This window comes from Paracoccus sp. NBH48, assembly GCF_015390265.1.
GTDB lineage: Bacteria > Pseudomonadota > Alphaproteobacteria > Rhodobacterales > Rhodobacteraceae > Paracoccus > Paracoccus marcusii.
The window spans coordinates 1-110005 of record NZ_VUOJ01000011.1; the positions used below are offsets into that span (position 1 = coordinate 1).

131 protein-coding genes and 6 pseudogenes are annotated in these 110005 nt (G+C 58.9%); 52 read left to right on the forward strand and 85 right to left on the reverse strand.

Going from position 1 to position 110005, the window contains the following annotated elements; all coding sequences use genetic code 11:
- On the forward strand, positions 1 to 246 hold a 246-nt coding region (locus F1642_RS15060), incomplete at its 5' end, for a hypothetical protein (RefSeq protein WP_206692778.1).
- Positions 247 to 265: 19 nt separating this feature from the next.
- On the opposite strand, the gene F1642_RS13775 is transcribed toward F1642_RS15060, so the two are convergent.
- From F1642_RS13775 to F1642_RS13860, 18 genes and pseudogenes are all read right to left on the reverse strand, one after another.
- Complete coding sequence (locus tag F1642_RS13775) at positions 266 to 646, reverse strand: ATPase, T2SS/T4P/T4SS family (RefSeq protein WP_194886481.1); 381 nt, start codon at positions 644 to 646, stop codon at positions 266 to 268.
- A 173-nt stretch (positions 647 to 819) separates the two neighbouring features.
- Positions 820 to 1137: a hypothetical protein gene (locus tag F1642_RS13785; protein WP_194886608.1), complete on the reverse strand. Its 318-nt coding sequence runs from the start codon at positions 1135 to 1137 to the stop codon at positions 820 to 822.
- Positions 1138 to 1261: 124 nt separating this feature from the next.
- Positions 1262 to 1612, reverse strand: coding sequence for a TrbI/VirB10 family protein (locus F1642_RS13790; RefSeq protein ID WP_370582888.1), 351 nt, complete (start codon positions 1610 to 1612; stop codon positions 1262 to 1264).
- Between the two features lie 1140 nt (positions 1613 to 2752).
- The gene (locus tag F1642_RS13795; protein ID WP_255522463.1) at positions 2753 to 3325 is read right to left on the reverse strand and encodes a TrbG/VirB9 family P-type conjugative transfer protein; all 573 of its coding nucleotides are present in this window, start codon (positions 3323 to 3325) and stop codon (positions 2753 to 2755) included.
- A gap of 199 nt (positions 3326 to 3524) precedes the next feature.
- Positions 3525 to 3791 (reverse strand): type IV secretion system protein, encoded by a 267-nt coding sequence (locus tag F1642_RS13800; RefSeq protein ID WP_194886484.1) that lies wholly within the window; start codon positions 3789 to 3791, stop codon positions 3525 to 3527.
- A gap of 116 nt (positions 3792 to 3907) precedes the next feature.
- Positions 3908 to 4180 carry a VirB8/TrbF family protein gene (locus F1642_RS13805; RefSeq protein ID WP_194886485.1) on the reverse strand — a complete coding sequence of 91 codons (273 nt, stop codon included), beginning with the start codon at positions 4178 to 4180 and terminating at the stop codon, positions 3908 to 3910.
- Positions 4180 to 4515 carry a type IV secretion system protein gene (locus F1642_RS16055; RefSeq protein WP_255522464.1) on the reverse strand — a complete coding sequence of 112 codons (336 nt, stop codon included), beginning with the start codon at positions 4513 to 4515 and terminating at the stop codon, positions 4180 to 4182. The genes F1642_RS13805 and F1642_RS16055 overlap by 1 nt, the downstream gene beginning before the upstream one ends.
- A 46-nt stretch (positions 4516 to 4561) precedes the next feature.
- Positions 4562 to 4984, reverse strand: a complete 423-nt coding sequence (locus F1642_RS16060) for a type IV secretion system protein (protein ID WP_255522465.1) — start codon at positions 4982 to 4984, stop codon at positions 4562 to 4564.
- A gap of 43 nt (positions 4985 to 5027) precedes the next feature.
- A complete protein-coding gene (locus F1642_RS13815; protein ID WP_194886486.1) occupies positions 5028 to 5834 on the reverse strand; it encodes a lytic transglycosylase domain-containing protein in 807 nt (268 codons plus the stop codon).
- A complete protein-coding gene (locus tag F1642_RS13820; protein WP_194886487.1) occupies positions 5791 to 6153 on the reverse strand; it encodes a hypothetical protein in 363 nt (120 codons plus the stop codon). Before F1642_RS13820 ends, F1642_RS13815 begins: the two co-directional genes overlap by 44 nt.
- Complete coding sequence (locus F1642_RS13825) at positions 6137 to 7006, reverse strand: hypothetical protein (protein WP_194886488.1); 870 nt, start codon at positions 7004 to 7006, stop codon at positions 6137 to 6139. Before F1642_RS13825 ends, F1642_RS13820 begins: the two co-directional genes overlap by 17 nt.
- A complete protein-coding gene (locus F1642_RS13830; protein ID WP_194886489.1) occupies positions 6979 to 7338 on the reverse strand; it encodes a hypothetical protein in 360 nt (119 codons plus the stop codon). The genes F1642_RS13825 and F1642_RS13830 overlap by 28 nt, the downstream gene beginning before the upstream one ends.
- On the reverse strand, positions 7310 to 8752 hold the full coding sequence (locus F1642_RS13835) for a hypothetical protein (protein ID WP_194886490.1): 1443 nt from the start codon (positions 8750 to 8752) through the stop codon (positions 7310 to 7312). Before F1642_RS13835 ends, F1642_RS13830 begins: the two co-directional genes overlap by 29 nt.
- Positions 8742 to 9020 carry a VirB3 family type IV secretion system protein gene (locus F1642_RS16615; RefSeq protein WP_370582880.1) on the reverse strand — a complete coding sequence of 93 codons (279 nt, stop codon included), beginning with the start codon at positions 9018 to 9020 and terminating at the stop codon, positions 8742 to 8744. The genes F1642_RS13835 and F1642_RS16615 overlap by 11 nt, the downstream gene beginning before the upstream one ends.
- Complete coding sequence (locus F1642_RS13845; RefSeq protein ID WP_370582889.1) at positions 9020 to 9295, reverse strand: TrbC/VirB2 family protein; 276 nt, start codon at positions 9293 to 9295, stop codon at positions 9020 to 9022. Before F1642_RS13845 ends, F1642_RS16615 begins: the two co-directional genes overlap by 1 nt.
- 18 nt (positions 9296 to 9313) lie before the next feature.
- Positions 9314 to 9815, reverse strand: a pseudogene (locus F1642_RS13850) (lytic transglycosylase domain-containing protein).
- A gap of 769 nt (positions 9816 to 10584) precedes the next feature.
- Positions 10585 to 11214, reverse strand: coding sequence for an acyl-homoserine-lactone synthase (locus F1642_RS13855; RefSeq protein WP_194886493.1), 630 nt, complete (start codon positions 11212 to 11214; stop codon positions 10585 to 10587).
- Complete coding sequence (locus F1642_RS13860; protein WP_148923758.1) at positions 11180 to 11434, reverse strand: hypothetical protein; 255 nt, start codon at positions 11432 to 11434, stop codon at positions 11180 to 11182. The genes F1642_RS13855 and F1642_RS13860 overlap by 35 nt, the downstream gene beginning before the upstream one ends.
- A gap of 130 nt (positions 11435 to 11564) precedes the next feature.
- Here F1642_RS13860 and F1642_RS13865 point away from each other — a divergent pair, with 130 nt between their 5' ends.
- Both F1642_RS13865 and F1642_RS16135 read left to right on the forward strand, forming a co-directional pair.
- A complete protein-coding gene (locus F1642_RS13865) occupies positions 11565 to 12191 on the forward strand; it encodes an autoinducer binding domain-containing protein (RefSeq protein ID WP_194886494.1) in 627 nt (208 codons plus the stop codon).
- Positions 12192 to 12688: 497 nt separating this feature from the next.
- Positions 12689 to 12817 (forward strand): annotated as a pseudogene (locus tag F1642_RS16135) (MFS transporter); the annotation flags it as partial.
- 129 nt (positions 12818 to 12946) lie between these two features.
- Here the strand turns inward: F1642_RS16135 and F1642_RS13870 are convergent.
- The 21 genes and pseudogenes from F1642_RS13870 to F1642_RS13965 all read right to left on the reverse strand — a co-directional run bounded on the left by F1642_RS13870 (position 12947) and on the right by F1642_RS13965 (position 27321).
- Positions 12947 to 13144 (reverse strand): heavy-metal-associated domain-containing protein, encoded by a 198-nt coding sequence (locus F1642_RS13870; protein ID WP_194886495.1) that lies wholly within the window; start codon positions 13142 to 13144, stop codon positions 12947 to 12949.
- A gap of 21 nt (positions 13145 to 13165) precedes the next feature.
- Complete coding sequence (locus F1642_RS13875; RefSeq protein WP_194886496.1) at positions 13166 to 15499, reverse strand: heavy metal translocating P-type ATPase; 2334 nt, start codon at positions 15497 to 15499, stop codon at positions 13166 to 13168.
- A 70-nt stretch (positions 15500 to 15569) separates the two neighbouring features.
- Complete coding sequence (locus F1642_RS13880) at positions 15570 to 16049, reverse strand: DUF305 domain-containing protein (protein ID WP_194886497.1); 480 nt, start codon at positions 16047 to 16049, stop codon at positions 15570 to 15572.
- A gap of 170 nt (positions 16050 to 16219) precedes the next feature.
- A pseudogene (locus F1642_RS13885) lies at positions 16220 to 16982 on the reverse strand (MauE/DoxX family redox-associated membrane protein).
- A gap of 9 nt (positions 16983 to 16991) precedes the next feature.
- Complete coding sequence (locus F1642_RS13890) at positions 16992 to 17447, reverse strand: DUF411 domain-containing protein (RefSeq protein ID WP_231558913.1); 456 nt, start codon at positions 17445 to 17447, stop codon at positions 16992 to 16994.
- Positions 17444 to 17905, reverse strand: a complete 462-nt coding sequence (gene cueR / locus F1642_RS13895) for a Cu(I)-responsive transcriptional regulator (protein ID WP_042246686.1) — start codon at positions 17903 to 17905, stop codon at positions 17444 to 17446. Before cueR ends, F1642_RS13890 begins: the two co-directional genes overlap by 4 nt.
- Before the next feature lie 135 nt (positions 17906 to 18040).
- Positions 18041 to 18526: a DUF305 domain-containing protein gene (locus F1642_RS13900; protein WP_042246683.1), complete on the reverse strand. Its 486-nt coding sequence runs from the start codon at positions 18524 to 18526 to the stop codon at positions 18041 to 18043.
- Between the two features lie 355 nt (positions 18527 to 18881).
- Positions 18882 to 19163 (reverse strand): copper-binding protein, encoded by a 282-nt coding sequence (locus F1642_RS13905; protein WP_206692779.1) that lies wholly within the window; start codon positions 19161 to 19163, stop codon positions 18882 to 18884.
- A gap of 17 nt (positions 19164 to 19180) precedes the next feature.
- On the reverse strand, positions 19181 to 19660 hold the full coding sequence (locus F1642_RS13910; protein ID WP_042246678.1) for a plastocyanin/azurin family copper-binding protein: 480 nt from the start codon (positions 19658 to 19660) through the stop codon (positions 19181 to 19183).
- Positions 19661 to 19694: 34 nt separating this feature from the next.
- Positions 19695 to 21062 carry a multicopper oxidase family protein gene (locus F1642_RS13915; RefSeq protein WP_042246675.1) on the reverse strand — a complete coding sequence of 456 codons (1368 nt, stop codon included), beginning with the start codon at positions 21060 to 21062 and terminating at the stop codon, positions 19695 to 19697.
- Positions 21059 to 22462, reverse strand: a complete 1404-nt coding sequence (locus tag F1642_RS13920) for a TolC family protein (RefSeq protein WP_042246671.1) — start codon at positions 22460 to 22462, stop codon at positions 21059 to 21061. The genes F1642_RS13915 and F1642_RS13920 overlap by 4 nt, the downstream gene beginning before the upstream one ends.
- Positions 22459 to 22677, reverse strand: a complete 219-nt coding sequence (locus tag F1642_RS13925) for a hypothetical protein (RefSeq protein ID WP_042246668.1) — start codon at positions 22675 to 22677, stop codon at positions 22459 to 22461. The genes F1642_RS13920 and F1642_RS13925 overlap by 4 nt, the downstream gene beginning before the upstream one ends.
- Before the next feature lie 72 nt (positions 22678 to 22749).
- Positions 22750 to 23157 carry a hypothetical protein gene (locus F1642_RS13930; protein WP_194886498.1) on the reverse strand — a complete coding sequence of 136 codons (408 nt, stop codon included), beginning with the start codon at positions 23155 to 23157 and terminating at the stop codon, positions 22750 to 22752.
- A 114-nt stretch (positions 23158 to 23271) separates the two neighbouring features.
- Complete coding sequence (locus tag F1642_RS13935; protein WP_370582881.1) at positions 23272 to 23805, reverse strand: murein L,D-transpeptidase family protein; 534 nt, start codon at positions 23803 to 23805, stop codon at positions 23272 to 23274.
- A gap of 44 nt (positions 23806 to 23849) precedes the next feature.
- Entirely contained in the window at positions 23850 to 24308 is a 459-nt protein-coding gene (locus tag F1642_RS16065; RefSeq protein WP_370582882.1) for a DUF411 domain-containing protein, read from the reverse strand.
- A gap of 61 nt (positions 24309 to 24369) precedes the next feature.
- Positions 24370 to 24849, reverse strand: a complete 480-nt coding sequence (locus F1642_RS13945) for a cytochrome c (RefSeq protein ID WP_042246660.1) — start codon at positions 24847 to 24849, stop codon at positions 24370 to 24372.
- Positions 24846 to 24974 carry a hypothetical protein gene (locus tag F1642_RS16070; protein ID WP_255351382.1) on the reverse strand — a complete coding sequence of 43 codons (129 nt, stop codon included), beginning with the start codon at positions 24972 to 24974 and terminating at the stop codon, positions 24846 to 24848. Before F1642_RS16070 ends, F1642_RS13945 begins: the two co-directional genes overlap by 4 nt.
- 279 nt (positions 24975 to 25253) lie before the next feature.
- Positions 25254 to 25553, reverse strand: coding sequence for a hypothetical protein (locus F1642_RS13950; protein WP_194886500.1), 300 nt, complete (start codon positions 25551 to 25553; stop codon positions 25254 to 25256).
- A 135-nt stretch (positions 25554 to 25688) separates the two neighbouring features.
- Entirely contained in the window at positions 25689 to 25964 is a 276-nt protein-coding gene (locus tag F1642_RS13955) for a type II toxin-antitoxin system RelE/ParE family toxin (protein ID WP_282029874.1), read from the reverse strand.
- Positions 25957 to 26250, reverse strand: a complete 294-nt coding sequence (locus F1642_RS13960; RefSeq protein WP_072298561.1) for a type II toxin-antitoxin system RelB/DinJ family antitoxin — start codon at positions 26248 to 26250, stop codon at positions 25957 to 25959. The genes F1642_RS13955 and F1642_RS13960 overlap by 8 nt, the downstream gene beginning before the upstream one ends.
- 780 nt (positions 26251 to 27030) lie before the next feature.
- Complete coding sequence (locus F1642_RS13965) at positions 27031 to 27321, reverse strand: hypothetical protein (RefSeq protein WP_194886501.1); 291 nt, start codon at positions 27319 to 27321, stop codon at positions 27031 to 27033.
- 442 nt (positions 27322 to 27763) lie between these two features.
- Here F1642_RS13965 and F1642_RS13970 point away from each other — a divergent pair, with 442 nt between their 5' ends.
- Positions 27764 to 28483, forward strand: a complete 720-nt coding sequence (locus F1642_RS13970; RefSeq protein WP_255522466.1) for a recombinase family protein — start codon at positions 27764 to 27766, stop codon at positions 28481 to 28483.
- A 255-nt stretch (positions 28484 to 28738) separates the two neighbouring features.
- Positions 28739 to 29697, forward strand: a protein-coding gene (locus F1642_RS13975; RefSeq protein WP_127898215.1) for an IS630 family transposase whose coding sequence is annotated in 2 segments (ribosomal slippage) — positions 28739 to 29080 and positions 29083 to 29697 — 957 coding nt in all. Because the reading frame shifts where the segments join, the coding sequence is not laid out codon by codon here.
- Positions 29698 to 29732: 35 nt separating this feature from the next.
- On the opposite strand, the gene F1642_RS13980 is transcribed toward F1642_RS13975, so the two are convergent.
- Complete coding sequence (locus F1642_RS13980) at positions 29733 to 30296, reverse strand: TetR/AcrR family transcriptional regulator (RefSeq protein ID WP_167550419.1); 564 nt, start codon at positions 30294 to 30296, stop codon at positions 29733 to 29735.
- A gap of 664 nt (positions 30297 to 30960) precedes the next feature.
- On the opposite strand from F1642_RS13980, the gene F1642_RS13985 reads away from it, so the two are divergent.
- The 6 genes from F1642_RS13985 (at position 30961) to F1642_RS14000 (ending at position 37475) form a co-directional block, all read left to right on the forward strand.
- On the forward strand, positions 30961 to 32061 hold the full coding sequence (locus tag F1642_RS13985) for an efflux RND transporter periplasmic adaptor subunit (RefSeq protein WP_164871408.1): 1101 nt from the start codon (positions 30961 to 30963) through the stop codon (positions 32059 to 32061).
- Positions 32058 to 32885, forward strand: coding sequence for an efflux RND transporter permease subunit (locus F1642_RS16620; RefSeq protein WP_370582883.1), 828 nt, complete (start codon positions 32058 to 32060; stop codon positions 32883 to 32885). Before F1642_RS13985 ends, F1642_RS16620 begins: the two co-directional genes overlap by 4 nt.
- A 34-nt stretch (positions 32886 to 32919) precedes the next feature.
- Positions 32920 to 34887: an efflux RND transporter permease subunit gene (locus F1642_RS16625; protein WP_370582884.1), complete on the forward strand. Its 1968-nt coding sequence runs from the start codon at positions 32920 to 32922 to the stop codon at positions 34885 to 34887.
- On the forward strand, positions 34826 to 35125 hold the full coding sequence (locus F1642_RS16630; RefSeq protein WP_370582885.1) for an efflux RND transporter permease subunit: 300 nt from the start codon (positions 34826 to 34828) through the stop codon (positions 35123 to 35125). Before F1642_RS16625 ends, F1642_RS16630 begins: the two co-directional genes overlap by 62 nt.
- A gap of 195 nt (positions 35126 to 35320) precedes the next feature.
- Positions 35321 to 36466 carry an alpha/beta hydrolase gene (locus F1642_RS13995; RefSeq protein ID WP_194886502.1) on the forward strand — a complete coding sequence of 382 codons (1146 nt, stop codon included), beginning with the start codon at positions 35321 to 35323 and terminating at the stop codon, positions 36464 to 36466.
- A complete protein-coding gene (locus F1642_RS14000) occupies positions 36459 to 37475 on the forward strand; it encodes a DUF4105 domain-containing protein (protein WP_205963140.1) in 1017 nt (338 codons plus the stop codon). The genes F1642_RS13995 and F1642_RS14000 overlap by 8 nt, the downstream gene beginning before the upstream one ends.
- Here the strand turns inward: F1642_RS14000 and F1642_RS16635 are convergent.
- Positions 37368 to 37721: a phage integrase N-terminal SAM-like domain-containing protein gene (locus F1642_RS16635; protein WP_205963139.1), complete on the reverse strand. Its 354-nt coding sequence runs from the start codon at positions 37719 to 37721 to the stop codon at positions 37368 to 37370. The two genes, F1642_RS14000 and F1642_RS16635, sit on opposite strands and share 108 nt — an antisense overlap.
- Before the next feature lie 309 nt (positions 37722 to 38030).
- Here F1642_RS16635 and F1642_RS14010 point away from each other — a divergent pair, with 309 nt between their 5' ends.
- From F1642_RS14010 to F1642_RS14025, 4 genes are all read left to right on the forward strand, one after another.
- Positions 38031 to 38585, forward strand: coding sequence for a hypothetical protein (locus F1642_RS14010; protein ID WP_131573814.1), 555 nt, complete (start codon positions 38031 to 38033; stop codon positions 38583 to 38585).
- Between the two features lie 300 nt (positions 38586 to 38885).
- Positions 38886 to 39656 (forward strand): helix-turn-helix domain-containing protein, encoded by a 771-nt coding sequence (locus tag F1642_RS14015; protein WP_206692780.1) that lies wholly within the window; start codon positions 38886 to 38888, stop codon positions 39654 to 39656.
- A gap of 122 nt (positions 39657 to 39778) precedes the next feature.
- Entirely contained in the window at positions 39779 to 40318 is a 540-nt protein-coding gene (locus F1642_RS14020; RefSeq protein WP_194886503.1) for a thermonuclease family protein, read from the forward strand.
- A 58-nt stretch (positions 40319 to 40376) separates the two neighbouring features.
- On the forward strand, positions 40377 to 40706 hold the full coding sequence (locus F1642_RS14025; RefSeq protein WP_131573811.1) for a hypothetical protein: 330 nt from the start codon (positions 40377 to 40379) through the stop codon (positions 40704 to 40706).
- A gap of 186 nt (positions 40707 to 40892) precedes the next feature.
- Here F1642_RS14025 and F1642_RS14030 read toward each other — a convergent pair whose 3' ends face one another.
- The gene (locus F1642_RS14030) at positions 40893 to 41825 is read right to left on the reverse strand and encodes an IS5 family transposase (RefSeq protein WP_045984280.1); all 933 of its coding nucleotides are present in this window, start codon (positions 41823 to 41825) and stop codon (positions 40893 to 40895) included.
- Between the two features lie 49 nt (positions 41826 to 41874).
- On the opposite strand from F1642_RS14030, the gene F1642_RS14035 reads away from it, so the two are divergent.
- The 5 genes from F1642_RS14035 to F1642_RS14055 all read left to right on the forward strand — a co-directional run bounded on the left by F1642_RS14035 (position 41875) and on the right by F1642_RS14055 (position 46500).
- Positions 41875 to 42243: a DUF3768 domain-containing protein gene (locus F1642_RS14035; RefSeq protein WP_194886504.1), complete on the forward strand. Its 369-nt coding sequence runs from the start codon at positions 41875 to 41877 to the stop codon at positions 42241 to 42243.
- 259 nt (positions 42244 to 42502) lie between these two features.
- On the forward strand, positions 42503 to 44377 hold the full coding sequence (locus F1642_RS14040; protein WP_194886505.1) for a ParB/RepB/Spo0J family partition protein: 1875 nt from the start codon (positions 42503 to 42505) through the stop codon (positions 44375 to 44377).
- A 301-nt stretch (positions 44378 to 44678) separates the two neighbouring features.
- Positions 44679 to 45011, forward strand: a complete 333-nt coding sequence (locus tag F1642_RS14045; protein WP_194886506.1) for a hypothetical protein — start codon at positions 44679 to 44681, stop codon at positions 45009 to 45011.
- Positions 45012 to 45155: 144 nt separating this feature from the next.
- Positions 45156 to 46114, forward strand: a protein-coding gene (locus F1642_RS14050) for an IS630 family transposase (RefSeq protein ID WP_127898215.1) whose coding sequence is annotated in 2 segments (ribosomal slippage) — positions 45156 to 45497 and positions 45500 to 46114 — 957 coding nt in all. Because the reading frame shifts where the segments join, the coding sequence is not laid out codon by codon here.
- A gap of 86 nt (positions 46115 to 46200) precedes the next feature.
- Entirely contained in the window at positions 46201 to 46500 is a 300-nt protein-coding gene (locus tag F1642_RS14055) for an H-NS family nucleoid-associated regulatory protein (protein ID WP_206692781.1), read from the forward strand.
- A gap of 145 nt (positions 46501 to 46645) precedes the next feature.
- Here the strand turns inward: F1642_RS14055 and F1642_RS14060 are convergent, their stop codons facing one another.
- The 7 genes from F1642_RS14060 to F1642_RS14090 all read right to left on the reverse strand — a co-directional run bounded on the left by F1642_RS14060 (position 46646) and on the right by F1642_RS14090 (position 51326).
- A complete protein-coding gene (locus F1642_RS14060) occupies positions 46646 to 46927 on the reverse strand; it encodes a helix-turn-helix domain-containing protein (protein WP_194886507.1) in 282 nt (93 codons plus the stop codon).
- Between the two features lie 452 nt (positions 46928 to 47379).
- Entirely contained in the window at positions 47380 to 47610 is a 231-nt protein-coding gene (locus tag F1642_RS14065; RefSeq protein WP_194886508.1) for a hypothetical protein, read from the reverse strand.
- 68 nt (positions 47611 to 47678) lie between these two features.
- Positions 47679 to 47885, reverse strand: a complete 207-nt coding sequence (locus F1642_RS14070; protein ID WP_194886509.1) for a hypothetical protein — start codon at positions 47883 to 47885, stop codon at positions 47679 to 47681.
- A 29-nt stretch (positions 47886 to 47914) separates the two neighbouring features.
- Positions 47915 to 49351 carry a GntP family permease gene (locus F1642_RS14075; RefSeq protein WP_084684278.1) on the reverse strand — a complete coding sequence of 479 codons (1437 nt, stop codon included), beginning with the start codon at positions 49349 to 49351 and terminating at the stop codon, positions 47915 to 47917.
- Between the two features lies 1 nt (position 49352).
- A complete protein-coding gene (locus tag F1642_RS14080; protein WP_206692782.1) occupies positions 49353 to 50339 on the reverse strand; it encodes a patatin-like phospholipase family protein in 987 nt (328 codons plus the stop codon).
- A gap of 118 nt (positions 50340 to 50457) precedes the next feature.
- Entirely contained in the window at positions 50458 to 51066 is a 609-nt protein-coding gene (locus tag F1642_RS14085; RefSeq protein WP_206692783.1) for an HdeD family acid-resistance protein, read from the reverse strand.
- Positions 51063 to 51326 (reverse strand): hypothetical protein, encoded by a 264-nt coding sequence (locus F1642_RS14090; RefSeq protein ID WP_194886510.1) that lies wholly within the window; start codon positions 51324 to 51326, stop codon positions 51063 to 51065. The genes F1642_RS14085 and F1642_RS14090 overlap by 4 nt, the downstream gene beginning before the upstream one ends.
- 622 nt (positions 51327 to 51948) lie before the next feature.
- On the opposite strand from F1642_RS14090, the gene F1642_RS14095 reads away from it, so the two are divergent.
- From F1642_RS14095 to F1642_RS14110, 4 genes are all read left to right on the forward strand, one after another.
- Positions 51949 to 52206: a hypothetical protein gene (locus F1642_RS14095; protein ID WP_131573800.1), complete on the forward strand. Its 258-nt coding sequence runs from the start codon at positions 51949 to 51951 to the stop codon at positions 52204 to 52206.
- A gap of 135 nt (positions 52207 to 52341) precedes the next feature.
- Positions 52342 to 52692 (forward strand): hypothetical protein, encoded by a 351-nt coding sequence (locus F1642_RS14100; RefSeq protein WP_194886511.1) that lies wholly within the window; start codon positions 52342 to 52344, stop codon positions 52690 to 52692.
- Positions 52689 to 53141 (forward strand): hypothetical protein, encoded by a 453-nt coding sequence (locus F1642_RS14105; protein ID WP_194886512.1) that lies wholly within the window; start codon positions 52689 to 52691, stop codon positions 53139 to 53141. The genes F1642_RS14100 and F1642_RS14105 overlap by 4 nt, the downstream gene beginning before the upstream one ends.
- Positions 53138 to 54577 carry a DUF4942 domain-containing protein gene (locus F1642_RS14110; RefSeq protein ID WP_194886513.1) on the forward strand — a complete coding sequence of 480 codons (1440 nt, stop codon included), beginning with the start codon at positions 53138 to 53140 and terminating at the stop codon, positions 54575 to 54577. The genes F1642_RS14105 and F1642_RS14110 overlap by 4 nt, the downstream gene beginning before the upstream one ends.
- Positions 54578 to 55064: 487 nt before the next feature.
- On the opposite strand, the gene F1642_RS14115 is transcribed toward F1642_RS14110, so the two are convergent.
- Positions 55065 to 56024 carry a pyridoxal-phosphate dependent enzyme gene (locus tag F1642_RS14115; RefSeq protein ID WP_139085647.1) on the reverse strand — a complete coding sequence of 320 codons (960 nt, stop codon included), beginning with the start codon at positions 56022 to 56024 and terminating at the stop codon, positions 55065 to 55067.
- Positions 56025 to 56124: 100 nt separating this feature from the next.
- Between F1642_RS14115 and F1642_RS14120 the strand changes: the two genes are divergently transcribed.
- From F1642_RS14120 to F1642_RS14145, 6 genes are all read left to right on the forward strand, one after another.
- The gene (locus F1642_RS14120) at positions 56125 to 56613 is read left to right on the forward strand and encodes an Lrp/AsnC family transcriptional regulator (protein ID WP_370582886.1); all 489 of its coding nucleotides are present in this window, start codon (positions 56125 to 56127) and stop codon (positions 56611 to 56613) included.
- A 171-nt stretch (positions 56614 to 56784) separates the two neighbouring features.
- Entirely contained in the window at positions 56785 to 57444 is a 660-nt protein-coding gene (locus F1642_RS14125; RefSeq protein WP_194886514.1) for an HAD family phosphatase, read from the forward strand.
- Positions 57445 to 58374: 930 nt separating this feature from the next.
- Positions 58375 to 58620, forward strand: coding sequence for a hypothetical protein (locus F1642_RS14130; protein WP_194886515.1), 246 nt, complete (start codon positions 58375 to 58377; stop codon positions 58618 to 58620).
- Positions 58621 to 58822: 202 nt separating this feature from the next.
- Positions 58823 to 59068, forward strand: coding sequence for a type II toxin-antitoxin system VapB family antitoxin (locus tag F1642_RS14135; protein ID WP_131573794.1), 246 nt, complete (start codon positions 58823 to 58825; stop codon positions 59066 to 59068).
- Complete coding sequence (locus F1642_RS14140; protein ID WP_131573793.1) at positions 59068 to 59484, forward strand: type II toxin-antitoxin system VapC family toxin; 417 nt, start codon at positions 59068 to 59070, stop codon at positions 59482 to 59484. Before F1642_RS14135 ends, F1642_RS14140 begins: the two co-directional genes overlap by 1 nt.
- 87 nt (positions 59485 to 59571) lie before the next feature.
- Positions 59572 to 59808, forward strand: a complete 237-nt coding sequence (locus F1642_RS14145; protein WP_194886516.1) for a hypothetical protein — start codon at positions 59572 to 59574, stop codon at positions 59806 to 59808.
- Positions 59809 to 59871: 63 nt separating this feature from the next.
- On the opposite strand, the gene F1642_RS14150 is transcribed toward F1642_RS14145, so the two are convergent.
- Positions 59872 to 60399, reverse strand: coding sequence for a hypothetical protein (locus F1642_RS14150; RefSeq protein WP_194886517.1), 528 nt, complete (start codon positions 60397 to 60399; stop codon positions 59872 to 59874).
- 231 nt (positions 60400 to 60630) lie between these two features.
- On the opposite strand from F1642_RS14150, the gene F1642_RS14155 reads away from it, so the two are divergent.
- Complete coding sequence (locus F1642_RS14155; RefSeq protein ID WP_194886518.1) at positions 60631 to 61590, forward strand: IS481 family transposase; 960 nt, start codon at positions 60631 to 60633, stop codon at positions 61588 to 61590.
- A gap of 639 nt (positions 61591 to 62229) precedes the next feature.
- Here the strand turns inward: F1642_RS14155 and F1642_RS14160 are convergent.
- The 6 genes and pseudogenes from F1642_RS14160 to F1642_RS14185 all read right to left on the reverse strand — a co-directional run.
- Positions 62230 to 63024, reverse strand: a complete 795-nt coding sequence (locus F1642_RS14160; RefSeq protein ID WP_194886519.1) for an SDR family oxidoreductase — start codon at positions 63022 to 63024, stop codon at positions 62230 to 62232.
- Position 63025: 1 nt separating this feature from the next.
- Positions 63026 to 64219, reverse strand: coding sequence for a zinc-dependent alcohol dehydrogenase (locus F1642_RS14165; protein ID WP_194886520.1), 1194 nt, complete (start codon positions 64217 to 64219; stop codon positions 63026 to 63028).
- On the reverse strand, positions 64219 to 64974 hold the full coding sequence (locus F1642_RS14170) for an SRPBCC family protein (protein ID WP_194886521.1): 756 nt from the start codon (positions 64972 to 64974) through the stop codon (positions 64219 to 64221). Before F1642_RS14170 ends, F1642_RS14165 begins: the two co-directional genes overlap by 1 nt.
- A 250-nt stretch (positions 64975 to 65224) precedes the next feature.
- The gene (locus tag F1642_RS14175) at positions 65225 to 65650 is read right to left on the reverse strand and encodes an HD domain-containing protein (protein WP_194886522.1); all 426 of its coding nucleotides are present in this window, start codon (positions 65648 to 65650) and stop codon (positions 65225 to 65227) included.
- A 356-nt stretch (positions 65651 to 66006) separates the two neighbouring features.
- Positions 66007 to 66211, reverse strand: a pseudogene (locus tag F1642_RS14180) (DDE-type integrase/transposase/recombinase); the annotation flags it as partial.
- A gap of 13 nt (positions 66212 to 66224) precedes the next feature.
- Positions 66225 to 66455: pseudogene (locus F1642_RS14185) on the reverse strand (DDE-type integrase/transposase/recombinase); the annotation flags it as partial.
- Between the two features lie 176 nt (positions 66456 to 66631).
- Here F1642_RS14185 and F1642_RS14190 point away from each other — a divergent pair.
- The 5 genes from F1642_RS14190 to F1642_RS14210 all read left to right on the forward strand — a co-directional run bounded on the left by F1642_RS14190 (position 66632) and on the right by F1642_RS14210 (position 71859).
- Positions 66632 to 67690: an alpha/beta hydrolase gene (locus tag F1642_RS14190; RefSeq protein WP_245008544.1), complete on the forward strand. Its 1059-nt coding sequence runs from the start codon at positions 66632 to 66634 to the stop codon at positions 67688 to 67690.
- Between the two features lie 131 nt (positions 67691 to 67821).
- Positions 67822 to 68907 (forward strand): catalase family protein, encoded by a 1086-nt coding sequence (locus F1642_RS14195; protein WP_194886524.1) that lies wholly within the window; start codon positions 67822 to 67824, stop codon positions 68905 to 68907.
- A gap of 456 nt (positions 68908 to 69363) precedes the next feature.
- Positions 69364 to 70095 carry an alpha/beta fold hydrolase gene (locus F1642_RS14200; protein ID WP_255522476.1) on the forward strand — a complete coding sequence of 244 codons (732 nt, stop codon included), beginning with the start codon at positions 69364 to 69366 and terminating at the stop codon, positions 70093 to 70095.
- The gene (locus tag F1642_RS14205; protein ID WP_194886526.1) at positions 70096 to 71211 is read left to right on the forward strand and encodes a PAS domain-containing sensor histidine kinase; all 1116 of its coding nucleotides are present in this window, start codon (positions 70096 to 70098) and stop codon (positions 71209 to 71211) included.
- 123 nt (positions 71212 to 71334) lie between these two features.
- Complete coding sequence (locus F1642_RS14210) at positions 71335 to 71859, forward strand: chemotaxis protein CheB (RefSeq protein ID WP_206692785.1); 525 nt, start codon at positions 71335 to 71337, stop codon at positions 71857 to 71859.
- Positions 71860 to 71981: 122 nt separating this feature from the next.
- Here F1642_RS14210 and F1642_RS14215 read toward each other — a convergent pair whose 3' ends face one another.
- The 3 genes from F1642_RS14215 to F1642_RS15070 form a co-directional block, all read right to left on the reverse strand.
- Positions 71982 to 72977, reverse strand: a complete 996-nt coding sequence (locus F1642_RS14215) for a chemotaxis protein CheB (protein ID WP_194886527.1) — start codon at positions 72975 to 72977, stop codon at positions 71982 to 71984.
- Positions 72978 to 73418: 441 nt separating this feature from the next.
- The gene (locus F1642_RS14220) at positions 73419 to 73844 is read right to left on the reverse strand and encodes a response regulator (protein ID WP_194886528.1); all 426 of its coding nucleotides are present in this window, start codon (positions 73842 to 73844) and stop codon (positions 73419 to 73421) included.
- Positions 73845 to 73953: 109 nt separating this feature from the next.
- On the reverse strand, positions 73954 to 75042 hold the full coding sequence (locus F1642_RS15070; protein ID WP_206692786.1) for an HWE histidine kinase domain-containing protein: 1089 nt from the start codon (positions 75040 to 75042) through the stop codon (positions 73954 to 73956).
- Positions 75043 to 75845: 803 nt separating this feature from the next.
- On the opposite strand from F1642_RS15070, the gene F1642_RS15075 reads away from it, so the two are divergent.
- Entirely contained in the window at positions 75846 to 76307 is a 462-nt protein-coding gene (locus F1642_RS15075; RefSeq protein ID WP_206692787.1) for a YsnF/AvaK domain-containing protein, read from the forward strand.
- A gap of 104 nt (positions 76308 to 76411) precedes the next feature.
- Here the strand turns inward: F1642_RS15075 and F1642_RS14240 are convergent, their stop codons facing one another.
- Complete coding sequence (locus tag F1642_RS14240; RefSeq protein WP_194886529.1) at positions 76412 to 76777, reverse strand: response regulator; 366 nt, start codon at positions 76775 to 76777, stop codon at positions 76412 to 76414.
- A 217-nt stretch (positions 76778 to 76994) separates the two neighbouring features.
- Positions 76995 to 77201, reverse strand: coding sequence for a cold-shock protein (locus F1642_RS14245; protein WP_194886603.1), 207 nt, complete (start codon positions 77199 to 77201; stop codon positions 76995 to 76997).
- Positions 77202 to 77638: 437 nt separating this feature from the next.
- Here F1642_RS14245 and F1642_RS14250 point away from each other — a divergent pair, with 437 nt between their 5' ends.
- The gene (locus F1642_RS14250) at positions 77639 to 77986 is read left to right on the forward strand and encodes a DUF883 family protein (protein WP_194886530.1); all 348 of its coding nucleotides are present in this window, start codon (positions 77639 to 77641) and stop codon (positions 77984 to 77986) included.
- 67 nt (positions 77987 to 78053) lie between these two features.
- Positions 78054 to 78503, forward strand: coding sequence for a thioesterase family protein (locus F1642_RS14255; protein ID WP_206692788.1), 450 nt, complete (start codon positions 78054 to 78056; stop codon positions 78501 to 78503).
- A gap of 226 nt (positions 78504 to 78729) precedes the next feature.
- On the opposite strand, the gene F1642_RS14260 is transcribed toward F1642_RS14255, so the two are convergent.
- The 7 genes from F1642_RS14260 to F1642_RS14290 form a co-directional block, all read right to left on the reverse strand.
- Positions 78730 to 79035, reverse strand: coding sequence for a patatin-like phospholipase family protein (locus F1642_RS14260; protein WP_194886531.1), 306 nt, complete (start codon positions 79033 to 79035; stop codon positions 78730 to 78732).
- A 4-nt stretch (positions 79036 to 79039) separates the two neighbouring features.
- Positions 79040 to 79522, reverse strand: a complete 483-nt coding sequence (locus tag F1642_RS14265) for a DUF4142 domain-containing protein (RefSeq protein ID WP_194886532.1) — start codon at positions 79520 to 79522, stop codon at positions 79040 to 79042.
- A gap of 280 nt (positions 79523 to 79802) precedes the next feature.
- Positions 79803 to 80627, reverse strand: a complete 825-nt coding sequence (locus F1642_RS14270; RefSeq protein ID WP_194886533.1) for a manganese catalase family protein — start codon at positions 80625 to 80627, stop codon at positions 79803 to 79805.
- 88 nt (positions 80628 to 80715) lie between these two features.
- Positions 80716 to 81213 carry a ferritin-like domain-containing protein gene (locus F1642_RS14275; protein ID WP_194886534.1) on the reverse strand — a complete coding sequence of 166 codons (498 nt, stop codon included), beginning with the start codon at positions 81211 to 81213 and terminating at the stop codon, positions 80716 to 80718.
- A 60-nt stretch (positions 81214 to 81273) separates the two neighbouring features.
- Positions 81274 to 81789, reverse strand: a complete 516-nt coding sequence (locus F1642_RS14280) for a ferritin-like domain-containing protein (protein WP_194886535.1) — start codon at positions 81787 to 81789, stop codon at positions 81274 to 81276.
- Positions 81790 to 82105: 316 nt separating this feature from the next.
- On the reverse strand, positions 82106 to 82552 hold the full coding sequence (locus F1642_RS14285) for a DUF421 domain-containing protein (protein WP_194886536.1): 447 nt from the start codon (positions 82550 to 82552) through the stop codon (positions 82106 to 82108).
- 109 nt (positions 82553 to 82661) lie between these two features.
- Entirely contained in the window at positions 82662 to 82997 is a 336-nt protein-coding gene (locus F1642_RS14290) for a hypothetical protein (protein ID WP_194886537.1), read from the reverse strand.
- A 401-nt stretch (positions 82998 to 83398) separates the two neighbouring features.
- Here F1642_RS14290 and F1642_RS14295 point away from each other — a divergent pair, with 401 nt between their 5' ends.
- The 5 genes from F1642_RS14295 (at position 83399) to F1642_RS14315 (ending at position 85851) form a co-directional block, all read left to right on the forward strand.
- Positions 83399 to 84022: a hypothetical protein gene (locus tag F1642_RS14295; RefSeq protein WP_045999883.1), complete on the forward strand. Its 624-nt coding sequence runs from the start codon at positions 83399 to 83401 to the stop codon at positions 84020 to 84022.
- Between the two features lie 123 nt (positions 84023 to 84145).
- Positions 84146 to 84343, forward strand: coding sequence for a hypothetical protein (locus tag F1642_RS14300; RefSeq protein ID WP_157020436.1), 198 nt, complete (start codon positions 84146 to 84148; stop codon positions 84341 to 84343).
- 346 nt (positions 84344 to 84689) lie between these two features.
- A complete protein-coding gene (locus F1642_RS14305) occupies positions 84690 to 84983 on the forward strand; it encodes an HU family DNA-binding protein (protein WP_045999880.1) in 294 nt (97 codons plus the stop codon).
- Between the two features lie 302 nt (positions 84984 to 85285).
- A complete protein-coding gene (locus F1642_RS14310) occupies positions 85286 to 85570 on the forward strand; it encodes a CopG family ribbon-helix-helix protein (RefSeq protein ID WP_084693731.1) in 285 nt (94 codons plus the stop codon).
- The gene (locus F1642_RS14315) at positions 85558 to 85851 is read left to right on the forward strand and encodes a type II toxin-antitoxin system RelE/ParE family toxin (protein ID WP_194886538.1); all 294 of its coding nucleotides are present in this window, start codon (positions 85558 to 85560) and stop codon (positions 85849 to 85851) included. The genes F1642_RS14310 and F1642_RS14315 overlap by 13 nt, the downstream gene beginning before the upstream one ends.
- Before the next feature lie 799 nt (positions 85852 to 86650).
- On the opposite strand, the gene F1642_RS14320 is transcribed toward F1642_RS14315, so the two are convergent.
- The 5 genes and pseudogenes from F1642_RS14320 to F1642_RS14340 all read right to left on the reverse strand — a co-directional run bounded on the left by F1642_RS14320 (position 86651) and on the right by F1642_RS14340 (position 92175).
- Positions 86651 to 87457 carry an inositol monophosphatase family protein gene (locus F1642_RS14320; protein ID WP_194886539.1) on the reverse strand — a complete coding sequence of 269 codons (807 nt, stop codon included), beginning with the start codon at positions 87455 to 87457 and terminating at the stop codon, positions 86651 to 86653.
- Positions 87454 to 88470: a 1-phosphofructokinase family hexose kinase gene (locus F1642_RS14325; RefSeq protein WP_194886540.1), complete on the reverse strand. Its 1017-nt coding sequence runs from the start codon at positions 88468 to 88470 to the stop codon at positions 87454 to 87456. The genes F1642_RS14320 and F1642_RS14325 overlap by 4 nt, the downstream gene beginning before the upstream one ends.
- 575 nt (positions 88471 to 89045) lie before the next feature.
- A pseudogene (locus F1642_RS14330) lies at positions 89046 to 90163 on the reverse strand (IS5 family transposase).
- A 137-nt stretch (positions 90164 to 90300) separates the two neighbouring features.
- Complete coding sequence (locus tag F1642_RS14335) at positions 90301 to 91080, reverse strand: cell wall hydrolase (protein ID WP_194886541.1); 780 nt, start codon at positions 91078 to 91080, stop codon at positions 90301 to 90303.
- A gap of 666 nt (positions 91081 to 91746) precedes the next feature.
- Entirely contained in the window at positions 91747 to 92175 is a 429-nt protein-coding gene (locus F1642_RS14340) for a GFA family protein (protein ID WP_084693729.1), read from the reverse strand.
- Between the two features lie 1335 nt (positions 92176 to 93510).
- Between F1642_RS14340 and F1642_RS14345 the strand changes: the two genes are divergently transcribed.
- Positions 93511 to 93717 (forward strand): cold-shock protein, encoded by a 207-nt coding sequence (locus tag F1642_RS14345; RefSeq protein WP_045999875.1) that lies wholly within the window; start codon positions 93511 to 93513, stop codon positions 93715 to 93717.
- Between the two features lie 202 nt (positions 93718 to 93919).
- Positions 93920 to 94357, forward strand: a complete 438-nt coding sequence (locus F1642_RS14350; RefSeq protein ID WP_045999874.1) for a hypothetical protein — start codon at positions 93920 to 93922, stop codon at positions 94355 to 94357.
- A gap of 122 nt (positions 94358 to 94479) precedes the next feature.
- Here F1642_RS14350 and F1642_RS14355 read toward each other — a convergent pair whose 3' ends face one another.
- Together F1642_RS14355 and F1642_RS14360 are read right to left on the reverse strand one after the other, a co-directional pair.
- A complete protein-coding gene (locus F1642_RS14355; protein WP_194886542.1) occupies positions 94480 to 95379 on the reverse strand; it encodes a hypothetical protein in 900 nt (299 codons plus the stop codon).
- Positions 95380 to 95454: 75 nt separating this feature from the next.
- The gene (locus tag F1642_RS14360; RefSeq protein WP_206692789.1) at positions 95455 to 96219 is read right to left on the reverse strand and encodes a glycosyltransferase; all 765 of its coding nucleotides are present in this window, start codon (positions 96217 to 96219) and stop codon (positions 95455 to 95457) included.
- A 304-nt stretch (positions 96220 to 96523) separates the two neighbouring features.
- Between F1642_RS14360 and F1642_RS14365 the strand changes: the two genes are divergently transcribed.
- Genes F1642_RS14365 through F1642_RS14385 form a run of 5 tightly spaced genes read left to right on the forward strand, consistent with a single transcriptional unit; the run spans position 96524 to position 101938 of the window.
- Positions 96524 to 97621 carry an ABC transporter ATP-binding protein gene (locus F1642_RS14365; protein ID WP_194886543.1) on the forward strand — a complete coding sequence of 366 codons (1098 nt, stop codon included), beginning with the start codon at positions 96524 to 96526 and terminating at the stop codon, positions 97619 to 97621.
- Positions 97614 to 98684 (forward strand): MBL fold metallo-hydrolase, encoded by a 1071-nt coding sequence (locus tag F1642_RS14370; protein WP_194886544.1) that lies wholly within the window; start codon positions 97614 to 97616, stop codon positions 98682 to 98684. The genes F1642_RS14365 and F1642_RS14370 overlap by 8 nt, the downstream gene beginning before the upstream one ends.
- Positions 98681 to 99271 carry a histidine phosphatase family protein gene (locus tag F1642_RS14375; RefSeq protein WP_194886545.1) on the forward strand — a complete coding sequence of 197 codons (591 nt, stop codon included), beginning with the start codon at positions 98681 to 98683 and terminating at the stop codon, positions 99269 to 99271. Before F1642_RS14370 ends, F1642_RS14375 begins: the two co-directional genes overlap by 4 nt.
- On the forward strand, positions 99268 to 100239 hold the full coding sequence (locus tag F1642_RS14380) for an ABC transporter substrate-binding protein (RefSeq protein ID WP_194886546.1): 972 nt from the start codon (positions 99268 to 99270) through the stop codon (positions 100237 to 100239). The genes F1642_RS14375 and F1642_RS14380 overlap by 4 nt, the downstream gene beginning before the upstream one ends.
- Positions 100229 to 101938, forward strand: a complete 1710-nt coding sequence (locus tag F1642_RS14385) for an iron ABC transporter permease (RefSeq protein WP_194886547.1) — start codon at positions 100229 to 100231, stop codon at positions 101936 to 101938. Before F1642_RS14380 ends, F1642_RS14385 begins: the two co-directional genes overlap by 11 nt.
- Positions 101939 to 102050: 112 nt before the next feature.
- Here F1642_RS14385 and F1642_RS14390 read toward each other — a convergent pair whose 3' ends face one another.
- The 9 genes from F1642_RS14390 to F1642_RS14425 form a co-directional block, all read right to left on the reverse strand.
- On the reverse strand, positions 102051 to 102716 hold the full coding sequence (locus tag F1642_RS14390) for a hemolysin III family protein (RefSeq protein WP_194886548.1): 666 nt from the start codon (positions 102714 to 102716) through the stop codon (positions 102051 to 102053).
- A gap of 108 nt (positions 102717 to 102824) precedes the next feature.
- The gene (locus F1642_RS14395; protein ID WP_194886549.1) at positions 102825 to 104144 is read right to left on the reverse strand and encodes a DNA/RNA non-specific endonuclease; all 1320 of its coding nucleotides are present in this window, start codon (positions 104142 to 104144) and stop codon (positions 102825 to 102827) included.
- Between the two features lie 977 nt (positions 104145 to 105121).
- Entirely contained in the window at positions 105122 to 105619 is a 498-nt protein-coding gene (locus tag F1642_RS14400) for a CYTH domain-containing protein (protein ID WP_194886550.1), read from the reverse strand.
- A 98-nt stretch (positions 105620 to 105717) separates the two neighbouring features.
- Positions 105718 to 106116 (reverse strand): NUDIX hydrolase, encoded by a 399-nt coding sequence (locus tag F1642_RS14405; protein ID WP_194886551.1) that lies wholly within the window; start codon positions 106114 to 106116, stop codon positions 105718 to 105720.
- Positions 106109 to 106603 (reverse strand): CYTH domain-containing protein, encoded by a 495-nt coding sequence (locus F1642_RS14410; protein ID WP_194886552.1) that lies wholly within the window; start codon positions 106601 to 106603, stop codon positions 106109 to 106111. The genes F1642_RS14405 and F1642_RS14410 overlap by 8 nt, the downstream gene beginning before the upstream one ends.
- A 5-nt stretch (positions 106604 to 106608) precedes the next feature.
- Positions 106609 to 107205 (reverse strand): ParA family protein, encoded by a 597-nt coding sequence (locus F1642_RS14415; protein ID WP_370582890.1) that lies wholly within the window; start codon positions 107203 to 107205, stop codon positions 106609 to 106611.
- The gene (locus F1642_RS16075; protein WP_255522468.1) at positions 107183 to 107371 is read right to left on the reverse strand and encodes a ParA family protein; all 189 of its coding nucleotides are present in this window, start codon (positions 107369 to 107371) and stop codon (positions 107183 to 107185) included. The genes F1642_RS14415 and F1642_RS16075 overlap by 23 nt, the downstream gene beginning before the upstream one ends.
- A 1-nt stretch (position 107372) precedes the next feature.
- The gene (locus F1642_RS14420; RefSeq protein ID WP_194886553.1) at positions 107373 to 108899 is read right to left on the reverse strand and encodes a CHAD domain-containing protein; all 1527 of its coding nucleotides are present in this window, start codon (positions 108897 to 108899) and stop codon (positions 107373 to 107375) included.
- Positions 108896 to 109084, reverse strand: coding sequence for a hypothetical protein (locus F1642_RS14425; protein ID WP_173404646.1), 189 nt, complete (start codon positions 109082 to 109084; stop codon positions 108896 to 108898). Before F1642_RS14425 ends, F1642_RS14420 begins: the two co-directional genes overlap by 4 nt.
- 355 nt (positions 109085 to 109439) lie before the next feature.
- Between F1642_RS14425 and F1642_RS14430 the strand changes: the two genes are divergently transcribed.
- Complete coding sequence (locus tag F1642_RS14430; protein ID WP_194886554.1) at positions 109440 to 109724, forward strand: hypothetical protein; 285 nt, start codon at positions 109440 to 109442, stop codon at positions 109722 to 109724.
- Positions 109725 to 110005 lie beyond the last annotated feature (281 nt).

Here is a 110005-nt window from a genome sequence, read left to right on the forward strand (position 1 = left end):
ATGTCTCATTCGATGAGACTGCCCTTGCTCTTTCAGCACTGCGAAATTCCGGCCGAGTTCAAGCCGCCACTCAAATCCGAGTGGCTGGTCAATCATCCATTGCGGACGGCCAGGGTGGTTCAGGCATCGCTTACGATCACGCAATTCTGGATCAACGTGCGCGCTTTCCACGCTCGCGTCAGTCCCGGCGCCTTCATTGGTCTGGGCGACCGCGGGATGGCCCGCGAGGGCGATAGTAAGAGCTAGGGAAAGCCCAACAACGTTATCATGATTCATCGACCGTCTCCGTTTGCGCGTCGTATCGGCTTGGCAGGAATACCTCTAGCACACCGCGCTTTCCGTCGCGCTTTCCGACATGAATAACCACGTCGATAGAGCGTACCACATAGGAAATCATGTCCTGATAGGTCATCTTTCCATCGGCCTCCAACGCGGTCTGCGCCATGCGCTCCACAGCTAGCTCCGCCGTTTCAGCATGTATGGTCGTGATCGAGCCGCCATGCCCCGTGTTGATCGCTTTCAGGAATGTATAGGCATCAGCCCCTGTGACTTCGGATAGGATGATCCGGTCAGGTCGCATTCTCAATGACGACTGAAGTAGCACGTCAGGACTACGGAAGGGATCGTTGCGGTTTGATACCATCATCACCTTGTTGGGCTGGGCGTGGCATCAGGTCAGGCACGTCCTCGATAGTGAGGATGCGTTCGCTGTTATCGACTTGGCCACGAGCCAGCGTGCTATCGACGTTTTCCCCGAGCTGGTCCCGCCACTGACAACAACATTCAGCTTTTCCCTGACGCACATTGTCAGCGCGTCGATCAAGTTGCCTTCGGCCAGGCCCCCAGACACGGTTTGTCAGGCTCTCGCCTTGCCGCACTTGCGCTTTCCGGCCCGTCGCCAAGATAGGCAGGCTCAAACATTTCAGTATCTGATTTGAAGAAACGCATCGCCAGTGCATCCCCGCCGCGAACAACGGGGTGCTGGATCATCTGCGCCCGGATAAGCCAATCGCGGGTAGTTGATCGAAACACTGCCCACGGGATGCTTTTCAGAGATGCGAATATCGCCTTCGGCTGCAATCTGCATCCCGGCATCCCTGACTTCTTCATTTGACAGTTTGATGGGGACAGCTTCATCGAGGCATCCCCCACGTTTCTCATACCAAAACCTGACCGTCAGGATTTACGCAAACTTCAACAAGATCGTCATTCAGAAGATCACGCAGCCGACCGAATGCCTTATCGACATAGCTTTCATCCATCAGAAGATCTCCAAATCGCGATCAACGATGATCGTTACCGATGTCCCTTGGCGAACATGGATGGTCGGCGGCAGATTGATGTACGATCCGATTGCCGTGTCCGTTGCAGACGAGAAATCGTCGCCCACGCCTTGAACCACCGTGGAAACGTCATCGTCCTCTAGTTTGTTAGCGGCAATCGCTGGACCTGCCCCGATAATCGAGATCGCAGCCGCACCGCCAAATCGTTTTCCGAAACGTGTATCAACTGCACCGCCCGTACCGCTCCGGCCCAACTGGTCGGCGCCGTAGGAGGCAATGTTGACCGAACGGTTGCTAGGCGTGAGAATCCGCGTCCACACGATCAGAATGCGTTTCCTGCCCTAGCTCGATGCCGCTGCTGTACTCGCCAAAGACTTTTGATCCGCCCGGTATAAGGACCGCCGATCCATCCATGCTGTGAACGTCCTCGACACCACACCCCGGATTGGTCCGGGCAGGGTGCTGTCCACTGCCGTTTCAAGAGACGCCTGAATGATCGTACCTTGCGGGACTGTGGCTTGTGGCGCTGTGATCTGTGTTTGCCCGCGCGACCGGGACCGGTTCGACAACCCGCTGAACGAAGGACTCGTTTGCGCTAAGTTGGACGGCCCTCAGCCGCGCCGGCTTCCGACGCGCCGCTGTTGTTCACGGCCACAAGGGCCGATTGCGCGCGCTCGCGCTCCAACGCTGCCCGTTCAGCCCCGAAGTTCCTCAAGCCGTGCCCGGTTGTCTAGCTCTAGCTGCGCCTGTCTGTCGCGCTCACGCGCCTCCTCCTCAAGCCGTAGGGTTTCAGCTCGAAGGCGCTCTTGCTCCAAGGGGTCAACTGCCCGCGCCTCGTTTAGCTGCTGCTGAAAGTTCTCCGACTGCTCCAGAAGATCTTGCTGTGCCTTGGTCTGCGCGGCAGCCAGGTCACGTTGGTTCGCGGCAATTTGCCTCGCGCATCCCGGTCAATGAGGCTTGAAGCTGTTCCTCAATGGCACGGGCGCGTTCCTGGTCATTCTCAGCCGTGCTGCGGAGGGTCGCAATGTCGGACGCGAACCGGTCCCGCTCACGTTCGAGTTCTTCACGAAGAACCCTTTCTTGCTCCGTTTCATTTTCCCGCTCCGCAACCAAAGCCCGAGCCGCCGCCAGCTCTGTCTCCAGGTCGGCCAGACGGGCCAGCGTCGCACTGTCTGTCTGTGTCGTAACGACAGGTCGATCAATGAAGATCGGGTCGGGTGCATCTGGCAGTCCAGACTGTCAGATGCCGATCTGTCCTCAGGAAAATCCTGAACATTGCTCGTAGGGATTGCGACGGCTGGCTGTGAAGGTTGCGAGACGGAATTATAGACAGCATATCCACCAATGCCCAAAACCAACGCCGCCGCCGCCAGTCCGGCAGACTTTGCGGCTGATCCTCGCTTCCCGGATGATGTTGCCTTACCTTCAATGTCAGCCATCCTGCTGCGCAGACTGCTTCATCCTTAGCATCAGGTTTCGGCAGGCTTATCGGAGGGCGCGGTTGCGCCTTTACCTTCGATTTCGGCCATTCTGCTGCGCAGATCGTTGCTTTCATCGGTCATTGGAAAAAGCTCCACAATACAGATTTCCTGATTGCCGAGGCGCAGTGCCCATTGCTGCGATGTGCCGCTGACGCGAACAATCCGGCCATCCATGCTTTGAGAGTTGACGCTGCGCTCACGCCCGCCCGTCACCTTGAAGACAGCGGGAACGGGCGAATTTTCGCGGAATCTGAAATACGTGAATGCACCATCATCCCAGATTGCGGTTGGGGTGATTTCGCTGCTGGCGCTGACGCCATAGTTGGTATTCGCGCTGTCCGAACCGGCGTCGTCCCGGCTTGTTGACGTGCCCGTGCAGGATAGGAGAAGCGGACAACATAGAACGGGGTGGCAGTCTCTTTGACGCTGAAATAGTAACTCCGCCGATCCGTGTAGAACCGTCACGTTGGTTTCAACATCACTGGCCGTTGGCTTGATCGCGAAAACCCGGTCCCCCGGTATCGACTGAAACTGGAACGCAGACGTATCACCTGCCCACAATCGACACGAATCCGTTCCCCTTCCTCAAACTCGACCGTGGTGGCACGGGTCAGGGTCACGTTGATGGAATAGACCTGACCATCGACGTGCGGTGTGACGCGGACACGTCCATCATGAGACCCACGCGGCGGCGTGGCTTCACCGAAAGCTGCCGTACCAAGGCAGGCAATCAGCGCGCAGCAAAGTATCCCGGTACGCATCAATCTCTCCTGTCCTGATACAGCTGGTAGTCGGTTACCGTGAAGCCCAATGGATTTTGCCATACGGCTTCGAGTGTCTTTTCCTGCTCAGTTGCGAAGTCGAAGCCGATGACTGCTGTGAAGTTGCCGGTGTTGGACCCATCAGGGTTCGTCAGCCGCTTTCGCATACGAACCTGGACACGATCATCGCCAAGAAGGTTGATGCCGGTTACGACCACATCGACCTGCGGTTCTGTCGCCGTACCGGGTCGGCAGATAGCGTTCACTGCCAGAATCCCAAAGTTCGACCAGACCAGTCCGCGCCGCGCCCAATGTCCTCGAAAGCGCACGATTTATACGAACATCGTTGTCGATCTGGTTATAGGACTCGCGGTCGATCACGTTACTGATAGACGAGCGACTGTACGACCGCAGAACGTTCATTGAGGCTGACGGACCCGATCGCCGCATTGGGCACCGCCATTCCAGTTTCAGGATCAAACGGTACCACGATTGGGGCGGGGGGCTGATGCCAGATCATGACCGCAGCCGAAGAACAGACGGAAACAATGGCGGCGGCGGTCATGCCTGCGAACGCGATCTTCCACAGTCTTTCGCGCTGCATTGCGCCGTAGATGACTTCTGCCTCAAGGATGCTTTTATCGTTATCGGCCATTAGTCGAAATCCGGTTGTGTGAAGTCGGTGAATTTTTCAATGTCGGCAAGCGTTGCTGCATCCAGCACCCCGGTCATTCCGACATTCATGGTCTGGACTGATTCAAGCTGCCACATCGCTGCCATGGCGATTGCCAGTTCAGCGGTGACGCGGGTGTTGTGATCGACCGACGCCTTGAGGCTGTCCATGTTCTGAATTTCTGCCACGAGAACACCGACGCGCTGGACGGACTGTCCGGCCTCGGCGTAGGCGACTTCTGCTGCCGCCGATGTAGCGGCCCCTGTCGTCGTTGCAGCCGCGTTGCGTTCAGCCTCAGGGACACCCGAGGTTGCCATTGCCGTATTTGCTCTTGCGAGGTGCCGCCGCCAGATAGTGCCGCCGCTACACGCCCCTGAACGCCTCTGCGCCTGCACCTTGCAGACCAGACCAGTCGCCTCTTGCACCCTGCATGAGTGTGCCGAGCATATCCGCGTCAAATTCGCCTTCGAGAATGCCGTCCAGGTCAGTGCCCAAGGCAAGTTCAAGAATATCAGTCGGGTTGCTGAGAAGGTTTTCAATGTCACCCAGTTTCGACAAATGCTGGTCCATCAGCTCGATCTGCTCAACGAGCATGGCGATCTGTTCTTCCTGCAAACCCATATCCACAAGCATCTGCTGAAACGTTTCCAACTGCTGCAACAGATTGCGCGAGTCGATAACAGGAACACCCTGCGCATTGGCGACCGTGGGTGTGGAAAGCACCGATGCCGGGAATAAGACCAAAGACAGCGATGCCGAGGTAAATGCGGCTCTCAGGAGTTTCATTGTATTCATCACGCTATCCAATCAGAGGTCAGGTTGGGTGAAATCAAAGAAGGACATGGCTTCTCTTTGCTGAGCGAGGCGCGATGCCTGTTGGGCATATTCGGATTGCGTTCGCGCAGCTTTGGTTTCCGATCCGGGCATTGAGAATGAGGGTTAGTTCAGCCCGCATCATCGTGTTCAAATCGTAGGCGTCTTTTGGGTCAGTCGTGTTTCTGATTTGCGCAACGAGATTGCGAACACGAATTAGCGCCATCTGCGCGTTGTTCATCGAATACTCTGCATGATGCAAAGACCCGGCAGACATGAGACTTGCGCCGGAAACCGCATATAGGGCGGGATCAATTGTGCCTTGAGCCTCGACACCGCCAATTGTGCGCAAGTAACTATTATATTTCTCAGGGATCACCTGAACGTAGTGCTGTGTCTCTGCGAAAGGCGGGACACCACCGTATTCTTCGATCCGACCTGGGCCAGCGTTATAGGCCCCCAATGCAAAGATGATATTGCCATCGAAGCGTTGGAGCTGTGCCGCAAGATACCGAGCGCCACCAACGACCTGAATGTATGGATCGTCGTAATAGGCAGGATAGATACCCAAATCGCGGGCAGTGCCGGGGATGATTTGGGTCAGTCCGAAAGCAGCGGCAGGCGATCTTGCACCTACCTGAAAACGGCTTTCCTGCCATATCAGGGCTTGCATCAGGCACCGCCATTGCAGGGGGGTTAGGCCCGCAGCGGCAACACCGGGGAGGTTGTAAGTATCCTGCGATCCGCGAATTATGATTTCTTCAATGTTCTCTCGCGCATCACCAAAAACAAATCGGCCCCGCAGGGTTCGCAAGAGGTCCATAGACTTCTTCAACGCCTGCCATGTCCGAGTTCCCGCCCATGAACGCGGTCTGGAAAGTGGATACCGAGCTAAACGCCTCAATCATGCGGTCGAGGCTTTCGAGCTGCTGATTTTCGAAGTCCCGGATTTCAGCGCGGTTTGTCGCTTTTTCGACTTGGGTATCTTCATCATGTTCAAGATGAAGATACCCGCGCAGGCGCTCTGCAAAGCTCTGCCCATCGACAACAGGGACACCCTGAGCCATGGCGGACGATCCAAGCAGGACAGCTACGATTGCCGCACCGATCCCGCATGCAGGGGATTTAATGCGCCTGGTCACCGCACAGCTCCTCTTTGATACCTTCAGCCATCGCCCGCGTTTGGGCGTTGGTTGCTGCATCCGGCGACGTGGCAGCAAAAGAGAACACCGCCGTTTGCCCAGGCAGCGGTTGAAAGTCGCACCTTCCGCTAGGGGCACCGCTGCTTGTGAAGCACTTACACCGCGCTTCACGCTCCTGCGTCGAAGTGCAGCCAGCGATAGTCAGAATACCGACGACCAAGAACACGGATTTCATCATTTCGCTTTTTCTCCAAAAATCAGGGGTTTCACGGAAGTCTGGGCCTGCTACCGAAAGTCCGGCCGAGCCACCGCCAAGGATGTGAAGGTAGTCGCCAAGGGACGACAGGTCGGCATCGAGGACGACCGAGTTTTCATCATCGCGGAGCAGGAAATTACGCCCGGCGGAACGCGATGTGACAATATCCAGCTCAGCAGCATTGAGCCGCAAAGCCTGATAATCCTCGTAAGAAGACTTCCCATCAGGAAACAGAATTTGCGTTGGGAAGAACGAGAACACGCGATCACCGACCTTGGAACGCGCCAACTGCGATGCGTTCTGAGTCAGCATGACGACAACCGCATTCTGCTTGCGAAGCGTTGCAAGCCACCCCTCGATCACCGTTGCAAAATAGGGGTTGTCGATTGCCTTCCACGCTTCATCAATGAGAACGATTGTGCGGGTACGGTCGCGCATCTGGCGTTCGATCCTGCGGAAGATATAGCTCAGGACAGCGGTACGCTCACGGTCAGACTGCGCATCCAAGATCTGCGTGAGATCGAAGCCGACGACATTCCCATCCAGCGAAAATGTATCCTCAAGGGTTTTCACCGAACACCCAACCGAACCGGCCACCCTTTTGCCCATTCCGCAACGCGGGCTTGCACGTGCCCGTCATCATCAGTGGAGGCAAACTGCTTTGCGAAAATGTCCCATTTCCGCAACGAGGGGGCGGCGGCAGCATTGCGGCGGACGTTTTCGAGGATTGCGCGGGTTTGAAGGGACGACAGTTCTTCATTCGGCGACAAGATATTAGCCAGCCAATCAGTCAGCCATGCCGTTCCTTCTTCGTCAGTTTCGACCCACAGCGGGTTCAGGCCAGTCGGCATACCGCTTTCGATGGTCGAATATCTGCCCCCCATCGCCCGCGTGACCATTTCAAGGCCGTGGCGATAATCGAAAAACAAAAATCCGCGTGTCGGCGCGTTGAGCTTGCGACAAGAGGAAGGATGCCAGAACGGTTTTACCGGAGCCGGTTTCCCCCAGGACGAGCGTATGACCTGCAGGCGGCTCACCTTGGCCCGATCCGCGCCGATGGAAGCTGAACCTATAGGACGACCCATGCGCAGTCGGAAAGACGGCTACGGGAGTTTTCCACGGAAGCACATCGCCGGTTTTTCCGAGCGGCGTCCGATGAAGGGACGAATAGTCGGCAAAATGTACATTTGTGATAACGTTCAGCCGGGACCGAGCCGCCATGTTTCCCGGAAACTGAGCGAAATAGTGGGCGCGTTTGACAAAGCTATCCTTGACCAGCCTTGCCCCCGCATTGGTTGCAACGCCTTCCAGTTCGGACATTACTTCGCGAACGCGCGCCTCGCTGCGATCCACGATGGATATTGATAGCTGATGATAACCTAAAGAGACGTCCTGAACCAAGACGCTTTCATGCAATGCGCCGAGGGCTTCACTGGCATTGGCCCGAACGTCTGCCGTAGACGACATGATCCGCCGCTTGCGCTCGATCAGGTCTGCCGCAGCATTATTACCCATAGGCGAGAAGCTTTGGCTGATGACGTAATCGCACGGCAGTGCGAAATCATCGAAGATCGTGACCCATGATTGAGGCGGATAGGTTTTGAGCGCACGGATTTGTCCATACCGATCACCCAAAGAACCATCGGTCAGCTCGAAGCCGTCTTTGGTGAACGTGACACGATCAGACAGCACATCGTCGGCAACGACTGTCAGTGCGCCGCTTGGATAGATGGGTCGTTCATCCGCAGTCTGGACCGACCCCAGGAAGCCAAGCAGTTCCCCAGACGAGGCAGTCAGAATACGGGTCGCGTTTCCGCCAATAGCCGACCGCATGAACCGGCATACTTCTTCAAGAAGCTCCAAATCTTTTGCATCGCCAGCACCTTCGATAAGGCTGCTGGCACGGCTAAACAGGCCAGCCGTTTTCTTGAGACGACCTGTCCGGACAATCGAAATGGTAAGCCTGCTATCGCGCAGCTCGCTAGACGCAAGACCATCCCGCCACCGCTTGTCTACAGCAGAGGAAAAATCATTGCCCTTGAGGGGTTCAAGACCCTCGGTCAGATCAACCTTACGGCTAATTTTGTGGGTATAAACCGTGAAATTCGGGCCCATTTGCGCCAGGACACCGGCGAAGGCCCGCTTCATGCTGTCCAGATCTTTATCCGGTGTCGTAGCTGCATTCAGCCCCTCGACACGAATGCAGGTCATAAACGAGTTGTCGCGGAGACGAACCGTATGGTCATTCACCAACGTCACGTAGGGGACGTGCATAAAGCCATTTTTAATCAGGTTTCGTTGGGCAACGATATTTGCGGCAATCGCAGATAGATCAAGCGCCATAGCTGTCACCCCCGAACATCTTGCGGGTTCTGGTTCCCGGAACGACACGCGATCCGATCAGAAGAACATCGACCACTTTTTCATCCTTCTCCGCTGCCCAACGGCAAAGCCCGTAAACAAGAATGCACCAAAAGATTGTGAATACGCTCACAGACCAAATTAGCGGGAGAACGGTCCCCCCCATAAAAGGTAACGCGAAGCCATAGGGTAATCCGAACAGCTTTGAAGATTGCGTCAGCGCAATATAAAAGGGGGTCCGTTCCATCATTATGCGGTGCCGCCCCAGATCGACTGAATCACAGTCGGAACAACGCCAATCACGACGATGATAAGGAGCAGGGTGAAAACACGCCCCCAATCAATGAAGTTGAACGCGCCGCCGATAAGGACGAATACCGCAACGATTGTCATGACAGTTCGACCCGTCACACCGGTAAGCGCAGTGAGGATCGAGTTGAGCAGTGAATCGACTGCACTCAAATCAATCTCTTGAGCAAAGGCAGGTTGCGACCATAGCACAGCCGTAACCGCAGCCAGTGCGATTAAATTCCCGGTTCATAGTTAGCTTCTCCTAATTAGGGGAGGGGTTTCGTTAAACACAGCCATCACTTTGCGCACGTGACCCTGTGTTTCTCGATACGGCGGGATACCCCCATGCCGTTCGACTGCATCCGGACCCGCGTTATATGCAGCTAGTGCAAGTTCGCTGGAGCCGAATTGGCGGAGCATCGCTAATAGATAGCGTGCCGATCCGTCCAAATTCTGGTGTATATCGTGGGGATCAACGCCCAAATCTGCGGCAGTTCCCGGCATAAGCTGGCCCAGCCCAATTGCCCCGACATGAGAACGGGCATTAGGATTGAACGCACTTTCGATTTGAATGTTCGAGCGGAACAGCGCAAACCCATTCGGTTGCCGACAATCCCGCTTGAGCTACTGCCCGATCACTAGCGTACTTAAAACCAGTCTGGTGAATGGCATCAAGAATGTCTGCCCGTGGGAGGAGAACGCGGGGGGCGATGAAAGACATGCTTTCAGCCGGAACATCCGCAACAGGTTCCAAGGGCTTTTGGCCGAAGACAACAAGGCTGTTGCCCTGGTCATAGTTTACAAAGCCGCCCTCGCCTATAACCAACACGTCGGCAGAGGCGGTGAAGGCGTGAGACAGGATTATCGACGATACAAGGACACCAATGGCGCGATTAGGGCGGCGCTGATTCGTCCTAGCTTTGGAAAAAGCCTCTTTGCCGTAGGCTGGAATAGACAGGCATTAGGGGCTGTACTGGTAAAAGAGGGAATTGAGGCCATACGAAGAATGGCCTGTCCAAGAGACGCATTCGCCTTAAGTGTCGGACCTCCAATCTGCCGTATAGCGGCCATCTTTAAATAGTTCAAAAGCCTGCCCCTTTTGCATTGGCATTATCAATCCGGGGAAACCCCAGAGCATAAGTTTTGACGCAACGCCCGACACAGTGAGCGATGTTTCTGGTTTGTTTCTGACTTTATAGACCAATAACCGGCGGGATTTTTTATCGGCCGATAAGACCTCGTATATCCACTTGCCAACTACTGCTGTTCCTTTCTTGGAAACGCTTTCTTGGCATATGACGATTACCGATCCGCCCTCATCTACGACTTGCGTAACTTCCTCGCTGAGTATCACTGGCGGTATGACTAGACTCATTGGTGGCTCCTGCTCATCGACAGGTGCCTTACTGCACTATGTTGGGTTGCTCGCACTAGCTGGTTTTAACTAGATCACCATCTGAGTACCAAACCATTCAACATGCGTCAACAATAAATGAATTGTTTGTTTAACATTGTTGAATTGTTTAGGCCAGTTCGCGCACCGGGCACTCAAAGACTTGGAACGATCCTTCGGAGTTGCTGGCGACGGGGCCTAGTTGCTTGACGGGCCACGACAGCGAGTTTGCCATTCGCTGAAATGCGGGCGATCCAAGGAACAGGACCGTCTCAGCGCCTTCCTCGCCCAAGAACGTGTTGATCTTAGCAAGGATCATCCTGGACACGTCGCGCGACCCGGTGACTACCATGCGGGTAATCTCCCAGACTTTCTCATTCATCGGCGGGACCGCGTGGCACAGCTCCTGCGGCAAACCGGGCAGCACGCCCAAGCAGGCGTCGCGGATCATGTAGCTATACTGGATTTGGCCGGTCCCACTAATCTGGTCAGTACGGCGAAGCCGTGCCCCTCCGACTACAAGGCCGTTCAACGTGGCAACAACATAGATCGTATTGAAGGAGTCGTACTGTTCGAACTCCAGATCTTCGGCATGGAACAGGGGCCATTCCAAACGATCTACGAAAATCTGCTTACGCAGCTTTAGGTATTCGTTGACCAGGTGCCACCTGTCCAGGTCCTCCGGGCAACGGATAACCTCGACCTGATAGCCGTCGCGTGATGCGTCACTGAACATGCGGCTTGGCTGCATCTTGACCATTGGTACCCACCTCGAAAACTTCCGTTGAGCCGATGAATAGGCGGATGCCTTCGGGTGTGACGGCCCACACGCCCTTGTTCGAAAACTTCACGGTGATCTCTTGGCCTTCCTGCATATGGTCAAACATCGACAGCAGGTTTTGGGCCATATCGACGGTGAAGTTTGCCTCGGCGGAGATAACCACGCCCCTCGGGCGCACCTTGGCGGTTAAGTCGGTCATCTGTCCCTCCTATGGCATTTCGCCGGTTTGCTTGAGCATCACTTACGACGTGAAATTAACCATTGACACCAACATGTCCTTTTGGTCAGTTGATTAGTGCAAAACGCATTTTTTTCTTGACAGGCTTAAAATGATTGAACTCGTGATCCCGAATCATGAAGATGAACTTGCTGTCCTCGAACGGATCGGCAACGGAGGTTTCATCCTCGGCCTTGGCCTAAAATTTGGAAAACCTGATTTCTGCCTCAACCGATATTCCGACGCTTGGACAAAAAAGTACGAACAGGAGAACTACTTTTTCGGCGATCCCATGACCGTTTGGACCATGGCCCGCACAGGAATGATCCGCTGGTCAGAGTGCAGCCTTCCCGATCTACGGGGCGTGATGGCTGACGCAGCCACCCATGGTCTTGTCTACGGCGCAACATTTGTCGAAGTGGTGAAAGGCAAACGGTCATTCCTTTCCATCGCTCGAAACGACCGAGAGCTGACTGACGCTGAGATGGATTTGCTCATGGGCCGTGTAAAGGCGTGGGCAAGCCTTTTCACGAGCTATTGGAAATCCATTGGGCTGACCCAGGGCGAGATCGACGCGCTGGCCTCGATCAAGGGGGGAGCCAACCAAGATGATGCCGCTGAGACCCTGCACATCAGCCGGTCGGCATTGCGACAGCGACTATCTACGGCGCAGGTCAAACTCCGGGCACCCAACTCCGTCAGCGCAGTCGCACGCGCCGCTCAGATGGGCATTATCTGAAATCTAGCAGGATTAGTCGTGAGTGATGGGAAGGGTAGGGGAAGGCATTGCGCTAGCCTCAGCTCAGAAAGTGACGTGGAGGCGCACTATGGGTCTCCATACACATCCAACAGTCGTCATATCCACGAACCACGAAGTTTGGTAAATCGCAATGGTGTGGGCTCGGCACTTGGTGATCCGGCACATTGCGGCTGCGGTTGGCAATTGATGCCTGTGCGATAGCGGCTGAAAGCTGACCCCATACCTTTGCCTTGTCCGGGGTCAGCACTACCTTCGTGGGACTTTTCCAGAAGCCGCGGCGGTGTGGATCGTAGATGACGTACTGCATGGCAAAGGTTGGCACTGTGATGAACGATGCCAATCCCCAGCTGCGCCGAACGGTTCCCGATGCATAACATAGCTTATAAAATTTCTTGGTGACGCGGGGGGGTCTATTCTGAAATGCGACAAGCCATGATTTATTGGTGTTTTCAGATCGAGGATCTCCCCCGTGACGTCGCATCTCAGGGGGCATCCGCATTCATCTGGCCACGCCCCGTCTGCGCGGATTGCTGGCGCTGACCATGGCCGCCGCGGCGGCGGCCATGGTCCTGGTCAACTCGGTCATGCTGGTGCGGGGTACGCTTGATAACCTACAGCCTCGTGTCTGGATAAGCACGAATGAGGTATGAGCATGATACATTTTGATAAGGCAGATGGGTCAGTCGCCTGATACGCCCATTGCGGCGACTGAACATCCGGCCCAACACTTTAATTCAGGCCAGAGTGGCGGGGTATCCTGCTGCGGCCAGTGCCACTTGAAGGTTGTCCGGCTTAGCCCGGCTTTCCAAAGCGATCGTTCGTAACGCCATGTCGAACTCGATCTGTGCCTCGGGGTCGATTGCATGGATGGTCTTTTGCACCGTTGCCTTGCAGTGGCCGCAGCTCATGTTGGGAATACTGAATGTCGTCATTTGTTTTTCCTTTTTGCTTTCTTACAGATCCACCCGCCGCAGGCGGAGGGCGTTGGTAATAACCGAAACGGAGGACAGGCTCATCGCCGCAGCTGCGATCATCGGTGACAGCAAAGTCCCGGTGATGGGGTAAAGCAGACCTGCCGCAATTGGCACGCCAAGCGCATTGTATGCGAAGGCGAAGAACAGGTTCTGCTTGATGTTGCGCAATGTCGCCCGCGCCAGCTTGCGTGCCCGGACGATGCCCATCAGGTCACCACCCAGAAGGGTTATCCCGGCGCTTTCCATGGCCACGTCCGCGCCCGTGCCCATGGCGATGCCGACATCGGCAGCGGCCAGTGCGGGCGCGTCGTTCACCCCGTCTCCCGCCATGGCGATCTTGTGTCCCTCGCGGCGCAACTGGTCGATCAGGTCTTTTTTGGCTTCCGGAAGGACACCTGCGCGGACTTCGTCGATGCCGAGCTTGCTCGCCACAGCCTGTGCCGTGCGCTCGTTGTCACCCGTCGCCATGATGACGCGCAGCCCCTGTGCGTGGAGTTCGCGGATCGCTTGCGCGGTACTTTCCTTGATTGGGTCGGCGACCGCCACGATGCCGGCCAGGGCACCATCGACAGCGATGAACATTGCCGTCTTGCCCTCGGCGCGCAGGGTATTGGCCTTCGCCTCGGCCGTGCCCGTGTCTAGTCCCATCTCCTGCATCATCGCCGCGTTGCCGAGCGCCACTACCCGTCCGCCAACCGTGCCGCGCACGCCTTTGCCGGTGACGGCTTCAAAATCCACTGCCTCTTGTCGCCCCGCGCCCTGCGCTTCGGCGCCTTCGACGATCGCTTGGGCCAGCGGGTGTTCCGAGCCGCGCTCGAGCGCTGCCGCCAGGGACAGCAAGTCCGCTTCGGTCCTGTCCCCCAGCACCACGGTATCCGTCAGCTTTGGCTTGCCCATGGTCAGCGTGCCGGTCTTGTCGACAATCAGGGTATCGACCCCCGCCATCCGCTCCAGCGCTTCGGCATCCTTGATCAGCACACCCGCCTGTGCGCCCCGCCCCGCCGCGGTGGTGATCGATATCGGCGTGGCCAGCCCAAGGGCGCATGGGCAGGCAATGATCAGGACTGACACGGCCGAGGCAATGGCAAAGACCAGCGAGGGCTCGGGGCCGAAAATTAGCCACACGAGGAAGGCTAAGATTGCGATACCGACCACCGTTGGCACGAACACTGCCGAGACCCGGTCGGCCATCCCCTGGATCGGGGCACGGGACCGCCGCGCGTTCGAGACCATCGCCACGATCTGCGCAAGAACCGTGTCGGCGCCGACCTTGCCCGCTTCGATCACGAGGCTGCCGTTCTTGTTGATCGTGGCCCCGGTCACTGCATCGCCTGAACTTTTCTCCACCGGCATCGACTCGCCGGTCAGCATGCTCTCGTCCAGGGATGAGCGGCCCTCGATCACTATGCCGTCCACCGGCACCGCATCGCCCGGGCGCACGCGGAGCCGGTCACCTTCCATGATGTTTTCCAAAGGCGCGTCATATTCCGAGCCATCCGGCAGGATACGCCGCGCGGTCTTTGGTGCGAGATCGAGCAGCGCTCGAATAGCATCCCCAGTGCGTTCTCGTGCCCGCAATTCCAGAACCTGACCCACGAAGACCAAAGCCACGATCACCACGGCCGCCTCGTAGTAGGTGCCGACACCATGACCCATTCGGTAGGCATCGGGAAATACGCCGGGCAGGAAAGTCGCGACGAGCGAATAGAGATAGGCCGCGCCCACGCCAAGACTGATCAACGTCCACATGTTCGGTGATCGGTTCAAAAGTGAATCCCAACCACGCCTGAAGAATGGCAAAGCGGCCCAGAGGATGATTGGCGTCGCCAGAGCGAATTCGAGATAGCTTGCGACCTGATGACCAATCCAGTCCCGCACCGGCAAAGCGACCAATTCGCCCATTGTCAGGATGATCAGCGGCACTGCGGCGGCGGCTGAAATCCACATGCGCCGTGTGAAGTCGGTCAGTTCCTCGCTTGGCTCGTCCGAGGGCAGCATCGGTTCGAGCGCCATCCCGCAGATCGGGCAGTCGCCCGGCACATCACGGACAATCTCGGGATGCATCGGACAGGTATACTGAGCGTTGGCCGGAGCCGCCTTCTTTTGTCCAGCTGCGCGGCCAGAGGCGTAGAACCAAGGATCTGCCTTGAACCTGGTCTTGCATTTCTCCGAGCAAAAATGAAACGTCTTGTCTCCAAACACCGCTCGACGTCCGTCAGGCTTGACCGCAACCGTCATCCCGCAGACCGGGTCCTTGGCCGTCTCGGTCCCCGCAGGGATGTCGGGCGTCGCGTGATGATGATCGTGATCCATGTCCTGCCAACTTTCTACTGATTTTCGTCCATCTAAGATGCCCGGCGAGTGACACCCTCATTTGAGTGCTTCAGTTAGCCTCGACGCGGCGAGTGCCTGCGGGAGCGTCGCCATTCGCCTCGATATCGGCGATGTACCGTTTCATTTCTTCGATCTCGTTGCGCTGCGCATCGATGATCGAGTCAGCAAGGTCCCGGACCCTTGGATCGGAAATATCCGCGCGCTCACTGGTCAGGATAGCGATGGAATGGTGAGGGATCATTGCCTTCATCCAGGCAAGATCCTCGACCGTCTCCTGGCTTCGCACCAGCCAGAGGGACAGAACAAATGCAAAACCGGCGCCCACGAAGATCGCAATGTTTTTCTTCCGATCGGAATACATGCCCAACATGAAGGCGAGCATGATGACCGCCATGACCGATCCCATGTAAATCGCCATCCACATGCGGGTCTGCGAAAACGCGATGTGATCAATCGAATAGGTATTGAGGTACATCAGCCCATACATGACGATGGTCGAGGTCGCGATCATCGCGAAAAAACCGGCCATATCCCATGATATGTCTCCGTTTCTATTTTAGGTTTCTCTTGAAGCCGGAACATTGAGGCTGTGCCTCATGGTCGGAATGATCCGATTTTGTATTCGGCTACAGGCTCAGTAGAATTTTTCGCCTGTAGCCGTTTGCGCTGCAAAGCGCGGCTCTCTATCGAATAGCGTGGTCAATGCCCGAGCATCGTAACCTTGATCAGCATCCAGATGGCCATGGCGATCATCATCAGGTTCTCGGTCAGCGAGACGAAGCCGAGGGGCACGTTGCTGTCACCCCCGACGCAGGCGCATTTGATCTCTCGCTTGTCGATGTAGACCGCCTTGTAGACCGACACGGCGCCGATGGTGCCGATGAACAGGGCGACCGGGATCGACAGCCACATCAGCGCGCCCGCGACCATCAGGATGCCCGCCAGGCCTTCGGCGAAGGGATAGACGTATCCGTAACGGACCCATCTCTGCGCGAGCAGATCATAGTTCAGGAACATCGTGGCAAAGCTTTCCACGTCTTTCAGCTTTTGCAGGGCCAGGAGACACATCGCGAAGGCCACGAACCATTCGGGCCGCAGCAATGGTGATCAGCTGACCGAACGCCGCCCAACTGGTTGCCAAGGCCATGGCTGCCGCCATGGCGAACAGGGCGATCACTGGCCGATAGGTCGTCGCGGTCTTGTCGCGGACGGTCTTTCCGAAGTGATGCCGAAGATCGTCATAGCCACCGATCCGCTGGCCGCCGATGAAGGTCTGCGGCGTGGTCTGGACGTCATGCCGCTCCTTGAAGGCATCGACCTCGGCACGGGTCGTCAGATGATGGTCCTCGACGCGATAGCCCTGACGATTCAGCAGATCGAGCGACTTGAGCCCGTAGGGGCACATGTGCTTTGTCATCACCATGCGGTGGAGGGTGGCAGTCCTGGACGCTGCAGGTGTCATGGGGAAACCTCAATACCTTGCGAAGACGCTGTTGCCGGAATCGCCCCAGAGAATGACCTCGAAAGGCTCGGAATGGCCGCCCATTTCCATGCCGGGCGAACCGATCGGCATGCCAGGAACGGCCAGACCACCCGCATCAGGGCGCTGATCCAGCAAATTGCGGACGGCATCAGCCGGAACATGGCCCTCGATTACATAGCCTTCGACGAGGGCCGTGTGGCAGGACCGAAGAGATTGAGGAACGGCGTGCTCATCCTTGAAGGCCTCGACGTCGTCGGTCAGGGTTTCTTCTACTGTGAAACCGCTTTGCCGCAGATGATCGATCCAGGCTCCGCAACAGCCGCAATCGGGTGATCGAACCACCGCGATTAGAGTGTCTTGGGATGTGGACACCGCCCCCAGCACCGATGTTGCGGGAATGAGGACCGCGGCGAGCGTTCCGATGAACAGGCGTCTGTCGATCACGATGTGATCCTTTCGTTGATGTTGGCGTGGGGACCGGCATGATTTGAGCGTCTGCCCGAGGCAGGGAATGCTTCCGTTTCCAGATTATGCAGGATCGGGCAGTCCGGGCGCTCGTCTCCGGCGCAGGATCGCACCAGCGTCTCCAACGTGTCGGCCATGTCCTGCAGGTGGGTAATCTTGTGGCGGAGATCCTGGATCCGGGCTTGTGCCAGTGCTTTGACATCGGCGCTACGCCGGTCGGTGTTACGCCACAGATCCAACAGGTCGGTGATTTCGCTGATCGGAAAGCCCAGATCCCGCGACCGTGCAATGAACCGAAGCATGTGAACGTCTGCATCGGCGTAGTTTCGATACCCCGAGGCTGTGCGCGCAGCTAGGGGGATCAACCCGGTCTGCTCGTAGTAGCGGATCATCTTGGCCGATACACCCGAGAGGGCAGAGGCGTCTCCGATGTTCATGGGCTGGGCTCCGTTCGTTGTGCGGAACAGATATGGGGCTTCCCATCATGGGAAGGTCAAGGGCCGCCAGTGTTCTTTATGAGTGTCTTCCGGTTGAGAACCGCGCGGCGTCATGCCGCGCGGTTCAAGGCAGGCTCAGTTGGCGTTTTCAGCAAGCCACGTGGTCATCTGCTCCATCTCACCGACCTGGGCATCGATGATCTCTTGCGCGAGGGTGCGCATCTCATCGTCCTCGCCATGTTCGAGAAGCACCTCGGCCATGTCGATGGCACCCTGGTGATGGGCAAGCATGCCGCAAGCAAAGGCCACGTCGGCATCCTCGTTCATCATGCCGTCGTGCATGGCTGGCATCGTTACCATCATGCGACGCATGTTTTCCTGAACATGTTCCGGCATGGTTGCCAAATCCACGCCGCCCATACCCATCATGGCGCCCATGCCGTCAGACTGCGCATCGCCGCCCATCTGTGACCCGTCCATGCTTTCAGCGGGCATATCACTGGCGGGTGCAGCCATGGCGCACTGCTCAGGCATCTGGAATTCAGCGTCCTGAGCAAAGACGGGCGCAGTAAGGCTGGTCGCAGCAATCGCTGCGGCAATAAGGATCTTAACAGAACTCATCTCAGTCCTCCGTAAATTTGAGACATATGACGATGCTAAGCCTGTTCCTCAGAAAACTGAAACGTGCATGACGACATCATCGGGTTTTAGCCCTGCTCTTCTCAGTTCCTTGTTCGACATGATACGCCCTGCCGGAACCGGTATCGTGTTTGTGGGGCGAGCCAGTCTTGACGAAGGCTCTGGTCTCTCCGGCGTGTTATCCACGGAAACTGATATTCCGCCCCCAGCATTTGGATTTGATCCTCTTGTGCTATGGTTTGCTTCCTCAGCATAACCGACGCTTGCAGTGATACTGGCAGCCGCCAGTACGGACATGAACAACGTTCTCATTCTATAACCTCCAGCGCTTTCTGATTTATTCCAGAATTTCTGTAATGGTCAGCTTGCCGTTCACACGGTCAGCGGCGAAGCGGATGGCGGCACCCTCGCTGAGGCCATCGAGCATCTCAGGCTCCGCGACCTGGAAAACCATCTTCATGGCCGGCATATCCAGGTTCTTCAGCTCCTCATGATCGACGGTCACCTTGCTCCACTGGGTGTCGATCTTGGTGACCGTCCCGTTGGTGATGTGGGTGTCCGCAAAGGCGCCTCCAGCAGAAAGGATCAGCGCAGCGGCAGTCAGTTGGATCAGTTTCATGGTCAGGTCCTCGCGGTTCAGGATTCGGTGACGTTCAGGGGGCCGTGCATGCCGGACTCGTAATGACCCGGTATCAGGCAAGCGAATTCAAACTCTCCAGATTTTCCGAATGTCCAAAGGATCTCTCCGGTCTCACCAGGTTGCAGGCGGACAGCGTTCGGGTCGTCGTGTTCCATCTCCGGAAACTTCGCCATAACTTCCTTGTGCTCGGCATTGGTTTTGGCTGTGTCCATGACGAATTCATGCTCCAGCTCGCCATTATTGGTGATCACCAGACGGACGGTTTCACCTGGTGCGAAAGAGAGTTCCGAGGGCTCAAAGATCATCGTGCCCTCATCGGTTTCTCGCATCGAGATTTCGACAGATTCCATATCCGCGGCCCCTTCGGTAGCCGGGGCGCCCATCGCATATTCATCATGACCTCCCTCATGCGTGCCCTCTGCAAGTGCGAGGGCCGGGAAGAGAGTGACGAGAGTAGCCAGCATCAATGATTTCATTGTATTTTCCTTTATGGTGCTCGATAGGGTCAGATCAGCCCAACCGCTTGCCGCCGCGCGGCGTCAAAATGGTCGCGGGGCTGTAGTTGCTGGCATGCTCGGGCAACTCGCCCGTCCACTCCCATGCCTGCGTACCGGGAGGGTTCTCAAACCAACCCGGATCGGAATAGTCGTCAGGGGCGATGCCTTCGCGCACCTTCACGACAGAGAACATGCCGCCCATCTCGATCGGACCATGCGGACCCCAACCGGTCATCATCGGGATCGTGTTCTCGGGGATCTCCATGGACATCTCGCCCATATCCGCCATGCCGGCCGTGCCCATCGGCATGTAGCCGGGTTGGTGACGGCGGACCATGTCGGTGACACGGGACTTGTCGGCGCCGATGATCGTGGGCAACTCGTGCCCCATGGCGTTCATGGTGTGGTGCGACTTGTGGCAGTGGATCGCCCAGTCACCCAGATGCTCGGCGTTGAACTCGTAAGCCCGCATCGCGCCCACAGGGATGTCGATGCTGACCTCCGGCCAGCGCGCCTCCGGCCGCACCCAACCGCCATCGGTGCAGGTCACTTCGAAATCATAGCCGTGCATGTGGACGGGGTGGTTGGTCATGGTCAGGTTGCCGACCCGGACGCGGACCCGGTCGCCCCGGTTGACCACCAGGGGATCGATGTCCGGGAAGATGCGGCTGTTGAACGTCCAGAGATTGAAGTTGGTCATCTCGGCGACGCGTGGGATATAGGTGCCGGGGTCGATGTCATAGGCTGCCAGGAGGAAGGCGAAGTCCCGATCCACCGGCATGAAAGCTGGGTCGCGCGGATGCACGATGAACAACCCCATCATACCCATGGCCATCTGGACCATCTCGTCGGCATGGGGGTGGTACATGAAGGTCCCGGACTTCACGAGATCGAACTCGTAGACGAAGGTCTTGCCCGACGGGATGCCGGGATGGCTGAGGCCGGACACGCCGTCCATCCCGGAAGGCAGAATCATGCCATGCCAGTGAACCGAGGTATGCTCGGGGAGCCGGTTGGTCACATAGATCCGGACCCGCTCGCCCTCGATCGCCTCGATCGTGGGGCCGGTGGACTGGCCATTATAGCCCCACAAGCGCGCCACCATTCCATCCGCCATGATCCGCTCGACCGGCTCGGCGACAAGGTGGAACTCCTTGACGTTGCCGTTCATCCGATAGGGCAGCGACCAGCCATTCAGGGTGACGACCGGGTTGTACTCCAACCCGGTCGTGGGTCGCGGCGGCACCTGCGTATAGGGGCTGTCCGTACTGGCGGCTTCGGGCAGATCGCGAAAGCTGGTCTGCGCCTGACCCATGTTGACGGTCAAGGCTGCGGCCCCTGCCCCGATGCCCGCACCCATCAGTTGTCTGCGATTCATCATTCGTCCTCTCCATTGTCACTTGCGCCACCCCAGATCGCGGCGGTGGCATCCGCCTCGGCGAGCCAATAGTCGCGCTTCGCCTCGGCAGCGCTTAGCTGCGAGTCCAACCCTTCACGGGCATCGTTCAGAAGCTCGAAGGTAGAGGTCAGCATGCCGTTGTAGCTGAGCAGCGCCTGCTCATCGATTTCCCGGCGGAGCGGCAGGACCTGATCGCGCCAATGCAGGGCGATCTGATGCTTGCCCGTGACCGCCGTGTAGGCGGACCGTGCCTCGGACCTGGCATTGATTGCCGATTGCGCCAGCGTATTGGCCGAGCGCTGGTATTCCAGCTTGCCGCGCCGTGAAATCAGGCCGCTGGTGTCGTAAACCGGAATGCTGAACGCGACGTCGACGATAGGCGAGCGTTCGTTCTCTCCGTCTTCCCGCTCGATTTCCGCTCCGGCCGCAACCTCCGCGTCCGACAGCATCCGGGTCTGGCCGTTCAGCTTGTAGCGCGCGGCCACAGCCTCCAACTCCAAGCGGCCCGCAGCCAGATCGACGCGGTTTTCCAGTGCCATCCGCTCGATATTGGACCGGTTCGGTGCGCTGCCGGGAAGTGCCGGCAGGCTGTCGGGAACATAGAACTCTGTCCCTGTGCCCCACAGGCCCAGCAGGCGAACCAGTTTTTCCTTGGCTATCTGTGCTTCCAGCCTTGCCTCGGCCCGTTCGGCTGCCAGCTCAGCATTGAACACGTGCTCCCGTGCCTGATCGGCACGGCTCAGCGCGCCTGTTTCGCCAAGCTGAGTAGCCAATTCGGATGCCGCATCGGCCGCGCCTTGGGCGCGCCCGACAAGCCCGGCGGCCTCGAACGCACCCACTGCCTCGATCCAGGTCCGGCGGGTCTCATGGGCCAGCGCCAGGGTCTCGCCCGCGGCGGCCAGTTGAGCTTGCCGGAATTCCAGATCGGCTGCCCGCGTGCGGGATTTTTTCGTGACCGCATCCAGGATAGACGATGCCACGGTGCCCTCCACGGACCGGGTGACATCACCGCTGACCAGCCCGGACACGGAGATGCCGACGCTCGGCACCGGTCCGAGGGCCGTCTCCCACAGGTCTGCCGCAGACATGCCCAAGTCGGCATAACTGGCCTGCAGGCCGGGGTTGTTCAGAAGCGCCACCTGTACGGCCTGTTCGGCACTGATCGTCTTGCCCTGAACGATGGCGCGCACGCGTTGCGCATGGGCCTGCCGTTCAGCCGGGGTCTGAAGCCAGGCTGCCTCTGCCCCCGTCGCCTGCCGGGAGATCCCGGCAACGGTCTCGAACCCCGCCCGCTCGCCGCGGGCCTTGCTCATGGTCGCCGTATCCGCGCATGCCGTCAGCAGCAGCATTGCGCCCATCGATAGTCCCAATGCCGTCTTCATTCGACACCCGGGCCTTGGGCATTGTTCAGATCGGTCCAGTTTCCCGGCTCCTGAACGCTGCGGCTTCGATAGGTGACGGCGGGACCAGCCTGCAGGGTCGAGACCGGCGACGCGGTATCCGCGACAGCCACGAGCCCGGATGACGTATCCAGAGGCGCCAGCGGGGCGCAAGCCGCCGCAACGAGCGGCATCGCAGCCGCAAACAGAAGTTTCATGTGATGAATCCGCTTTTAGATCAGAAGGATGGTCGCCGCGGCCTGTTCAGGCGTCGGCTTGCAACGTTCGGATCAGGCCCGCGGAGGGCGGCGCAGTCCTTCGGAGACGGTCAGTTCCACCAGCGGGGCCGTGCGGATGGCATCAATCGTCTGGCTGATCAAAAAGGCCTGGGCCATATCACTGGAACTCAGAAATGCCGTAACCGGGCAGGCATGGGCCTTGCAATGCGAGCCATGTCCTTCGGAAGACGTGTCTTCGTTATGAACATGATCTTCGACGACGACAGTGTTCTGGAATGAGTGATCTGAACTGTCACCTGTGAGGTGCTTGGTATGATCGTCCCACCCACCGGCGGACGCGGCCGTCAACATCATGTCGCATTTTAGATCCATCGACGCGTTTCCAGCGGATGCAGTGACGCCCATCGAGACCAAGGTCACGATGAAGATCATAGCAAGCTGGCGCAGGACGTGGATCATAGGTGTTGTCTAATAGGGTCAAAGTTAGACATCAATGAATTTCCAGCGCCTTGCGCAGGAATGTTACCACCTCGGCCATCTGTTGCCGTTGCTCGAACGTGATCATTCAGAGCCCTATGCATAGAGCATCACCGGGACACCCGGCTGCAGCATTGCGTAGACGTCTTCGATCTCTTGATCCGTCAATGCTAGACAGCCCGCAGTCCAATCGCGATTTCGTGGTGCGAGTGCGTTTCCTTCCGGACCCCGCCCGTGGAACATGATGTCGCTCCCTGCACTACGACCAAACTGTGCGGCGTAAGCCTTGTCCTGTTCGTTGGGGTAGGAAATGCCGACAGACAGGTGATACCTGCTGCGCGGGTTGAAGCGGTCGATGAAATACAGCCCCTCGGGCGTCTTTCCGTCGCCTTCGAACTGCTTGGGACCGACCGGCTGGTTGCCCAGCCCAAAATCATAGGATCGCAAGACTGTATGGCCGTTCAGCAGGTGCATCCGGCGTTGGCCCTTGTAGACAGCCACCTGTGTTACCGGCGGGCCGGAGTATCGCTTGAATTGCGGTGCAGGGGCCGAGCTGGGCCCTGACGATCCGCATGCAGCAAGGGATGCGAGCATAGCCAGCGACGCATGTCGACGATTAAAGGTCATCATAGAGAGAGCTCCTTGGAGATCATACTTTAGGCCGGCGCAGCGGCCTATCGGTTGAATGTTGTGTGGCTTCCATCCTTGAGCACGAGCAGGACATCATAAGCCTCACGGTGGCTTTCCGGGCCCATTCCGGGGCTGCCATAGGGCATGCCCGGAACGGCCAGGCCAAGGGCGTCAGGGCGCTCTTGAAGCAGTTTGCGGATATCGGTGGCTGGAACATGTCCTTCCACAAAATAGCCCTCGGCCAAGCCGGTGTGGCAAGACGTGAGGTCGATGGGCACGCCGAGGTCGATCTTGTGCTGCATGAGAAGCGTGCCGAAACGCTCCTCCCTCGTGACCTGAAAGCCGGCATTCTGAAGGTGCTTTGTCCATTGCCTACAGCATTCGCACCCCCTGCCCTCCACGACATGAATGGCGGTGGAAACGAGAGGCAGCTGCCCAAATGCAGGCAGCGCGGTTGCGGCGGCGGCGGCACACAACACGAAGCGACGCGTGATAAGGTTCAACGGCGATCCCCCCAGAAAAGGCGCCCAGGAGCCGCCGACTGGCTTGTGGATTTTGCTGCGATCATTCTTCCGGTCCCTCACGGTCGGAGACCTCGGCCTGATACTCGTATTGACGCTTGGGCCATGTGCTTTTGATGTAGGCCAGGGTGGCGCGGATTTCCGCATCCGTCAGAATGCCCTCGAAGGCCGGCATGTCGCTTTCATAGCCAGGCACGACACCACTGACCCCCAGCTTTGTCAGCGCGAACAGCTGACTGTCGGAGTGGTGCCATGTATGCCCTGTTTCGTCGTGGGGCGGTGCCGGCATCCGCCCGTTCTCCAGCGTACGTTTCCAGTCGGGCTGTCCTTCCAGATCCGGGCCGTGGCATGACGCGCAATTTTGCGCGTATAGTTCTTTTCCTTGTTCTATTTCTTGGGCGGTTACTGGAACGCCCAGAAAAGCAGCTTCCGCCCTTTCGGACCGATTGGCTTGCGCGAAAGCCGCCACGGCCGCCACACCGGCAAATGACAGGCCAGCGAGCATCAAGACCCGCAATTTCATGCCGGTCCCCGCAGGTACTTGAGAAGGGCAGCGATGCCCAGGACCAGGAGGGCCAGGGCGAGAAGCGCAAAGAGTCCGCAGCTCAGCATCATCATGCCCGTCATGGGGCTATTCATCATTGTCATGCCGTTTTCCTCCGAAGGGGGTGGTCACGCCATTCTTCGCAAGCCGCATTGACGGCAGAAATCTCAGGGAAAAACTGAGTGGGTAAAGCTGCATGCAAACTTTGCTGCATAGGGCACCTGACTATCTGGATTTGAAACGGGACTGCCGATCTAAAGGGATTCAGCAGTCCTGGCAGCGAGCGAGCTCAAGGGGGCAAAACCTTGTGCGCACGCGTCGCGTGCCACAGCGGCAGTCAAATCAGATGAAGGGGCGTGGGGGGCTTCGTAACGGCAGCCAATTCAGGTCATTGAACATGACATCGGCAACCTGCCGCTTCGGGAGGCGCCGAGCGTGTCTGAGATCAGAGGTCTGGAATTCAGGAACCGGGACGAAGCCCCCGCCGCACAGATCAGATTGCAGCCCGCCGTTCCAATTTCACCCCTGTCGCTGCAATCCAGGCATTCGGACATGCCGAAATGTGCCATTGCCGTCATGCCGTCATCTGGCAATGACGCGGCAGTCGCCGGCGCGGGCATCATCGATCCAACCGCGAATACGGTGAAGGCGACAAGAAACAGGGCCCGCAGATAGGTCTTCATGACTATCGAGTTAGCGGCATGCTGCAAAAAAATCCACGACAAGATGATCGCGTTGCCGTGACCGGAACAGGATGGATCTGACCGGGACACTGCCGCTGAGCCGGCGCCCACCCTCGTCTTTCGACCGATCGCTTATCAGGGCCACATCTGCGCGGCATGAAGCACGCGAAGGATCGTCACGACAGACGGCGTCTCAGCATAGATGACAATGTAGTTCGGGCGAACGACCAAATCACGTGTTCCCTGAACGCGTCCTGACCGGCACCGCTTGGGATGCATTGGAAGTTGCGCAACCTTTCCCTGAATTTCCTCCATCAGGGCAAGAGCAGCATCAGGATTGTCATCCGAGATATAATCGACAATTGCCATGAGGTCGGCGGCCCCGAAGGCATTCCATTCGAGTTCAGGCACCCCGTTTGCCGTCGATCAATGCCCGGGCGTCACGCATGACCTGGTCATGTGGAACGCCAGGTCGGGTGTCTGTCAGCGCTTCCTGCACCTTCGCCCGAAACCAGCTATCATAGCTTTCAGGATTTGCAGTCAGACCGGCCGGCAGCCCCCCTTCAGCAGCCACACGGGTCAGCAGGATACGGACTGCGTCTGATAGGGTCAGGCCTACACCTGCCAATGCGCTACTGGCTTGTGCCTTGAGATGATCGTCCACTCGGACATGCAGCATTGAGGTATGGGTGGGCATTCAAGTCTCCTGTGTATCTCATATGAGATACACAATGACATAGGAGGATCAAGACTTGTTTGGCCTCATCTGGCTCAGCAGTGTGGAATGCTGCTTCAAGAATGAGATGGAAGGCATTGTAGGAACTATCATTATCGCTTTATCCCCGATATTACCCCCGAAAATTGTGGATAAGTCCTCAACGTCCGGTGGCTGAAAGATGTTATTGGCCGAAATTTAGGTCAACCAAGGTGCCTGATCAGAACTAGTCAGGCCATTCGTGCCTTTGGCATAGAAAGCTGACCTTGGGATGGCGCGGGAGCATCGATGCGCAGAGCCCAGAGACGCCCTTCGCGCTGTCTGCAACGAATGCAGTCGCTGCAGAAGATTACGGCCCATTGCCGCCGGTCGACCCTTGCCAGACGCCATAGTGCAACTTCCTCAGACCGGACGCTGGTGCCAAGCGCAGCGAGATCGGCCGAGAAGCGTCCGCTACGCGGGACAAAGCTGCCTGCTCAGTTGGTCTTGTTCGAACGCTGCGCAAGATATCAGACGTCGCAAGCGCGCGTTTCGAATAAAAAGAGAAATTGGAAGGCGTCGAAGTCCGGTTCTCAAATGGCAGTGACTCATCTGGCGACGGCGCGTCCGAGTATCGTCGACCAGCGTTCACCGCAGGCGGTGACATCAGTTAGTAGAACTAGCTCTGCTGGCAATGTGATCCTCGATCAAAAGGATAGACGGGTTCGGAGCGTCGTTGCCGTTCGGCAGTCGAAAGGCCGCATACACAGTCCATAAGCATTCTTAGATAAGAAAGGATGCTGCCAGTCCAATACCCAACCCGAAGACCAGCCCGATTGATATGCCTCTGAAAAAGAGGCAGCAGGGGCAAGACGTGTGGAGATAGTGCATGAAGCGCGATGTCCAGTGTTCCGGGGTGTCGCACCAGGACGGCAAAAAAGCCCGGCTGCCCCAGGCCATGAAATTGGAAAGCCAATTGTCTTCCCAGTCACCCGTGTCGCCGTCGAGTTCTTCGGCTTCCGGCTCGTTCGCGATTTCTGGAGTCTCCGGACGGAACCGGAATGGATTGATCATCAGTCACCTCACTGGCGAAATGTAGGGTGGTCCTCGAGGAGGAGTTTTTGCACCCGCCCATCAACGCAAGCCAAGGCTTCAAGTTGCGAGACCCGCGGCGGCTTCGGGCTCCTCAGGTCGATCTCCGCCGCTCTACGTCGGTCATGCACCGCCGACGTCGCATTTCGAGCGAAACGTCCGCTTCGGCTTGATGCTGCAGGTGCCCTGCCGCATCGCTGTCAGGCGGCTCTCCGCCCTTCGCGTCGATGCAGTCTTACGGCCATGAGGCTGCTTTCCAAAAAGGTATGGTGATAACAGTAACCGCCAATCCCGATGGCAGCCCGTGAGTGTCAAGAAAAAACGTCATTTTGACCTTTTGTCGGACCAAAAGGTCATACTGCTTTCCTCGGTAGGCAAATGCAGTGACATGCCGCAGATCTAAAGCTGCAATGCGGATCAACGAATGCCCGCCTCCCCTGCCCCTTTTTTAAAGTGTTCAAAAACGATCGTTTGCGCAACAGCGTCAAACGTGTTGCAAAAGCCGTCGCAAAGGCGAATTTTGCGACATGCCCATTATGGGCTGGCTTTTGCAACATCGGAGAAGCGGGCGATGGCGGTAGTGGGCTATTCCAGGGTATCGACCAGCAGTCAGGAGCATCGTCTGCAACTTGATGCTCTGAAGGCAGCAGGGTGCGACTACGTTGTCTCAGAGGTCGGAAGCGGAGCGGACGAGAACGCCCGGCCACAGTTGCAACGCCTGCTATCCAATCTTTCCAACGATGACACCCTTGTTGTCTGGCGGCTGGACAGGTTGGCGCGGAGTGTCAAAGAGCTGATCGCAATTGCCAACGAGCTTTCCGAACGGAAGGTTCGCCTGCGGTCCCTGAATGAACAAATCGACACGACCACGCCGCAGGGCAGGATGATGTTTCATGTCTTCGCGATGATCGCTCAGTTTGAGCGTGACCTGATCGCAGACAGGACGCGGGCAGGGTTGGAAGCCGCCCGCGCGAGTGGCCGGATCATAGGACGCCGGCGCCTGTTGGCGCCCGCGCAGATTGCCCAAGCCCAGGCATGGTTGGCATCCAAGCAAATGACCCAAGCTCAGGCAGCCAAGGCGCTTGGCGTCAGTCGCGCTACCCTCATACGGGCTATTTCTCCGGTTAAGGGGTATGGCGAATGATCGGTGCTTTCGCAGTCTTGGCTTTGACGCAGATGATCGGACCTAGCACCCTACCAGCTACCCCCCAAGCTCTGCATCTTTGCCTGTTCCCGGAGGAGCCTGTCGTCGATGAAGGGTTGGCAGCTGAGTACGGCATCTCTCCAAAAGACGAATATGATAGATATTTCAGTGATCTAGAGCGTTTCTGCAAAACCCGGAATCATGGGATTTTCATAGGGGTCTGCTTGTGATTCATCCTTTCTAGGAGGATGGATCATGTCAGCACCTTTACCGAATGCGCTGCGTGCGCGGTTCAAGGCTTGTCTCGAAGAGGGTTTGAGTGGGCGAGCTGCCGCGGCGCGATTGATGCTCTCGCCTGCGACGGGGTCTCGTTGGGCCCGGGCAATTCGGCAGCACGGGGATGCAGTGCCCGCGCCGCAGGGGCGGCCACGCGGGCGCGGAAAGCTTGCGCCGCATCAGGCCTTTTTTGAAGAGCTGGTCGCCCAGGATCCGGATATCACGCTCTATGAATTGCGCGATGCGCTGGCCATGGCCGAGGGCGTGAAGGTTCATCACTCCTCGATTGCGGCTCTGCTCAAGCGGCTTGGTTTCACCTATAAAAAAAATCGTTGGTGGCCTCCGAACAGCACCGCGCCCGTGTAAAACAAGCCCGGCACGAGTGGCAGGAGCGGCGCATTCCCTTTATGCGTCGCCAGCCCGAACGGCTGGTGTTCATTGACGAAACCTCCGTGAAGACGAACCTGACCCGACTGCGAGGGCGCGCCTGCCGCGGCCAGCGGTTGCGGATGGACGCGCCTTTCGGTGGCTGGGGCACACAGACCTTCATCGCAGGCCTCACGTCGGAGGGGCTCATTGCGCCCTGGGTGATCAAAGGCGCGATGGATGGCTCCGCCTTTGCGACCTATGTCCGCGATGTCCTGACCCCGGAACTGACGCCCGGCACGGTCGTCATCCTCGACAACCTGGCCACTCATCGCAACGTCGAGGCCGCCGAAGCCATCCGTGACGCCAAGTGTTGGTTCCTGTATCTGCCGCCCTATTCACCCGACCTGAACCCCATCGAGCAGGCTTTCTCGAAGCTGAAGGCGCATCTCCGCAAAATGGGCGCACGAACCTTCGATGACCTGTTCAAAGCCCTTGGTGACATCTGCAGCATGTTCTCACCCCAGGAGTGCTGGAACTACTTCCACGCGGCAGGGTATGTATCAGGTTAATACAGAAACGCTTTAAGCAATACGAACCATCTCAGTTAATGGGCCATGCCAAACGGCCAGGTTTCAGCCAAAAGCTTCGGCATGATCGTTTCTACAAATTGCTCCGGCGTTGCGCCCGCAAATAGATACTGTGCTTTTCCGTCTACGACCAAGTTCGCCATGCCATGGATCGACGACCAAACCACGAAAATCTCGGCCATATTGTCTTCCACAGCGCCTTTTTGACGCGTGATCGCGGCTGCAAAACCTGACAACGCACGGGTGGCAGCCGCCACATAGCGGGGGTTGTCGCGATCGACGAGATCAGGTCGGAACATCAGCCGGAACCGCCCAGCATGGGCCAGCGCGAAGCTGACATAAGCAATCGCCATTTGCCGCAGATCGGCAATAGGGTCATCAGTCGGTATGACCGCGTTCAGCGACGCGCCAAGGCTATCATAGCCTAGCAGAGCCACCTCTGTCAGCAGCCCCGAGGTGGAACCGAAGTGGTGCGCGGGTGCACCGATTGATACACCTGCACGCCGTGCAGCCTCGCGCAGCGAGAGGCCCTCGATCCCGCGGTCGCGGATGATGCCATCGGTCGCTTCGATCAACGCCACCCTCAAATTTCCGTGATGGTAGCCGGATTTCCCGGAGATGGAATCACTGTGCATCTATGCAGTGCTCAATTCTTGTGTTACGCGCCGTATCTTCACCGCGCTCCTGATAGTAACGAGGATACGACTAGAATGAAACACCGACTGATAGCGGCTTAAAACTAGGGATTTTCGCGTTCTTTTGCCTTTGCGGCGCTGGAGCGGGCTGACAAGATCGAAGCAACAGCTCCGTTGGGCGGGCCTCGTAAAGCTGTTAAACCGTTTTGTTAATGCCTTGGTGCCACTAACTCTTGATGGGATAAACCGAGCTTGCATTCGAAGCTCTATATGAAACCTACGTGCGGTTTGCACCTGTGGGATTTCATCTGCGCAGATTTCTCGACTGTTCCAGCAACGGGGCGTCTTTTGGTTCAAGGGCTCTTCATCTGTGCAGGAGTCGCGTTGCCCCCGGAAAAACAGCTGAAACTCTGAGCATTGGAAAGGTTGAGTCTTCCTGGCAGCACCTTGATTGGGTCCACATATCGCGACTGCGTCCCGCTGCTTCGACTTTTTCCGAACACCAGACGCTGCGCTTGACTAGGCACATAGCTGGGCAGGCTCCTGTGACATTTTCCGTTCAAAACCGGCCATGCCATCTGGCGACGATCCATGCACGAAGGCTACTTTTATGAAATTCAATATCTCTGCGGTCATTTCCCTGACGCTTCTGGCGTCTTTGTCTCCAGCATTCGCACAGGTGGGCGATCCGGGCGAAAGCCTGCGCCCGGCCAAATTGATGGTCCTGGAAGAGGCCGCCGACTTCGTCGAGCGGCGGTTTTTCGGGCGAATCGCGGCCAGATCGACCGTTGATCTGTCCTTTCGGGCGGGCGGCCAGATTGAGGAACTGCCTATCCGACAAGGCCAGTTTGTCGAAGCGGGCACTCTTCTGGGACGACTTGATCGCGGTCCCTTCGAACGCGCCGTGAATGAGGCGCAGGTACAGCTTAATCAGGCCGAACGGCAGTTGGCACGTCTCAGTGAATTGGGGGCGGGCGTCGTAGCCCTAGCTGAAATCGAGAATGCCCAGAGCACACGTGACGTGGCACAGGTGGCCTATGAGGATGCATTGGACAGCCTGAACTATGCCACGATGCAAGCTCCCTTCGACGCGCTCATCTCGCAGCGACTGGCGGATCAATATGCGACAGTTGCGGCGGGCGAACCCGTCGTTCGAGCACATGACATGAGCGAAATCCAGGTTCACATTCAGGTGCCGGAAATCCTGTTCCGCCAGTTCGGCGGCCAGCTGGAGTTTCAGGCCAGCGCGCAGATGGTCGTCGACGGCCCTCTTTATCCATTGGAATACCGCGAGCTGACCGCCGAGGCTGCCGAAGCGGGCCAGACCTATCGCGTAGCCTTCGCGTTCGGCGAGGATCAGCCCGAAAATCTGTTGCCGGGGGCCTCGGCCACGGTTCAGGTCACCGTCCAGCGCCCGGGCTCGGACAGCGTCGTGACGCTGCCGGCCAGTGCGCTGCGCTATGCGCCCGATGGCCGCCCTCAGGTGCTGGTTTATCGCCCCGATGACGCCGACCCCGATCGCGGCACGCTGGCCAGTCGCAGCGTCACGATCGAACCCGCCGGGGGCACCAGGTTTTACATGCTGGACGGTCCCGAGCCGGGCGTGACCATCGTCGCCTCGGGCGCGGCGATGCTGGCTGACGGGACGCGGGTAGGCCGCTTTACTGGTCTGTCCAACGACAATGGTCCTACGCCCGAGGCGTCGCAATGAACCTAGCACGTAAGGCGATCGACGCGCCGCTTCTGACTTGGCTTTTGATTCTCGGCTGCCTTCTGGGCGGCCTGTGGGGGTATGCGACCGTAGGCCGGCTGGAGGACCCGAGCTTTACCATCAAGCAGGCGGTGGTGATCACCTCCTATCCCGGGGCCTCGGCGGAACAGGTCGCCCGCGAGGTCAGCGAGCCCCTAGAATCCGCGATCCAGCAGATGGCCTCGCTGGACACGGTGACCTCGTCGAACAAGCCCGGCTCATCGCGCATCGATGTCGAAATCCTGTCTACGGTCAGTGGGGCCGAGCTGCCGCAGGTCTGGGACGAGCTGCGCAACCGCGTGGCCGATGCCGGTGCCCAATTGCCCGAAGGCGCGAACCTGCCGGTCGTAAACGACGATTTCGGCGATGTGTTCGGGATCTTCATGGCGGTGACCGCGCCCGGGTTTTCGGATGCCGAGATCCACGAGATCTCGACCTATCTGCGGCGCGAGATCCTAACGGTCGAGGGCGTGTCGAATGTGGCCATCGCCGGTTTGCCGGAAGAGGCGGTCTATGTCATGCCAGACATGGCCATCGCATCCAATCTGGGTGTCCCGCCCGGCGCTTTGATCGACCAGATCAGCGCGGCGGCAGCCGTGTCACCCTCGGGGTCTTTGGCGGCGGACGGCAACCGCTTCGGGATCGACGTGCCGCGCGGCACCAACAGCGTCGATGCGCTGCGCGAGCTGACCGTGAACGTGGGAACCTCGGTATTTCAGATGACCGACATCGCCACGGTCGAACGCGGTCGCGTTCCCCACCCCGCGCGAAATCATCCGCTTTGACGGGCAAGAGGCGTTCACGCTTGGCATAGCGGGTGTGTCGTCGCAGAACATCGTCGATATCGGCATGCGCGTCGATGCCAAGATAGCCGAACTGTTGCGGGAGCTGCCCCATGGCGTGCAGCTCCACCCCATTTATCAGCAACATCTGGTCGTGGACGAATCCTCGTCCGCATTTCTGGTCAATTTGGCGATGTCGGTGGCGCTGGTGGTGGTGGTGCTGGCGCTCTTTATGGGATGGCGGTCGGCGGTCGTCATCGGATCGACGCTGTTTCTGAACGTGATCGGAACGTTCTTCTTCATGTCGCTTGGCGGGATAGAAATGGAGCGGATCTCGCTTGGCGCGCTGATCATTGCGATGGGGATGCTGGTCGACAATTCGATTGTCTTGGCCGAATCGATGCAGATCAAGATGGCCTCGGGCAGCTCGTCCCGCGACGCCGCCGAGGATGGCGCGAAGCGGGTCCAGCTGCCGCTGCTGGGCGCGACGGTGATCGGCATCATGGCCTTTGCCGGCATCGGCCTGTCGCCGGATGCGACGGGCGAGTTCATGTTCTCGCTGTTCGCGGTGGTGGGGATCTCGCTGCTGCTGTCCTGGGTACTGGCGCTCACCGTCACGCCGCTTCTGGCCCATTACGTCTTCAAGCGCGGCAAGGGCGACGGTGAGGGTGGCGATTACAATGGCCCAGTCTTTCGGGCCTATCGCACGGTACTGGGTGGGGCGCTGAGGGCGCGCTGGCTGTTTCTGGCGGCGATGATCGTCATCACCGTGCTGTGCTTTCGCGGCTTTGCCTCGGTGCCCCAGCAGTTCTTTCCCGACAGCAGCACGCCGGTCTTTTATGCGCATTACAAACTGCCGCAGGGCAGCGACATCCACAGCGTGTCGGACGACATGCGCAAGGCCGAGGAATGGTTGCTGCAGCGCGACGAGGTGACGTCGGTCGCGACCTTCGTAGGCTCGGGGGCGACGCGCTTCATGCTGACCTATTCCCCAGAAGAGGCGCTGCCCAGCTATGGCCATCTGATCATCCGTACCGCCACGACCGAAACGATCCCGCGGCTGTTGGAGGATCTGAACGAATTTGGTCGCGAAACGCTGCTTGAGGGCGAGTTCCGGACCGAACGTCTGGCCTTTGGTCCCGGCGGCGGCGCGCCCATTCAGGCGCGGATTTCGGGGCCCGATCCAAAGGTTCTGCGCGCGCTGGCCGATCTGGTCAGCACCACGCTGACCCGGCAGGATGCGGGATTGATTGATATCCGGACTGACTGGCGCGAATACGAGCCCGTGCTGATCCCAGAATATGCCACGCAGCGCGCGCAGACGGCCGGGATTTCGCGCGCCGATCTGTCAGATGCCGCGCTGATGGCGACCGAGGGCCTGCCCGTCGCGATCTATCAGGAAGCCGACAGGCAGATCCCGATCCGCCTGCGCGGCAGCGGCGCCAATCCCGATCTCGCCCAGCAGATCGTCTATTCCGAGGCTGCCGAGGATTACGTCAGCATGGAGCAGCTGATCGAACGCGTTGGATGGGAGCCCCGCGACACCCTTATCCAGCGCCGCGACCGGGTTCCGACGATCACGGTCGAGGCGGGGATCCCCACAGGGGGCAATGCATCCGATGTCTTTTCTACCATCCGCGCCCCGGTCGAGGCAATCACCATGCCCGATAGTTATGTCCTCGAATGGGGAGGGGAATATGAAAACAGCACCGACGCGCAACGCAGTCTGGGCCAGCAATTGCCGGCTTCACTTCTGATCATGGTGCTGATCTCGATCCTTTTGTTTGGCAAGCTGCGCCAGCCGCTGATCGTGTGGCTTCTGGTGCCCATGGCCGTCAACGGAGTGGTGATCGGTCTTCTCATCACCGGCCTGCCATTCTCCTTCACCGCGCTTCTGGGGCTGCTGTCACTGTCGGGGATGTTTGCTGAAGAACGGCATCGTATTGGTCGAGGAGATCGATCTGGTTCGGGCAGAGGGCATGCCCTTCCGAAAGGCGATCATTGAAGCATCGACATCAAGGCTGCGCCCGGTCGTGCTGGCGGCGGTCACCACAATCCTGGGGATGGCTCCGCTGTTGTGGGATCCATTCTTTGCCTCGATGTCGGTGACCATCATGGGCGGTCTGGCCTTCGCAACTATCCTGACCCTGATCGCCGCGCCGGTCCTCTATTACGTGTTGTTTAGCAAGGAAAGAAAAATGGAGGAAGGCGGGAGTGCTAATCCGGTCGGGGCAAGCGGATGATGCGCGGCCTTGCGGCGAATGGGGCTGCCTTCAGGTCACCCATGACAGCACCTGCTGAGAGGCTTCGTGGCGCTAGCAGACTCCGGCAGCAATGCGCGTCCCGCAAATCGGGTGCAGATCAGCGGTAACGGCCTGCGGGACGTGTTTGATAGACAGCCAGCGGCGGCTGGAACAATGGATAATGGGAGAACTGGAATGACCAACGCTCAAGGGTGCTTGCACGCGAACAGGGCATCCTGCCTTTTGATTATGGCCATCACCCTGTTCCTTGGCGGGTGCGCTGCCAGACCCGGTCCTGAGGTTCTGCGAACGATCGAGGCGCGCGTTCCCGGCGCGCAGACCGTCACCATCTATGCCGCCACGACCCGTGAGCGGGCGGCTGAGAACGCTAATGTCTTCACCTCGGGGCGTGCCAGCCAGCCGAACTACTCGTCCTTCGATATCTCGGTGCCGCCCAACCATCAGCCAGGCGTGATCGAATGGCCGGACGAAGAGATCGACCCGCAGACCAGCTTTGCCACGGTCGGGCAAAGCATCCTGACCCGGCAGGGCTTCCTGCAAAAGGTCGCCGCATCGCAAGACAGCAGAAAGGACGTGCTCATCTTCGTGCACGGCTATAACTACAACTTTCCCGAGGCGCTGTACCGGCTGACCCAAATGACGGTCGATGCCGATCTGGACAACACTCCGATCCTGTTCGCCTGGCCTTCTCAGGCTGCCATTGCGGGCTATGTGGCCGACAAGGAATCCGTTACCTATTCGCGCGATGCGCTGGCCGATCTGCTGGCGGCGCTGGCGCGGGACCAGCGCATCGGCACGATCACCGTCTTTGCCCACTCGATGGGCGGCTGGCTGACGGTCGAGGCGTTGCGCCAGCTGCGCCTGTCGGGGCAAAATGACATCCTTGACCGCCTGACCGTCGTGCTTGCGGCGCCCGATATCGACGTCGATGTGTTCCGCGCGCAGATGCAGGTCCTCGGCCCGATGACGCAGCCGATGGCAGTGCTGGTCTCGCCCGATGACCAAGCGCTGCGCGTCAGCAACCGGCTGAGCCGCTCCCGCGCGCGCATCGGCGCGCTGGACATCACTGACCCGGCCGTGCAGCAGGCTGCGCGCAAGGCCCAGCTTGCGATTATCGACATCTCCAGCGTCGAGGCTTCGGACGGCCTGAACCATGACCGGTACGTCAGGCTGGCCTCCTTCTACGCCAATCGGGGGCGGGAGGGAGGAGACGGCCCTGGCCCTAGTCTTCGCCGCACAGGGGCCTTTGTATTCAACACGGTCGGCGCCACCCTTTCCAGCCCATTCTCGATCGTGGGCGAGGCTTTGGCGGGTGAGTAGGACCATCCCGCAGACCCGGCGTGGACGACGGTGGCTTGCCGGGGCTGCCTTCACGCTTGTCGTGCTGATCGCCGCAGCCCTGGTGGGGCTGGCCCTGAGGTATCAGCTGGATGGATTCGCGCGCTGGTTCTGGATCCTTGCCGTCGGCGTGACGGCCCTTGCCATTCTGGCGCTTCGGGCCGCCGGGCGACGCGGCGCGAGCCGGGCGGTGCTGCTGCCCCTCGTCGCCGTGGCTTTGGGATGGTGGCTGACGATCCGGCCCTCGGGCGATCGGGACTGGGCGCCAGATGTCGCCCATGGCGTGACCGCGCGGATCGAGGGGCAGACCGCCATTCTGGAGAATGTCCGCAATTTCGAGTGGCGCAGCGAACAGCATTTTACCCCGCACTGGGAAACGCGCCGCTATGATATCGGCGCGTTGTCCTCAGTCGATCTAGCAACATCGACATGGGGCAATCCAGCCATCGCCCATACGCTGATCAGCTTCGGCTTTTCTGACGGCGCCTTCCTGACCTTTTCAGCCGAGATCCGGCGAGAGCGGCACGAATCCTTTTCCGAGATCGGCGGCTTCTTCAAGAAATTCGAACTGGTGATGATTGCCGCCGACGAAGCGGACATCCTTCGGCTGCGGACCACCATGCGCCGCGAGGATGTCGCCCTGTACCCGTTGGACCTGACAGCGTCGCAACGCCGGGCGCTGTTCCTGACCTATCTGGACAAGGCGAACCAGCTGGCCGCGCAGCCCGCCTTCTATCATACGATTACCGCCAACTGCACCACGATCATCTTTCAACTGGCCCGGGTGGTCGAGCCGGGCATCCCGATGGACTGGCGCATCCTTCTATCCGGCTATCTGCCAGATTACCTGCATGACCATAGGGTGACCGGCGCCGGGCTGCCGCTAGAGGAGGTCAGGACTGACGCCCGTATCAGCGCCAAAGCACAGCAGGCCGACCCCGCCATTCCCTATTCCATTGCCATCCGTGCCGAGGATCCCCCCCGGCGCTGACCGTCGCCTTGCTTCCGCCGTTATCCTCGACTTTTCTTTCCTTCGCAAAACATAGAGGGTGTCATCCCCGGATTTCGTACGCCCGAGGGAAAGAGCGGAAGTTTGCGGTGAGCGGTGGCAATGCCGACTGAACTTTGCAACGGCATGAAGATAGGATCGTTGTGTGGCCGGCGACAGGTTGCGAAGCGTCATGTCGTCGATCATACGGCGACGCAGCGGGCTAACCGCTGATGTGGCATCAGCCATGGGATGGTCTCCTGATCAAAGGTTGGTCTCAGCAACCAAACCTTCTCATCAGGAGGCCATTCCCGCCAAGAGCGACGCCCTCCCGCGTCAGCGGGTTCGTTCAATCCCATGATTCCGGTTTTTGCAGAAACGCTTTAAATGCCTATCTTGTATGCCTTCAAGACTCACACGCTGACACGATTGAGCGGGGCACAGTCTGGTACGACCGATATAAAGAAACGTTTGAAGTGAACCATATTGAATGATTCAACATTTCATTTATCCTGTCAGGCGATGTTTTCGTATGCTACTGCGCTTCAAAGGAGGTCGATGATGCGATTGAAGGTGCTTGGAGCGGTCGTCTGTGCCGCCACGGCTTTGGCATCAGCCCCTAAAGCTGACGCCTACTCTATCGACTGCGCGATCCTGCTTTGTCTGGCGGGTGGCTTTCCTGCGTCAGCCGAATGCACAGCAGCGCGGGCAGAAATGATCCGTCGCGTGACGCCCTGGCCGATTGAGCCACCCTTGCAGCTTTGGAATTGCCCCATGCGGGCGAGTGGCATGCCACCGATACCCAATCTGGGCAGTGACGGACTCACGGATGATATACGAGGCTATCGCGACGGCATCGAGGTCTATCACGTCAACTACCGTGGACAGCGCAACAGCGAAGGGATCGAAATCAACGATTCAACGCAGCGCGGGGTTTATGACACGGAAGGACAGTTTCGTTGGGTTGGCATCCGTCTCGGAAATACCCCGGCATGGGTCCAAGATCGCGTTGGCTATCGCGGCGGAGAGCAAGCCGGGACACGCCGGGGCATCGTCATGCGAACGCGGGACCACACCGGCCAGGTTTCCGAAGTCATATGGCAGACCTACTGATGCTGGTAGTTGGCCGCCGACCCACGCACTATCAATTGCCGCACCTGCCCCTCTGTCGTAGGCTGTGCGGCAAAATGCCCGCAAAGGGAGGGACGAGCAGAATCAGATAAAACCACCAGCCCAAAAGGAAACCCCCCGCGCGGGGGTCCGCACGAGGGGGCTTGGGTTTGGTAACACAGGTTTGGCGACCTGAATTAGCAGCACATTTCACCTGCTATAGTTATCCTCCCACTCCCGAAAATCAAGAGCAAAAGCGCATCTGTGCGAACGGATACGGCTTGCCTGCGGACACCGCGCTTCTTGATCGAGGAGCAGCAGATGAATACCGGAGAGGCCGCAGAACGCGGCAGTTTTTTCAAACGCATAGACGGCGTTGTTAATGGCGCGCGCAGCGATAGCGGTGAAATCGACCGCAAACCCGTCCGTCGCAATTCACTCCGTGCCGGATCATGCGAAGGATCATTTTGGCGTGGGACGTCGCGTCAGGACGTGCAGAAGACGCTAATGGCAGCTCAACGGTATGACCGCGCAAACAAAGAGCCCGGCAAGCGGAACGGCCCCCTCGGAGGCATCGCCTTGGAGGTTCTGGCGCTGTTTGCCAATCTGGTAAACTTCAAGTCGGGCCGACTTGACCCGTCCCTTGATTACATCACGGACAAGCTGTGCCGGTCTCGTGACGCGGTTGTGCGGGCGCTGAAGGCGCTGCGCGATCACGGCTTTCTGGACTGGCTGCGCCGCTATGAGCCTGCCCCGAACGAAGGCCGGGGACCGCAGATCCGACAGGTCAGTAATGCCTATCGCCTGTCCGCACCAAAGCGCGCCCTTGCGCTTCTTGGGCGATGGGCTGGAAAACCAGCAGCGCCAGATGATGACCAAGCTGCCCGAGCAGATCGCGCCGCTATCGAAGCGGAGCATATCGCTACGCTCGATCTTGGGAGTTTTGCAGAGTTCGTGATCGAGGATTCGACGCTTGGAAAGGAGCTTGCCCGGTTGGGTAAAGCTATCGGTTTGCGCGAGTCTGCCAAGCGGACTGAATACCAATCTACCTCTTATTCTTATGCAGGGTCATGATGCTGACAGCACATACAGGGACGTTATCGCGTCCCTACGGCGGTTCAATCTATGAAGGATAGGCCACGTAACGGTACCCGATGCACATCAAGAGCCACCGCCAGCACTGAAGGCACGGTTGCATGGCTGTGAATAACAGCCTGTTGCGGCCGGAGAGCAATACGGGATCGTTTCAAAGAAGGAAGCGCCGGATGAATAGGGTTTTTGCAATCGCCGCACTGTGCTGCACTATCGCAGGACCAGGCTTAGCCAACAGTATTGCAGGGCAGGCTAGCGTGATCGACGGAGATACCATTGAAATCCATGGCGAGCGGATCAGGCTAGTATCCATAGACGCCCCTGAATCCCGGCAACCTTGCTTTGACCAGCAAGGCCGCGCTTGGCGCTGCGGACAGCAGGCAGCACTAGCCTTGTCAGACTTCATCGCCCGCAGGCCCGTGGCATGCCAGTCAGAGGGCAGGGACCGCTACCGTCGCATCCTTGGAGACTGTGCCGTCGCCAATGTCAGCCTGTCGGCATGGATGATCGAGAACGGTTGGGCGGTGCCCTACTACGACCGCGACCGCCGCCACGCTGCCGGTGCGGATCGGGCGAAGGCCGCACGGCGGGGGATCTGGTCTGGAGCTTTCGAGACGCCGAGTGACTGGAGAAAAATAAATTGATGGTTCAACTAGGATGATATTTTCGTTAATGCCTACACTGCCTGCAAAACAGGAGGGCATGATGAAAGAGAACCTCAAGCTGCTGTTCGATCTTCTGCCCCCACCAGGTACAAAAGGCTTTTTGGTTCTGGAGAGTCTGACCGCAACAGAGCTGCGTGAGCGGGGACAGGAAACAGAATCTGATAGCGTTATCCGGCTCAGCCTGTGCGACACCAAGGACGGGGAGAACCCGATTGCGGTCTATGAGCTTCTGCTGTCCGAAGATGAAACCCACAACCCCATCGAAGCCCATAATCGCATCAGGACCTGGGCCGCTGGCTTCATGCTTGGCGCGAAATATTCTGGTCAAACCATCGGGCTTACCATCAAGCAGACGCAGGCAACCTAACGGGCAGTCGAGGCCCGCGGAGCGGGCATGAGGTCTGACTTTCCCAATCCATCCTTGACGCCGCAGGGGGGGTTCGGGTTATGGCTGGTGTTCCCGTATTGTTCTAGTGACCATGACCCTGCACCTCAGCCCGGCGATGTTGCGCAAATCAGCCCCGAGCATGACTGCCCCCTTTCCCGCCATTCTTCAGCGGACGGCTTCGATCTCGGCCCTGCCAAGGGCCGAGAAGCGGTTCATGATGGCGATGCGGATCTGGATTTCGGCGGTCTGGCGGGCGGGGTCTCGTGACATGATCCTCTCGCCGAAGAGCTTCAGGCAGTTCATCAGAGCTTCGACCCGACTTCGGACGTGATAGCCGGTCCACTTCTTCCAGAGCGCCCGGCCCAAGCGCCTGGTTGCCCGCAGGATCTCATTTCGCGCGGCAGCAGCGGGACAGTCTTCTTTCCAGGCGCGGCCATTGCGCCGGATCGGTATGACGGCATCCGCTCCTCGGTCGATGATCGCGCCATGGCATCGTCGTGTATCGTAAGCACCATCTGCGGTGACCGTGCCGATCGTCTCTTCCGGCGGGATCTGCGCCAGAAGCTCCGGCAGCAGCGGGCTGTCGCCTTGGCGGCTCGAGGTCAACTCGACCGCGCGCACATCCCCGGTGCCCGCGTCCATGGCGAGGTGGACCTTTCTCCATTGCCTCCGGCGTGACGGGCCATGTTTGCGGGCCTGCCACTCGCCGTCCCCGCGGAACTTGATACCGGTGCTGTCGATCAACAGGTTCAGGGGCTGCCCGGACGCGCGATACGGGACCTGCACCGCGATCCGCGCCTGCCGGCGGCACAGCGTCGAATAGTCCGGAACCGGCCAATCAAGCCCCGCCATCTGGATCAGGCTTTCAACCAGCCCGACCGTCTGCCGGAGCGGAAGCCCGAAGAGCACTTTCAGGGTCAAGCAGGTCTGGATGGCAGCGTCCGAGAAGGTCTCGGGTCGCCCGCGCTTGCCGGTCTTGTCGGCGTGCCAGACCGTCTCGGGATCGAACCAGACCGACAGCGAGCCGCGCTTGCGCAGCGCCGCATTGTAGTCTGACCAGTTCGTCGTGCGGTAGCGGATCGGGGAAGGCTTCGGCATGCCCTCGACCTAACCCTCAGGACGCGCTCAGTGAATCCCCATCACTGAGATGTGCAACAAGGTCCTGCTGATCGCAGAACAAAATGATGCCTTTCGGCGCTGCCTGGGCTTCGCAGCCCTGTGGCGGGACCATCATCTGAAAGGCCGCGCTGTCGTCACGCCGGGCTTCGAGGCGCTGCCCGTGGCGACTAAATCCGCCCTGATGGAGAAGGTTATCAACTTCACCGACTTCACTGAAGAAAACGACCCTTGGGAGGATCATTCCTTTGGGCGCGTGGAGGCCGATGGTTCGGCGATCTTCTGGAAGATCGACCTTTACGACACCGCCTACACCTACGGCGCGACGATGCCCGATTGTGCCTGTGACCCCGACCAGACGCGCCGTGTTCTGACGCTCTACCTGCCGTCCGAACACTGACCAGAGATCGGCCTGCTTTGCTCCGTTAGCAGGCCGATGCTTCCCGCAGCTTCAACCGGAAAGGGGGTGAACACATGAGCAATGCAATCTTGGAACAGCGCCTCGCGGAAGCATGGGCGCTTGTCAGGAAGGGCGACACCTTTGGAATCGGACGCCGCTTCCTGAACCAGCACGGGGCCGTTTAAGCCCCCCGCCTTGTCCTGCCCTCACACTGGACAAGGCACCCATAACATAATCGTCGCACACAGGAATACACACCATGAAAACCGAAATTATCGCCGCCGCCCCGATCCAGTATTTCCCGCTGGCCCAACTCTACGTCTCCGACATGAACCCGCGTCAGGACGCGGACCCGGAGGGGATCGACCTGCTGGCCGACAGCCTTGCCATGATCGGCCTGATCCAGAACCTGTCCGGCACCGTTGACGCGGATGGTCGCGTCGGCATCGTCGCCGGGGGCCGCAGGCTGCGCGCCATTGCCCGCGCCGTCGAGCGTGACCCGACCGTGACCAAGCGCCACCCGGAACTGGCATCCGTTCCCGTCCGCATCGCCCCCGACGAGGCCACCGCGCGGGCATGGGCCAGCGCCGAGAACGCCGCCCGCGAGGACCTGGCCCCCGCCGATGAAATCCGTGCCTATGGCCGGATGAAGGATGCAGGCGCAGACGTGTCCACCATCGCCCGCAGCTTCGGCAAGACCGAGGCGCATGTTTACCGCCGCCTTGCGCTGGCAGCACTTCCCGCCCCCGTGCTGGACGCCTTGAAGGCAGGTCAGATCAGCCTTGGCATGGCGAAAGCCTTTACCGTGTCCCAGGACGAGGCCCTGACCTTGCAGGTTCTGGCCCAGGTGAAGGGCCGCGACCTGTCGGAACACCAGATCAAGCGCGCCTTGCAGCCCGACGCGATCAGCGGCACCGACCGCCGCGCCGTGTTTGTCGGGCTGGACACCTACGAGGCCGCAGGCGGGCGGTTGATCCGCGATCTGTTCAGCGAAACGACCGCGCTGCACGATGCCGACCTGCTGGACCGCCTGTTCATCGAAAAACTGAAAGAGGAAGCGGCGAAGGTCGGGGAGGTCTGGAAATGGGCCGATGTTTCGACCGACAGCTATATCCCCTACGGCACCACCGAGAAGATGGACCGGGTTTACCGCGTCGAGGGCGAACTGACCGAGGAACAGTCCGAGCGTTATGACGAGTTGGCCGAACTGGCGAACGGCGACGTTCTGGACGAGGTAGGCCAAGCCGAACTAGCCGAACTGACCTCAATCCTTGACGGAGATTACACCGATGCACAGCGCGCCGTGGCGGGGGTGTTCGTCTATGTGGGGAGCGATGGACGGCTTGGCGTAACCAACCCCCTTGTCAGCCCCTATGACCGGGAGGAAGCAATCGAGACGCAGGTTCTGACCGGCCACGCCGCAACGCGCCACGGCGCGACCAGCGTCGAGGATGCCCCCAAGTCGCCCTATTCCGGCGCGCTGGTCGAGGACATGAAGGCCGTGCGGCTGGCCGCGATCCAGACCGCGTTGCTGGACAAGCCGGAAATGATCTTTGACCTGCTGGCCTTCGGCATGTCGCTGGCATCGGGTGTCAGCACCCATGTTTTCGACCTGTCGCCGGGACGCCCCAACAACTGCCCGAGCAAGTCCGAGGGGTTGGAGTTTTCCGAACGGCTGACCCATGCCCCTGCGGGACATGAGGCATGGAGCCGCCCGGAGTTGCGGGTGGACGATCTGGCGACCGCCTTCCGCACTTTCGTCGCCGCTGGCAAGAAAGCCCGCAACGCTACGCTGGTCGAGAGCGTGGCGCGGACCCTGCCCTATGGCGCAGGTAGCGCGGAGTTTTTCGGACTGATCGAGGCCGATGCCGGGGCCGGTATCCGCAAGGTCTGGACGCCCACCGCCGAGAACTTTTTCAGCCGTGTCAGTGCCGACTATCTGGACGCGCTGCATCTGGAACTGACCGGCTGCGATCCGCAGGGGAACGGCTTCAAGGCGCACAAGGCGCAGAAAAAGGCTGAAAAAGCGCAGTGCATGGAGCGGCTGTTCAGCGATGCCGAGTATCAGAAGGCATGGCGGATCGACGCGGACAAGAAGGCCCGCATCGAGGCTTGGACCCCGGACTGCTTCTGATACAAATTAGGGCGGCAAGCGCCGCCCTAATTTCAGACAAGAAATGAGAAGATACGTAAAATAGCGAAACGCTTGTCCGTTCTAAACCCGACTTCAACCAAGGCGATATCAGTCATGAATTTCCTCTATCATCGCATCTATCTTGCCGGGTATAGTGGATGGATGATGCCGCGCCGGTTGCGTAGGATCATCCCAAGATCGCAATTTCACCGAGCTTGGTTTTTAGGTTCAACCGGCCATTTTGAATAAAATGGCATACGATACGGGTTAGCAAATCCCCGGACACAGGAGCGGACTTGCCATGACATTTGAAGAAAGACTTTTTTCCCATGAGTGCGAACGCGACCGTATGGCGGAGACGCAAAACACTCTTTACAAATGGGCGGCGGGTTTTGCAGCATCTGTAGTCGGCAGCATTGGATACGTGGGTTTATCCATTCAGAATCCCACAGTGCCGATGGCCGCAGTATTGATCCTATTTGGCTTTCTTCTTGTCTGCCTCCTTAGAGTAGTCGAGCTGCACAACGAGATAGATAGAGCCAGGTATCGCCTTGTACATGATTTGCTGATTGTCGCGCCAACCGGACACGGCAAAGGCATTCCATTCCCAGAACGGCAATCGTCGTTCGACTGAACACCCCCCATTCCTTGTGGTGAGGAATACTGGCCCCGCTTCGGCGGGGTCTTTTTTTTCTTTTAGAGCGTTTCTGCAAAACCCGGAATCATGGGATTTTCATAGGGGTCTGCTTGTGATTCATCCTTTCTAGGAGGATGGATCATGTCAGCACCTTTACCGAATGCGCTGCGTGCGCGGTTCAAGGCTTGTCTCGAAGAGGGTTTGAGTGGGCGAGCTGCCGCGGCGCGATTGATGCTCTCGCCTGCGACGGGGTCTCGTTGGGCCCGGGCAATTCGGCAGCACGGGGATGCAGTGCCCGCGCCGCAGGGGCGGCCACGCGGGCGCGGAAAGCTTGCGCCGCATCAGGCCTTTTTTGAAGAGCTGGTCGCCCAGGATCCGGATATCACGCTCTATGAATTGCGCGATGCGCTGGCCATGGCCGAGGGCGTGAAGGTTCATCACTCCTCGATTGCGGCTCTGCTCAAGCGGCTTGGTTTCACCTATAAAAAAAATCGTTGGTGGCCTCCGAACAGCACCGCGCCCGTGTAAAACAAGCCCGGCACGAGTGGCAGGAGCGGCGCATTCCCTTTATGCGTCGCCAGCCCGAACGGCTGGTGTTCATTGACGAAACCTCCGTGAAGACGAACCTGACCCGACTGCGAGGGCGCGCCTGCCGCGGCCAGCGGTTGCGGATGGACGCGCCTTTCGGTGGCTGGGGCACACAGACCTTCATCGCAGGCCTCACGTCGGAGGGGCTCATTGCGCCCTGGGTGATCAAAGGCGCGATGGATGGCTCCGCCTTTGCGACCTATGTCCGCGATGTCCTGACCCCGGAACTGACGCCCGGCACGGTCGTCATCCTCGACAACCTGGCCACTCATCGCAACGTCGAGGCCGCCGAAGCCATCCGTGACGCCAAGTGTTGGTTCCTGTATCTGCCGCCCTATTCACCCGACCTGAACCCCATCGAGCAGGCTTTCTCGAAGCTGAAGGCGCATCTCCGCAAAATGGGCGCACGAACCTTCGATGACCTGTTCAAAGCCCTTGGTGACATCTGCAGCATGTTCTCACCCCAGGAGTGCTGGAACTACTTCCACGCGGCAGGGTATGTATCAGGTTAATACAGAAACGCTTTAGATTGGAGCTACCACTTATTGACTGAACAACCTTAGCGACCGAACCGGAGAAGCTGATGAACGTAACTGAAATGAGCTATGCCCAACTGGAAGAACAGCGAAAGCAGATTGAAGACGCGATGCGCAATCTTGATAAAACACGCAAGACTGACGCAAAGAAGGCTGTCAGGGCAACGGCGAAGGAATACGGCTTTACCATCGAGGAACTGTTTGACTTGCCCGTCAGCCCGAAAAGCAGCGGTGCTGGAGCAAAGCCAAAGTATCGGAACCCCGAAAATCAAGACGAAACGTGGTCGGGTCGAGGACGCAAACCGCAATGGATCAAAGAGGCCGTTGAGAACGGCGCTGATCTTTCGTCGTTTGAAATCTAGGTCAGATCATGCGGGTCAGGGTTTCACCCTGGCCCGCGCGACGGGCGGCATTGTGCCCACTGCGCACGTCACGGCCAATAAATGGATGTGACACTAGCCCGTCAGAAAGTAGCGGCCCTGCGGGCCGCTTTTTTCGTTGTTCGCTTTAGTCGCCGTGCGCTGTTTTTTCTTTGTGACCTGTCCCGAACAGAAACCAGTTGGCATCTATTCCACAGCGTTTGAGGACAATGGCAAGCTCACTTGCCTTAAGGTCGCGCTCTCCAGACTCGATCTTGCAATAGGTTCGGAACGGCGTACCAATTGTTTCCGCCATGTCCCGTTGAGACATATCCGCGCTTGTCCTGACATGCTTGAGCCGATCCATAAGACTATGCACATGCCCAAGCGAAAAAACTTCAACTTTCCTGCCGCGTGTTTCTTCTGTCATTGGTCGAAGCCCCCATAAGACGGTTGTTGAATCATCTAGTAGGGATGATTGCCGATAACGGCAACAATTCATCTTTCCGTAAAAATCCACGCGTGAGGCTGTTTGCCGGGGGCGGTAGCGCGTCTATCGTGGCGGCGTCCCTCGGGGCGGGCGGTCTAGGGCTGATCGCCCTGGGCCGCACGCCCCGAGGGACCGCGCTCTAGGCTTGGCCGGCTGCACCGGCCTGCGCCCCGAGCCTATCCCCCTGCCCCTCCTTTGCGCCTTATCCCGCGCGGCCTGCCCCTCCTTTGCGCCTTATCCCGCGCGGCCTGTCTCTCCGAGCCAGCCCGCGCGGGGGCGCAATAGTCGGCTCAGGGCGATAGTCTCGGCCCTTCGGGTCACGATCGCTCGCGCAAGGGCCAGCCTGCCCACAGGACGCCTCGCCTTCGGTCAGAAGGCCCGTGGCAGGTTACTCACAGACCGCCCGTCGCGCCGACGGTAGGCATGGCTTGATACGTTAGCGAGCATATGCCCTGGTTGAGTCTTACCAAGGACAGCAGGTTACTGTTAGCCGCATCCCGCCACTTCGTATTGCTAATCAGCTCCATTTTATCTTCCGCTTCTGGGGTGCCGTAAGCCGCATGGATTAAACGTTCCAGCTTCGGGCAATCGGCATCCGATAGGGGTGTCAGGTCGACGCGCATCAGCTTCTGGTCGGACGCAAACAGGAAGCTAACCTCGAAGTTGATCCCCGAGGATTCATAGTTGGATCTCAATTCGGCACGGAGTTCGAGCGCATCCTTCCCACGATCATCGTTGGGGGCGCCATGACCACATAAGAGATCATCAGCCCCAGCACCATTGGCACCAGAACGCCCGAGGCGATGTGGAAGAACCACCCCAGCATCAGCGCCAGCATGACGCCCAGCGTGATGTTCAAAAGGGCCGGTGGTGCGGCGGTCGGCGTGGGCTGTGTCATGACGATCCCGAAGCTCTGTCCCTATCGGGTTAGAAGGAACCGAAGGCTGTGCCAAGCACGATCACGGCCACAAGGGCAACAAGCGCGCTGACAATGGCGGCCATGACGATGTCCAGATAGCTTTCGCGATGCGTGCAGCCACAGACCGCAAGCATCGTGACCACCGCGCCATTATGCGGCAAGCTGTCCAGCGTACCCGAGGCGATCACGGCCACCCGGTGCATCAGCGCAGGGTCCAGCCCTGTGTCTGACGCGATCTGCATGAAGGTGGGGCCAAGGGCCTGCAGCGCAATGGTCATCCCGCCCGAAGCCGATCCGGTCAACGCGGCAAGGATGTTCGTCGCTACCGCCAGTGACACGAGCGGCCCGCCTCCGATGCCCAGAACCCAGTCCCGCACCATCTCGAACGCAGGCAGGGCCGCCACGACCGCGCCGAACCCCACAAGGCTTGCCACGCTCATGATCGGAAGTACTGCGGCCGTCGCGCCCGAGTCGATGCTTTCGCGCAGATTGCGAAAGCGGCGCCGGTTCATGGCAACCAGCACGATGCAGGCGACCAGAAGCGCAAGCGCCACCGACCAGACCCCGCCGACAGCCGACAGGGTGGTTTCGCCCCATGCGGGCTGCGAGAGGAAATCGAAATCCATGCTGGGCAGCACGAACTGCGTCAGGATCAGGTTGACCACGACAACCAGAACCAGCGGCAGAATGGCCAGGCCGATCGGTGGCCGCCCGCCCCAGGATCCGGCGCGGCTGATCTCGGCAGGGTCAAACTCGCGTGCGGTGCTGGCCAGCTCGCGCGAGACGGCGGAGCCTTTTTCGGCCGCGCCATAACCCTCGCCCCGCGCCTTGGCCTGACGTTCGCGGAAGGAAAGCCAGCCCAGGCCGATGGCCGCCATGATGATGCTGGCTATGATGCCAAGCCCAGGTGCGGCAAAGGGGGTGGTACCAAAGAACGGCATCGGAATCGCGTTCTGGATCGCAGGCGTTCCCGGCATGGCCGACATGGTGAAGGTCGAGGTTCCAAGCGCGAGTGCCGCCGGAAGCAGCCTGCGCGGCACGCTTCCCGCCTTGAACAGCGCCTGCCCCATTGGCGCCAGAACGAAGAACGCCACAAACAGGCTGACACCGCCATAGGTGACCATCGCGCCCGCAGCCACCACGGCAAGGATCGCCCGCGAGGGGCCGAGCCGGCGCGTCATGTAATCGGCGATCGCTGAAACCGATCCGCTGTCGTCCATCAGCTTGCCGAACAATGCGCCCAGCAGGAAAAGCGGAAAGAACTGCGCCACAAACCCCGCCGCCGCAGGCATGAAGGTCTGCGTCCAGTGCGCCAGCATCGGCTGACCGGAAAAAAGCGCCGCCACCGCAGCAGCCAAAGGCGCCAGCAGCAGGATTGTCCAACTGCGGAACGCAAGCACCATGATCAGGGCAAGGCCCAACAGAATACCCAGCAGACCCAGCATGTCAGAGCTCGTCCGCCAGCGCGTCGATATCGAAGGTCGAACGCACCCCGATGTCCTGAATATGGGTGCGGCCGAAATCCTCGGCGGCGCGGCGCCCTTCGTCGAAGAGCATCTTCAGGAAGTCCCATTCGGCATTCAGCTTCGAGGAATGTCCAAGGTCCACCATGATGTCCGAGGTGATGCGATGCAGGCGCATCTCTTTCCAGTACCGCGCCTCGCCATTGCCGGGGTCGATGACACGGCGCAGCAGCGCCATCATCCGCAACTCTTTCAGTAGCTGGGCGTTGAAAGAGATCTCGTTCAGGCGGCTTGCGATCTCGCGCGCGGTGCGCGGCGTCTCGCGCCGCTCGACCGGGTTGATCTGCACCAGAACGGTATCGAGGCTTTCACATTCACGCACGAGCGGCGTCATCGTCGGGTTGCCCGCATAGCCGCCGTCCCAATAGGGCACGCCGTCGATCTCGATGGCCTGGAACATCGATGGCAGGCAGGCCGAGGCGAGCAGCACATCGGCCGTCACCTCATGCTTGCGGAACACCCTGCCTTGCCCGGTGTGCACATTGGTTGCCGTGATGAACAGCTTGACCGGCCCGGTCGCCAGCGCGTCGAAATCGATCAGGTCTGTCAGGATGTCGCGCAGCGGGTTCCCTGCCGCCCCACCCAGCGAATAGGGCGAGATCAGCCGCGCCATCAGATCCATGGCGATGAAGGCGGGCGAGTTGTCCAGCGTCCATTTGCCCGTCAGGACCTCCAGCGGCCCGCGCTTGAACGGGCTGAAGCGCGCGGCATCGGCCGTCCGGCGCCAGAAGGCGGTCAGCATCTCACGCGCGGTCTGCCGCCCGCCGGTGGCCATGCCGGCCGCCAGGATTGCCGCGTTCATGGCGCCGGCCGAGGTGCCGGAAATGCCATCGATCTCGAACCAGTCTTCCTCGAGGATGCGGTCCAGAACGCCCCATGTAAACGCCCCATGCGAACCGCCCCCCTGCAAGGCGAGGTCGATGGGAAGGGTTTTTTCGCGTCTGCGATTTCGGGTTGCTGGCCATTTCGGCGCCTTTCAGTCAATTCATTGCAAGAAAATGGCGCCCGAAGCCGGGCGCCCTAGGGGATCAGGCGGCGGGCACCGCTTGCCCGCGAAGCCTCCACGCCATCGCACCAAGGGCCGCGCCAATGGCGATGAGGTCGAGCCCCAGCATCAGCCCGATCAGCCACAGCGCAGTGACCGGCATCGCGGCAAAAAGCACAAGCGACAGCACGACCGAGAGCACCCCGCTGGCAAAAACCCAAAGCCAGTTGGGCAAGGGACGGATCGTCAATGCGAAGACAACCTTCGACATCCCCTCGATCATGAAGAAGATGATCAGCAGAAGCGACAGCAGCAGCATCCCCTGCGCGATGTTGCGCAAGAGCAGAATGCCCAGCAACACACCAAGTATGGCCGAGATGATCTGCAGCCAGAAGTTCGGCGCATGGCGTGCGCTGATCAGGCCGATGGCCTGAATGATGCCGCTGGCGATCAGCAGCCAGCCGAACACCACGACGGCAGCAGCCGAAGAAAAGGCCGGGAAGACGATGGCGACGATCCCCGCGACGACCAGCAGCACCGCCTGTACCAGGTGGAAGGTCGAATGGCGGCGCACCGCATCGCGCGCGGCTTCGCGGTAGGTCTGTGCAGCGGCGGCAAGACTGATCGGCATGGCATTGACTTCCTTGTTCAACAGGGTGCTTCCCGCCGGGCAGCGGGTGTTGCCTTCCCCGACCCGCAGGGCCGGATATGGATCAAAATTGGCACAGGACCGTGAAGCCCATGCCAGACAATCAATTTTTCATCGCCATGATGATCCGGGACGGCATTCTGGACCTCATCCTGTGTCATGCCCCATTCCGTCTCCTGCCAGCCAGCCGCAGCCTGCGGCGTCGTGGCAATGAAGCTTAATAGGATGGCAGTACCAGCCACCATCACCCGTGTCTTTTGCATTCCTTATCCCCTTGGGCTGTCTCATCGCATGTGATGTTCCTTCACCAGCGGTCGGCAGTAAAGGCAGCACCGGATGGATGCGCTGTCAATGCCTCTGACAGACGCGGTGATCGCCCCTCCGGGGGGATTTGGACAAGCCAAACGCCCCCTGCGTGGCGCTCCTTATCACGACGGGACGGGCCTGACTGTCACCCTTCGGTCTGGTCGCGTCCTGCGCCTGACAGATCGTCCCCATCCACCCAAGGGGCTTTCGCGGCATATCCTTGCCCCTGCGGGCCTACGGTATTCCACGGTCCCCTTGTGCGTCTGTGACCGATCCGTCCTGCTGGTCCTTGCGCGACCGACCCGAAGGCTGACGAAGAAGTCAGGCCAGGCGCCGATCCGCGACCGTCACCAATGCGGACACCGCGTTGCGGTGACAGTTTCTTTTTTGGCCCCTTACGGGGCTGTGCGCTCCCTCCCCTCAGGCATCAAAAGAAGCCCGAAGGGGGTGCCTCGGTCAAGCTATTTAGTTGCCGAAAACGGCAATAAATAAGTAGGAAAGCGTTGTTATAAATAGTAAAAAGGAGGTGCGGAAGGGGCGCAGCAAGCGCACCACGCCAACCACCACGAGGAACGCCAGATGGCACTTTTTGAAATCATCACCATGACCGACGACAGCGGCATGAGCCGCGTTGTGACAGATGACCTTGCCGCATGGGTCGATGACATGGGCACCGAAATCACCGGCATCGAGACCCGCGCCAGCCTGCGGACCGAATTGCAGGGCCAGCCCAAGATTGCCGGTTTCCTTGGCCCCTTCTGGGGCGGCCTGTCCCAGACCGGCGATGCCATCATCCGCTATGAGGATGAAGGCACCTATTCGGCACTGAGCCAGTGAGGGAGCCGCAGATGACCCATTTTTCTGTCGTGCAGACCGATATTCACCCCGCCCCCTATGTCGCAGCAACGGGCAGCGCGCGGAGTGCCCAAATCCTGGCCCGCCTTGTGCGGGAGCGTTGCCCCGGAAATGCCTTTGGCATCCGCGAAGGCGCGGCCTTTGGCGGGCCGAAAAGCAATGGTTTTCATCCGCGATTGCGCCCGATCCTTGGAGGTTCAGCGGATTGCAGCCGAAGAATTGTTTGCGGAAGCCGACGAGAACCCCGACCAGCTCGTGAAGTGGCACGTCTATTTCTACGACGCCGGGACTGGGAAATTCCGCTTCACCGTGAACGCCTATCTGGATCACGATTTGCCCGTTCGGGCCAAGTGTGAAGCCGACCCCGAACTTGTCGGGCGCACGGTCGTCTATGGCGATCCGCCCACGATGGAGACGCTTTACCTGATGCTCGATGCCTTTGCGGCAAAGCAGGAGGCAACGGCATGAGCGGTTTTTCCTTTAACGGTTTTGTGGCGGGGGATACCCCCGCCACCTTCACCGACTACCGCGTGTCGCCGGTCAAGATGATCCGCGAGGGCACGGATGCGGAAGCCATCGAGGTTTGCAGCCCTGCAGGCCGGGCTTTCTGGTCGATCTATGGCGACACCGGCGCAGGCTGGCGGCTTGTCCATGACGCCGAGGCTGACGACGCGGGCCTTGCCCTCGCCGCCCTGTCCCGGAACGCGGCAGCCCGGTTCGAGTATGCCGACCTTGAGACTATCACTGTCGCCGGGACGCTGGCCGATCTTGCCGACCGTCTGGCCGAACGCATCCACGACGAAATCCCCGGATACGACAACCCGGAAGATTTTCGCGGTGACGACTTCGACGCGCACCCGCTGTCCGAGCTGCGCGAGCAAATCCTTGAAGCCATCGAGAGCGAGGCAGCAGCATGAACACCCGCACCACCTTCAGCGCCGGCGCACTGGTCGCACCGATGAACATCATGAGCATTTGCGCCGCCCGTGAGGTCGCGCTGACGCAGATGCAGGACGCCATCGCCACTCTGTCGGACGGCTACAGCCGCGCGCTGGACGCGGCCGAGACGGCCAAGGGCGCGACCGCGGGGCATTCCTGCTATCTGCACTACAGCGACAACGAGGCCGTGAAATCGACCCTGTTTTCCGCCTTCGATCCTGTTGCCGTCCTGGCCCGGTACAAGCGCACCCTCGATGCCGCAATCTGGCTGCGGATCGTTGAGGAAAGCCGCCTCAAGGAAATCATGGACCGCACCGAGCGGGACCAGCTGGACAAGCAGATGGGCGCAGATGACATGCCCGAGCCAACGCTTGAGAACATCCGCGCCACCTTGGAACGCCTGACCCTCGATGCCGACCTGATTTTCATGCGGGGCGTGGCCCGCGCCTTTTCCGAACTGGACCCGGCTTTCAAGAGCCACGACGCGTTCAAGATCGGCAAACGCATGATCTTCACATGGGTTTTCGATGATGGCGGTTATTGGTCCTATTCTGGCAGGGGCGAACAGATGCGGCGCACCTTGGCGGACGTCGAGCGGGTGTTTTCGCAACTGTCCGGGCAGCGGAGCTACGGCGATCTGGAAGGCGCGATCAATGCCGCCCGGCGCGGCGGATGGGGCGCGCGGCAAACCGAGATCGAGACCGAGTATTTTACGGCCCGATGCTTCAAGAACGGCAACCTGCACCTGTGGGTGAAGGACGCGGACCTACTGCGGAAGGTCAGTCAGGTCCTGGCGGGCTATTACGGCGAAGTGCTGGCCGATGCCGCAGGGTCCGACGAGCAGCCCGCCGACTTCCGCACCGGCACTGCCGTTGCCAAGGATCTTGCCTTCTACCCGACGCCTGCGGCGACGGTCGAAGAATTGCTTTCTGATCTGACGATCAAGGCGGGCACCCGTGTTCTGGAGCCAAGCGCCGGTATCGGCGCCATCGTCCGGCCCGTCTTGAAGATGGGCGCGACCGTGGACGCTGTTGAAATCCACCCTGACCGGGCAGCGGCATTGCGGGGCATGGCCCACCCTGCGCTGAAGGTTCATTGCGCAAATTTTCTGAAGGTCACGCCTGCGCCGGTCTATGACCTGATCCTGATGAATCCACCGTTTTCAGGCACGCATTTCATGGATCACGTCAAACACGCATGGGACTTCCTTGCGCCGGGCGGCGAGCTGCGCGCGATCCTGCCCGCATCCGCCGAGGTCGGATCGACCGCCAAGCATGAGCGGTTCCGGGCATGGGCCGCGCAGCATTCTCCGCGCGGCTATCGGTGCCGCCAGTGGCTCGACCTGCCGCCCGAGAGCTTCGCCAGCGTGGGCGTCCGCATCAATACCGTGGTGCTGACCCTGCGGAAGTGCTAGGCAAAACCTACTCCCTTTTGCGACGGAGAAACTCAGGCCCCGCTTCGGCGGGGCCGTTTTTTTTAACTGCCATGTCCCCCGACCTATCAAAAAGAATGCTCGCAAAAGGCGGGACTGCTGACGCAAGCCGCACCCGGTTGTCCAGTCGCGTGCCGGGAACGACCTTGGGAGTGAAGGCGGGCGACCGCAGCAGGCCCGCGCGAGACGTCAAGGATCGAGCAAGCATCTGTCTTGAAGCACAAGGTCAGAAATCGTGCAATGAGCCTGATCGGACCGGAGACCTCCGAGTATCGGAGGTCCGATCAGGCGGTGTCGACTGGCGAGATACCCCTCCACTGTTACCTTGGGCGCAGGTGGGTGTTGCCGTGGATCAAGAGCTGCCGTTCATTTCGGCCGCGATGAGCGACTGCTTGGAGCCCTTTTCTATCGATGCCGCGACTCGAACGATTGGCAGTTTCGGCGGAAAGCGACCGCGTTGAAGGTGGGGTCAGCCATTGACCGGACCCTCGCTGAGGATCGCGAGCGGGCGCTCTCCGCCCATCCGCATCCAGCCTGCGACGCCCGCCGCTCCCGATGGCGTGGTTGCAAGGCCCTCGGCGGCTGTCAGCTCGACGGCCGCCGCGGCCTCGGCTTCGGAAACGGTCTCAAACGCGTCCGCCGTCTCGCGCAGGATGTCGAAGGCTAGGAGGGACGGCGTCTTGCAGTCGAGCCGGCCCATCTCGGAGACCGGGCCGTCGACCGTGATGATGCGGCCCGCACGCACGCTCTCGCGCAGGCAAGGGGCCGCCTCGGGCTCGATCACGACGATGCGCGGCTGCACGGACCAGGCGGCGCGGATGCGTGCCGCCATTGCGGCGGCGAGGCCCCCGACGCCCGCCTGGAGGTAGATGACGTCGGGCCAGGCGTCCGGCCCGGGCCCGGCGGCCTCGAACGCCTCCCGCAGCTCTTCGGCGATCACGGTATAGCCCTCCATCACCAGCCGGGGCGGCTCCGTGTAGCCCGGCCAGGATCCGTCGGCGAGGTGAATCGCGCCCGTCGCTTCGGCGTCCGCGACCGCGGCGGCGACGGAGGCCTCGTAGGCCTCGCCCGAACGGACGACTTCCGCCCCTTCGGCGCGCAGCCGGTCGGCGAAGTCCTCGGACACCGTGCGCGCGATGTGGATGCGGGCCATCGCTCCGAAGACCCGTGCGCCGGCGGCGACCGACAGGCCGTGATTCCCTGCGCTCGCGGTGACGAAGGTGACGTCGACCCGTCCCCTCGCCTCGATCAGCCGCAGCGCCGCGTAGGCCCCGCCCAGGGCCTTGAACGAGCCGAGCCCCATCCGCGCCCGTTCATCCTTGATCCAGAGCGGTCGCCCGCCCGGCATCTGCCGTCGGAGCGGGGTCGGTGCATGGACGGGGCACCGGGACAGGCGGGCGCGCACGGGCGCAGGGTCGAGGATGGTCATGATTGCAATCTGCCACTAAAGCGTGCGACGTTTGCGGCATGCGTACCCGATATGCGAGAAACATTCCCGTAACGGCTGTCGCCTGTGATACGGTGGCCTCATGATGATGCCGACGTTCGATAATGCCGACCGCACGCTGCTCGCGACCCTTCAGCGCAACGCGCAGGTCAAGCTCGACCAACTCGCTGACGAGACGGGACTGTCAGTCGCCACCGTGCAACGGCGCCTAACCCAGCTACGCCGAAGCGGGGTGATCGCAGGCACCGTCGCGGTGCTTGATCCCGCTGCGCTCGGGCAAGCGATGACCTTCGTCGTTTCGGTCGAACTTGAGCGCGAGCGGCCAGATCAGATCGACGGCTTCGCCCGCACTGCCTGCGCCGAGCCACAGGTCCAGCAGTGCCATTACGTGACCGGCGAGGGCGACTTCGTCCTGATCTGCGTCGCTCTCGACATGGCGGATTTCGAAGCCCTCACCCGCCGTCTGTTCTTCGACCAGCCCAACGTACGCCGCTTCCGAACTTCGGTGGTTATGACCAGCTACAAGCGCACACTCGACGTGCCAACCGATAGGCCAAACGTCTACGGATGAGAAAAGTCTGATGCTGCGGTTCGAGATAGATCCGCGAGTATGGCCTCCCAGGGCAAGCGGACATTCAGGCATCAATGCTGCCTTCGGTCAGGACGTTCAGGTCGCCGTCATTCACGCATTGAAGTGGTCGCCGTTGCTCTTTAAGGGCACGGCGAACTGGAGGGTAACTCTATGGCTACGTTTTTTTCAGGCGTCATTTTCGACATGGATGGGCTGCTTCTCGACACTGAACGGCTCCAGATGGAGCTAGGACCCGAGGTGCTTGCTGAGTTCGGCCATGACCTGCCTAGAGACTACTTCAATAATCTTGTTGGAGTGGCCAGACTGCAAGCGGCCCGGATGATCGAGGACCAAGTTGGGGTCCCAATTGATGCTGCCGCGCTCGACATCGCTTGGGATTTAGCCATGGACAAGAAAATGGCGGACAAAGTTCCTTTGCTTCCAGGTGTTCATGACTTTCTGGATGCTCTCGATAGACTGGAGATCCCTCGTGCCGTTGCGACAAATAGCACGACCGCACGGGCTGAATGGAAGCTGGATCATGCCGGTTTGCTCGGCCGACTCAACGCCGTTGTAGGCGTTGATCAGGTTGCTCATGGAAAGCCTGAGCCTGACGTCTATTTGGAAGCCGCAAAGCGCTTAAATCTTCATCCGTCGCAATGTGTAGCGCTTGATGACAGTGACCTTGGGGTTCAGTCGGCAATGGCGGCAGGCGTGATGATGGTCATTCAAATTCCTGATTTGGTCGCCAGCATTGATCGGAAAGCGCATCATGAAGTCGATGGGCTTTCCGCTGCGCAGACTATACTAAAGATCGGACAGTCCAGTTAGTTCTGTAATACCGTCAGATAGCGAATGACGGTTTTGGGCTCTTCGCGTCGGGTGCTTGGCAACCCTTCAAGGGCTGCTTTCGGCCAAGAAATTTGCAGCTCTGCTGGTGGTAGAGGAAGCTTTAATTGGCAAGGAAGGACGTTTTGGTGTGCAAACGCAAAATCAAGTCACTGATTTCATTGGTTCGGTGAGGACAAGTATCGTGGCAAACCACACCGGGCGGTGAGCTGCGCGCGATCCTGCCCGCGTCCGCCGAGGTCGGATCGACCGCCAAGCATGAGCGGTTCCGGGCATGGGCCGCACAGCATTCCCCGCGCGGCTATCGGTGCCACCAGTGGCGCGACCTGCCGCCCGAGAGCTTTGCCAGCGTGGGCGTCCGCATCAATACCGTGGTGCTGACCCTCCAGAAATTCTAGGCAAACCCTACTCCGTTCAGCATCAGAGTAGCTTAGGCCCCGCTTCGGCGGGGCCATTAAGATTTGTCAACCTAAAACGCCATTTAGACCTTTCTGCCTGTCCTTTTGGTCTTGTCACTATCCTTGTTCGTTGTTGCCTCTAAGAGTCGCGCCAGTGTTCAAGAGGGCTACATTTTATGTTGGGATCAATGAGACTAGAGCAGTCGTGCAAAGCAGAGATCAGCCGCGCCATGGCCGAGGAAATACTTTCTGTTTTTGAGAGATCAGGGCATAGCCTCGATGTTCTCGAAGTCGAATTGCGTGGGAATGCGCTGTATGTCCTAAACCCTGTAAGCGGCATCTATGAGCTAATTGGGTTAGCTAGAATGCCTCCGTCAATGTCGCATCTATAAATCAGGATTTTATTGGCCGCTTTATTATTTGGCCTCTGGGATTACGCTACCTAATACGGTAAAATAATGAAAGTGGATGGGGTGAACTATCCCGCCGCAATTCGTTACATGGGAGTCCGGTAATGGCACAAAATCATTCAAATCTGATGGCCGGGAATGAGGGCCAAGCGGAACCTAGCAACGCACCAGCCACTCATTCAAAGATTATTTTTGAAATGCTGACAACGCTCTATCCCGAGGTCAAAGGGCATGTCGGAGACCTTCTGGAATTTGCGCTGTGTGATCTGCGACACTTTGCAGACCACCATCAGCTTTCTTTCTCATCGTCCGATCAGGCAGCGCAGCAGACCTACCTTATGGAAAAGTGACCTTATCCATGCGCCCGCCTCAATGGCGATCATCGTCTGACACGCCCAGGATCGAGCTTTGATTGGCCGGTGCGGCAGGGTCCAAGAACCCTACCGCACCGGCCCGGCGCTTGCGCGCCGCAGCACGGCCTTGCGGCCGCGCGGACCTAGACGGTAGGATATTCGTTTGCTAATATCCGGGATATGCAACGAGGGATATTCGATGCCGCTCTACATCCGTGACGACAAGGTTGATGCTCTTGCTGAGCAGGTCATGCGCATCACAGGTGCCAAGACCAAGACAGACGCAGTGCGAGAGGCGCTACAAGCTGCGCTTGATGCGAAGCTGAACCAAACCTCAATCTTCGATAAGATCAAGCCTTTGCAATCTCGTGTCGCAGACCTTGGTGCAGTGAACCCAGACTTCGACATGAAGAAATTTAGTGATGAAATGTGGGGTGACACCTGATGTTTTTGGACGCGTCCGTGATCGTTGCCATCTTGGGCGACGAGCCAGATGCCACGGCCCATCTTCAGCACATTGAGGGTTTGCAGGGGCAGCTTTACTGCTCACCGCTGGCGCGGTTCGAAGCATCGCTTGCCATCGCTCGACGCCTTGAAGGGGACACGGGCCGAAATGCTGAAACGCACGAACGTGCCGAGCGGATCGTCAATGACTTCCTGGACGTCATAGGCGCGCGAGATATTCACATAACGGGAGGCATTGGACGCTTGGCACAAGAGGCCGCGCGAACCTACGGGAAGACCGTGAACCATCCGGCTCAGTTGAACTTTGGCGACTGCTTTGCGTACGCTTGCGCTAAAGCCTATCATGTCAAGTTGCTCTACAAGGGCAACGATTTTTCGCAAACGGATCTCAAGTGACAAATCTCTGATTTTGTGATAACCACTTCATCCTATTGCGCCAGGAGCTTTTGATTTGTGAAATGATTGCCGCAAAGGAGATGAAGAATGGGTTATTCTCAGAACGGTGCTGCGTTCTTTTACTGGGCGCACAAACGCCGCAAGACGGCTGCCGAAGCACACCGCGTTGCGAGCAAAGGCAGCTCACTTTCGGACGGCATGGTAGTTTTTCTATTCGCTGCATTATGCGGCTTGATTGGCGCTGCAGTACACGCTTTCAACTATGCAATGTCGCACGTTTCAGATTTTTTTAGCTTAATTGCACATGCGATTCCTTTCATCTAAAAAGATGCACCAAAATGATCGTTAGACAGAAGGCCGCCCTTTGAATGGGCGGCCTTGTTGCATTCAGGGTAGGAATATCAAGGCAACATATACAACTGAAAAAGCACCAACTGCTCCTAGGAACCGTATTATTGATCCAGTTGGTTTCCATGAACCAAATTTTTGGGGATTAACTTCCCCCAAAGCGGCAATATAGCTGCCCAAAAGACCGGCTGATACAGCAATATATGTAAAAATATCTTTCCATGATTCAATCTGAGCCTTGCTTCTATTTACAAAATCTTCCCCAAAGAATTGCAGCCAGGTAATACCTGCGAAGAAAAGTAATGCTATTATTAAGAGAGGCCAAAGATAATACCACTTAGTTTTTGGTTTTATATCAGGTGTGCCCTTTTTCGGTATAGGGGGTGCAATATTGGGCTTAGCCTGATTTTTAGGAAGATTTTCATCAATATCGTTAGTTACTGAAATAGGTGAGGCTAGATCATTGCCTATATTGACCGAATTAGGCTTAGGAAGGTGTTCAATGTCAGGCACAGTCACTGTGCCGTTGGTATTATTTGAATCGCCAATATCATTTTTATCATTCATTGAATTTATATCCCTTGTTTGGTCAGTGATGTTTATTTGAGCTTATGAAAGTGGCAATACTAATTGTGTTTAGATAGTGAAAAAAATAGGTAATGTGCTTTGGCGGCGTCCCTCGTGTTGTTCGGTCTAGGGCTGATCGCCCTGGACCGCCCGCCCCGAGGGACCGCGCTCTAGGTGTTTGATCCCACGGTTTGATGGTGCGATCCTTTCTCAGGAATGGAAGGAAGCATTATGGGCCAGGTTCGCCATGGAAGCGCCACGACCACGCACGCCGTCAGAGCTGCAATACAACGATCGCAAGCTTCGCTCGCGACGTTGAGCCGGGATCTGGGGATCAACCCGAAGACGGTGGCGAAATGGCGCAAGCGCCAGACGGTTGAGGATCTCAAGACCGGGCCAAGAGAACCGCGTTCGACGATCCTGACCGAGGCCGAAGAGGCGACCATCGTCGCTTTCCGGCGGCACACGCTGCTGCCGCTGGACGACTGCCTCTATGCCCTGCAGCCATCCATCCCGCACCTGACACGCTCGGCGCTGCATCGGTGCTTGCAGCGCCACGGTATCTCTCGACTGCCTGACGTGGGAGGCGACAAGCCGAAGCGGCAGAAGTTCAAACGCTACCCCATCGGCTTCTTCCATATCGATATTGCCGAAGTGCAGACTGCTGAGGGCAAACTGTTTCTGTTCGTCGGCATCGACCGCACGAGCAAGTTTGCCGTGACCCAGCTCGTCGTCAAGGCAGACAGGAAGACAGCCTGGGAATTTCTGCAGCACATGCTCGAGACGGTGCCCTATCAGGTCCACACCATTCTCACAGATAACGGCATTCAGTTCGCTGAGCAGCCCCGGAACCGGAACACCATCTCTTCCCGGCCCATGCGCTTCGACATGATCTGCGAGGCCAACGGTATCGAGCACCGCCTCACGAAGCCAAACCACCCTTGGACGAATGGACAGGTCGAACGGATGAACCGCACGATCAAGGACGCGACCGTCAAACGCTTCCATTACGATGATCACGACCAGCTCCGCACCCATCTCACCGACTTCATGGCCGCTTACAATTTTGCGCGCCGGCTCAAGACGCTCGCCGGCCTCACGCCTTACGAATACATCTGCAAGATCTGGACATCCGAGCCAGACAGATTCATCCTAAATCCGATCCACCAGATGCCGGGACTGAACACCTAGCATGGCTCGCCACGACGCTCACCGCTATCATCAAAGGCCACAAACAGAGCCAGATCCAAGGCCTGCTCCCCTGGAACTACGCCGCAACCGTGTGATCGGAACACCGCTTACTGATTGTGCGAGTCCTAACCTGAGAGGAAATCCTATGTTCCAGCAGACAACGGCGCAGTCTGGATCCTTGCTAGAGACCGCAGCGCTATTCTTCCAAGGGCATTGCCTTCGGAGCAAAGCCGGTGCGGGAAGACACTGCGCATCCTGCAGTCGCCGATACGGAGGGACCGATCCGGGACCATCGTCTCCACTTCATGGAGCAACGGGCGCAGATACTCTCTTGCAGCCTCGCCCTCATGCGAACCTCTCCAGACGAGACCGTCGCCTTGCCAGCTCTGCGAAAGCCGTGGCGTTATACCCCGCATCCAATCACCAGCCCCACGATCCTGACACAGGAGCCTCCTGTGAGCACGTGCTGGCGTTGAATTTTCTTCAGGTGCGGTCACATCATCATCCGTACGGCGATCTGCCAAAACATGTGACGAACTTGGCCAGATGCCGCGCGGCAAATGAGAATATGGCTATCCCTCTCAAGCCATCCGGCGGGGCGGGCCTTGTGGCCCACCGCACCACCTCGCTTGTAGGAGGCTATCCCTGATCGCCCGGTTTGGGTTCTGCCATCCGGCGATGCATCTGGGCCAGAATGGCGTCAGGGATGATGCCGGCGAAGACGGACTGCACCTTGTTCATGAAGCCTGACGCGACCTGACGGGTGCCTGCCTGCATGGCGTCATAGCCGGCTCGCGCAACCTCTGTCGGATCGTCCTTTGAGTTGCTTTGCCCGACAGGAGTGTCCAGCATGTTGGCGCGGCGGAAGAACTCTGTCTCCGTCGGGCCGGGCTCCAGGCATGTCACCGTCACCTTTGTGTCTTTCAACTCGTTCGCTAGAGCCTCCGAGAAGGAGTCGAGAAATGCCTTGGTGCCGTTGTAGACTGCCTGGAACGCCCCAGGGATGAAGCCGGCGATCGACCCTGTGATCAGGATGCGGCCGGCGTTCCGGTCGCGCATCTGTCTTCCAATCTTGTGGACCAGCGAGATGGTCCCCGTCACGTTCAGATCCACGACAGCCTTGGCCGCCGCGAAATCCTGATCCAGAAAGCCGTGACCAAGGCCGCGACCGGCGTTTGCCATCAGCACGTCGACCCGGCGGTCCTTGATGGCGTCCCAAAGGGACGACACCCCGTGCTCGGTGCCAAGATCGGCCCGGACCGCCTCGACGGTGGTGCCGAGCTGGCGCAGCCTGTGTGCCGCATCCTCAATCTCGGCCTCGTCGGCACAGATCACCAAGTTGTAGCCGTCCTGCGCGGCGATCTTCGCCAGTTCATAGCCAATCCCGGTCGACGCGCCCGTGATGACGGCCAATTCCCCTGCATGCGCAGCCATGTCAAACCTCCGTTTTCAGGACGACCTTTGTCCAGTCGTTCTGGTTTTCCTTGAAATTCTTGTATCCCACCGGCGCTTGCTCCAGGGGCAGGCGGTGCGAGATCATGAACGTGGTGTCCAGCGTGCCGTCTTCGATAAGGCTCAGAAGCTTCTTGGAGTAACGCTGCACATGGGTCTGGCCCGACTTGACCTGCAGCCCTTTTTCCATCAGCGCGCCAAGGGGGAACTTGTCGAGGAAGCCGCCATAAACGCCAGGCAGCGACAGTCGGCCACCCTTGCGGCAGGCGAAGATCGCTTCGCGCAGAGCGCCGCCGCGGTCCGCGCCAATGCCGATCTTCTGCTTGACGGTGTCGGCAATGTTGAACAGATGCGTCTGCGTGTCGAGCGCGAAGCCGTGGCTTTCCATCCCCACCGCGTCGATCACCGCATCAGGCCCGATGCCGCCCGTCATCTCGCGCAGCGCTTCCGAGATGTCGGTCTGCTTGTAATCAAGGATCTCCGCGCCGAGCCGTTTGGCCAGGGCCAGCCGGTTGGGGTAATGATCAATGGCGATGACCCGATGCGCGCCCATCTGCAGTGCCGACTGGATCGCGAAAAGCCCGACCGGGCCGCAGCCCCAGACGGCCACGGTGTCGCCCTGCTCGATGTCAGCGTTTTCAGCGGCCATCCAGCCTGTGGGCAGGATGTCGGACAGGAACAGGACCTTGTCGTCCTCCAGATGGTCAGGCACAACAATGGGCCCAACGTCTGAATAGGGCACGCGAACGTATTCTGCCTGTCCGCCCGAATACCCGCCCGTCAGGTGCGAATAGCCAAACAGCCCGCCCATGGCATGGCCATAAAGTTCTTCCGACATGTCCTGCTTTTCGACCGGGTTCGAGTTGTCGCAAGCCGAGAACTGCAGCTTGGAACAATGGAAGCAGGACCCGCAGGAGATGGTGAACGGCACCACCACGCGCTGGCCCTTCTTCAGCGTCGACTTTGCCCCGGTTTCGACGACCTCACCCATGAACTCGTGCCCAAGGATGTCACCCTGCAGGACTGCCGGGATTACCCCGTCATAAAGGTGAAGGTCCGAACCGCAGATTGCCGTCGATGTGACGCGGATGATGGCATCGGGCGGGTTGAGGATCTCGGGATCGGGCACGCTGTCCACGCGTACGTCGTGCTTGCCGTGATAGGTCAGTGCGCGCATCACGCCTCCTCCTTGTATCGGGCGGAGGTGGCAACCTCGCCGGCTTCCATGATCATCCTGAGGCGCTTGAGGCCGTGGCGCGCTTGCTGCTGCGGAGCACGGCGCACGAGGTTGGCAAACGCGCGGCCCGCCGCTCCCGCGGGGGGAACATATTCCATGTCGAAGTCGACATAGGTGCCGCGGCCGGCGGGAGCTTCGCGAAACTTGACCGCGCCCTGCATCTCGATCGGCGCGCCGGGGACGCAGGCCCAGGCAAGACGTTCGTTCTCGCGTTCCTCGCTCAGCCGCACCTCGATCTCGACCTCCCGGCCCAGAGCATTGGTCAATGTCCAGATGGAATGGCTGCCGTTGTCGCGGACCGACCGGACATTGTCCATGAACTGCGAATGGTTCGACAGGTTGCGCCAGTAGGCATAAACTTCCGCCGGTGAACGGTTGATCAGCATGGTCTTGCCGACCACGGCATGTTTCCCGTGCCAGTCCCCGTTGTTGTGAAAACGAGGGTCTGCATCATCAGCCGGACGGGAGGAGGTTTGTCTTTGCATCAAGGCCTTTCCGGCAAACGCCACCAGCGCCGCCGCACCGACCCCGATCGCAACCTCTGCAAGAGGCGATAGGGTCCTGCCGCGCTGGTGGATGCCGGACGCTCGTGGCACGGTGCCTGTCGGACCATGTGCAGCCTCTTCGCCGCGCCGGCTATCGTCCAGGCCGCGCCGCCGATCGGCGGCGGCATCCGGATTGGGATCGCTCTCCATGACATTCTCCTCGGCTATGTTGGTTTCGCGGCGTCGACAGTCTCGCCTCGCAGGCGAGCCGCATAAGTCTCCGCCTTCCACGTTCAAACCCAAACTCCGAGCGCGGCACTGGAATTTGCAGGCAATGCAGGCTTCGTTGTGACGCAACACAGCGTCCTCGTGAAGGTTCCAGAGCCGTCCATTGCGGGGAACTGCGCTGCTCCTTGTCGCGCGGACGCAGCGATCTGACTTTCATCGTGTTTAACCTGGATCAGTCAGATGGCAGGCCGAGCATGTTGAGTGCCTCGCTGTACTTCCTAGCCCGCTGCTGGTCGGCATCCGTCGAATCAACGAGGCGGGAGGCATCAAGGTTGTCCCGCAGATCGGCAATCTTGACGGCGCGCGCGATCGGATTGCGCGCCGCACGGTCAACCAGGTCCGCATAGGTTTCGCCCGCGCGTCGTGTCATGGCATCAACAGCCGCAACCAGATCCCCGCTCAGGCCTTCTTGGCGCAGCGCGTCCAAGGTCCATTCGCTGTCTTCGACCACGTCGTGAAGCACGGCCACGATCCGCTCTGCCTCGCTGGAGCAGGCGGCCATGACACGCAAAGAATGCAGAATATAGGGCTGACCCATCTTGTCCTTCTGTCCGCGATGCGCATCAGCGGCTATTTGAATTGCCCGCTCGATATCCATTTCGTCTTTCTCCCGTCAGGTCTTGCGGCTCTCGCTGTTCATAAGAAAGAAGCCCGGCCTTTAAGGGCAGGGCCAGTCACAACAGGGAGATCCGTCAACAGCCGCTCTTCATTTTTGTTCCAGTTCACTGGAAACGGAGCACGGCAGAGCGCGACAGAACTGCTCCCTCCTACCGACCCTCCATTAATGCGACCGCTATCGGGCAGCATCTGCGTGATAAAACGGACCTGCAGGTTGTGACGATTTCCGCAGTGAGACGAGGCGCCGCGACAGAACATGGACATGGACATGGACATGGACATGGTTGTGCCGAAAAATGAGCAAGAAGCAAAAACTGGCTGTCTTTATCCTGTCCTTCAGGCAGCCAGCAGACAGAACTGCTGAAATGGGCGGAGTTCCGGTCTAAAACTGGCCTTTTCGGATCATTTTCACCAGCTCAATAGCTGCGATAGCTGCGATAGCTGACGCGGCTGACGTGAAGCTCTTGAACCCGACCATCGGCCTCACCCGGCGCTTGATGAAGCGGTGGTCCTGCTCGACCAGGTTGTTGAAGTATTTGGTCCACACCATCTCGAACCGATGGTTCGATGCCTGCTTCGGCCAAACGCTCACTGTATCGAATAGATACATACTGCCTGCCGCGGTTGGAGTGGTGAATCGATCCGCTCTTCTGAACAGGCCGTCGATCATGCAGAGCTTGCTCGAGGGCATCGAGAACAAGGTTTGTCTTGGCAGACCGCGAGACCCGCCAGCCCATGATGCGATCAGCAAAGGTGTCGATGACGAAGGCAAGATAAACAAAGCCTGCCACGTGATCTTCGGAAGGCCAACGAGTTCTGCGCCGAGCAAAACTGAGGCAAGATCATCTCTCCTGCTAATTTATTTCCGCAGGAACGTTTTGGACATTGCCCGGTTGGAGCACCAACACGTGCCAACATCAGGAGATTGACCAATATGCGTACATTGACAACGGCTGGCTACATGCTTGGCGCAGTCGCGGCGTCCGCCTTGTTGCCGCTGCAGCTCTCCGCGCAGGAGGCGCCCGCCGATGAGACTGCCGAAATGGCGACACCGTCCGAGGACATGCAGGCCGTCCTGAACAAGCTGACAGAGCTGGGCGCGAAGCCGATCGGCACCCTTTCGGTCGAGGAAACACGGGCTCAACCGACGCCGGCTGACGCGGTGATGGCCGTTATGGAGGAGCGCGGGATCGCGCCCGATCCGGCGCTGGAAGCGATCACCACCGCCGATGTGACAGTTCCCGGCGCCGCGGGCGACGTGAATGCCCGGGTCTATACCCCCGAAGGTGAGGGGCCGTTTCCGGTCATCGTCTACTGGCATGGTGGAGGCTGGGTCATCGCGGACATCGACACGTATGATGCTTCGGCCCGTCAACTCTCTGCCGGTGCTAAGGCCCTTGTCGTCTCACTGCACTATCGTCAGGCCCCTGAAAATATGTTCCCCGCTGCGCATGAGGACGCCGTCGCGAGCTATGAGTGGATCATCGAGAATGCAGGACAGTGGAACGGTGATGTCAGTCGTCTGGCCGTGGCCGGCGAAAGTGCAGGGGGCAACCTAGCTGCCAATGTCGCCATTGCTGCGCGTGACAACGGCTGGACAGAGCCGGATCACCAGCTTCTCGTCTATCCGGTGGCGGGCGATGACATGACGACTGAAAGCTACAATGAGAACGCTGAAGCGCAGCCCTTGTCCAAGGCGGCGATGGAATGGTTCGTCGAGCAGGTGTTCACGGATCCCTCGGAGGCTGCCGATCCCCGGCTCGATCTGGTTGAGCGCGACGACCTCCAGGGGCTTCCGCCTGCCACGATCATCAACGCCCAGATCGACCCCCTGCGGACGGAAGGCGAAACCTACGCCTCAAATCTCGAGGAGGCTGGTGTCACTGTGTCGCAACAGACATTCGACGGTGTGACACACGAGTTCTTCGGCATGGGCGCCGTTGTGCCCACGGCAAAGGAGGCGATGGACCTTGCCACGTCTCAGCTCAGCGAGGCTTTTGAAGCAGCCGCTACCGAATAACAGCGTTCTGGCCGCGGCACGCCAGACGTGCCGCGGCTCCTGCCGTCATCGGCACGTTTTCAGCCATCCTGCAGCGTTCCGGCTGCAAGGTAAAACCTCCGCAAAATCAGTATCAAGCAGTGTGAGCAGACATGAACCCGCCAGTTCCCTTTTCGCCCACCATTGAAACTCAGGCTGAAGATGAGCCGGAGGTGATCCGAGAGCTGAATGAAACGCTTGCAGACATCATGGAAACCACGGCTGCGGATATGGATCATGCCGTTCGTGCGGTGCATGCCAAATCCCATGGTGTCATCGAAGCAGAGCTTGAGGTTCTGGGTGATCTAATGCCTGAACTGGCCCAAGGTATGTTCGCCCGCCCCGGCAAGCATCCTGCCTTGATCAGGATTTCGACCAATCCCGGCGACATCCTTGATGACAGCGTGTCCGTTCCCAGAGGCTTTGCACTCAAAATAATGGATGTGCAGGGTCCGCGCCTGGACGGGGCAGAGGGATCAACGCAGGATTTCATCATGGTCAACGCTCCGGCCTTCGCCGCTCCGGATGCGAAGGCTTTCCTTGGCAGTCTCAAGTTGCTTGCCAAGACTACCGATCGCGCACAATGGGCCAAAAAGGCGCTGTCGGCTGTGCTGCGCGGGACTGAGAAGCTGATCGAGAGCGTGGGGGGAGAGAGCGCGACGCTCAAGACCATGGGTGGAGCCCCCAATGTCCATCCTTTGGGAGAAACCTACTTTACACAAACGCCCTACCGGTACGGCGACTGGATTGCCAAGCTGTCACTTGCGCCGGTCTCAGATAGCCTCACCTGTCATTCAGGCGAAGCGCTCTCGACGTTCCGGCGGCCGGATGCGCTACGCGAGGAGGTGGATGCGGTCATGCAGGACAATTCCGTTGAATGGGAACTGCGTGTTCAATTGTGTCGCAATGCCCGGACCATGCCCGTAGAGGATGCGTCGGTCATTTGGGATGAGGCGGAAAGCCCATACATGGCTGTCGCACGCCTTCGCGCGAGCCCACAGAGCAGCGGGCTGAAATCCCGCATCGACAAGGTCAATGACGGCATGCGGTTCTCTCCCTGGACGGGGCTCGAAGCGCATCAGCCCCTAGGTTCCGTTAACCGGGTGCGCAAGCCAACCTATGAGAAGTCGGCTCAGTTCAGAGCGCGAGTAAACGGCTGCCCCATCCATGAGCCACGGGGATCATCCATTGAGAGATAGGGAACGGGTTTCCAAAGGTATGGGTCCAAGAGCCTTATAATTATCCCGCTGCTGTGGCTCAGATTGACCGGTTCAATGAACGGGCAGGACAACGATGCCGCCTTCTGTCAGCGCCAAGCGGCAGTTCTGAATGACAGGAGCCGCGAACCGCTCCATGAGGGCCTCGAGGAGGGCTCGACCTACCTTGCATGCTACGGCATGTATAAGATGTGAAGACGGAGCGCGGGCACATAGGTGTCACATTCTCGACTATTAAGTGGCGCAATCGTTCATTTCTCTCAACAAACTGTCCGCGGTCTGATGATGTTACAGTGGTGGACCTGACTGAAATCACGGCATAAGCTGCTTTCCGGCGCTCTTTGGGAAGCGCCAGCTACTCATATCAGTTTTGGGTGCCCATTGTCAGCGCTGCTTCGAAACAACGTGAAGATACGCGGCTCGGGGGCGTCGGTGATGATGTTCGCTCACGGGTTCGGGTGCGACCAAGCCATGTGGCGTTTCGTGGCGCCCCGCTTCGAGAACGCCTTCAAGGTCGTGACCTGCGATCATGTCGGCTCCGGAGGATCGGACGTCCGCGCCTATGACCCGCAGAAATATGCGTCGATCGATGGGTATGCCGACGATCTTGTCGAGATCGGTTCGGAGTTGGGCATCCACGACGGCATCCTCGTTGGCCATTCCGTCAGCGCGATGATATGCGCGCTGGCCTCCATCCGCGCCCCAGAGATGTTCAGGACGCTCGTGATGGTCTGCCCCTCGCCCCGATACATTGACGACGAAAACTATGTCGGCGGGTTCAGCGCCGAGGATGTGGATGACCTTCTGGCGTCACTGGCAGAGAACCCCATGGCCTGGTCAGCCTCCGTGGCTCCGGCGATCATGGGCAATGCCAGCCGGCCCGAACTTGGTGAGGAGTTGACGGAGAGCTTTTGTCGTCTTGATCCGCAGATAGCCAATGACTTTGCGCGGGCCACCTTTACAAGCGACAACCGCGCGGATCTGCTCAAGGTCACGGCCCGTACCCTGATCCTGCAATGCCGTGACGACATCATCGCGCCGGAATGTGTAGGGCAGTATGTGCGCGATCACGTGGCGGACAGCGAGCTTGTCCTGCTAAGTGCCACCGGCCACTGCCCAAACCTCAGCGCGCCTGACGAGGTTGTCGCTGCGATCCGAGAGTTTGCGTGAATGCCCGTAGCACAGTCGCACCCGTCGCACGACCTTCTTGATGATGCCCCCTGCGGATACCTTGTTTTGAATGAGGCCGGACGCATTGCTGCAGTGAATGGCACGCTCGCCGGATGGCTCGGTTCATCTGCTCGGGAACTCGAGGGAAAACCCGCACACGCGATTTTCAGCCGGACGGCACATATCCTATTCGAAACCAGTCTTTTGCCGCTGTTGCAGCTGCGCGGCCGGGTGGAAGAAGTCAGTCTCGACCTGGTGGCAAAGGACGGCTCGAAGATCCCGGTCCTCTTTAGTGCCGATAGCAAGGCCGATCCTTCCGGAAGCCGCCTGACACGCATCGCATTCCTGCGCGCGTCGGCCAGGCGCGATTTCGAGCGTGCACTCATCACCGCCCGTACTGCGGCTGAAACCAGCCTGACGCTGGAACAGGTTCAAGGCGAACTTCGCGAGCAGTTCGTAGCAGTGCTGGGGCACGACCTGCGCAATCCCGTCGCCTCGATTTCGGCCGCGACACGGATGCTGTCACATGAGCCGCTGAGTGAGCAGGGGACAGAGATCATCCATCTGATGCAGGGCACTGTGCAGCGGATGTCGCGTCTGATCGATAACGTTCTCGATTTCGCTCGCAACCGGTTGGGTGGTGGTATCGACCTCAGCACCACGGGTGACGAACCGCTGGAACCGTTGATCCGTCAAGCCATCGACGAGTTGCGCGCCGTTCAGCCAGATCGCCAGGTGCACACTGAGCTTTCGGTCCAGCACCCTGTGCAGTGCGATGCCGGGCGCATCGGGCAGATGGTTTCAAACCTTCTGGGCAATGCTTTGACCCACGGTGATCCCACTCGGCCGGTGCGCATCCACGCATCGACGTCCGAGGATGGCAAGTTCGAGCTGTGGGTCAGCAATCACGGCACACCGATACCTGCCGCGTCGATGGCAAGGCTGTTCGAGCCTTTCGTGCGTGGTGGTCATGAGGGCAATACCCAGGGCCTCGGCCTTGGTCTGCACATTGCCTCAGAAATCGCCAAGGCCCATGGAGGTGTCTTTGATGTCACTTCCGACGAAGAGGAAACGCGCTTCACGTTCCGGATGAACCATGGCCAAAGGACGGCTTAGGCCGCAGGACTGTCGGTGCTTGGCCCCGCCACCAAGGCTCCGTTTCGACAGAGCGGCTTCCGTCAGACCGGGCACTCAATCTTCCCGCTCGCTATCTGGGCAGGTAACACGTAGATCTCTCCAATGCAGACGCATTTTCCCTGGACGGTAGCGATCGGAGCCTCGGGTGGAGACGGCCTTCAGGACCTGCGCGATCTCTTGCACGAGTGGTCCGATCTTGATGCCGTGGTGATGATCGTCCTCCACCGGACGTGGACCGCAATGAGCCAGCTTCGCCAGGTTCTGCAGAGATGCACCTGCATGCCGGTCGTCATCGCCGAGGAGGATGAGCGGCTGCGGCCTGGTCATGTCTACATTGGTGAACCGGCAAGCCACCTGACCCTGATCTCCCGCACTGTCGGCACGGTAGTGTCCGATCCCTTTCGCATGCACGGGAACCGGACTGTCGATCTGCTCTTCAACTCTCTCGCAGAGAATGGAGGCATGCGCATCATCGGCGTTGTTCTGGCAGGCTCGCTCGATGACGGATCGCGCGGCCTTGCAGCGATCAACAAGGCGGGCGGCCTGACAATGGTTGTGACGCCGAGCAAGCCCTTCGTCGATATGCCGGGTAACGCCATCACTTATGATGGCCAATCGACGTCATAGGATCTGTCCAGATGATCGCGCGAGCGGTTGAAAACATCATATCTGCCGGACAGGACGTGGTTGCCTGAAGGAAGTCCAGGCGCTTGAGCAGGGCAAGGCGCCACCGGGTTCATCATCGTGCGTCAGCGTTCTGGCATATGGCCTGAGGGCAGATTGAGGGCGGCGGACCGGAGGACTTCCGCATACTGCCGGAGTTCAGCCACCTTCTTGGAGAAGGAGCCCGACAGATGTGAGCGTCCGGCCTTCAACGCGTCTGCGTCCATGCGTTCAAGAAGCGTCGCTCGCTCTTCAACAATTCGCAAAGCGACCCGCACGGCCTCGTCCAACGACCCTTCCTGCTGCGCAGCGAGTGACTGCGCGCTGAAGGCATGGCCGACCTGACACCTGAAGCGCAAGGGCCCACGTTTCAGTTCGGACAGGACGCCGCCGCAGGATGGGCAGGAAAGCGGAACCGGAACTGCGATTTCCGCGATCGTGGCTGTGAGACAGGGGCGACCAAGAGCGATGTCGACCTCCAACTCAAGGTCGGGCGCTATTGGTTTGGATTGACCCGCGGGTGTAGCCAGAATGGTCACAACGAGACCGGCAAGGTCCGATGCGCAGGTGCGGTAATCGACATCGCACGCGGCAAGGGCACCCATGGGCATGTCCCGGGCCGTCGCTTCCATCGGGTTCTGAACAATGGCAAGCCCTCCGCGATCTTTGACGGCTGCCAAACCAGCCGCACCATCGTTCAAATGCCCCGAAACGACCAGGCAGATGGCCCCGGACCCATACATGAGGGCGACGGATCGGAAGAGCGGGTCAAGCGCAGGCCGACTGAGGTTTTCGCGGGGACCGCGGCCGAGCCTGACGTAACCGTCGATGACAAGAAGATGCTTGTCTGCGGGCGCGACGTAGACACGGCCGGGCAGGACGGGTTCGCCGTCCTCCGCCGTGGTGACAGGCAATGACGTACTCTTGGAGAAGATCTCAGCCAGCAAGTCACGACCTTCAGCACCAACATGCACCACGACAAAGACTGGAATGTCGAGATCGACCGACAGCCCGCCCAGGAGCTGCTCGATCACGGGTATCGAGCCGGTAGAGCCGCCGATCGCCAGTGCGCGCTGAGACATGCTTTTCTCGTCTTTCTTGCCTGATGGCCACCTGGTGCACCTGCAGATCAGAACCTGCGGGAGACCGCCCAGTTCCTTGCTTCCGGCACTGCATGGTCGTGGCCAACCCAAGGCGTGGCCGGTTTTTACGCCGCCGTTGACACTTCTGTCCGCATCTTGGACAGGAACGGACGCCCAGTCCTCTGACGAAGTACGGCAACGCAGCATTGCCCGCATAATCTCGCTGGAAAGGTCCCAGTTGAGAGTAGTTCTGTTACCCTCAAATGCAAACGGGCGCTGCGATCGCAGCCGCCACGCCGACAGTTCACAGTTGCTGTGCAGTTCGGCGGAAGATGACTTCGCTGACGTCGACATCCTTGGGCCGGTTGATCGCGAAGGCAGCTATGCTTGCAAAGCTGTCGGCGGGGATGCCGACCTGGCCGCCAAACAATGGCAGACGGTCTATGTTGATCCAAGCGCGCGCCGGGCAGCAGCCAGAAGCCGCCTCTCCTCGAACGGCTTTCGAACATTCTCCACATTCGCCAGGACAGTGACGGTCTGTAGTTGCGCAGCCTCGTAGGACGAGGAGAGGAAGAAAGGGATCTGAAGGCTTCGGAGACGTTCCGCGACTGGAGCAACCGATTGGCCCCGAAGGTTCACGTCGAGAACCGCCAGGTCCGGCCGCGCATTGTTCAGGAGTCGCAGGGCCATGTCGACCGAGGTGGCAGGCCCAAGCACATCATAGCCATCATCCTGAAAGATAATCCGAAGGTCGATGGCAATGATAGGCTCATCTTCGACAATAAGGATGCACGGGCAATGAGCGGCATCAACAGGTGTAGCATTGTGGGGCAAACGAGCATCCTTCGGTTGCGGCAGAGAAAACATGTGAAGGCTCTTCCTCATGGAACCTTTTTGGTTCAACAGCCGAACCGAAGATGTAGGAGAATGTTCCGGTATACTTCAAGCGGCTCTGTCGGAGAAGATCGGGAGGTCTCTACAGGGTTCCGGTCATCTCATAGCGTACCCCGCTCGGGGCATAGTCCAACTGGGCCTTACCGTCAAAATAGAAGGGCACAACACGCTCGGTCAGGCGTGTACCGAACCCCGTCCGTGTGGGTGTGTCAACTGCGGGTCCTCCAACTTCCTGCCACAGGAACATGAGCACCTGATCCACCGATACCGTCCATGAAATGTGGATCCGGCCCTGCGCGCTCGACAGGGCGCCGTACTTTGTCGCATTCGTCGACAACTCGTGGAGGGCAAGCGCCAGACCCATGCTCTGCTGCGCGGTCAGCGCGGCCGTGTCCCCGCTTATCAGAAAACGATGCTCGCCATCGGCATGCGGCGCAATTGCGGCCTGCACCACCTCGTGGATGTCAGCGGTCTCCCACCTGTGCTCCGTCAGGATGTCCTGCGCGCGCCCAAGGGCATGGATCCGGTCGGACACCAAGCGCGCGGCATCCTCCAGCGAAGTGGCGTTGCGCAGGCTCTGGGTCACCACCGCCTGGACCATGGTCAGGGTGTTCTTCATGCGATGGATCATTTCGCGCTGCACAACCCTTTGCTGGCGCTCCCAGTCCCGCCTTTCCTCAAGCAGGCGTTCAGTCTGGGCAAGCTTCCGTGCGCCTTCCAGATGCTGGCCTATCAGGTCTGCAAATAGCGTGAACGTTGCGATTGTCTGCGGGGATCTCAGGGAGCGAGGGTGGGGATCAATGGCGCAGAGAGTGCCGAAGAACTCGCCATCTGACAAATGAATTGGAAATGACGCATAGCTCTGAAATCCATACATCAGTGGCGTCTGGTGGGTGCTGTAAAGTTCATCCGTGGACACATTCTCGATGACCACCGGGGCAGGGAGCTGCCGGATCTCGTGACAGATCGTTGTCTCCACCGGCAATTCGTCACCCGCGTCGAGCCCGAAATCGATCTGGTCCTTGACGGCGCAGGCAATCCAGCGGCCTTCGGTGACGCGTGCCACCGCTGCAAACCCCATGCCCGTCATCTGGCACACCACGTCGAGGATCGAGGACACCGCTGAGATGGAGGCGATGATATCCACATCGGCTTGAAGCTTGTCTTGCATCCCACGCCTCTCCATCCTCAGGCACCGCCATTATCCTAACGTCCAATTTGCGAGGATGCCCGGAAACAACGATAGTCCGTAATCTCCTCAGGGCCGTGCCGGACCTGCTGTCATCACCTGCTACACCAAGCAGTCTTGTTCAGCCGCCCCTTTCGTCTGCTATCGTACTTTACAAGCGGAAGCCAAGGAGAGGTTGTGCACCCGTCAGCTGAGCAGCACGTCTTGGACGCCCCGGGACGCGCCTATGCTGCGACGGCATCCTGGTTTGAACTACAGCGCCCCTGGTTCATTTTTAACCAGGCAGGCTCCCAATGGAGAGTATGATAATAGCCCTCGGACCAAGCCAAATCCCGCCGGCTCCACTGCGTATGGGAACATCCCCAAGCCCGAAACCGTTTTTGATCCTGAAACGAAAGGATCATCACGATGACCTATGAAAGCACTACTGATACTGCAGGCGAGATGTCCGTCTCTGCACTCTTTGACACCCAGGACGATGCACAGCGTGCCGTGGATCGGCTTCTCGTGGCTCGCGTGGACATGAGCCAGATCCGCCTGGATTCCGGCAGGACCGACACCGCGACTGAGCAAGCTGATCAAGGCAAAGGCCTCTGGGACAGTCTGGGCGATCTGTTGATGCCTGACGAGGATCGGTACAGCTATGCTGAAGGCCTGGCCCGAGGCGGTCATCTCCTGACGGTGTCTGGTCTCGCCAGCGATAAATATGACGCGGTTCTGGACATTCTGGATGACGAAGGCACCGTGAACCTCGATGAGCGTGAGGCCAGTTGGCGCAACGAGGGGTGGGCGGCTACGAGGTCAGCCCCCATGCGATGGAACGGCAGTCTGCCACCGGCTATTCGGAGGCATCCTCAGACGAGTCGATCCCGCTCGTTCAGGAGACCCTGCGTGTCGGCAAGCGTGACACCAGTCACGGCCGTGTCCGCATTCGCGCCTATATGGTAGAAACGCCGGTCAGCGAGACGGTTGAACTGCGCGATGAGCACGTCGAGCTGGTTCAAACCCCTGTGGATCGTCCTGCCATCGTTGACGAGGACTACCGCGAGCGGACGTTTGAGGCGGAAGAACATCGGGAGGAGGCCGTCGTCTCCAAGGAAGCCCGCGTCGTTGAGGAAATCGGGCTGCGCAAGACCAGCGATACGCGGCAGGAAACAGTATCCGACACGGTTCGACATACCGAGGTCGAGGTGGACGATGAACGCTCTACCTTGGGCCACGACGATCGGGGCCGCACCCGCGAGTGATACCCCTTCAATCTGGCAGCGGTGGCTCGCTCCGTCTTCAGAATAATGAACAAAAGGGCCGCCTTCGTGCGGCCCTTTTTGCATGAGTGTGCACTGCTCACTTTTCAGGAGGCCGGAAACAGCTTCTGGGCCATATGCATCATGTTGATAGGCTTGCTGAGAAGCGGCACACGCGCATATTCGTCAGGTATGCTGGCCTTGCTCTCACTGCTTGCGAAGATGATGGGGATCCCTGCCGCAAGCAGCTCGCTGGCCAATGGATAGATCATGTTCTTGCCGATCCGGATATTGAGGATGCCCCCATCTGGCTGAGGCTGCGCACTGAGAAGCGCGTATCCATCATCCAGTGTTGCCGCCGGACCAATGACCACGCCGCCACAGGCTTCGATCTGCGCGCAGATGTCGAGGCTCAGGATGATTTCATCCTCCACGACGAGGATATGCCTTCCAGCAAGATCAGGCTTGTCCATAATCACCCTCTTGAACCCCACAGTGAATAACAGCCCCCCATGAGGCATTGTTCCTGCGGGACCAGCATCATTCGATCGACGCAGCAAGTTCAGATGACGGTGACGATGCGACATGCCAGCGGCGGGCTGCGGCGGACGAAGAGGCGACCCGAGCACGGGCCGCCTCTCTGCCGAGTGGCAAGTTCTGCTATCGGTTTACCTGTTTAGCGGACCTAGGTCATGCCAGTCGCAGGTCGATCGCGCTGATCTTCCCGCCGCGGCCGGTTTCCAACTCGTATGAGACAGCTGCGCCATCCTTCAGTGTCTGCATACCGGCATGTTCAACGGCCGAAATATGGACAAAAACATCGGTCCCGCCGTTGTCAGGCTGGATGAAGCCGAAGCCTTTGTCCGCGTTGAACCACTTTACCGTTCCCTTGGGCATCTTGATCTCCATGTTGAGCCTTGGCCTCATGACAATTATCCATGATGCGCGATCCGACAAGCTAAAGAGGAAAACCGGATGCAGCCTTGATCCGCAGAGCGCCGTTATTTATCGCGCAGACCCGGCACATGGCCTGACCATTTCGACAACTTCCCAACAACCCCGGCGCGAGGCAAAAGGAGAGTAACAGCCATGCCGCGACTATTGTCTCTTTATCGAGAAATACCGCTGGATGTCCTGTCCACTGCTCGAAAACCAGACTTGCAGCGCACCAGCTCCTTCAGGACCTGGTGCGTTTTTTGTCAGGTACCGTCGGTTTGAAAGGGTTTACTCCGTAGCGAGCCAGAAACGGCCTTTCTGCAAGCCATGGAACCAGACCCCAGTGGGGTTTTGTTGTTCTTGGGACAACGTCCCCACACACACAAAAGGACCACGCGATGGTACAGAAACCGCCTGTCAAAACAGAACGCAATGTCAATGCCGCTGCCAATGATATGTCAGGCCCGTACGAGACAGGCACCGCTGGCTTGGTTGAGCGGGGGGCAGCCCTTGCCAATGGGGCTCTGAACGTCAGTCGCGAGTATGTCGGCCCTCTTCGGAAGGCGGGACAGGATCATGCCAAACGGCTGTACAAGGCTGGCGGACAGCGTGCGCAGGAAGCCGCTTTCTATGCGGAACTGGGTTACGAGGAAACACGCGACCTTGTTCGCGGCTACCCGGTTCAGGCCTTGGGGCTTGCAGCAGGCGTGGGTGTGCTCCTGGGCTTGCTGGTCGCCCGCCGCTGAACATACCGTCGATTGGCAGGTCGCAACCGTGGGCCAATTATCGGCGGTGAGTCAGATAAGAAAAGACATGGACACCATGCCAACAGCGACAGCTTTCGTGTTCTGCCACCCTATTGAAATAACGACCCAGGACATCGACGCCATGGGCCATGTCAACAATGCCGTCTATCTTCATTGGGTGCAGGAAGCCGTCGTTCGATATTGGCAGTACCGCTGTCCGCCGCAGGCGCAGACTGAACTCCTCTGGGTGGCTCTGAAACATGTGATCGTCTATCGCCTGCCACTGTTTCTGGAGGACCAGGTGGAGGCGCATGTCATGGCCACTGCAACGCGCGGAACGCGCGCTTCCTTCACGACCCTGTTCAAGCGTGGAAATGATTTGGTGGCAGAGGTGCGCAGTTCCTGGTGCTGCGTCGATGCGAACACACGGCGGCCGCGCCGGATCGCCAGTGACATTGCTCGTGCCTTCCTGCCGAATGATGGTCGACCGGTCGATTTTCATGAACAGCCAGACTGACAAGCCGAGTGTCGACTTAGAGCCGCCGGACGTCTTGTTCGAGTTTGACGGCCCCACCGCGGCAATGAGATGATCGACAGGTCATAGAACCGTAGGGCTTGCCATGATCACGCCACAGAAACGATGCCTGACGACTAAGCCGCGACAGCTACCTACACTCGTCCCAAAGCTCCAGCATACTGGAAGCAGTCATTGCCACGCCAAGATGATCAGACGGAGGACCAAATCAACCCCTGATGAAGACATCGAACAGATGATCGAAGCAAAAGTCGCCTTGGCACTGCGCGTCATGAAGTTCTGATTCACAACCTACTGCGGATACGGCCGATCGGGGGATGTCGTTCCGGAAGCCGTGCAGGCTTTCGACGCGGCGATCGGGCGGACTCCCCGCCATGACCGCCGCGACGATGGCCCCGATCGGGGCGCCGGCCATGCGTGTGACGCTCAGTCCTGCGTCCTGGATCGCTTTCCACGCGCCAGCATGAAAGGCACCCAGAGCGTTTCCGCCGGAAAGGCATGGCCAGGTCTCCATTTCGTCAGCCTCTGATCATGCGCAGCATGGCCAGATGTGAATCGATGGCCGGTACGGCAATCATTGACGCGCCCTTTGCCATCGGATCGCTGCCGTCCGTGGCATAGGCAGCGTGGAGGGCCCTGACCTGCTCATGGGCAGTGATCTGGCTGTCCACGTACATCCGGTCAAATTCTTCGCCTGCCTGCATTGCCCGCAGGTCTTCGATGGTGGCGGCATGATCGGCGGCTACCTGGTTGCCCGGCGCGCTTCCGAAGGCCGCTGCGATGGCTTGTTGCTCGCTGGCCTCCAGCGCGGCAAAGGTGCGAACCGCGTCAGACGAGGCGCGTTCGACGGCGATTTGACTCGCCAAAAGCGAAAAGTTGCCGGCGAGCAGGATAGGCTGCTTGCCATCATCGGCGGGGGCAGGGGTTTGGGCGAGCGCCAGACCAGCATAGGGCAGGATGGCGGCGGCGGACGTGATCGCAAAGACGGTTCGGCGGTTCATCGGATCCTCCTGTTGGGTGGGGGTCCGGCAACCGGCGACGTGAGCGAATGTTCCCGCTGATGGGAGCCGCCGTCGTCTTGTTCCGGTATTAGAGAATGAGGCTGCCGGCGCCGTTTAGGGCCCGTCGGCTCTGTGTTTGCAACACATGAATTTGGGCAGCATGACCGCGTACAGGTGGTCTTATCTAAACTTTAAGAAAATGCCGCGCGGAATCGAAATCCCGTGCGGCTGCTTTGGAGTGTCGTAGCGGTGTGCTGTGCGCTAAGCCTTGAGCATCCTGTTACATCTGTTCGGCCTGAGCGCCGCTTTTGGGCTTTGCCTTGCCCAAATCGGGCACCTGTCCCAGGGGAGCCATCGGCTGGATGGTGAACTCGCCCTTTCCATCGATCGAGGCACCCTGCGACCACCGTCCTTCTGCCGGTTCGCTGCCATCTGCCTGAAAGCCGAGATAGGCGTAGCTGAACTCGGTTTTTTCTTCGCTCTGGGGATGACTGTTCGGGATCGGAAAGGCGCCGGTGGAGCCACCCAGTTCCTCGAGCGCCGCCATCCACTGGTTCTGATGCATCGTGTCGCGGGCGATCAGGTACTGCAGCATGTCCTTCATGCCGGCATCGTCCGTCATATTGTAGAGGCGCACAGCCAGGGTGCGGCCCGTGGACTCGGCTGCGATGTTCGCGGTCATGTCCGCGGCGATGTTGCCGCTGGCGTAAATATGGGACATGTCGAACGGCACGCCGTCCGAGTCCACGGGCATCGCCGACAGACCGGAGGACAGCAGGTTCTTCAGGTTCATTCGGCCCATGATGGCATTGACGGCCGAGTCCTTTGCCGCTTCTTCCTGCAGGCTCAGAGGGGCCCCTTCAAGATTGAGGGCCACGGCCGTCGCCAGCATCTCGATATGCCCCAACTCCTCGGCCGCGGTGTTCATCAGCATGTCGCGGAATTTCGGATTGCCGCGGGCACCGCAGGCTTGGAAGAAGTACTGCATGGCAACGCGGATTTCGCCTTCCACACCACCAATCGCCTGTTGCAGGGCGCGGGCAAACAGCGGGTTTGGAGCGTCGACGCGGACGGGGTACTGAAGCTTGTTATCTGTGTAAAACATGATCTCTCTACTCGTCTGAGGGGGATGCAGGATCAGCGTGACTTGTTATGGAAAAGGCCTGCCCGGATGGGCAGGCCTTTGTAGGACGTCAGGCTGCTTCGCCGACTGCGGCAGTGTTGACAGCCTCGGCCAGAATGGTCAGCTTCTCGTCCGTGGCGGTCTCTTCCTGGAGTGTCTGGTCCAGAAGCGTCACAGCTTCGTCCATGCCCAGCTTCTCCGCCCAAGCCTTCAGTGTACCGTAGCGGCTGATCTCGTAATGCTCGACAGCCTGAGCAGCGGCCAGAAGGCCCGCGTCATGGGCTGGGCTGCCCTTGAACTCGTCCATGATCTCGGATGCTTCCGAGATGATGCCTTCGATCGCGTCGCAGGTCTTGCCGCGCGGGCGCTTCCCGATCAGTTCGAACACCTGCGTCAGGCGCTCGACCTGGCCCTGCGTCTCTTCCTCATGCTGCTCGAACGCAGCCTTCAACTCCGGGTTTTGGGCAGCACGCGCCATCTTGCGCAGGTTCGTCGTCAGCTTCTTCTCGGCATAGTAGACGTCTTTCAGCGTTTCGTGAAACAGCGTCTCCAGGGTCTTGTCAGCCATCGGTTCTCTCCTGATGCTTGGGATTGCCCTTCAGCGGGCGGAATGTAATTTGAAAGCCGATCAGACGTCGGCGCGTTCGCCACTGGCCGACAAGCCGATGTACGCCCGCGTGACGGCCGGCAGGTTTTCCTCGATCCAGCCCGCCATGCGGCGCTCTTCATCCAAGTTCTGACGCAAGAGCGCAGTGGCCTGCGTTGCACCGCTTTCCTCGGCCGCGGTAATCAGCGAGATGTATGCGGCGATCTCGAAATGCTCGAACGCATAGTTCGCATAGCTGTTCTTGAGGATCTCATCGCTTGCCATGGAGTGGGTCAGTGCGGCCATCGATCCGGTGAACGACAGGGCTGCATCCTTCAATGATGAGTGGGATTCATCGACCTCTGCAAGGATCTGCTCAAGGCGCTGCATCTGGTTGTCGGTTTCACGGATGTGTAGGTCCAGTTGAGCCGCCACTTCCGGATAATGCTCGATCCGGGAAAGCTGGGGCTTCATGATCGAAAGGGCCTGGTTCTCCATCGCGTGTGCGTTCTTCAATCCAATGATGAAGACGTCGTGCGCGGATGTGACGTTTGTCATGCGAACTCCTTGTTGCCAGATTTGCTCCGGTATTCTGGCTTCCGTGGTGAAGAAGCTTTGCTATGGGCATTTGGTTCCTTGTCACCATATGGTGCCGGTCATGACGCCGTCGTGACTTCTTGCTGGCAGGGGTCGTGTCTAGATCAAAGCGTCTTGCGATGGTCCGGATGTCCCCCGGTCACGTTAATCCGTCCATCATCGTGGATCGCGTTCGCAGTCTGTAACGCCTCCGACAACCGCTATGTCCCGTATGGTAGCGTATCGACCGTCATCTTGGACAGTCTGCTATGCGGAACGAAGCGGACGTTCCACTTCTCTAAACGTCCTTGAGAATGATACTGATGCCGCCGCTGGTCTCCAGCACGGCGGCATCGATCTTTGCGAGCGATGCGACCCCTTGCTGCGCCCTTGCGGCTTCCAGCACATCCGCAACGCTCACCCGCGCGCGCCGGAAAGCTTCTTGGTCGATCGTACCGTTGCTGATGAGAACCGTGGGCGCCCCGTCGAGCCAAAGCGCCAGCCGTGCCGATCGTCCTTTCAGAAATGCCAACGATACGTCTGCCGCGAAAAGCGTGACGATCAGCACGAAAGCATTGATGATTGAAAAATCGTCACCCAACAGCGCCTGTTGGGTCGTTTCCGCGATGATCAGCAGCAGGACGAAATCGAATGGGGTTGTCTGCGCCAGGGTGCGGCGACCCGAAAGGCGGGCGATGATCAGCAGCACGAAGTAGACGGCCAGGCCGCGGATGACTGAATCCATTCGAACCTCTTATGGAAGAACAAGAATGCCGACCATCCGCGTCTCCCCGCCTATGGTCATGTCGAAGCTTGCACGGCCGAAATGCATGGACCGGATACTGATGGAAACCTCATGAGGCGGCGCCCCCCTCTGCCACGAATTGCAGGCGCTGCGCAGAGGACGCAAGCGCGGTCTCCTGTGGTTCGGGTTGAATGCGTTCGATGGAGAAGAGATCAAAAAAGGGCTGCGCAATGGTGAGCTCAGGAGCCGCTTGCGGCGTCGTGAAGCGAATAGAGAGATCATCCGAGGCTTCCCACCGTGTGATACGTGGGAGTTCCACGACGGCATCGGCAAAATAGACAGTCTGCTTCTGAAACACGCCGCCGCTGCCCGTAAAACCCAGCAGCGCAACAAGACAGACAACGCCAAACAGGAACCATGACACGCGCTGGACGGTCCAGAACACCCTCTGGATCCTTCGCTCTTCTTGCAGTTGGAGGCCGTCCTCACGCACTGGCGGAATGCTAATGTCTTCGATCATTGGCTCATCGTCCAAAGCATCTTCCCGTTTCCGAACCGTCCGGGCAGCTACGCGGTTCCGCAGATAGCGCTTCCCAGGCCTATCAGGGTGATATCGATCTGGGGCGAAGGACTTCTTTGGGCGCTTCTCGTGTCGAAACTGTACGGACCTGAGCATACGGCTGAGAGGCAGACCGCCTGTCAAACAGGTTTGCCTTTCACTGGCAGCGTCCCAATCTCCGCCCCGTGTGTCAGATCAGCGGAACCAACCGGGTGACGTTTGAAGAGCTAACGGCAGGAACAGAACGATGTAGCGCCTGTTAAGCGGAAGACAGAAAGGGAGCCGTGATGCTTGAATGGATTTCCGCCAACAGTGATGTCATAAATGCTGTTGCAAACGTTGCTATGTTCTTCGTCTGGATCGCTTATCTCCAGGTCTTTCTGCAAAGCTTTCGGCGGCAGCGCCGATCAAAAATCGTTATCAACCAAGCTGCTGGCTCCGAACTGGACGCAGCTTGCTTTATCAGCAACATGAGTTCGGAAGCCGTTTATATCGAAAGTGTCCATGCGACCCTGAGATGGGGCGACAGGGAAGTGCAACATTCGATCACGGACTATAAGATTGACTTAGGGGACAACGCGGACCCAAGAAACAAAACGTTCCAGGGGCCTCTCAAGCAGGGTGACTACGCTTCGATCGGCACGTTCGACAGCATTATCAACCGCACCAGAGCGGAAGGTGAGGCGAGTCCCATGCAGGCGGAAACAGACCGGGTCAGCATCGAAATCCTCGTGATTGGAGACCACTTGTCCGACGATCTTTTGGTCGGAGCGAAACGCACCTTTATCGCGCATTTTGATAATGGAAGGTGGACCATAAGGCCTGAAGCAGCCGCAACAGAACAACTGCGATCACGCAGCGAACGGTTCAGGCTTCACGATCAAATCAGAAGCCAAGCCGCAGACCATTGAGGCAGAGCTATCCTACAAGTTCATTGCGCTTTCGGCTCAGACCCGCCGAAGGTTTCGGGCAGATTTGACAGCGGGAAAAGGTTGATGAGAGTGTTGTGGGGTCACAGAACCATGGGGGTTACCATGACATTCGCAAGACAAAGGCCTCAAACCTCTGAACCTCAGAATCTGACCTCGCTCTCCTTGAAGCTCGATCACAGGGAGAACAAGGATCGGCAGGCCAGCAAGAGCAACCAGATGACCGGTTCAGAACCCGATGATGACCTCGAACGTATGATCGAGGCGAAGGTCGCCATGGCCTTGCGTCTGATAAAGTTCTGAGCGCAGAGAACTGGACATGACTTTGAACCCTTCGGCCATCCAGTCTGAGGGTCAGAGCACAGCGTGTCACATGCAGAGAACCTTGATGGCAAAAAGTCGTCCTCCTCAGGGACATTCATGGCAGGATGCATGTCTTTTGAATGCCCGCCCTGGCGCATGGTCAAGGTGACATCGACCCTTGATGGCGTGAGCGTGGATCTGTCCAACGGGGACGGGATCGCGACAGTGAAGGTGAGCGAGACGCCGGAAGGCATCGGAATCCAGTTCAGGGACTGAACTTCACAATTCCCGGCTGGCCAAGCTTCAGAATGCCTGCTCATATCCTCCCGGGAAGAAGGAGTTGACCATGATCCGCTCGGAACTGGTAGGAAAGCTCATGGAGACCTACCCTCATCTATCCCGACCTGTGGTGGAGGCCGCTCTCAACTCGATCCTGAACGAGATCACAAACCGTCTCGCCCAGGGTCAGAGGGTCGAGATCCGGGGGTTCGGGAGTTTTGCCAGCAAGATCCGGGATGCCCGAATGGGCCGAAATCCTAAAACCGGAGAACCTGTGCAGGTGGAGAACAAGCAAGTTCCGCGGTTCAGGGCTTCCAAGCACCTTTTGGAGCAGCTCAACGGCTCAAAAACCCCTGGTTAGTCCTGCTCATCGCGATCAGCGTCCGATGCCCGCAGCCTTGCGAAGCGTTTTGAGCTATAGAATGACCCGCGCCAACCTGCTGGTCAAAGACCCTGAGAGAAGATCAGGTGTCTAGAATGAGTAAGGTCCACAAAGTGGGCATTCCGATCCCGGGCCTCCAGGACTGCTATGCGGGCCCAAGCGGCCGGTCAGAAAGATCAGGCGAGACTTGCGACGTCGGCGAATGGGGACAAGATGCCCCGTTGGCGGCGCCACGTATCGATGGTATAATGAAGTAATACCATGCGCACTCGGAGGACTTCATGGCTGCCGTTCACCCTGTTGCCGTAAAGCTGGATGCCGAGGTTCATGCCCGGATGCGGGAACTTGCCAAAGCACAAAACCGTACCCCGCATTACCTGATGCGGGAGGCCATCGCTCAGTATGTTGAACGCGAGGAAAAGCGTGAGGCGTTTCGGCAGGAGGCGCTGACGGCATGGGCGTCCTATCAGACCACTGGCCTGCATGTGTCTCATGCCGAGGCGGACAACTGGTTGGCTCAGCTCGAAGCTGGTCAGGATGTAGAACCGCCTGAATGCCACAGCTGATCTGGACGCCGAAATCGCTGCAGGGCGTCCAGCGGTGCTATCGGTTTCTGGCTTCCAAAAACCCGGATGCCGCGTCCCGCGCAGTGCGGGCCATCCGGGAGGGCATGCAGATCGTAGCCGCGCAGCCGGGCGTAGGGCGCCCGGCCGACAAGATGGCCCCGGAGTTCCGGGAGTGGCTGATCGCGTTTGGGGACAGCGGCTATACGGTCCTCTATCAGGTGGACGGCAAACAGGCCGTCGTTCTGGCGATCAGGCATCAGCGTGAGACAGGATACTTATGATCCGGGAGGGTAGCTTCGCATGCCGTCCAGGCTGAACATCGATGTCCGCCACGCTGATCTTTCGCTGCAGCATACCCGCAGTGATGCAGCGCTCGGCAGGGTGAGAAGCGATGCCACGGGAGAACTCCTCGATCCGCGAAAGCTCAGCAAATCATGGCTTGTCGCGTTTCAGAATAGAACCCACCCTGCCTCACCAATAAGCTCTATAACCATTGTTATGTCGTCAGATAACGCCGGCCATCCTCAATCCATACTCAGCTAATGCACAGATCGCCAGCACAGTGACCGCGCCCAGCTCGAAGTGGAACACCACGACGATAGCCATGATGAGCACTGCAAGCGCGGCAACGTTCAGTGTTCCTTATACCAGGAGGTCCATTTCCAGCCCCAACGCGGTGCCATGAAAATAAGACCTCCGATGCGCGACAGGCCGCCAAGCGCAAAAACCGGCACAAGCGGTATGAAAAGGAACTTGGTTGAAACCTGGCATCTCGGGTGGAGCGCACTTTCCATACGCATCACGATCGTGGTTATATTTTCTTACCGTCCGAGCTAATATCTCAAGATGAACAGTAAAGTTAAGCCTCCGACTGAAATGCTGCATCCAAGCGGGGAGTTCACCTCCCCCGTTCATCCCACGGCGCAAGGGGTGACCTTCGATCACCCGATCAATGAACCCGACAAGCCTGCCCATCCGCGGGACGGGAGACCCCATCCACGGTCCTGGGCCGGTCCGCATCCACGCCTGTCGTCCGGCCCTCATCCAAGATTGCGAAAGTAGAGCAGCACCAACGAGCGTTCACGCCAACAGAGCCTCCAGCGCATCCGGCCTTCCCAGTGCCATCGGCGCGCGCCATCGGGCAAGGTCACCGTCCGGCCCCTCGAAGCTAGCGAACGGGACCCATCCCTCCGCCGTATGGATGCGGACGTCGCCTCCGGCTGCCAGCACTAGCGCCGCGCCTCCAGCCACATCCCAGAGGTTCGGAGCGCCAAGCCGCGTGCCGGCGAGCAGGCCAGCGGCGACAAACGCGCATTCGATCGCAGCCGACCCTGTCAGCCGTGTGTCGAAGGGTTCCGCCGTCCCGCCTTGCGGCGTGCCGACAAGGCTTCGACGGACCTGCGCCCGATCTGGCCGCACGAATTCAGCACCATCAAAGTTCAGGGAGCCGTTGATATGAGCGGAGTAGACACCGGGGCGCAGCGCATGGGTGGCTGAGCACCACAGCGCGCCGACAACCGGACGGCCACGATAGAGCACGCCAATGGATGCTGCGAACATCGGCAGACCCGATACGAAGTTGGCCGTCCCATCGATCGGATCGATGGCCCAGACCCAGTCATGATTTCGTCCCGGGCGGTCGTCGATCTCTTCACCGATGATATCGTGACCCGGCGCGGCTTCGGCCAAGCGCGCTCGTATCATGACCTCACATGCGTGATCGACCTCGGAAACCGGATCGCGCATCCACCCGGGCGCGCCTTTGTAGCTGACCTGCATCGCCTTCCCCAAGGCGAACTGGATATCGGCCCCGGCGAGGGCGGCCAATTCCGCAGCAAGGCTTTCGATCCTTTGCAGCTCGTCGATCGGCGGGTTCTCCATGGTCATTGTTGAGCGCTCCGTTTGTCCTCAAAATCGAGATCCGCGGGATCCACCTCCCGGACCTTCACATGGTCCCGAAACACATCGACATCCATGGCAGCACCGGTGCCGCGCCCGCGCCGGGTCACGTTGAGGGCGCCTGCTGCGGTGGCCAGTCGCAGCGCGTCGCTGACGCTGAGGCCCTGTGTGCGTGCGACAGCCAAACCACCCGTCATGGAATCCCCGGCACCTGTGTGATCCCGTGGCGTCACGTTCGGTGGTGTCGCGAGCCAGAACTTTCCGTCAAATCTGGCGAGAGTTCCGCGAGCGGCACAGGAGACGACGATATCGCGCGCCCGATCGACAAGCCGGTCCATCCCGGCGGCGATGGCCGACCAGGAACCATCGGTCGCATAGCCGTCCGCCACCATCTCCTCATGACTGATCTTCAGGACCCCTATTCCCTGGTCGATCGCCTTGAGAGGCGCGCCTGCCACATCAGCGATGATCTCCACGCCGTTTGCTGCGAGATCGCGCACTACAGTTCCATAGAGTGCAGGGTCAAAGACTTCGCCGTCCCGCAGACCGGTCAGGGCGACCGTGCCGCAGCGCATCCCCTCCGTCAGGAGCGCGTCCAGAAGATCATCAACCTCATGCCTGTCCAACCTTGCCGGCCGCATCTCTGCAATCTGCACCCGTTCGCCACCGCGTCGATCATGAATATAGGCACCGTTCGACCCGGCAACGTCCACCGATCGCACGGCGATGCCCTCGTCACGCAACATGACCGCCGCTGCTCGCCCGATCTTTCCGCCGAATGGTCCGACGAGGGTGACGCGGGCACCAAGGGACGCCGCCATTCGCGCGACCCAAACGCCCTGTCCTCCTGCCCGGACAACGATATCGTCGGAGCCGTCTTCCGGGGAGGCCTCGATCGCAACCGTGATCAACGGCCACGGCGCAAACACGCACAGATTGCTGCTCGAAGCGCCCTTAGATTGTTCGTCGGGATTTGATGGGTCAATGTTCTTAGTTGGCATGCCGGTGTGTCCAATCCTTGTCTCATTGACATGCAAACGATTGGTCAGCTGCTATGGGTCCGCTCCTCAAGCCACGCGCTATGAAATCATGGGTCAGCCGCGCTGCCGTTTACGACGACAGCCCATTGGGTTTCGGTGAGATGCATCTCCTGTCAAACTGCCCGACAGTAACCTACAGGAGGATAAATGGTCCTGCGGATCAAACGTGGCCAATCGCTATTACTCCTCATGATGGCCGCTTTTTCACTCAATTTTCTGCACGCCGTAGTACAAGGCCCCTTCGGCTTACTCGAGCTTATTCAGATCAAGACAAAGATATTTAACGATTAAGCTACCGCTGAAAATCTAGCAGTGACGGAAACTACGATTTGACGTTTTCTAGTGTCCAAGAAGGAGGAGATCAGAAATGCGGAAACGCAGAAACCATAATATTGATTTTAATTCGGGTATTATGCTTAACAGGCCGCTGAATTAGTCTCTAATCAGGAACGGCCTTCCTAAGGGTCTTCGGAACTGACGGCAGATGCCACGGTTCACGACCCCTCCAAGCGAAGCGCGGTTTTCCCCCTGCGGCCTCATGCGGCCAGCACGCGGGGCAGTCGGGCAAGGTTGTTGGCGGCCAGCGTCAGGATGAAGCGGGACCGCACGTGCTCGACTCCACGATAGACGGTTTGCGCCATGCCGCCGATGGTTTTCATCCAACCGAAGGCCTTTTCAATCCGCTTTCGATGCTGGATGGAGAGGGCATAGCCCTTGTGGCGGGTCGTGCAGGCGTCAATTTCTGAATGGCGCAATTTCTGTGCGACATGTGGCGTCACATAGGCTTTGCGCAGGTCAGCTATGAACCTCGCGGCGGCGTAGCCCTTGTCCGTGTCCATCGTCAGGCGCCGAGCCGATCCGGGGGAGTGGAGATGGATCATGTCCAGCGCGGCGTGTCGTTCGGCATGACCGTCTGGCCGGGTCAGGTCGCCCTGCACTATCAGGCCCGAGCGGCTCTCCATCGGCGCATGCCCCATAAAGCATAGCACCGCCCAGGTGCCTGGCGATTTCTTGTAGAGCCGAGCCGTATGATCGGTGGTCGAGACAGGCGTGGCGTTCGAACGCTTCTCGCCCCCGAAATTGACCTTGGCATTGCGGTGCTGGTGGCGCGGGGCATCAGGTTTGGCTCGAGTTCGGGTTGGGGTTGGGGTTGGACGGGCTGGTCTGCGACGATGTCGTATCTGAGCGGATCATCCGGCCCCTCATCCTTTGACAGGGCACTCTCTGCCTTCGACTGGAAGCTTTTCATGGAGGCCCAGGCCTTGACCAGCGTGCCGTCGACCGAGAAATGCTCGTCAGATAAAAGCGGCGCGACTTCGCGATGCGCCAAGATCGCCGCCATCACCTTGCGCGACATCTCGGTCGTCAGCAGCCGGTCGCGGCTTTTGGTGGACATGGTAGGAACCCAGACCGGATCATCGATGCCGAGGCCGACAAACCAGCGGAACATGAGGTTATACTGCATCTGTTCCATCAACTGCCGCTCCGACCGGATAGAGAACAGGATCTGGATCAGGATGCCGCGGATCAGCCGTTCCGGCGCAATTGATGGGTGGCCAAAGTTGAAATAAAGCGCCTCGAACTCCGCAGTGAGACTGGCCAGAGCATCATTCACCACCTGCCAGATTTTGCGCAGTGGGTGCTAGACGGGGATTCAATCTTCAAGATCACCATAGCTGAACAGCGATCCACTCCTCTCGTCCGTCCCGCGCATTATCATTCCCGCCCGATATCGTGCAGATGGTGGATCATCCGTAAACCACGTCGAGAGACAACTATTTCAGCGACTTACTATAGAGCAGAATATGAGTGTGGATCCACGTAAAATACGTGATCATCAATCGACCGGACCCGAACCATTTTGGGTGCCCATTGGGGCAATACGGCTGTGGTATGATAATGATCTGCTCCACGCAGCTCTGGCAGCGGACCATTCACGAGAACTTCTGCTGCAATTCTTACCGCTTTTTCCCAAGACGCATCATCGTTTATTTCTGGATATTCATAGCGCGATGTCATGAAACTGAACTGCGTCGGAACGACGTTTTCGCACGCACTATCTCCCCACCGGTGAGGAATTGCAGCCCGTTGCAGAATGACGGACGCTACCGCGCGCTGCCCGAACTCTTCTTGATCACGTGCCTCGTGATAGATCGCGACGGCAATACAGGAAAGATCGCTGGCGTTGCGCAAGGATGGTGGAGGCGAAGGGATAGCAGCCCCCCTTACAATTTCATCGGGGGTTGCAGGTCGAGGGGCAGGACGAAATGTTATTACCTTTGTGGGACGTGGTAACGGCGCGATGGCGACTTCAAGTGTCAAACCGCTGCTATCAAAGCCGGACTCTTCAGGATCAGCCGCTGCTTGTTCAATAGGGTTTGGCCCAATTACTATTTTTCGGTGATAGACAGCCTCAGAAGCAGAACGCACTGGCGCGCCGAGGCTGCCATTGGGCGCAGCGAAGCTCGATGTCTCGCCGGTCGACAGCTGTTGCCGTGTAACGGACACAACAGCTCCTGCAGAGCATAAGGCAATAAGGACAGTTAATGCTACAGACTGTGCCCGAACCATTTGCATGTTCCCTTGATTGCATAAGGAACAGAGATCGACGCACTTGTGTTCCGCTTTCGCTCTGTGGACTGTGGCGATCCCTTGTGTCAGCAAACTGAAATGCGGAAATGCCGTCCTTGGGCCGCCCGTTGGTGAGGCCGAAATCTATACAACGCGGGCGGTGCAGCTGGGCTTGGCGCCTGAACAGCCACGAATGGGTGTCATACTGTGCAGGATCGACGAACTGCCGCAGTTGCAGGCCGAGGAGAAGAAGTCTCGACTATCATTCAACGGTAAATGGCTTGGCCTTTAGGCAAAACTCAGCCCCATACCCGGGCACGCATAACATTTACGGGAATTAGGATTGCTACGGAGCGAACTAGTTCGTCGGGAGGTAACTGCGTTCTCAAGTTGCTGGCCAGACAGTTGCTCCTCCCAAAGACCGCTGCCTGACCTGCGCCGAATATATCGTGGATAACCATCAAGAATGCCTATCCGTTTTGGCAGGTCGGCGTCACGCCGGACCGGCGTCTGAAATGTGGTCGCAGAGATGCTTTGGAAGGCCTGTCACCATAACCAAGCTGGAAAACATCGGTATCCGGCGGTCCAGTTCTCTGGGTGCAGAGCAATATCAACCGGGCTACGGTCGTGGCTGATGAAAGTTCAGTGACAGGTCACCTTCCTAATCTAGACGTGCGAATTCGATGCCTCGTACTCTGCTTCAGATTTACGCGAGTGATCACCCACGAAGCGGATCGCTCTCATGGCTCGGTCGGTGTAGATCTCTGAGCGCAGCGGCCAGTCATGTGCAGCCTCGAACAAACCGGGCATCAGGTCATACTCTGCCTCTGCCTCTTCGGTGTTTCTCATCCACAGATGTGTGCCGCACGTGCCGCAGAATGCTCGTTCGGCAAACGGAGTGGATTGAAACTTCGTTACCGGGCCTTCCACTGTCACTGCGTCAGGCGTAGCCGTGAATGACATAAACACACCGCCTGTCCATCGTAGGCACATTAGGCAGTGGCATGCGCCCGGTCGTGGGTCATGTTCGCCTTGGACGGTCACCGTGATCTCGCCACACAAGCCGTTGCCCGAGAACGCTTGATTGCTTTTCATAATCTCTCCTCATCGATCTGCAGGATAAACTCAACTGACCATCATGCTAAGAACCGCGGCCTACCCGGATTGATCGTATCGTCGCTGAGCATTGGCAAGATAAGCAAGAGCCTCGACCAGATCTCGCCTTACCTCCGATATCCGAGCCTCGTAGTCACGGATGTTTCCTCACATTCCTGGACTCGCTTGTGCGCTTCCGACAAGGCTTCGGCCAAGCGCTTACGACGAACCGTGTTCAGATCTACAGTCATATTGCATGAACTGCATTCGACGTGAACTGTTCCGAACGAAGGATTACCGCGGCATGTAACGCAGCCAAGTGTTATGAAATGTCGTCCATCGGAACACGGACATGACCGGCGGGAGAGAGCAGTTGGGGTCAAGAGACCATGACCGCGCCGGTTCGTCCAATGGTGACACTGATCGCAATTCCTGCAGCTTTTGTCGACAGTCCCGTGTACTACGATTGCGGTTTTAATACGGCTGGATGACCTCGATGACGCCAGCGAACACAGCAGAGATGATCAGGGCTAGAACCTCAAAAGATGTCCGGCAAATCTTAGAACAATAGTCAGACTAAGCAAATCACCTTTCGGAACATTGGATCCAGCCATCTGTTGATGGTTCAGGAGGACCATGTCATGACGCAAGACCAACCGAAACCGACCCCCACCGATCAGGCTCGAGAGGCCGCAACGACGGAGCGACACCCCGAAGTGCCTGACCATGTTTTAGATGAGAAGGACCCTGCTGTACCCGGCGGCAACCGCCCTGACGCCGCTGTCGCGGAAGACCCAACCAAGCCTGGCTTGATTGATAAGAGCAAGACCTGACCAAAGTGACCATGCATTGATGTCAAGGCCCGCCCGCTCGGCGGGCCTTTGAATATGAAAGCGTGTCGGTACAATTTAAGGGATCGCGAGATTGTTGATGCTCCTATAGGTTGAACTGGACAGCATTCCCTGTTGTCACTCGGCCCCGCTCGGCAACTCCCTCCAGCCGAGCGGGGCATTTTTTCCTGACAGCTGTTCTGAGACCGTCCGCTATCAAGACCGACAGACAAGGATCGTCTAGAAGACCAACGCGTGTTGATGCTTCTGATCTAAACGCGGGATTCTGCGCAGTTCGAGGCAAACTTCGGACTCTGGATCTTCCACTATTCTCCAAAGTCTTTGCGCGTGCGGACGCGGTCAGTCGCCCACCCCAAATCCATCCGCTCTGGCATCAATCGCAGTTCGCGACGCCTCGGTTCGAACCGGCGGCCAAATCGGTGGCTTGCCCGATCACGCGTGATCGCCGAATGTCGCTGCATCAGAAATCGTCTTGGAGAATGAAATGCCCAGAGGAACGGTCAAGTGGTTCAATGCGGACAAGGGCTTCGGCTTCATCCAACCAGAAGGCGGCGCGCAGGATGTCTTCGTCCACATCTCGGCTGTTGAGCGCGCCGGCTTGCAGACCCTGAAGGACGGTGCAGCCGTGTCCTACGAACTGGAAACAGGTCGCGGCGGCAAGACCAGCGCGATCGACCTTCGGTTGGTATGAATACTGCCGGCGGCCCCGGCAAGTATCAGCTGACTTTGCTGCACGGCCGAAATTGTTTGCAGGCGACCCGTGCTCGGGTCGCCCCTTTGTCTGCATCGGATCACCGTTGGCATATCGCGTCTCCATTGTAGCCAGAACCCGGTTAGGGAGACTGCCAACTTCTGGCGCTACTGGTTGGATGTGACGGTATGAACCGCACCGCGTGGCGCGAGCGCTACCTTACCAAAAATGCATTGAGCCCACCAAAAAGCGGGTCGAGCGCCTGGCCGACCTCATCAATGCGCAAGTTCTCGAGACAAACATCTGGTGCGTTGAGGCTGGGAGCGGCAAGCACCTGACACGCGCGGACAGAAGCACTGCCGTCTTTGAAATGTTGCTCGAGCAGATCCGGCCGGCTGTAGTCGTCGCACACGGATCGAAGGCAACCTCCCTGCTCGGTCAAATGAGCATTGGCGCGCAGGTGATCGCCGTGCCTCACCTGTCCAGACTGGGAAGCCCGAAGGGCTTCGGCTGGAGCGACGAAAGGCTCCAGCAGCGGGCAACCATGATTGGCCTCACTCGATCTCCATTAAAAATGCGGTCAGAAATCAAAAAAATAGCAGTCCGACAGTGCATTCAACACCTGCTGCGTGCAAATTAAATCGGCCATTGCCACAAGGGCGGCTGCGCCAAGCGACCCGACCCTGCCCAGAAGACGGAACTGCAGAACCGGCATGCCCCACGCGAATGGCGAGACCGCTGCGATAATCAATGATTGCAGGGTCAGGCACCATGGCGGGCGCCAAAGCCGTCGAGTGCTTGTTGCATGCTTTCACTGACGTAAACGCACTTACCAGCAGCTTGCTCTTCTTGGATCCGATCCCCTATCAGGCGTGCCTCGTGCAACGGGGAGTGATGACCGGCATCTTTCACTTTTGAAAGCGCAGCTTCGTCAGATGTGATCTGATCGTTATACCCGGCGACATATCGCGTAGAAAAAAACGTAAAACCAACAAATGTCAGGCTTTTGAATGGAGCATCAAGGAAGAAATCAGCGCAGACCATGCCCGTACTGGGAGCGTGACCGCCCAGCCTTTCCGACAGTGCCCCATAATGCTCGTAGGGTACTATTTTTACACCTGCGGAACTTCCGAACTTTTCCTCGGCAAGCAGGGTATCAAGAAAAGCGCTTTTCTTGAGAGTCCTATGGACGATATATTTTACGCCAGCACGGTTGATATCATTCAAAGTGACCGGCCGACTACCACCAGCAAAACTGTGAAAAAGCACATCGCAACGCAACGAATCTTCTTTCCATAAATCAAGAGACGTATGGATACCATTCTTCATTCTAACAACAATGTCGACTTTTGAGTAGTCGATGCTTTTCAAATCATCGAACAGAGTATTGGCGGGGCCTACAATAAGTATCCTTTTGCCACGAAATTGTTCCGGTGATATCGTATATTGATCCTTGAACTGCCTATACAGCGTTTTGTATATTACAGAACGCAGCAGCCTGGGGGAATGCTTGGCAAGTGCATGCCTGTATCGAGAGATCATGGTTGAGCGTAGGCTCCTTGCAAAAGGTGAAGTAAAGAATACCGGCCTTGTTTTATCACAACCACCCTCACCAAATCCTCTCTCGCTTCCGCTGCTCTCCTGAAAACCCCGCTTGTGCATTCAAGAACCCATCGCATCTCGTATCAGTTGATTAAGTGTCCGGTATGGATGGAGAAAGAGATTATGAGTACGATTTCACGGTAGAGGTCGATCCATGGAATCTTTTTCAGCGAACCACAGGTCAGCATGCTCGCATCTCCGGTATTCTTCGAAGTACGGGCCTCCTTCGGTATAGTGAATAAGATGCGTATCCTCGAGGGGAGTGTCGCTGTAATCGACCAGGTGGTTCCAACCTTGGGGCAACGCGCCTATCCGACTGTCATCCGTTAGCCACTTGAAGCGATGCAGCTCGAGGCCGGAGGCCGTATTCACGTAATCAGGAGTAAGTGCCGTGCAGCGGGCGTTATTGAACAGCATCATGCTCGACCAGTTTTTCTTTTCATAGGTCGTCTGCGTTGCGCCCCGGAATTTTGTCTGCTCTTGGGGGACATGGTCGTGCTGGACGCACATCAGGTCATAACGGTCATCGCGCATGGCCCAGAGCTTAGCGATGTCATCAATACAGAGCATATCGCAGTCCATGAATATGGACCATCCGGAATACCCGCTCAACCACGGTACAAGAAACCGAGAAAACGAAAACTCCGTCGATTGGAGCGCATTTCGCTCACGGGTAAAAACGCCCTCCAGACCGCCAAGCACGATCGGCGTGATACTCAAAGGCTGCGTGGCCCGCGAGAGGAGGCTATGAGACAGGGCATGGTAGGCCACAGGCTCGTGGCTGTCATAACCGATGAAGATACGGATCAGGTCTGCAGTACTGGCTTCGGGCAAAATAATCATCACTTCTTGCAGGAATTTAAGGTCAGCGTGATTGTGGCAGGGACGCGACTGTCTCACCACCAAGTCCACGGCCGTAGTCACGGACTGAGACTGTTGCAGAAAAACTTTGGATGACAAGTAATTCATCCTGGGACGTGGCCCTCTTCTGCCATCCTACGACGATAGTCTGCACGCGGTACGACCGTTAGACCTTTGTGGGATTCGCGGCATTTTTCGTTGGCAGGTGGCGCGTTCTTCCATCGCGTAGTTAGCAAGCTTGCTACCTGGAATGGAGCTCGATGCTCCAGTCATGAAACGATCACCGTATCGTCACAGAAATGACATTCGTACCCCATACGTCAGGACCAAATCTGGAGTATCCATGCCGCATGTCCGCGCACTCAGCCTTAGCAAGTCCTTTGACACTACAAACGTCCTGAATCAAATTGATTTGGATCTCCCTCAAGGCTCATTTCTAGCTTTGCTGGGTCCGTCAGGCTGCGGCAAGACCACACTTTTGCGCCTGATTGCCGGGCTGGAACTGCCCGATGCGGGTGAGTTGCGGTTTGATGACCAACTAATTGCCGCGCCCGGCCATTTCGTATCGCCCGAGCGTCGTGATCTGGGCATGGTGTTCCAGTCCTATGCCCTGTGGCCTAATATGACGGTGCGCGGTAACGTTGCCTTCGCCTTGCAGTCACGCCGCATGACAGGGACTGAACGGCGCGCCCGCGTGGACCAGATGCTGACCGCAACGGGTCTGTTACCCTTGGCGGATCGTCGCCCGCAGGATCTGTCGGGGGGTCAACGGCAGCGGGTGGCGCTTGCGCGATCGCTGGCGCTGCGTCCGGGGCTACTGTTGCTGGACGAGCCTCTGGCCAATCTCGATGCGCATCTCCGCCAGCAAATGCTTGTCCAGTTTCGTCAGTTGCATGCCGAGACGGGCGCGACTTTTATCCTTGTGACCCACGATCAGGATGAAGCGATGACGGTCGCCACCCATATCGCCGTGATGGACAAGGGCCATATCCAACAGATGGGATGCCCTGAAGACCTGTATCGTCGTCCCGCAACGCCGATGGTGGCGCGCTTCATCGGTCACGGTGTCACTGTACCAGTACAGGTGACCGGGACGCTGGATGGAATATGCGACCTGCATGTGGGGACTGCGGCACTTCGCCTGCCCGGTACAGCACAACCTGGCCCCGGTTGGCTGTGCCTGCACTGCGAGAACTTGCGTCTGTGCGACGGGCCGGGGCATCTACACGCCCGCATTTTATCGCAGAGCTTTCAGCATGGCCACTATCTGACCCACGCTCTGACCGACGCGCTGGACGATCAGATGCTCACCCTCTTAACCGATCGCCCACTCGCCATGCATACGGCGGTCAGGCTGGAGGTTACCGGCGGTTGGGTGATCGGCCGCGATGACGATAAAACCTCGCAAGCCGGCGCACGGCGCGAGGCGGTCAATGCCTGAACTGCGCGCCATATCAGGGGTGGGCAGCAAGGGGCCCGCCTGCTTCCTGCTTCAGATCGGGGATCGTAATCTGCTTCTGGACCTGGGCCGCGGGCCTGACGAAGACCGCGCGCCCGATCTGCGGGATCTACCGCCCATTGACGCGATCCTGTTCAGCCATGGTCATGCCGATCATACAGGCGGCTTGGATCTGTGGCCAGATCTGGGGGCCCCACCGTTGTTCGCCAGCCGCCCTACCATCGCGCTCGCCCGCCATCCCGGCCTGCAACAGGCGCGGCCCCTTGACGGACTCAGTCAGATATTGGGTGTGGCCCTGCTGACCGGTCCTGCGGGCCATGCGCCGGGGGCGGTCTGGATGCGGATTGGGGGCAAGGGCGGCCTGCTGTATTCGGGGGACGCCTGTGCTGAAAGCCCGATGTTTTGTGCCGCGCCCTACCCGCCCGCAGCAGCAATGGTGATCGACGCCTCGTACGGGGTCGCAGACCAGCCGCTTTCCGTGCAGATCGAACAGATCGTGTCCCAGATCGACGGACCTGTCCTGTTGCCTTGCCCTGCAGGCGGGCGCGGACTGGAGATTGCCGCAACGCTGCTGCAGCGCGGTTTACCGGTCAGCATCTGCGCCGAGCAGCGTCGTGTCGTACGGGTCCTGCGCGATCACGCGGACTGGATGACGCCACAAGGTCGCAACGCGTTGTCTCTGCTGGACCAAGCAGCCGATCTGCATGCGGACAGCCCGATTGCCGGTTCGATGATCGCCGCGGGTCCCAATGCAGAACGCGGTGTGGCGCACGCCTTGGCCGGGCGCATCCGTGACGCTGGCGGTGCGCAGATCATCTTTACCGGCCATGTTGCTGCGGGCAGTCCCGCACAGGACCTGATCGATCAGGGCCATGCTGTCTTCAGTCGCTGGAACGTGCATCCAACCTTGTCACAGGCCAGCGCAATGGTCGCGTCCGCCGCACCGCAGGTGATGTTGGCCGCGTTTTGCGCAGCCTCGGTCGCGGATGATCTGCGTGCGCGGACTGGCTGGCCTATCGCTCGGGGCGAAAGGCTGGTGTGGTGAGCCTTTTCGATCATCCCTGCTTCCATTTGCTGCGTCATGGCCAGACAGTACACAATGCCAATGACCGGATTGCGGGTGCGACCGATGCACCCCTGACAGACATGGGACGCGCACAGGCCGGGCACGTGGCGCTGACCTTGCGCGATAGACCCATCGGGCGCCTTTTTGCCTCGCCTTTGCAGCGCGCCTGGCAAACGGCCCAAGCGATCGCAGCCCTGCGCCCCGACCTGGAGATACAGCCCGCCCCCCTGCTGGCAGAACGCGACTGGGGCATTTGGGAAGGCGCGCCCCGTGCCATGCTGGACCGCGACGCCACGCCCGAGGGCGGCGAAAGCCCCGAGGCGTTTCATGATCGCATCCTGCAGGGCTGTGCAACCATCTCCGGCCCCGCCGCGCAAGAGGCACCGCCCTTGATCGTGGCCCATTCCGGCACCATCCGCTCAGTGATGGCAGCCCTTGATCTGCCGTTTCTGCGCCCAACGAATTGCGCGCGGATTACAATCTTTCGCGATCCGCGCGGATGCTGGTGCGCCGACCCGCCCGTGGTCGTGCCCGACCCCTTTCCCCAAACTTCGAGGCTGTCATGACCCGTATCCTGATGCTGACCACCGCTTTGTCCGCCACTGCCTTTGCTGCACAGGCCCAGACCCTGACCATCTACACGTCGCAACCGCAGGAGCAGATGACCGAGGTCATCGCCGCCTTCAACAAGGATCATCCCGATATCTCGATCGATATCTTCCGTTCGGGCACGACCGAGGTGATGGCCAAGCTGCAGGCGGAATTCGCCGCCGGCCAAAGCCCCGCCGACGTTCTGCTGATCGCAGATGCCGTCGCGATGACCCAGCTCAAGCAGGACGACCGCCTGATGGCCTATCCCGAGGCCCCTGTGGAGGGCATCGACCCGGCCCTGCTGGACGCGGATGCTATGTTCTTTCCAACGAAGTTGATCACCACCGGTATTGTCTACAACACCGAACTGGTGGAAAGCCCGCCGACCTCCTGGGCCGATCTGGCCACGCCCGAAGCGGCGGCGATGACGATCATGCCATCGCCGCTTTATTCCGGTGCAGCGGCGATCCATGTGGGCACGATGGTCCAGCAGCCTGAATTCGACTGGACCTATTTTGAGGCACTGTCGGACAATGGCGCCGTCGCAGGACAAGGCAACGGCACCGTGCTGGAGGCCGTCGCGCGGGGCGAGAAGGCATATGGCGTGTTGGTCGAATACATGGCGATGAACGCCAAGGCGCAGGGCTCCCCGGTCGATTTCGTGTTTCCGTCCGAGGGCGTTACGGCGGTGACCCAGCCTGTGGCGATCATGGCGGGCACTGACAACGCCGATGCCGCCCGTGCCTTCGTCGATTGGCAACTGTCCGAGGCCGCACAGGCCCAATCGGTCGCGCAGGGCTATTTCCCACTGCGCGACGGCATGGCAGCGCCCGAGGGCTATCCCGACCCTGCCAGCCTGACGCTGATCGGTGCCGACAATGCCCGCCTGCTGTCAGATGGAGAGGCCGTCAAGATGGAGTTCTCGGACCTCTATGGCGGCTGACCTGCACCTGCTGGGTGACCGGCGTACGGGGGATGGCGAGCGTGTGCTGGCCATCCTTCTCTGTCTCTATGTGTCGGCGATCACGCTCTGGCCCATGGGTGAGGTGCTGGTGACGGCTTTTCGTCCCGGCGATGATGGGGCGCCTTTGGGTGTTCTGCGCGACACGCTGGCCGCACGGGCAACGGGGCGGGCGTTTATGAATACGCTGACCTTGTCGCTCGCCTCCGTCGCGATCTCGGTCGTATTGGGCGGTGCACTGGCGCTGGCCGTGGGGCTGATGCGGATGCGGTTTCGGGCGGTCTTGTCCTTTCTGATCCTGATGCCGCTGATTATCCCTTCGCAGACGCTGGCCCTTTCCTGGATTGAACTGATGGGCTCGGGCTCTCCGATCCTGCGAGCCCTAGGGATGGCGCCTGCGCAAGGTCAGGGCAATCCTCTCTATTCCCGAAGCGGTATCGCGCTGATCATGGGGATCGAGCATATGCCGCTCGTCTTCATTGCCATCCGCGCCAGCCTGAAATCCGTGCCCGCCGATCTGATCGAGGCTGCCCGCATTGCAGCAATCCCTCCCCGACGGGTGCTGATGCGGATAATTCTACCGCTCACCTATCCATCGGCGCTGGCGGGTGCATTGCTGGCCTTTACCGCGGCTGTCGGCAATTTCGGCATACCGGCTCTTCTGGGCATTCCCGGGCGAGTGCCGATGCTGACTACACTGATCTATCAGCGGCTGAACGGCTTCGGCCCTGCGGTCGCGGGGCAGGTCGCGGTGCTGGCACTGATCCTCGCCGCGCTGGCAGGAATGGCTCTGTTGCTGCGCCATCTTGCCTTGCGCCGCTTGACCCTGCGCATCGAGGCAGGCCGGGTTTTCACCCCCGCGCATCGCGCGCCGCTATGGGCGCAGGGGGCGCTCTGGGTCGTGGTCCTTGTCATCGCGCTCCTGCCGCTGGCTGCGTTGACTCTGACCTCATTGACCCCGGCGATCGGTGTGCCGTTTTCAATACAGGTGGCAAGTCTGGATCAATATGTCCGGGTCTGGTCCAACCCGGCCGTGAGCCGGGCGTTCTTGAACTCATTGACCTTATCAGGTCTGGCAGCCGTGATCTGCGTCTGCGTGGCGCTGCCGCTGGCCTATCTGCTGACGCGCCGGCCCAGCCCTGCCGCCACCCTGTTGGACTTGTCTGCCGAGGTACCTTGGGTCGTGCCCGGCACGGTCGTTGCGTTGGCGATGATCCTGGCCTTTCTGCCACCGCTCCCCCTGATCGGGATTTCGCTCTACGGCACTTCGGCCATCATCCTGATCGCTTATCTGGCCCGGTTTCTCCCCTTGGCGCTCCGCCCGGTCGTGGCTGCTGCCCAGAACGGGGATCCGGGACTGGACGAAGCCGCCCGTATCGCAGGGATCGGTTTGGGGGGGCGGATAGTGCGAATTTTTATGCCATCGGTCACGCCAGCGGCCACGGCAGGGGCGGTGCTAATTCTGATGACGGCGATGAACGAGTTGACGCTGTCCGCCCTCCTGTGGTCCTCAGGGCACGAGACGATCGGCGTAATGGTCTTTTCGCTGCAATATGAAGGTAACTCGACCGCCGCGGCGGCAGTTTCCGTTTTGTCCACGTTACTCTTGTTTACACTATGTACACTTGCGGAGCTGATACTCGGGCGCACCGGCTCGTCAGCTCTTCCATGGCGCGGCTAGATATCTGACTTTGATTTTTGGGATTTCTTCGCGAAGTGAATTGCGCCGTAAAAGGCCGCTTCAAAGCCTGATCGGCTAGACTTCAACACAGCACGCGCTGGACGGCCGCATGTCAGTTAGTTCCAGATAGTGTCCCAATCTGAGTAGCGACTGCTGAGTAGAAGAAGCTGCTTGCGACGATGACGAGCAGGTGCCAGATCGTTCGATGAAACGGCAAGCGCGTTGTCACGAAAAATCCAAATCCGACCGTGTAGATGAGCCCGCCACCCAAGATCAGTCCGAAGACAAGTGAAGACATGCCTCCGAAAAGCGCGTCTCCGGCAATGACGCCCGACCATCCCATGATCAGGTACAGGCTTATGGCGACGCTGCGACACCTATTCGGCACGAACGTGCGCAATCCCACTCCGAGAACCGCGCAGCTCCATATCCAGACCACAAACCACCCGGTATCGTGGGGAGAAAGAAGCGCGAATGCGGTATAGGTGCCGGCAATCTTCAGGTAGATTGCCGAATGGTCGAGCCGCTGCAGGTACGGTGTCCAGGTCTGTGGATGCGTCATGTTGTAGAGCATCGAGCATGAGATCATCGCGATGAGTGTGAGGCCGTATACCGAAACACCGACCAACCCGAAGTCCGCAGTGCCGGTCGACAATGTCCTCATGATCAGGAGGGGAACCGCGAGCAGTGCTGCTGTCAAACCGGCAATGTGAACCAACAGGTCCGACATGGTTTCGAGCCGGCTGTATTCGATGCGACGCGGTAGGTAAAAGTTCATCAATAACTTTCCATCGTTGATCGCCTCAAGAACCGCGCGGCTGATATTGAATTAGCTTGGAAAAAACCTCAGACGTGTAAGCGTGCTTCATGCCGCATCCTGCGTCGGCTAAATGATGATGTCACGAAGAGCACTGACATCCCTTATTTGCCTTCCAGTTCCGGGCGCGTCGTCACGAGCAAGCCTCCGGCCTGCTTGATTGACGTGCCGCATCACGTCGCCATCCGGGTGCAGGCTGAAATCAAGTCCGGTTTGACTGTTCAGTTCCTCCAGGCTGACCTGGTAGAGACGAAAGGGCTCGAATGTCAGCGTCGTCTCCAGATCGCCTAGCAGGTCTTCCTGAGTCAGAATGAAGGCGGTCAGACGCGGCAGGTCCTCGAGATCGCGCCAACCGATCAGCTTCCAGAATGCCGCCGGGATACGAGCCCCCCGATATTCGATGTCAGTCGGACTGAAGATCGGACCGGCCTGCACGGATAGACGCAGCCTGGCGATACCGGCTTGAGCAAACACGTGATCCTCGAGCTCTCCCCAGAGGCCCTGACGGGAGGACTGGTTATAAGCCTGATGCTGCGGGGCGATATTGGTGTAGTAGAACGAGTCGGCATTGGCCTGCTGCGCTTCGGCGATGCCGCCCCAGCACAGGTCTGCGCGCCGGGCGATGTGACCCCGGTCGAGAACGTTGTCGCTATAAAGCGCGTTTCCCCATTGGTGTTCGGCGTCAATGCGAGGATCAAGGACAAATTCTGACCGCGGAAGTTTCACCATCCGCACCCCGTCCACGTTCCAAGCAACATAGCGCGCCATGCGCCGCTCAGCCGACAAACACAGGCTGAAATGAGTATAGGGGATGCTTGTGCGGTCCTCGAAGAGAACCGCGTCAAGCGCCATGTCATCAGAAAGACCCGGCTCCGGAATAGGGATACCTGTAAACCCAGCATCGTAGCCGTTGCGAAGGACATCTTCATTAAATCCCGCAGTTATATCTTGATAGTTCTCTAAGTGTGCCCCCGCACGCGTTTTGACTGCCGGGGCGGAAACAGTGCCCGGCGACCAAGTCAGGTCCAGACTGCCGCTCGTGACGATCTGCCGATCAACAGCGGACTGGCCCGGGTCAGATCTACCGCTTACCTTGTCGCCAACACCCGCGTGATCATCCATTCGCACTGTGAGATCCACACTCCGTACGGTATGGTCCGCAGGGACGGGAATGCCATTGAGCGCGACGAGTGCTGATCCCTCCGCGCCTCCGGGAAAGCCGCTCGATGGTTCACCTTGGACAATGACATTGACGCTTAATTCCAGAAGACTGTTGCCGTCCTTTCGTTGTATCCGGACGAAGGTCCCATTGGCAGCGGCATTATGGCCGACGCCATTGATCCGGATATGGCAGCCGGTGCTTCTCTCGTTCGTTTCCGACTTCGACATCATGCTGTCCCCGGCCTGTACCGAGTCATGAGACATCTTGCGTGTAACAGGGGCAAGAAGATCACGTACACGATGACGTCGGTAGGCTTGCACCTGATCTTCAACGTCTTTGGGCAGCGTAGCTCCTTGGTGCATGCTTAAGATTCGGACAGAGCTTTGAGCCGACCCGCGTGCACAAAGCTCAGGCTAAAAGCTATTTCCAGCTCTTCGCATGGTCTACACCTGACCGGTATCTGGGCGACGTGGCATTGAGGTCACGCCACCTCTGCGTCTGAGGACATAAGCCACAGCCTGACCGCATCCCTGGATGCCCCGAAGATGCCGAAGCTATCCAGCATTTTGACGCACGTTACAGGATCAGCCACCGGCCGCGGGCGCTTGCCATGATCCGCCCGCCATACGCAGACCACAGATCCCTGCTCGTCCGTTTCGGCAATCAGCATTCTATCCGTATTCGTATTCATCCTGCGGCCTGTATCCCCGTCTCACACAGTTCAGATAATCCTGTGCGTGATCACGGGCCAGATGTCTAAATAGCAGGATTGCGTGCGCCCCGAATTCAGAAGATCGCGCATCTTGGCGGAGGGCTTATGGCCGAATGACTTTATCCACAATTTCTGGGGATAGTTCTGGGGATGGGACGCTGGTCCGAGATGTTGTCTGGCTGCACTGATAGGCTATCTCTATCCCACTCGGCGACCCTTCTGCTAGTTTGAAGGTCTCCTACGAGCGAGAAGGGCCGAGCAGATCGGGGCCCTTTTTTCTGACCGCCTGCAAATCTGGTTTCATGGCACCTGTGCTGTCGCCCACTTCACACAGAAAAGCGGCTGCAGTTTCCCGCAGCAGCAACCTGTCCCTAGGCAATCTCTCGTGCCTGGATAATTACGGGACCATGCCTCATCAGGCAAGACACACAACTTCTTTGGTTTAGGCCTTCACGGAAGTGACACTGACGGTATCAGCGCCTCCGTATCAGTTCAGCTTCTGATCAGGAAGTCCGCCAGCACGAACCCATCGGCATGCATTGCCCGGGTGAGTTGGGCGGAGCTGTATCTGCTGTCATGGGTGATGTCCCGCCCAGCCCAGGACGGGCGTGGAAACTCGTGACGTTCGTGCGGCAGCTCCACATCGCAGGTCACCAGACCCGCCAGCGCACCCAGATACTCGTCGACTTGCCAGAGCAGGCCGCAGAACTGGATATCATGCCGCCGCTTTTCCAAGCTCGGAGCGCTCGGGAACTCGCTGATCATGTCCGCCGCCTGGTCGGGTGGCAGATCAAAATGAAACTCGCTGCGGGAAACCCCTGTGCGGTTGCCCTTTATGGTCAAGGTCGCCTGATCATCACAGACGCGGATGCGCGCCTTGCCGGTCTCGAAGCGGGCGACCAGATAGTCCTTGATATGGTGGCAGCCCAAAGTCTGGTCCCGCCACGCGTCACTGGTCACAAGGAACTTGCGTTCAATCTCGATACTCAATCTCGCCTCGTTGGTTGCGGCCCATGCACAGGCCGATCAGACTGGTCAGGGGCCGTCGCGGCGGCTCTTGGGCCGCAGCGCAAGGCTCTGCTCTGACCTCAGGGGGTTTTCTTGATGAGGGCGCGCAACCCTTTGCGCATGCCGGGGCAGCGCAGCAGCTGCGCGGCTTTCGCACTCGAGACCACGATCCTGTCGCGTTTGCGTCGCTCGGGCCATCGCTTCAGCATCTTCTCCACCCGCATCGCGTAGAGTGTCAGAAGAACCTTCCGTCCACCTTGCCTGCACGTCACGACAGCTTTTTGGCCGGAGTGGATGCGGCCCCGGATGCCGCCCTCCTCGTAAGCTTCCCGACGGGCAGATCCCCTGCCCGACATGCCCGGAATACGGCGCCCCTTCGGATGGATCCATTCCTTGCTTCCCGGCCGGCTGACCAGAACGACCTTGTCCCGCCCCTTTTCAGGAAGAAGACAGAGAACGCCGTATCGTTTTTCAGCCACCGGCCAACTCGCGGACAAGAGATACCCCTGTCAGTGCCAGCGACTTGTTGCCGAAGCGCTTGTCGGTGCTGACATCCCGACCGAACCACTCCGGCGCGACAAACTCGCGAGCATCGGCTTCGGATTGGAATTCGACCTCGACCATCACCAGCGGTGCAAGATCACCCTCGAAGATATCCAGCTCGTAGGTCAGCCCCCCGTCCAGCTGACCGACCCACCGGGTCTTCACGACGCGGCGGCCTTCTGTCTGCGGCCATAGCATCTCGAACTGCGCCTCGCTGATCTCGATCTCACGCTCACCCCGAACGATACCCTCTCCGGATTTCACACAGAGAACGAATGTCTCATCGGTCTGGCGAAGCCGAACCTCGACGGAGTCCTCAGGTACGGTCAGATAGCCCTGGCGCAGGGACGATCTGTCGGCCAGAGACAGGTCAGGCATCCGCGCCACCAGGAACTTCCGCTCGATCTCAACGGGTGCTTTCATCGCGCTCAGCCCTCCATCAATCGTGTCTGAACTTCTTCGTAGATCTGCCTGTATGCTTGCGCGGACGGACGCTCAGATGCGAACGCCAGCACCGGGGCTCGATTGACACCCATCCGCTCGACATCGGTGGAAAACGGAAGGGCGGCCTCCAGGATCCGTTTCGGGTAGGCCTCGCGCATGCGTGCCATGGTCTCGCCGTGCAGGCTTTTCTGCCGCTGCACCATCGAGAAGAAGGCCGCGATCTTCTTCTTGCTGCCCTTCGCGCCCTCCTGGCCGTCGATGAATTCCAGAAGCTGCTCGAACGTCCTCTCCGACAGAGTGGTGGGAATGACAGGGACCACGATCAGGTCCGCCGCCTGAAGGACGCTCTCGGAGAGTGTCGAGATGTTCGGAGGGCAGTCCAGGACGATGATGTCGTAGTCGCCGCCGACAGCCTTCAGCGCCTTCTTCAGGCGCGACTGGCTGTTCTTCATCCTTGAGAGAAAGACGTCGAAATCGCGAAAGGTCATGTTGGCAGGGAGGATGTCCAGATTTTCAAAGTCGCTTCCGCGAATGGCCTTTGTGACTTGTTTTGCCTCCTCAAAGAACGCCTCGTTGTCCAGTTTCTGAGATGGCTTTCACGCGAAAGTAGAAGCTCGAGGCACCTTGGGGATCGAGGTCGCAAAGCAGGACGCGATTGCCGGCCTCGGCAAAGGCATAGGCGAGGTTGACGGAAGCGGCCGTCTTCCCGACGCCTCCCTTGTTGCTGTAGCAGGCGACAATCTTCATCTCAGGCTTCCTTGGCGTTGAAGAGTGAGCGGAACTGATCACGGACATCTGGGCCGTCGAACTGATCGAAACTGGCCATGATCCGGGCGCGCTCTTCCTGCTGCCGTTCATGCAGCACGGCGATCAAGGCGCCGATGCTCTGTGCCAGGGCGAGGTCCTGCCTGTGTCCGATCGGCTCGTGAGCGTCCATGAAGCTCTTCAGAAATGCTTGCTGGACGGAATAGTCGTTGAAGAGCCCAAGATTGTCCTGAAGACGCTTGAGGGGTTTCAGGATGGGTTTGACGGCCGCTGCCGGATAGAGAGGTGCAAAGAACTCCATGAGGTAGCGAAGCTTCTTGCAGCCAATCCGCAGCTCGTGGACCCGTTCGTCAGGCGTGTCGGCCGTGATCTCGCGGGCGATGCGACATACCTTGCGGTAGCGCTTCCAGATCAGCTGACGGGAATAGTCCCCAACCGGGGCGTCTGCCCTCGGCCCCTTTCCGGGACCCCTTGTCTGGAGAAATTCAGCCTGCAGTGCCTCGATCCCAGCCTGATAACGGGCGCTGTCAAGATGGACTGCCATGGCACGGTGCGCGCGGCGGCGCTCCTTGCGAAACATCTTGAACATCTGCTCCAGCCCTTCATGCAGAGAGGAAGGCACCATCGCGAAATACTCGTTCTTGGCCAGAAGGTATACGTCCAGATCCCGAAGCCGGCCTGTAGGAGACATCAGTTCGGACGCCTTACGCTTGAATTCCGCAGTCTGTTCCTCCGGATACACGCCTTTGAAGAGGCTCAAGACTGATCTGACTTTTCGCAGGGCGACGCGGTAATCGTGCAGAAACTCCGTGTCATGATCGGCGATGACCCCGGCCTCATTCTCGCGGGCCACCTGTAGATAGACCGTGATGATGTCGGTCGCTGTTTGCCATGCCGTGGCATGGTCGAGGATGGCGACGTCGGGTTTCGCACTGTATCTAGAATAGTCCGGGAAAAGCATCGAGGACAGATCGGTCGCGCGAGGCGAAGGGCTATCGGCGGTGGCCTCAAGGTGCTCGCGCAGTCTTCTCAGGGCTTTATCGTATCCCCGCAGCGGCTGCAGCGCGGCGATCGTCACTGTCATGCCCCTGCCGTCGGGTTTCAGCGTCGTTAGATGCGCCCGGACAAGCGTCTTCCTTTCGTCATCGGTGACCGTCAGATCCCGATGAGTGACAGTTCCGGACCCGATCCTCAGGAGACTGCGCAGAGGCGGGACGTGCTTGAGGGCGGCCTTGACGGGCCCGTCTTTCAGGTCGGCCACGAACCGATCAGTCCCGCCGGCCCTTTGAGACATCAGGGCTGGGGAAGCATCCAGCAGAGTGAGTGTCCTTCCCGATCTCAACACGAGCTGGCCAGCGGCGTGAAGGGACCCGATATGGTCGTCGAGCATGTCAAACGTCGCGTCATCGGACTGACCAATCTGAAGCGACAGATCGTCCGGCATCTCTGCCAGATTGGCGTCGGCCAGCGCTCCCGGAAGGATGAGAACCGTTTGAGATGCCCGCTTCATGATTTCTTGCCTGCCGCCTTCTTGAGATAGCTATCGACCAGCTCCTCGATGATCTTCTGCACGCTCGTGTCGTCCTCTATGGCCCGTGTCTTCAGCGCCTTGAGGGTCTTGCGATGAAGCCGCAGCGATGTATTCACCCTCTTGGCGTCCTCGGATTTGGGGCTGGCAGTCTTGCTTTTCGGCATTGATGACACCCGGTAACGATGACGTCATGATGTCATCACGGGCGGTCAGATGACAAGACCATTTCTCATGTTGGCCCATAGATGATCTCATAGACGACGTAGCTGGAAGTCGTGCAGCTTTGGCAGGTGATACGACAATGCCGCCTTCATGGGCACTGTGTGCTTGCTGGAACCGTATTCAGGCACATTCACGCAAGCGTGTGCGATTCAAAGTTGTAGGATCCGACATTGTTACAAAACGGAAGAGAATGGGAGATATCTTCAAAGATGGAGATATGCGACCGGCACTGCTTCTCTAAGTTCGGATGGGCCAGACGCAGGTTGTTGCAATACGACAGACAAGACGGAGGTCGCGATGAATGATGCCATGCTCACATTCGACGGTATTGCTTCTCTGCTCGGGCAGGCTGCGGTCACCGAGGATTACGTCGAGTTTCGCACGAATACAGTTTTGAGCAATGCGGAGCTCAATGAGCTCCACCGTGCGACGATCGAGATCGCCGGCAAGGCGGAAGGTGTGCTTGTGGAACGGACAGACCTCGCGGGCGAGATCGTCAATGGCGGCGCCGCGCGGGCCGCGCTTACGGTGACATTGCGCAGAGGTCTTTTGTCAAACCAGGCGGATACTCCGGCCCAGTAATGCGGGGCGGGACGTTCAGTCACGTCCAAACATCGGAAGTATGCTCCGAAACTCGCACAGACATGCGACAGTCTGAAGCGACGCCTCACGCCGTTACGGCGTCGGCGACCCAGACCGCATGTAGCGTCGAGAACGAGTCTGAGTTCCCGTATCGTTACCTGGATCCCAGAACGACCCATGTGAAATACATAAATGAGATTTATCGGACTGAAGGTGAGTGGTTCCGGCCTGTCCAAGAACTCCGTCCTCGAAGCTCCTGGACGAAGATCGCGGATATCATC

Excerpts from the sequence above, each read along its gene's own strand:
- F1642_RS14065 (WP_194886508.1), bottom strand. The coding sequence starts at position 47,610 with ATGCGCGTCGACCTGACACCCCTATCGGATGCCGATTGCCCGAAGCTG.
- F1642_RS16075 (WP_255522468.1), bottom strand. The coding sequence starts at position 107,371 with ATGAAGATTGTCGCCTGCTACAGCAACAAGGGAGGCGTCGGGAAGACG.
- F1642_RS14145 (WP_194886516.1), top strand. The coding sequence starts at position 59,572 with ATGGGTTATTCTCAGAACGGTGCTGCGTTCTTTTACTGGGCGCACAAA.
- F1642_RS13935 (WP_370582881.1), bottom strand. The coding sequence starts at position 23,805 with ATGATGACCTTTAATCGTCGACATGCGTCGCTGGCTATGCTCGCATCC.
- F1642_RS14025 (WP_131573811.1), top strand. The coding sequence starts at position 40,377 with ATGATGAAAGAGAACCTCAAGCTGCTGTTCGATCTTCTGCCCCCACCA.
- F1642_RS13900 (WP_042246683.1), bottom strand. The coding sequence starts at position 18,526 with ATGAGTTCTGTTAAGATCCTTATTGCCGCAGCGATTGCTGCGACCAGC.
- F1642_RS14255 (WP_206692788.1), top strand. The coding sequence starts at position 78,054 with ATGGACACCATGCCAACAGCGACAGCTTTCGTGTTCTGCCACCCTATT.
- F1642_RS14425 (WP_173404646.1), bottom strand. The coding sequence starts at position 109,084 with ATGCCGAAAAGCAAGACTGCCAGCCCCAAATCCGAGGACGCCAAGAGG.
- F1642_RS14310 (WP_084693731.1), top strand. The coding sequence starts at position 85,286 with ATGGCTGCCGTTCACCCTGTTGCCGTAAAGCTGGATGCCGAGGTTCAT.
- F1642_RS14200 (WP_255522476.1), top strand. The coding sequence starts at position 69,364 with ATGTTCGCTCACGGGTTCGGGTGCGACCAAGCCATGTGGCGTTTCGTG.
- F1642_RS14420 (WP_194886553.1), bottom strand. The coding sequence starts at position 108,899 with ATGAAGCGGGCATCTCAAACGGTTCTCATCCTTCCGGGAGCGCTGGCC.
- F1642_RS14345 (WP_045999875.1), top strand. The coding sequence starts at position 93,511 with ATGCCCAGAGGAACGGTCAAGTGGTTCAATGCGGACAAGGGCTTCGGC.
- F1642_RS14090 (WP_194886510.1), bottom strand. The coding sequence starts at position 51,326 with ATGCAAAAGACACGGGTGATGGTGGCTGGTACTGCCATCCTATTAAGC.
- F1642_RS14125 (WP_194886514.1), top strand. The coding sequence starts at position 56,785 with ATGGCTACGTTTTTTTCAGGCGTCATTTTCGACATGGATGGGCTGCTT.
- F1642_RS13905 (WP_206692779.1), bottom strand. The coding sequence starts at position 19,163 with ATGAAACTGATCCAACTGACTGCCGCTGCGCTGATCCTTTCTGCTGGA.
- F1642_RS13995 (WP_194886502.1), top strand. The coding sequence starts at position 35,321 with ATGACCAACGCTCAAGGGTGCTTGCACGCGAACAGGGCATCCTGCCTT.
- F1642_RS13870 (WP_194886495.1), bottom strand. The coding sequence starts at position 13,144 with ATGACGACATTCAGTATTCCCAACATGAGCTGCGGCCACTGCAAGGCA.
- F1642_RS14250 (WP_194886530.1), top strand. The coding sequence starts at position 77,639 with ATGGTACAGAAACCGCCTGTCAAAACAGAACGCAATGTCAATGCCGCT.
- F1642_RS14010 (WP_131573814.1), top strand. The coding sequence starts at position 38,031 with ATGATGCGATTGAAGGTGCTTGGAGCGGTCGTCTGTGCCGCCACGGCT.
- F1642_RS14245 (WP_194886603.1), bottom strand. The coding sequence starts at position 77,201 with ATGCCCAAGGGAACGGTAAAGTGGTTCAACGCGGACAAAGGCTTCGGC.
- F1642_RS16615 (WP_370582880.1), bottom strand. The coding sequence starts at position 9,020 with ATGATGGAACGGACCCCCTTTTATATTGCGCTGACGCAATCTTCAAAG.
- F1642_RS13815 (WP_194886486.1), bottom strand. The coding sequence starts at position 5,834 with ATGGACCTCTTGCGAACCCTGCGGGGCCGATTTGTTTTTGGTGATGCG.
- F1642_RS13860 (WP_148923758.1), bottom strand. The coding sequence starts at position 11,434 with ATGACCGACTTAACCGCCAAGGTGCGCCCGAGGGGCGTGGTTATCTCC.
- F1642_RS14210 (WP_206692785.1), top strand. The coding sequence starts at position 71,335 with ATGCAGACGCATTTTCCCTGGACGGTAGCGATCGGAGCCTCGGGTGGA.
- F1642_RS14320 (WP_194886539.1), bottom strand. The coding sequence starts at position 87,457 with ATGACCATGGAGAACCCGCCGATCGACGAGCTGCAAAGGATCGAAAGC.
- F1642_RS14170 (WP_194886521.1), bottom strand. The coding sequence starts at position 64,974 with ATGGAGAGCGATCCCAATCCGGATGCCGCCGCCGATCGGCGGCGCGGC.
- F1642_RS14295 (WP_045999883.1), top strand. The coding sequence starts at position 83,399 with ATGCTTGAATGGATTTCCGCCAACAGTGATGTCATAAATGCTGTTGCA.
- F1642_RS14150 (WP_194886517.1), bottom strand. The coding sequence starts at position 60,399 with ATGAATGATAAAAATGATATTGGCGATTCAAATAATACCAACGGCACA.
- F1642_RS16060 (WP_255522465.1), bottom strand. The coding sequence starts at position 4,984 with ATGAAACTCCTGAGAGCCGCATTTACCTCGGCATCGCTGTCTTTGGTC.
- F1642_RS14020 (WP_194886503.1), top strand. The coding sequence starts at position 39,779 with ATGGCTGTGAATAACAGCCTGTTGCGGCCGGAGAGCAATACGGGATCG.
- F1642_RS13835 (WP_194886490.1), bottom strand. The coding sequence starts at position 8,752 with ATGGCGCTTGATCTATCTGCGATTGCCGCAAATATCGTTGCCCAACGA.
- F1642_RS14190 (WP_245008544.1), top strand. The coding sequence starts at position 66,632 with ATGCTTGGCGCAGTCGCGGCGTCCGCCTTGTTGCCGCTGCAGCTCTCC.
- F1642_RS14030 (WP_045984280.1), bottom strand. The coding sequence starts at position 41,825 with ATGCCGAAGCCTTCCCCGATCCGCTACCGCACGACGAACTGGTCAGAC.
- F1642_RS14155 (WP_194886518.1), top strand. The coding sequence starts at position 60,631 with ATGGGCCAGGTTCGCCATGGAAGCGCCACGACCACGCACGCCGTCAGA.
- F1642_RS13775 (WP_194886481.1), bottom strand. The coding sequence starts at position 646 with ATGATGGTATCAAACCGCAACGATCCCTTCCGTAGTCCTGACGTGCTA.
- F1642_RS14220 (WP_194886528.1), bottom strand. The coding sequence starts at position 73,844 with ATGTTTTCTCTGCCGCAACCGAAGGATGCTCGTTTGCCCCACAATGCT.
- F1642_RS14340 (WP_084693729.1), bottom strand. The coding sequence starts at position 92,175 with ATGAAAAGCAATCAAGCGTTCTCGGGCAACGGCTTGTGTGGCGAGATC.
- F1642_RS13950 (WP_194886500.1), bottom strand. The coding sequence starts at position 25,553 with ATGAAGACCTATCTGCGGGCCCTGTTTCTTGTCGCCTTCACCGTATTC.
- F1642_RS14325 (WP_194886540.1), bottom strand. The coding sequence starts at position 88,470 with ATGCCAACTAAGAACATTGACCCATCAAATCCCGACGAACAATCTAAG.
- F1642_RS13970 (WP_255522466.1), top strand. The coding sequence starts at position 27,764 with ATGCCCGCCTCCCCTGCCCCTTTTTTAAAGTGTTCAAAAACGATCGTT.
- F1642_RS13785 (WP_194886608.1), bottom strand. The coding sequence starts at position 1,137 with ATGAAGCTGTCCCCATCAAACTGTCAAATGAAGAAGTCAGGGATGCCG.
- F1642_RS14265 (WP_194886532.1), bottom strand. The coding sequence starts at position 79,522 with ATGAACCGCCGAACCGTCTTTGCGATCACGTCCGCCGCCGCCATCCTG.
- F1642_RS14215 (WP_194886527.1), bottom strand. The coding sequence starts at position 72,977 with ATGTCTCAGCGCGCACTGGCGATCGGCGGCTCTACCGGCTCGATACCC.
- F1642_RS14430 (WP_194886554.1), top strand. The coding sequence starts at position 109,440 with ATGAATGATGCCATGCTCACATTCGACGGTATTGCTTCTCTGCTCGGG.
- F1642_RS14140 (WP_131573793.1), top strand. The coding sequence starts at position 59,068 with ATGTTTTTGGACGCGTCCGTGATCGTTGCCATCTTGGGCGACGAGCCA.
- F1642_RS14395 (WP_194886549.1), bottom strand. The coding sequence starts at position 104,144 with ATGTCGAAGTCGGAAACGAACGAGAGAAGCACCGGCTGCCATATCCGG.
- F1642_RS16070 (WP_255351382.1), bottom strand. The coding sequence starts at position 24,974 with ATGACAATGATGAATAGCCCCATGACGGGCATGATGATGCTGAGCTGC.
- F1642_RS14305 (WP_045999880.1), top strand. The coding sequence starts at position 84,690 with ATGATCCGCTCGGAACTGGTAGGAAAGCTCATGGAGACCTACCCTCAT.
- F1642_RS14110 (WP_194886513.1), top strand. The coding sequence starts at position 53,138 with ATGAACACCCGCACCACCTTCAGCGCCGGCGCACTGGTCGCACCGATG.
- F1642_RS14060 (WP_194886507.1), bottom strand. The coding sequence starts at position 46,927 with ATGACAGAAGAAACACGCGGCAGGAAAGTTGAAGTTTTTTCGCTTGGG.
- F1642_RS14115 (WP_139085647.1), bottom strand. The coding sequence starts at position 56,024 with ATGACCATCCTCGACCCTGCGCCCGTGCGCGCCCGCCTGTCCCGGTGC.
- F1642_RS13865 (WP_194886494.1), top strand. The coding sequence starts at position 11,565 with ATGATTGAACTCGTGATCCCGAATCATGAAGATGAACTTGCTGTCCTC.
- F1642_RS14380 (WP_194886546.1), top strand. The coding sequence starts at position 99,268 with ATGACCCGTATCCTGATGCTGACCACCGCTTTGTCCGCCACTGCCTTT.
- F1642_RS14280 (WP_194886535.1), bottom strand. The coding sequence starts at position 81,789 with ATGACAAACGTCACATCCGCGCACGACGTCTTCATCATTGGATTGAAG.
- F1642_RS15070 (WP_206692786.1), bottom strand. The coding sequence starts at position 75,042 with ATGCAAGACAAGCTTCAAGCCGATGTGGATATCATCGCCTCCATCTCA.
- F1642_RS13875 (WP_194886496.1), bottom strand. The coding sequence starts at position 15,499 with ATGGATCACGATCATCATCACGCGACGCCCGACATCCCTGCGGGGACC.
- F1642_RS13910 (WP_042246678.1), bottom strand. The coding sequence starts at position 19,660 with ATGAAATCATTGATGCTGGCTACTCTCGTCACTCTCTTCCCGGCCCTC.
- F1642_RS14355 (WP_194886542.1), bottom strand. The coding sequence starts at position 95,379 with ATGCACAAGCGGGGTTTTCAGGAGAGCAGCGGAAGCGAGAGAGGATTT.
- F1642_RS14370 (WP_194886544.1), top strand. The coding sequence starts at position 97,614 with ATGCCTGAACTGCGCGCCATATCAGGGGTGGGCAGCAAGGGGCCCGCC.
- F1642_RS14135 (WP_131573794.1), top strand. The coding sequence starts at position 58,823 with ATGCCGCTCTACATCCGTGACGACAAGGTTGATGCTCTTGCTGAGCAG.
- F1642_RS14270 (WP_194886533.1), bottom strand. The coding sequence starts at position 80,627 with ATGTTTTACACAGATAACAAGCTTCAGTACCCCGTCCGCGTCGACGCT.
- F1642_RS13805 (WP_194886485.1), bottom strand. The coding sequence starts at position 4,180 with ATGGCCGATAACGATAAAAGCATCCTTGAGGCAGAAGTCATCTACGGC.
- F1642_RS14105 (WP_194886512.1), top strand. The coding sequence starts at position 52,689 with ATGAGCGGTTTTTCCTTTAACGGTTTTGTGGCGGGGGATACCCCCGCC.
- F1642_RS14365 (WP_194886543.1), top strand. The coding sequence starts at position 96,524 with ATGCCGCATGTCCGCGCACTCAGCCTTAGCAAGTCCTTTGACACTACA.
- F1642_RS13925 (WP_042246668.1), bottom strand. The coding sequence starts at position 22,677 with ATGAAACTTCTGTTTGCGGCTGCGATGCCGCTCGTTGCGGCGGCTTGC.
- F1642_RS14240 (WP_194886529.1), bottom strand. The coding sequence starts at position 76,777 with ATGGACAAGCCTGATCTTGCTGGAAGGCATATCCTCGTCGTGGAGGAT.
- F1642_RS14300 (WP_157020436.1), top strand. The coding sequence starts at position 84,146 with ATGACATTCGCAAGACAAAGGCCTCAAACCTCTGAACCTCAGAATCTG.
- F1642_RS14260 (WP_194886531.1), bottom strand. The coding sequence starts at position 79,035 with ATGGAGACCTGGCCATGCCTTTCCGGCGGAAACGCTCTGGGTGCCTTT.
- F1642_RS14285 (WP_194886536.1), bottom strand. The coding sequence starts at position 82,552 with ATGGATTCAGTCATCCGCGGCCTGGCCGTCTACTTCGTGCTGCTGATC.
- F1642_RS14410 (WP_194886552.1), bottom strand. The coding sequence starts at position 106,603 with ATGAAAGCACCCGTTGAGATCGAGCGGAAGTTCCTGGTGGCGCGGATG.
- F1642_RS14130 (WP_194886515.1), top strand. The coding sequence starts at position 58,375 with ATGGCACAAAATCATTCAAATCTGATGGCCGGGAATGAGGGCCAAGCG.
- F1642_RS13985 (WP_164871408.1), top strand. The coding sequence starts at position 30,961 with ATGAAATTCAATATCTCTGCGGTCATTTCCCTGACGCTTCTGGCGTCT.
- F1642_RS14335 (WP_194886541.1), bottom strand. The coding sequence starts at position 91,080 with ATGGTTCGGGCACAGTCTGTAGCATTAACTGTCCTTATTGCCTTATGC.
- F1642_RS14075 (WP_084684278.1), bottom strand. The coding sequence starts at position 49,351 with ATGCTGGGTCTGCTGGGTATTCTGTTGGGCCTTGCCCTGATCATGGTG.
- F1642_RS14205 (WP_194886526.1), top strand. The coding sequence starts at position 70,096 with ATGCCCGTAGCACAGTCGCACCCGTCGCACGACCTTCTTGATGATGCC.
- F1642_RS14275 (WP_194886534.1), bottom strand. The coding sequence starts at position 81,213 with ATGGCTGACAAGACCCTGGAGACGCTGTTTCACGAAACGCTGAAAGAC.
- F1642_RS13945 (WP_042246660.1), bottom strand. The coding sequence starts at position 24,849 with ATGAAATTGCGGGTCTTGATGCTCGCTGGCCTGTCATTTGCCGGTGTG.
- F1642_RS16055 (WP_255522464.1), bottom strand. The coding sequence starts at position 4,515 with ATGGCAACCTCGGGTGTCCCTGAGGCTGAACGCAACGCGGCTGCAACG.
- F1642_RS14095 (WP_131573800.1), top strand. The coding sequence starts at position 51,949 with ATGGCACTTTTTGAAATCATCACCATGACCGACGACAGCGGCATGAGC.
- F1642_RS14070 (WP_194886509.1), bottom strand. The coding sequence starts at position 47,885 with ATGACACAGCCCACGCCGACCGCCGCACCACCGGCCCTTTTGAACATC.
- F1642_RS14040 (WP_194886505.1), top strand. The coding sequence starts at position 42,503 with ATGAAAACCGAAATTATCGCCGCCGCCCCGATCCAGTATTTCCCGCTG.
- F1642_RS14315 (WP_194886538.1), top strand. The coding sequence starts at position 85,558 with ATGCCACAGCTGATCTGGACGCCGAAATCGCTGCAGGGCGTCCAGCGG.
- F1642_RS13915 (WP_042246675.1), bottom strand. The coding sequence starts at position 21,062 with ATGATGAATCGCAGACAACTGATGGGTGCGGGCATCGGGGCAGGGGCC.
- F1642_RS13920 (WP_042246671.1), bottom strand. The coding sequence starts at position 22,462 with ATGAAGACGGCATTGGGACTATCGATGGGCGCAATGCTGCTGCTGACG.
- F1642_RS14385 (WP_194886547.1), top strand. The coding sequence starts at position 100,229 with ATGGCGGCTGACCTGCACCTGCTGGGTGACCGGCGTACGGGGGATGGC.
- F1642_RS13965 (WP_194886501.1), bottom strand. The coding sequence starts at position 27,321 with ATGATCAATCCATTCCGGTTCCGTCCGGAGACTCCAGAAATCGCGAAC.
- F1642_RS14045 (WP_194886506.1), top strand. The coding sequence starts at position 44,679 with ATGACATTTGAAGAAAGACTTTTTTCCCATGAGTGCGAACGCGACCGT.
- F1642_RS14195 (WP_194886524.1), top strand. The coding sequence starts at position 67,822 with ATGAACCCGCCAGTTCCCTTTTCGCCCACCATTGAAACTCAGGCTGAA.
- F1642_RS13960 (WP_072298561.1), bottom strand. The coding sequence starts at position 26,250 with ATGCCCACCCATACCTCAATGCTGCATGTCCGAGTGGACGATCATCTC.
- F1642_RS14035 (WP_194886504.1), top strand. The coding sequence starts at position 41,875 with ATGTGCAACAAGGTCCTGCTGATCGCAGAACAAAATGATGCCTTTCGG.
- F1642_RS14120 (WP_370582886.1), top strand. The coding sequence starts at position 56,125 with ATGATGATGCCGACGTTCGATAATGCCGACCGCACGCTGCTCGCGACC.
- F1642_RS13880 (WP_194886497.1), bottom strand. The coding sequence starts at position 16,049 with ATGGCCGGTTTTTTCGCGATGATCGCGACCTCGACCATCGTCATGTAT.
- cueR (WP_042246686.1), bottom strand. The coding sequence starts at position 17,905 with ATGAACATCGGAGACGCCTCTGCCCTCTCGGGTGTATCGGCCAAGATG.
- F1642_RS14390 (WP_194886548.1), bottom strand. The coding sequence starts at position 102,716 with ATGAACTTTTACCTACCGCGTCGCATCGAATACAGCCGGCTCGAAACC.
- F1642_RS14055 (WP_206692781.1), top strand. The coding sequence starts at position 46,201 with ATGAGCTATGCCCAACTGGAAGAACAGCGAAAGCAGATTGAAGACGCG.
- F1642_RS14160 (WP_194886519.1), bottom strand. The coding sequence starts at position 63,024 with ATGGCTGCGCATGCAGGGGAATTGGCCGTCATCACGGGCGCGTCGACC.
- F1642_RS16620 (WP_370582883.1), top strand. The coding sequence starts at position 32,058 with ATGAACCTAGCACGTAAGGCGATCGACGCGCCGCTTCTGACTTGGCTT.
- F1642_RS16635 (WP_205963139.1), bottom strand. The coding sequence starts at position 37,721 with ATGGCTGATGCCACATCAGCGGTTAGCCCGCTGCGTCGCCGTATGATC.
- F1642_RS13855 (WP_194886493.1), bottom strand. The coding sequence starts at position 11,214 with ATGGTCAAGATGCAGCCAAGCCGCATGTTCAGTGACGCATCACGCGAC.
- F1642_RS14165 (WP_194886520.1), bottom strand. The coding sequence starts at position 64,219 with ATGCGCGCACTGACCTATCACGGCAAGCACGACGTACGCGTGGACAGC.
- F1642_RS13930 (WP_194886498.1), bottom strand. The coding sequence starts at position 23,157 with ATGATCCACGTCCTGCGCCAGCTTGCTATGATCTTCATCGTGACCTTG.
- F1642_RS14175 (WP_194886522.1), bottom strand. The coding sequence starts at position 65,650 with ATGGATATCGAGCGGGCAATTCAAATAGCCGCTGATGCGCATCGCGGA.